This is a genomic window from Pseudomonas sp. TE36184, assembly GCF_054060055.1.
In genome coordinates this window covers 513,064-627,658 of sequence record NZ_JBSSCU010000001.1, presented here as the reverse complement: position 1 = coordinate 627,658, position 114,595 = coordinate 513,064, and the positions used below count along the sequence as shown (strand labels likewise).

The window sequence follows — 114,595 nt, the reverse complement described above, 5'->3', positions numbered from 1 at the left end:
CGTTATCGGCCACCGCGCCAACATTACGGCCCATGCCCACGGCGACGATCATGCCGTCGCTCAAAGTCTTGTTCAGGTAATTGGCCACCAGGCTGGCGACGGCGGAGCGCTGGGTGTCGGGGTCGCTGTGGTCGACGGCGATCAGGGCACGGTCGAGCTTGAAGCGCTCCACCAAGGCGCGTTCCAGCTCATTGTTCATCGCCGGGTGCTGCAACACGCGCACTTCGACAATGCCTTCATCGCGCGCACGTTTGAGCAGGCGGCTGACTTTTGCCCGCGACAGGTCAAAGCGCTTGGCGATGGCTTCCTGAGTGACGTTTTCGAGGTAATAGAGCATCGCCACTTCGGTCATCTGATCGATATCGCTGGCAATGCGCTGGCTACTGTCACTCATGGGGACGGGCTTCCGTTTCGGCGTCAAAGGCACATTCTCCCGACTCTTGCCCCGCCACGTCCACTACTGATGCCCATCGCGCTCGATCGCATTGATGCGCGCGACCTTGGCCCCGGAACGCGCCGCCTCGAACTCCGAGGCCAGGAACGCAGTGACGATGCTCTTGGCCAGCTCGGCGCCGATCACCCGTGCGCCGATGGACAGGATCTGTGCATCGTTGCTCTTGCGCGCGCGCTCCGCCGAGTACGTGTCATGGGCCTGCGCCGCGCGAATCCCCAACACCTTGTTCGCCGAGATGGCCATGCCGATCCCGGTGCCGCACACCAGCACGCCCAGGCGCTGCTGCCCGGCATTGATGGCATTGGCCACGGCCAGCGCGATGTCCGGGTAGAGCACCGGCGCGGTGGAATGGGTGCCGAAGTCGGTCACCGGGTAGCCCAGCGTCTCGATATGGCGCTTTAACAGCTCTTTGAGCTCAAAACCCGCTTCATCGCATCCGATAGCCACCGGGAAAGGTGTGTTCATGGCGTCTGGCTCCGCTGCCGAGGTCGTACTTATGACTGATCAGATGATCACTCAGTGAAATATCGTTCAGTCATTTCGCGGGCATCACCCCCTCTCTGTCAAGCATGATTTAACTGACCCGGCAGTCAAAGCGGTCTAGAAAGGCGTTATTGGCGAAAAACATCAGAATCCCAGCTTTTACATGAAAGAGATTGACTGATCAGAATTTCATTTGATACACATATGCTCACAGCGAAACATGACTGTGCGACCTAATAAGAATTCACAGCACGAGGACACGCCGATGGCCACGCCATTACTGCTCCAGGCTGAACACGTCGCCAAGGCTTACGCCGGTATCCCTGCCCTGCGTGACGGGCGCCTCTCTCTGCGTGCCGGCAGCGTCCACGCCCTGTGCGGCGGCAATGGCGCGGGCAAGTCGACGTTCCTGAGCATTCTGATGGGCATCACCCCGCGCGACGCCGGCACCATCCTGCTCAACGGCACAGCGGTGCAGTTCAACCGCCCGAGTGAAGCCCTGGCATCGGGGATCGCAATGATCACCCAAGAGCTGGAACCCATCCCCTACATGACCGTCGCCGAAAATATCTGGCTGGGCCGCGAACCACGCCGCGCCGGCTGCATCGTCGACAACAAGGCCCTGAACCGGCGCACCCGCGAGCTGCTCGAAAGCCTGGAGTTCGACGTCGACGCCAGCAGCCCGATGCACCGCCTCAGCGTGGCGCAGATCCAACTGGTGGAAATCGCCAAGGCGTTCAGCCATGACTGCCAGGTGATGATCATGGACGAACCCACCTCGGCCATCGGCGAGCACGAAGCGCAGACCCTGTTCAAGGCGATCCGCCGCCTCACCGCCCGTGGCGCCGGCATCGTGTATGTGTCGCACCGCTTGAGCGAACTGGCGCAGATTGCCGATGACTACAGCATCTTCCGCGACGGCGCCTTCGTGGAAAGCGGGCGCATGGCAGATATCGACCGCGACCATTTGGTGCGCGGCATCGTCGGCCAGGAACTGACGCGCATCGACCACAAGGTCGGCCGCGAATGCGCCGCCGCCACCTGCCTGCAGGTCGATAACCTGAGCCGTAAAGGCGAGTTCCACGACATCAGCCTGCAACTGCGCCAGGGCGAGATCCTTGGCATCTATGGTCTGATGGGTTCGGGGCGCAGCGAGTTCCTCAATTGCATCTACGGGCTGACGGTGGCCGATTCCGGCAACGTCACCCTGCAAGGCAAGCCCATGCCGATCGGGCAGCCCAAGGCAACCATCGACGCCGGCATGTCGCTGGTCACAGAAGACCGCAAAGACAGCGGCCTGGTGCTGACCGGCAGCATTCTGTCGAACATCGCCCTGTCGGCCTACAAACGCCTGTCGAGTTGGTCGCTGATCAACGCGCGCAAGGAAACCCGCTTGGCCCAGGACATGGTCAAGCGCCTGCAGATCAAGACCGCCTCCCTGGAACTGCCGGTGGCCTCCATGAGCGGCGGCAACCAGCAGAAAGTCGTGCTCGCCAAATGCCTGTCGACCGAACCGGTGTGCCTGCTGTGCGACGAGCCCACTCGCGGCATCGACGAAGGCGCCAAGCAGGAGATCTACCACCTGCTCGACCAGTTCGTGCGTGCCGGCGGCGCCGCCATCGTGGTGTCGTCGGAAGCCCCGGAACTGCTGCACTTGAGCGATCGCATCGCCGTATTCAAAGGCGGCCGGCTGGTGACCATCAGCACCGACACCGCCCTTTCCCAGGAAGCCTTGTTGAGTCTTGCCTCATGAATGCCAAAACCCTGTCCACCCCCGCCACCTCCATCACCGCCGCGCCGCGCAACCGCCTGCGCCTGTCCCTCGACCGCTTCGGCCTGCCGCTGGTGTTTATCCTGCTGTGCGTGGTGATGGCGTTTTCCAGCGAATACTTCATGACCTGGCGCAACTGGATGGACATCCTGCGCCAGACCTCCATCAACGGCATCCTCGCCGTGGGCATGACCTACGTGATCCTGACCAAGGGCATCGACCTGTCCGTGGGTTCGATCCTCGCGTTTGCCGGGCTGTGCAGCGCGATGGTCGCGACCCAGGGTTACGGCCTGCTGGCGGCGGTGAGCGCCGGGATGTTCGCCGGGGCGATGCTCGGCGTGGTGAATGGCTTCATGGTCGCCAACCTGTCGATCCCGCCGTTCGTGGCCACCCTCGGCATGCTCAGCATTGCGCGCGGCATGACCTTCATCCTCAACGACGGCAGCCCGATCACCGACCTGCCGGATGCCTACCTGGCGCTGGGCATCGGCAAGATCGGCCCGATCGGCATCCCCATCATCATCTTTGCCGTGGTCGCGCTGATCTTCTGGATGGTGCTGCGCTACACCACTTACGGCCGCTATGTGTACGCGGTGGGCGGCAATGAAAAGAGCGCGCGCACCTCCGGCATCGGCGTGCGCAAGGTGATGTTTTCGGTGTACGTGGTCTCGGGCCTGCTCGCCGGGCTGGCCGGCGTGGTGTTGTCGGCGCGCACCACTTCCGCCCTGCCCCAGGCTGGGGTGTCCTATGAGCTGGACGCGATTGCCGCCGTGGTGATCGGCGGCACCAGCTTGTCGGGCGGCACCGGCAGCATTGTCGGCACGCTGTTCGGCGCGCTGTTGATCGGCGTGATCAACAACGGGCTGAACCTGCTCGGCGTGTCGTCCTATTACCAGCAGGTCGCCAAGGGCCTGATCATCGTGTTCGCAGTACTGATCGACGTGTGGCGCAAGAAAAAACGCTAGAGAACGACCCAACTACAACAATAACGGAGTTCCCCTCATGAAACTTGGTACCACCCTGGCCGCCGTGGCGGCCCTCTCCCTGCTCGCCAGCAGTATCGCCGTGGCCGCCGACGGCAAGACCTACAAGGTCGGCGCAGCCGTCTACGGCCTCAAGGGCCAGTTCATGCAGAACTGGGTCCGCGAGCTCAAGGAACACCCGGCGGTCAAGGACGGCACCGTGCAATTGACCGTATTCGACGGCAATTACGACGCCCTGACGCAGAACAACCAGATCGAAAACATGGTGACCCAACACTACGACGCGATCCTGTTCGTGCCCATCGACACCAAGGCCGGCGTCGGCAGCGTGAAGCAGGCCATGAGCAACGACGTGGTGGTGATCGCCTCCAACACCAAAGTGGCCGACGCCGCCGTGCCATATGTAGGCAACGACGACATCGAAGGCGGCCGCCTGCAGGCCCAGGCCATGGTCGACAAGCTCAACGGCAAGGGTAATGTGGTGATCATCCAAGGCCCGATTGGCCAGTCGGCGCAGATCGACCGGGAAAAAGGCGAGCTGGAAGTGCTGGGCAAACACCCCGGCATCAAGATCATCGAGAAAAAAACCGCCAACTGGGACCGCGCCCAGGCCCTGGCGCTGACTGAAGACTGGCTCAACGCCCACCCCAAAGGCATCAACGGCGTGATCGCGCAGAACGACGACATGGCCCTGGGCGCTGTGCAGGCCCTGAAGTCCCACGGACTGACCTCCAAGGACGTGCCCGTCACCTCGATCGACGGCATGCCGGATGCGATCCAGGCGGCGAAGAAAGACGAAGTCACCACCTTCCTCCAGGACGCCCAGGCCCAGTCCCAAGGCGCATTGGACGTGGCATTGCGCGCCCTCGCCGGCAAGGACTACACACCGCAATCGGTGATCTGGGAACGTTATGCCAAGGACGTGAAATGGGCCGACGGCACCGCCAAGACCTACATCCTGCCGTGGGTGCCGGTGACCAACGCCAATGCCGACGCGCTGTACCAACAAGTCAGCGGCGGCAAGTAACTACTGGCTTGAAACACACTCAAGTGTGGGAGCAAATGTGGGAGGGGGCTTGCCCCCGATAGCGGTGCACCAGTGATAGATCAGGTGACTGACACACCGCCATCGGGGGCAAGCCCCCTCCCACATTGAATCTCCAGTGCTATTTAAAGAGGAGTCATTCATGTCTGGATTCTGGAACCAAGCCTTCGACCTCACCGGCCGTTGCGCGGTGATCACCGGTGGTGCCGCCGGCATTGGCCTGGCCTGCGCCAGCCTGCTGGTCGAACGCGGCGCGCGGGTGGCGCTGCTGGACCGCGACCCGGCGGTGGTGGCCGTGGCCGCCGGCCTCGGCGCCGAGCATCTGGGCATTGCCGTCGACCTCAGCCAGATCGACCAGGTGCAACACAGCGTCGACCGGGTTTTCGCCCACTTCCAACGCCTCGATTACCTGATCAACAGCGCCGGCGTGGCCTTGCTGGACAAGGCCATCGACGTCAGCGAAAGCGCCTGGGACACCACCCTCGACATCAACCTCAAGGCCAGCTTCTTCGTCGCCCAGGCCTGCGCCCGGCACATGCTCGCCCAGGGTGGCGGGCGCATCGTCAACCTGGCCTCCCAGGCCGCGGTGATCGGCCTGGACCGGCATGTCGCGTATTGCGCGAGCAAAGCGGCCATCGTCGGCATGACCAAGGTATTGGCCATGGAATGGGCGCCACAGATCAACGTCAACGCCATCTCCCCCACCATCGTCGAGACCGCGCTGGGCAAGCAGGCCTGGGCCGGCGAAGTCGGCGAACGGGCCAAATTGCAGATCCCGGCGGGCCGCTTTGCCCAGCCGGAAGAAATCGCCGGGCTGGCGCTGTACCTGCTCAGCGACGCGGCACAAATGATCACCGGCGCCAACATGGTGATCGACGGCGGCTACAGCATTCAATAATTCATCTATTTGTCGTGAGGTTTTGTCATGTCCACCGTTACCGAACGCACGCCCGAGCAACTCACCCCGATCATCCCGAAAACCATGCAGGCCGTGGTCTGCCATGGCCCGGAAGACTACCGCCTGGAAACCGTCGACGTGCCCACCCCCGGCCCCGATGAAATCCTCACCAAGGTCGAGCTGTGCGGCATTTGCATGGGCGACATCAAGACCTATCGCGGCGCCCCGTCGTTCTGGGGCGACGCCGAGCAACCGCGCTACGTCAAGCCGCCGATGATCCCCGGCCACGAATTCGTCTGCCGCGTGGTGGCCCTCGGCCCCGGCGCGGAAAAGCGTGGGGTGAAGGTCGGCGACCGGGTGATCTCGGAACAGATCGTGCCGTGCTGGGGTTGCCGCTTCTGCAACCACGGCCAGTACTGGATGTGCCAGAAACACGACCTGTATGGCTTCCAGAACAATGTGCAGGGCGCCATGGCGCAGTACATGATCTTCACCAAGGAAGGCATCATCCATAAGGTGCCGGACTCGATTGCGCCGGACGAGGCGATCCTGATCGAACCGCTGGCCTGCTCGCTGCACGCGGCGGAGCGCGCCAATGTAGATTTCGACGACGTGGTGGTGGTCGCCGGCGCCGGTACGCTGGGCCTGGGGATCATCGGCGCGGTACGCATGCGCAATCCGAAAAAACTGATCGTGCTCGACATGAAACCCGAACGCGCCGCCCTCGCCCTGCGCATGGGCGCCGACGAAGTGTGGAACCCGGCCGAGGTGGACGTGCTGGCGAAGATCCGCGCAATCACCGACGGCTACGGCTGCGACATCTATATCGAAGCCACCGGTCATCACAAGGCCGTCAACCAGGGCCTGGCGATGCTGCGCAAACTCGGGCGATTCGTTGAGTTCAGCGTGTTCAACGACGAGGCTACGGTGGATTGGTCGATCATCGGCGACCGCAAGGAACTGGACATCCTCGGCTCGCACCTGGGGCCGTACATGTACCCGCGCGCCATCGACTTTATCGGCAACCGCAAGATCGACATGCGTGACGTGGTGACCCACAAGTTCGCCCTGGCGGACTTCAAGGAAGCGTTTGCGGTGATGGAGCGAGGCGACAAATCACTCAAGGTCGTCCTCGAACCCTAAGCACACCACACTGAACAGCTGTGAACCCTTAAAACAAGAACACAGGAACCCGCGTTATGAATCGAGTCATCAACGATCCGGACCACGTGGTCGAGGACATGCTGCGCGGCATCCTGGTCGCGCATCCGCAATTGCGCCAGTACGAAACCAATCCACGGGTCATCGTCAAAGCCAAACCGTCGGGCCAAGGCCGCGTCGGCATCGTCACCGGCGGCGGCTCGGGCCATGAGCCGGCCTTCCTCGGCTACGTCGGTCCCGGCCTGGTCGACGCCGTGGCCGTCGGCGAGATCTTTTCCTCGCCCACCGCCAAGAGCTTCTTCGATGCGTTCCGCGCCGCCGACCACGGCGCCGGCGTGGCCTGCCTGTACGGCAACTATGCCGGCGACAACATGAACGTGAAGCTGGCAATGAAAATGGCCGCCAGCAAAGACATGCGTATCCGCACCGTGGTCGCCAACGACGACGTGGCGTCCGCGCCCAAGGCCGAGATCGCCAAGCGGCGCGGCGTGGCCGGGGAAATCTTCATGTGGAAGATCGGCGGTGCCGCCGCTGCCCAGCACTACGACCTGGACGGTGTGATCCGCGTCGCCCAGAAAGCCGTCGACCACTGCCGCTCGATCGGCATCGGCCTCACCCCCTGCACCATTGCCGCCGTGGGCAAGCCGAACTTCGAGATTGCGGACGGCCAGATGGAACTGGGCATCGGCCATCACGGCGAACCGGGCATCGAAGTCATCCCGATCGAACCCGCCGCCGCCATGGCCGAGCGCATGCTCGCGCCGATCCTCGCCGACCGCGACTTCAGCCAGGACGACAGCGTGGTGGTGCTGGTCTCCGGCCTCGGCGCCACGCCGGTGATGGAGTTGTATATTTTCTACGCCGAGGTGGAACGCCAACTCACCGCCAAGGGTTTGAAGATCCACCGTTGCTACGTGGGCAACTACTTCACGTCCCTGGAAATGATGGGCGTGACCCTGACCCTGCTCGGCCTCGACACCGAGCTGAAAACCCTGATCGACCAACCCTGCCGTTCCATCGGCATGACCCAGGCGGAGTGAACCATGAGCGAGCATTTTTCCACCCGCGACGGCAGCGCCATCGTCGCCGACCTGGTCAGCGTGATCGTGGCCAACCGTGAGTACCTCAGCGAAATCGACGGCGCGATTGGCGACGGCGACCACGGCATCAACATGGCCAAGGGCTTCGCCCATTGCGGGCGTGCGATCGAAGGCCGCCAACTGAGCCTGGCCGAAGCCCTGGACGAACTGACCCTGAGCCTGATGGAAGGCATCGGCGGCTCCATGGGGCCGTTGTACGGCAGCCTGTTTATCGGCATGGCCGATGAAGTGCGCGGCTGCGAAGACATCGATGCGGCCACCTTCGCCCACCTGCTGCGCGGCGGCCTGACCTCGTTGCAGGACATCACCGAGGCCGGCGTGGGTGACAAGTGCCTGATGGACACCTTGATCCCGGCGGTCGAAGCGTTTGAGCGGGCCCATGCGCAGGGGGCGTCCTTCGGCGATGCGCTCGACGCGATGAAAACCGCCGCCTCACAGGGGCGCGACTCGACCAAGGACCTGGTGGCCAAGATCGGCCGCGCCAGCCGCCTGGGCGAGCGTTCACTGGGAGTGCTGGATGCCGGCGCGGTGTCGTGCTGCCTGATCCTCACCCGCCTGGCCGATTCCGTGCAGCCGCGGCTGGTGTAACGCTTCAGGCTGGCGCTTGCTTGACCTGCTGGATATACCGCGCCACCGCCGGCGCTTGCTCGAAGCGCCGGTGAATCAATGACAGCCACGACGCCGCCTCACTGCCCTGGATACTGCGATAGACCACGCCCGGCAGACTCACATGCCCGACCACCGATGCCGGCACCACGGCCACGCCCTGCCCCAACGACACCAATGCCACCACCGCGACCAACCCGCCCGGCTGCGGCCCCAGGCGCGGCGCATAACCGCCTTGGGCGGCGACGTGCAACGTGCCGCTGATCTGCTCCGGCAGGATAAACGTCTCGTTTTGCAGATGCTCGCAACCGATGCCCTTCAAGCCCAGTAACCAGGAATCCTGGGGCAGCGCCAGCACGAAACCTTCGCGGTGCAGGCGTACCGCCTCCACGCCGTCGGGCAACGTCATCGGCGAACGGATGTAGCCTATGTCGTAGCGCCCATCCGCCACCGCGCCGGGCAAGGTCGCCATCGCACATTCGCGCACGTTCACGCTGACGTCGGGAAACGCCTGGCTGAACCCGTGCATTTGTCGCTGCAACAGCCCGGAATACACCGCCGAAGCCACGTAGCCCAATTCGATGTGGCCGGTCTCGCCACGCCCGGCACGCTGGGCACTGCGCTGGGCAAATTCGAATTGACGCACGGTGGCTTCAGCCTCGACCAGCAGCGCTGCGCCGGCTTCGGTCAGGCTGACTTCGCGCTGCTGACGGATAAACAAGCGCGTGCCCAGGCTGGTTTCCATGTCCTGGATCTGCCGGCTCAAGGTCGGCGGGGCGATGCCCAACTGCTCGGCGGCGCGAGTGAAGTTGCGCTGTCGGGCCACGGCCAGGAAGTAGCGAAAATGGCGGATGTCCATACGAGGATTAGCTCAAAGGTAATGAAGTGCTTCGCCGTGGCTAACAAAGGCAGCAGCGTGCGGGGATAAGCTCAAGGTACTTCAACAGTAGAGAGCCCTTGCGATGTCCGTCAACTGTCTTTTCCATATTGCCTGTAGGGTAATTACAGCATGATCCGGGTCAGTCCACGCCTGACACTGCTGACCGCTTCCGGCGTCTGCTCGCTGATCGTGCTCGACACCAATATCGTCGCCGTCACCCTGCCGAGTATCGCCCGCGACCTGGGGGCCAATTTCGCGGATATCGAGTGGGTGGTCAGCGCCTATATGCTCGCCTTCGCCGCGCTGTTGTTGCCCGCCGGCAGCGTCGCCGACCGCTTCGGCCGCAAGAGGAGCCTGATCTGGGGCCTGGGTATTTTCATCCTCGCCTCCCTCGGCTGCGGCGCCGCGCCCAGCGCGCTGTGGCTGGATATCGCGCGCGCCGTCAAAGGCGTCGGCGCTGCGCTGCTGCTCACCTCGGCGCTCGCCTCCATTGGCCACACCTTCCACGACGAAGTGGAGCGGGCCAAGGCCTGGGCGTTCTGGGGCGCGTGCATGGGTGTGGCAATGACCGCCGCACCGACCCTCGGCGGCTTGATCACCGAGTACCTGGGCTGGCGCTGGATTTTCTACCTCAACCTGCCGGTCGGCCTGGGGTTGATGGCGCTGGTGCTGCACGCCATCCCCGAGTCCCGCGACACCCTGGCTGCGCGGCTCGACCCGTGGGGCAGCCTGGCATTCAGCGCCAGCCTGTTGTGTTTGATCTGGGGGTTGATCGAGGCCAACCGCATCGGCTGGGACAACCCGCTGACCTACGCGCGCCTGCTCGGTGGCGGGTTGCTCCTGGGCGTGTTCGTGCTGGTCGAGCGGCTGCAGCAGCGGCCGATGGTCGACCTGCAACTGTTCCGTCACCCGCGCTTTATCGGCGCCCTGCTGGGCATGTTCGCCTACGCCGGCTGCGCCCAGGTGATGATGACGTTGCTGCCGTTTTACCTGCAGAACGGCCTGGGCTTTTCCGCGATTGCCTCGGGCCTGGGCATGCTGCCGTTCGCGCTGACAATGCTGATTGGCCCACGGATCGGCGCACGCCTGGCGCAACGCTTGGCGCCGGCGACCATGATGGCCAGCGGTTTGACCCTCGTCGGCTGCGGCAACCTGTTGAGCGCCTGGGCGCTGAATGTCGGCGGCTACCTGCCCTTTGCCCTGGCGATTGCAGTCACCGGGGCCGGGGCCGGTTTGCTCAACGGCGATACGCAGAAAAACATCATGGCCTGCGTGCCCACGGGAGCGTGCGGGGATGGCCTCGGGCATGAGCACCACCATGCGCTTCAGCGCGATCATGCTGGCCATCGGCGTGTATGGGGCACTGCTGAGCAGCCACAGCGAACAGTTGTTGCGCGCAAGTATCGACCCGCAATGGCAGGCGCAGGTGGCGGGAATCGCTTCGCGGGTGGTGGCGGGTGATATGCCGGCGGCGCTGAACCTGGTGCCCGAGGCGGCGCGGGTGAGGCTGCAACCGCTGGCGCGGCAGGCGTTTGTGGACGGGTTCAGCGGGGTGTTGTGGGTGGCAGGGTTATTGGGATTGCTCGGAGCGCTGGTGGTGGGGAGGCTGATGCGCAAGCCGATACCCACACCGAACTAAATGTGGGAGGGAGCAAGCTCCCTCCCACAGGTATTACCTATACCCCAAAAAGGCTTACCAGAACCGCTGCTGGGTCAACCGGCTCCACCAGGTCAGCAGCACGCGGTCCACCGAACCGCTGGCCGCCAGGCCCACGCGCTCTTGCAGGCTCTTGCGCTCAGAGTAATGCAGGTGGAATACCTCGGCGGTCTTGGCCTTGGTGGCCAGGTATTCGTCGCTGGTTTGCAGCTCGTCGACCAGTTGCTTGTCGAGGGCTGCAACACCCAGCCACACTTCCCCGGTCGCCACTTCGTCGATCGCCAGCTGCGGGCGATAGCGCGACACGAAGTTCTTGAACAACTGGTGAGTGATGTCCAGGTCTTCCTGGAACTTCTCCCGGCCCTTATCGGTGTTTTCGCCAAACACGGTGAGGGTGCGTTTGTATTCGCCGGCGGTCAGCACTTCAAAGTCGATATCGTGCTTTTTCAACAGGCGGTTGACGTTGGGCAACTGCGCCACCACCCCGATGGAACCGAGGATCGCGAACGGTGCGCTGATGATCTTCTCGCCAATGCACGCCATCATGTAGCCGCCGCTGGCCGCGACCTTGTCGATGCACACGGTCAACGGCACGCCCGCCTGGCGAATCCGCGCCAGTTGCGACGACGCCAACCCGTAGCTGTGAACCATGCCGCCGCCGCTTTCCAGGCGCAGCACCACTTCGTCCTTGGGCGTGGCCAGGCTCAGCAAGCCAGTGATTTCATGACGCAGGCTCTCGGTGGCCGAGGCCTTGATGTCGCCGTCGAAGTCGAGCACGAACACCCGTGGCTTGGCCTCGGGTTTCTTTTTGCTGTTCTTCTTTTCGGCTTTGCTTTCAGACTTGCGCAGGGCCTTGAGCTGATCCTTGTCGAGCACGGTCGATTCAAGGCGCTCGCGCAGGCCTTTGTAGAAATCATTCAGCTTGCTGACCTGCAACTGGCCAGCCGATTTGCGACGACCTTTGCTGCGCAGTGCCGCGAAGCTGATCAGTACCACCAGAATCGCGACCACCAGGGTGACAGTCTTCGCCAGAAAGCTCGCGTATTCAGCCAAAAAATCCATGTGTCTCCTTAACAATGCACGGCGCCAGGCGCGGATCGCCCAAGCATACCGACGGGACCGCCGGGGAGCCAGTGCTCAAACCGCCAGCAGGCAGGCGCTCTAACACGCTTTTAAAACAAGCGTATGTTTTTTCATTGACAGCTCGCAGGCATCCTCATAACCTCGCCAGACTTTCAACGTACCGGGAAAACGGACGTGGGCAGCATCTATCTGATTCGACATGGCCAGGCCTCCTTCGGTGCAGACGACTATGACGTCCTGTCGCCCGTCGGCGTGGAACAAGCGCAAATCCTCGGTCGCCACCTGGCAGACATGGGCATGACGTTCGACCGCTGCGTCGCCGGCGACCTGCGCCGCCAGCAGCACACCGCCACGGCCGCATTCGATCAATACAGCGCCCTCGGCCTGGCGGTTCCAGCCCTGGAAGTCGACAGCGCCTTCAACGAATTCGACGCCGACGCGATCATCCGCGCCCTGCTCCCCGACCTGCTCACCCGCGAACCCGACGCCCTGGACATCCTGCGCAACGCCGCGCAGAACCGCAGCGAGTTCCAGCGCATCTTCGCCCTGATCATCGAGCGCTGGGTGGCCGGCACTTACGATACGCCGGGGCTGGAAAGCTGGCTGGGGTTTGTCGAGCGCGTCCAGGGTGGCCTGCAGCGTCTGCTGGAAGCGGCCGACAACACGCACAAGATCGCCGTGTTTACCTCCGGCGGCACTATTACTGCCCTGCTCCACCTGATTACCCGGATGCCGGCCGCCCAGGCCTTCGAACTGAACTGGCAAATTGTTAACACCTCGCTCAACCAGCTGAAATTCCGCGGTCGCGAGGTGGCACTGGCTTCCTTCAACAGTCATACCCACTTGCAACTGTTGAAGGCGCCGCAGCTCATCACTTTCCGATGAAGTGCGGCCAACCGTGACCCCAAGGTCGCTGGACTCTACCCTAAAGGATCGAAACCATGACTGACGTAGCTAAAGCCGTAGAAGCAATGAAAGCCAAATTCAACCCAGCCGCTGCTGCCGGCCTGGACCTGGTATTCGGTTTCTGTATCGATGACAGCGAACACTTCTCGCTGATCGTCAAAGACGGCACCTGTGAACTGCAGAAAGGCGAAAACCCAGACGCCCTGGTGACCCTGGTCATGAACGGCGAAACACTGAAAGGCATCGTCAGCGGCGAAACCGACGGCATGCAGGCCTTCATGAGCGGCAACCTGCGCACCGAAGGCGACATGATGCTGGCGATGAAGCTGAGCGATCTGTTCCCTTCCTGAGAACGCTGGCTGTAACGCACGCATTGAAACGACAAATCCCGCCAATGGCGGGATTTGTCGTTTCTCGGCCAGCAATCAACGGTCAGCGGCGTCGACTTTCTTGAACTGCTCCAAATCTGGTGGGGATGGCAGCGTTCGCCATGATCTACATCCTTGTAAAACTCGGGGCGGCGAATTTACCCGATTCAAGGCATGGACGGTACATGCAACAGCAACGCCACCAACGCACTCCACCCCGTCTGGTGTGACGCCCCCAACCCGCGCCCGGTCTCACCATGGAAATACTCATGGAACAACACCAGATCACGGCTGGCCGGGTCCGCCTCCAACTGCGCATACCCGGCCATCGACGGACGCAGGCCATTGTCATCCCTGAGGACCAATCGGCTCAGGCGCTGGCTGAGGCTGTCGGCGACTTCCTCCAGGGACGACAGATAACCACTGCCCGTCGGGTACTCCACCGAGAAGTTATCCGCGTAGTACCGATGAAACTCGCGCAACGATTCGATCAGCATGTAATTCACCGGCATCCACAACGGCCCGCGCCAGTTGGAGTTGCCGCCGTACAGACGCGAATCGGACTCACCGGGTTGGTAGCGCGCGCACAACGTGTCGCCGTTCATCTTCAGCGCCAGGGGCTGCTCGGCAAAGGCCTTGGACATTGAGCGCACGCCAAACGCCGAAAGAAACTCATCGTCATCCAGCATGCGCCGCAGCAAATCCTTGGTGCGCTCGCCGCGCAATAACGCCAGCAACAGGCGATTGCCCTGCCCCGGTTCGTTCCAGCGCGAGACCAGCTTGGCCAGGTCCGGCCGGTGGTGCATGAAGCCCAACAGCCGCTCACGCAAACCTTCGAGGCCCTCATGCTCGCGCTGTTCCAGTACCAGCACGGCGAACAGCGGCATCAGGCCGACGATGGAACGCAGGCGCACCGGTTCGTTCTGACCGTCGGGACGGTGCAGTACGTCGTAGAAGAACAGGTCCTGCTCGTCCCACAGGCCCTCGGCGCTGTCGTCGACACGGTTGATCGCGCCGGCGATATACAGGAAGTGCTCGAAAAACTTCACCGCGATATCGACGTACACGACATTGCGCTTGGCCAGTTCCAGCGCGATACGCATCAGGTCCAGCGCATACGCCGCCACCCACGCCGTGCCGTCGGCCTGATCCAGTTGGTAGCCCGGCGGCAGTGCGGCCGAGCGGTCGAACAAGGCGATATTGTCCAGGCCGAGGAACCCACCCTGGAACAGGTTGCGCCCTTCGGCATCCTTGCGGTTGACCCACCAGGAGAAATTCAACAGCAACTTGTGGAAGATCCGCTCCAGGAAATCCATGTCGCCGACGCCGGTCAACGCCTTGTCCTGCTGATACACCCGCCAACAGGCCCAGGCATGCACCGGCGGGTTGGCGTCGTCGAAGCGCCATTCATAGGCCGGCAACTGGCCGTTGGGGTGCATGAAGCGGTCCTTCACCAGCAGCAACAGTTGTTGCTTGGCATACCCCGGATCGATCAGCGCCATGGCCACCGCCTGAAAGCCCTGGTCCCAGGAGGCGTACCACGGGTATTCCCAGGTGTCGGGCATGGAGAGGATGTCGAAGTTGGACAGGTGCCGCCAATGGCTATTGCGCCGTTGCAGGCGTTCGGGCGGCGGCGCGGGTTGGGTCGGGTCGCCGTCGAGCCATTGGTTCACGTCGAAATAATAGAGCTGCTTGGACCACAGCAAACCGGCCAGGGCCTGGCGCTGCACATTGCGCGCATCGGCATCGGCGATACCCTGTTGCAACGCGGCGTAGAAGTCATCGGCTTCCTGGCGGCGCTGTTCAAACAGCTTGCGCGCATTGACCTCGGGCGCGTCCTTGGGCGCAAAGCGCAGATACACGACTTTGCGCTCCAGGCCCGCCAACTCCAGGATGAAACGCGCGGCCGCCTTGGTGCCGCTGTCGCGGCGAATCGCGGTTTCCTGCCCCGCCACCACGTAATCGTTGATCCCATCCTTGAACGGCCCCGGCGCCGGTTGCCCGTCCAGCTTGGGGGCGTTGCTTTCATTTTCGCAGAACAGCCATTCGACGCCGTCCTGGCCCCAGGCGCTGAGGTGGCGGTCCGGCAATTCATGATGCCGCGCCAGCACGCGCTCGCCGTCCAGCCGCAACTGCGGTTTCGGCGCGCCGACGGTCCAGCTCCAATCATTGCGCGCCCACACCTGCGGCAGCACTTGCAGGCGTGTCGGCTGGTCGGAGCGGTTGTGGACGCTGACGCGCATGAAGATATCGTCGGGCTGGTGCTTGGCGTATTCGACGCTGACATCGCAATACCGGTTGTCTTCGAACACGCCGGTATCGAGGATTTCGTACTCGGCGTCCGCCAGCCCGCGCTGGGCGTTTTCGGCGATCAGGTCGGCGTAGGGAAACGCCGCGTGGGGATATTTGTAGAGCATACGCATGTAGGCATGACTCGGCACACCGTCGACGAAAAAGTACAGTTCCTTGACGTCCTCACCGTGGTTGCCCTCGGCGTTGTTCAGGCCGAACAGGCGCTCCTTGATGATCGCGTCATGCTCGTTCCACAGCGCCAGGCCCAGGCACCAGCGTTGCGCCTTGTCACTGAACCCGGCCAGGCCATCCTCGCCCCAGCGGTAAGCGCGGCTGCGCGCCTGTTCGTGCGGGAAGTAACGCCAGGCATCGCCGTCGGCGCTGTAGTCCTCGCGCACCGTGCCCCATTGGCGTTCGCTCAGGTACGGGCCCCACTCGCGCCAGCACTCGGCGGAATCGGCGGCCAGGCGCTGGCCTTCAGTGGTTTGCACAATAGTGGCGCTCATCCAATCCTCCCTCAGCCATCGCGTAAGGCCAGTGTAGAACCCATTCCCGGCGGGATGCACATGAAGACGGTTTTACCCCACTCATTCGTTTGCAGAATGAAGTCCAGAGGAATCTTCGTTTGCGCGGGCCTGCGGCGCCCAACAGAATCGGGGGTAACGGCATTCATTACTCTTACCGCAGCCAGGAATTTTTCTATGCCCAGCACCGCGTTTATCAGCCCCGACGACATCCGCAAAGGCTTTTCCAAGGCCATGTCCGACATGTACCGCGATGAAGTGCCCCTGTACGGGGCGCTGATGGAGCTGGTGGCCGACATCAACCGCCGCGTGCTCGACGCCGACCCGAGCCTGGCGCAACAACTGCAACGGACCGGCGAAATCCAGCGCCTGGACATGGAACGCCACGGCGCCATTCGCCTGGGTACCGCCGCCGAACTGGCGACCATCCGCCGCCTGTTCGCGGTGATGGGCATGCAACCGGTGGGCTACTACGACCTGACCCCGGCCGGCGTGCCGGTGCATTCCACCGCATTTCGCGCCGTGCATGAATGCGCGCTGCAAACCAGCCCGTTTCGCGTATTCACCTCGTTGCTGCGCCTGGAACTGATCGAGAACCCCGAACTGCGCGCCTTCGCCGAAGCCGCCCTGGCCAAGCGTTCGATCTTCACCTCCGGCGCCCTCGCCCTGATCGAACAAGCGGAACGCGATGGCGGCCTCAACGCTGACGACGCCGAGACATTCATCCGCCAGGCCCTGGAAACCTTCCGCTGGCACCACACCGCCACCGTCACCGCCGCGCAGTACCGGCAACTGAGCGACCAGCATCGCCTGATCGCCGACGTGGTGGCCTTCAAGGGCCCGCACATCAACCACCTGACCCCGCGCACCCTGGATATCGACCAAGTCCAGGCCGCCATGCCCGGCAAAGGCATCACCCCCAAAGCCGTGATCGAAGGCCCGCCGCGCCGCCACTGTCCGATCCTGCTGCGCCAGACCAGCTTCAAGGCCCTCGACGAAACCATCGCCTTCACCGACGCCCAAGGCAGCCACAGCGCACGTTTCGGCGAAATCGAACAACGCGGCGTCGCCCTCACACCCAAAGGCCGCGCGCTGTACGACCAACTGCTGAATGCCGCCCGCGACGCACTCGGCGCCTTCCCCAACGAAGCCAACGCCGCGCATTACATGCACTTGATGGAACAGCACTTCCAGGCCTTCCCGGACGACCACACACAAATGCGCGAACAAGGCCTGGCCTACTTCCGCTACTTCGCCACCGACAAAGGCCTCGCGGCACGCGGCCAAGCCGACCAACCGCGCACGCTGGACGCGCTGATCGCCGCCGGTCACGTCGATGTAGAACCGCTGGTGTATGAGGATTTTCTGCCGGTGAGTGCCGCGGGGATTTTCCAGTCGAACCTGGGGGATGCCGCGCAAAGTCACTACGCAGCCAATTCGAACCAGGCCGAATTCGAACAGGCGCTGGGGCGCAAGACCCTTGATGAGTTGGCGCTGTATGCCGAGATGCAACAACGCTCGATGGATGAATGCACTCGCACGCTACTGGCCTGAAACAAACTGCCCGCCCGGCTCAGCAGCGCAATCCTCGCGCCCTATAACCCCCCAGAGCCGGGTGGACGGCGGGCATCATAAGTATCGGAGGGAAGGATGTCGTTCAGCCAAATCTGAAAAAATGTGCAAGGGAGCGACTGACGCGCTCCCTGCGGGGTGAATGGATCGCGCGCTTTACTCCAGCAAACCCTTGATCTCATCTTTAACCAACAAGCGTTTTTCCTTTAACTTCTTCAGCTCCTCATCGCTGCCGGCCGCCTTTTCAGCGCTCACCACCAGTTCGTCGACGGCGTTGTATTTATCAAACAGCGCGTTCAGACGCGGATTTTTCGCCCGGTGTCCATCGACTTCGTCCTTGCTCAAACCCAAGTCCTGATACAGGTCGTGTTTCACTGGCATGGCCTACCTCCGCAAGTTGATCAATGATTACGCCCTTGAAGCTAGCCCATTCCAGGGGGTCTTGTCATGTTTGCGGGCAAACCAGTTCCGTTCGTCGCTACACCGGCGATGGAATCAAACCTTTGCCGCGCCCTGCCCTCCACTGTAGATCGCCACCCGAGGGAGACCGGTTTCATGAATCACGCCGCCACTGCTGTCGACACCCAATGCATCAACACCCTGCGCACCCTGGCCATGGATGCCGTGCAGAAGGCCAATTCCGGCCACCCCGGCACGCCCATGGGCCTGGCGCCGGTGGGGTATACGCTGTGGAGTCGCTTCCTGCGTTATCACCCGGAGCATCCCGACTGGCCCAACCGCGACCGTTTTGTGTTGTCGGTGGGGCATGCATCGATGCTGCTGTATTCGTTGCTGCACCTGGCCGGCGTGGTCGAGATCGACGCCCAGGGCCAGCGCTCGGGGCTGCCGGCGATCAGCCTGGACGATATCCAGCAGTTCCGGCAGATGGGCTCCAAGACCCCAGGCCACCCCGAGTACCGCATGACCACCGGCGTAGAAACCACCACCGGCCCCCTCGGCCAGGGGTGCGCCAACAGCGTCGGCATGGCCATGGCCGGGCGCTGGTTGGGCGAGCGCTTCAACCGCGACGGCCAAGTGCTGTTCGACTACAACGTCTACACCCTGTGCGGCGACGGCGACATGATGGAAGGCATCAGCAGCGAAGCCGCCTCCCTGGCCGGGCATTTGCGGTTGGACAACCTGTGTTGGATCTATGACAACAACACCATCAGCATCGAAGGCCACACCGAACTGGCCTTCAGCGAGGACGTGATCCAGCGCTTCCAGGCCTATGGCTGGCACACCTTGCATGTGACCGATGCCAACGATCTGAGTGCTCTGAGCACGGCGCTGGAAACCTTCCAGCGCAATACCGGTGCGCCGACCCTGATCGTGGTCGACAGCGTGATCGGCTACGGCTCGCCGCACAAACACAACACCGCCGCCGCCCATGGCGAGCCGCTGGGCGAGGCGGAGATCCGCCTGACCAAGGCCGCGTATGGCTGGCCGGAAGACGCCAGCTTCCTGGTGCCCGAGGAGGCGCGCACGGTGTTGCGTGATGCATTGCACGCGCGGGCCGAGCCGTTGTACCGACAGTGGCAGCAAACCCTGGCGTCCCTCGACCCGCAACTGGCCGACGAACTGCAACGCATGCGCGCCGGGAACATGCCCGAGCAATGGCAAGCTGAACTGCCCAGCTTCGACCCCGACGCCAAGGGCGTGGCCAGCCGTGCCGCCGGCGGCGCGGTGCTCAATGCCTTCGCCCGGCAGATTCCCTGGCTGCTGGGCGGTTCGGCGGATTTGTCGCCGTCGACCAAAACCAACCTGACCTTCGACGGCGCCGGACGCTTCAGTGCCGACGACTACAGCGGACGCAACCTGCACTTCGGCATCCGTGAACATGCCATGGGGGCGATCGCCAATGGCATGGCGCTGTCCTACCTGCGCCCGTACACCTCGACGTTCCTGGTGTTCAGCGACTACATGAAGCCGCCGATCCGCCTCGCGGCAATCATGGAATTGCCGGTGGTGTTCGTGTTTACCCATGACTCGATCGGCGTCGGCGAAGACGGCCCGACACACCAGCCGATCGAACACCTGAGCCAACTGCGCGCCACGCCGGGGTTGCTGACCCTGCGTCCCGGCGACGCGAATGAAACCCTGGAACTGTGGAAGGTTGCCCTGGCCCAGACTCACCGGCCGAGCTGCATGGTGTTGTCGCGCCAACCGCTGCCGACTCTGGACCGCACGCAGTACGCAGCCGCGTCCGGTGCCGCCCAGGGAGCCTATGTGCTGGCCGGCGCCGCACACCCCGAGGTCATCCTGCTGGCAACCGGCAGCGAAGTCAGCCTGGCGGTGGCGGCGTATGAACAGCTCAAAGGCGAAGGCATTGCCGCGCAGGTGGTCTCGATGCCCAGCTGGGAGCTGTTCGAAGAGCAGCCCACCGCCTACCGCGACAGCGTACTGCCGCCAGCGGTGACCGCGCGGGTGGTGGTGGAACAGGCCGGCCCCTTGGGCTGGGACCGCTATGTCGGACAGACCGGCGCCAAAGTGGTGATGAACAGCTTTGGCGCATCGGCGCCCCTGGCCAAGTTGCAGGAGAAGTTCGGGTTTACCGTGGAGAATGTGGTGAAGCTGGCCAAGCAACAGATCCAACGGCAGGAACATTGATCACAATGGTGACTGACACTCCGCTATCGGGGGCAAGCCCCCTCCCACATTGACCGCATTCCCTTGGTTGATCGGCGGGGTTAGTGGCATTTGCTCATGCTCGGGTGCCGGCGGTGAGCCCCACTCTCCCATGTGGGAGGGGGCTTGCCCCCGATAGCGGTGCATCAGTCACTGCATGAGTACCTGAACCACTGAAGTGCGCCCCATTGATGGTCAGACCAGCTCTCGGGCGAGGAACGGCGCGGTACGGCTTTTCTTGCTCTTCGCCACCTGTCGCGGCGTGCCGCTGGCAACCACCTTGCCGCCCAGGTCCCCAGCGCCCGGCCCGATATCGATCACCCAGTCACTCTGGGCCACCACGCGCATTTCATGCTCCACCACAACCACCGTATGCCCGGCGTCGACCAGATGGTTCAACTGGCGGAGCAAGCGGTCCACATCCCGTGGGTGCAGGCCGGTCGTCGGCTCGTCCAGCACATACAAGGTGGCGCCCCGGGCATTGCGTTGCAGTTCGGTGGCCAGCTTGATGCGCTGCGCTTCGCCCCCGGACAGTTCCGTCGCCGGTTGGCCGAGGCGCAGATAGCCCAGGCCGATGTCGCGCAGCACCAGCAACGACCGCAGCCCCCCCGGCTGCTCGGCGAACACCTCCACCGCCTGCTCGACGGTCAAGCCGAGCACTTGGGCAATGTTCAAACCTTGCCATTGGATCGCCAGGGTCTCGGGGTTGTAGCGCGCCCCGTGGCAGGTCGGGCACGGCGCGTACACGCTGGGCATGAACAGCAACTCAACGCTGACGAACCCTTCGCCCTCGCAATTCGCGCAGCGGCCCTTGGCGACATTGAAAGAAAACTGCCCCGCATCGTAATCACGCTGCTTCGCGGCCGGTGTGGCAGCGAACAGTTTGCGCACGTTGTCGAACAGCCCGGTGTAGGTCGCCAGGTTGGAGCGCGGGGTGCGGCCGATGGGTTTCTGGTCCACCTGCACCAGCCGGTGAATCCGTTCCAGCCCGGCGCTGATGCACCCGCCGCTGGTGGGCGGGGCATCGTCTTCCAGGCTCGGTTCGTCGTCGCTTTCCGGCACGCGGCCGAGGCCGCTGCCCACCAACTCCAGCAGCGCCTGGCTGACCAGGCTGGATTTGCCCGAGCCGGAAATACCGGTCACCGCAGTGAAGCAACCCAGCGGGAAATCGACACTCAAATCCTTGAGATTATTACGTGTGACGCCCTCCAGGCTCAGCCAGCCGGTCGGCTCGCGGCGCCGGGGATTGGCCGGGCGCCGTTCGGCAAACAGGTACTCACGGGTCTGCGACGCTTCAACCTGCGCCAAACCCGCCGGCGGTCCGCTGTACAGCACTTGCCCGCCGTGTTCACCGGCCGCCGGTCCGACGTCGATCAGCCAGTCGGCGCGGCGCATGGTTTCCAGGTCGTGCTCCACCACAAACAACGAATTGCCGGCGGCTTTCAAACGCGCCAGCGCAGTGAACAGCGCTTCGCCATCTGCCGGGTGCAGCCCCGCCGACGGCTCATCCAGCACATAGATCACGCCGAACAACTGCGAGCCCAGTTGCGTAGCCAGGCGCAAGCGCTGCAACTCGCCGGACGACAAGGTCGGCGTGCTGCGCTCCAGGGACAGATAGCCCAGCCCCAGCTCGGTCAGGGTGCTGACCCGTTCGAGCAGATCCTCGGCGATGCGCTGGGCGGCCAGGCGCTTTTCCAGCGACAGTTTCATCGTGTCCTGCCCCGCCGCCACCGGCCGCAGCAGCTCGGCCAATTGAGTCAGCGACAGTTGCGAGAGTTCGCCGATGTCCACCCCGGCAAACTTCACCGACAACGCCGCCTGGGTCAGCCGCTTGCCGTCGCACAACGGGCAGGCGCTGCCCTGCATGAACTGCGCGACACGCTTTTTCATCAGCGCACTTTGGGTGTGGCTGAAGGTGTGCAGGATATAGCGCCGCGCGCCGCTGAACGTGCCCTGGTAGCTCGGCTCCAGCTTGCGTTTCAGCGCCTCGCGGGTCTGCTCCGGGGTGAAACCGGCGTACACCGGCACGGTCGGGGTTTCTTCGGTGAACAGGATCCAGTCGCGCTGCTTTTTCGGCAAATCACGCCACGGGATGTCGACGTCATAGCCCAGGGTCACCAGGATGTCGCGCAGGTTCTGGCCTTGCCACGCCAAGGGCCAGGACGCGACCGCACGCTGGCGGATGGTCAGCGAGGGATCGGGCACCATCAGCGCCTCGGTCACCTCATACACGCGGCCCAGGCCGTGGCATTGCGGGCAGGCGCCCTGGGGCAGGTTCGGCGAAAAATCCTCGGCATACAGCATCGCCTGCCCCGGCGGATAACTGCCGGCGCGCGAATAGAGCATGCGGATCAGGCTGGACAACGTCGTGACACTGCCCACCGACGAACGCGCACTCGGCGTGCCGCGCTGTTGTTGCAGGGCCACGGCAGGCGGCAGGCCTTCGATGGAGTCCACATCGGGCACGCCGACCTGATCGATCAGGCGTCGCGCATAGGGCGCCACCGATTCGAAATAGCGCCGCTGGGCCTCGGCATACACCGTGGAAAAAGCCAGGGACGACTTGCCGGAACCCGACACGCCGGTAAACACCACCAGGGCATCCCGCGGGATATCCACATCGACGTTACGCAGATTATGTTCGCGAGCGCCGCGAACCCGGACGAACCCAAGGTGTTGGGTGGTGATCTGAGGGATGTTGCGCGATGAAGTCATGGTCAACCTTGTGGCGCGGCAAGCACGCGGCGCACCCGATGCGTCTGGGTTTCGGGGTTATAGGGCTTGCTCAGCAGATGAATGTCGGGGCTCAGCAGGTGCGGGATTTCGTTTCATTGCATATAGCTTATCCACGCAGGCCGGGGCAACTGCGCTCAGTGAAAATCCCGGCTGCGCACAGCGATGCCTTGCAGCAACGGCGACAGGTCGGTGAGGCGCCCGGCGATCAGGTGCCGCACCTCGCCCACCGCCTCCCAGCGCCCGTCCACCTTGAGCAGGCGCGAGCCGACCAGGGCCTGGCGCTGACGTTCTGCCAGGTCACGCCAGACCACCACATTCAGGTTGCCGAATTCATCCTCCAAGGTGACAAAGGTCACACCGCTGGCGGTGCCGGGGCGCTGGCGACCGGTCACCAGGCCGGCGACGCTGACAGTGCGGCCATGCTCCACCGCCATCAGCTCACGGGAACTGCGGCAGCGCCGTTTGCGCAATTCATCGCGCAACAACGCCAATGGATGCGGGCCCAGGGTGGTGCCGAGCGTGGCGTAATCGGCCTGCAGGTCTTCGCCCACCGTGGGTGTCGGCAACTCCACCCGCGCTTCGTCGGGGCTGGGCAGGCCGGCGAACAGCCCGAGTTGTTTGTGTACCCCCGCCACTTCCCAGCGCGCCGTGTGCCGGTTGCCGGCCAACGCCCGCAAAGCTCCGGCATCCGCCAGCAAGGCTTGGGCGCGGGGATCCAGCCCGGCGCGTCGGTCGAGGTCGGCAATGTCGCTGAATGCACGGTGCTCGCGCGCCGCTTCGATCCGTCGCCCATCCTCTTCGCGAAACCCCGCGATCATGCGCAACCCCAGGCGAATCGCCGGTTGCGCGCCGGTGATGGGTTCCAGGCTGCAATCCCAGTCACTGGCCTGCACATCCACCGGGCGGATCTGCAAACGATGGCGCCGCGCGTCCTGCAGGATCTGGTCCGGGCTGTAGAACCCCATGGGCCAGCTGTTGATCAACGCACAGGCGAAGGCCGCCGGTTCATGGCATTTGAGCCAGCAACTGGCGTAGGTCAACAAGGCAAAACTGGCGGCGTGGGATTCCGGAAAGCCATAGCTGCCAAAACCCTTGATCTGCTCGAAGATCTGCGCGGCGAAGGCTTCGCTGTAGCCGTTTTTGAGCATGCCGGTGCGCAAGCGTTGCTGGTGCGGTTCAAGGCCGCCGTGACGCTTCCAGGCCGCCATGGAACGGCGCAACTGATCAGCTTCGCCAGGGCTGTAATCGGCAGCAACCATGGCGATCTGCATCACCTGTTCCTGGAACAACGGCACGCCGAGGGTGCGTTCGAGCACCGCTTCAAGCTGCGGCGACGGATAGGTGGTGGGCTCCTCTTTGTTCCGCCGCCGCAGGTACGGATGCACCATGCCGCCCTGGATCGGCCCCGGGCGCACGATGGCGACTTCAATCACCAGGTCGTAAAAGGTCTGCGGCTTGAGCCTGGGCAACATCGACATCTGCGCCCGCGACTCGATCTGGAACACGCCGAGGGTGTCGGCCTTGCTGATCATTGCGTAGGTGGCCGGGTCTTCCTTGGGGATCGTCGCCAGGCACAGGTCGTGGCCACGGTGGCGACGCAGCAGGTCGAAACAGCGGCGGATCGCGCTGAGCATGCCCAGGGCGAGGATATCCACCTTGAGCAGGCCGACGGCGTCGAGGTCGTCCTTGTCCCACTGGATGATGGTGCGCTCGGCCATCGCCGCATTTTCCACCGGCACCAGGGTGTCCAGCGGGTGTTCGGAAATCACGAAGCCGCCGGGGTGCTGGGACAGGTGCCGGGGGAAACCGATCAGTTGCTGGGTCAGCGCGAGTATGCGGCGCAGCACCGGGCTGTCGGGGTCGAAACCGCCCTCGCGCAGGCGTTCCAGGGGTGGCGCTTGGTCACTCCAGCGCCCGCAGCACTCGGCCAGGGCATTGACCTGGTCCGGCGGCAAACCCAGGGCCTTGGCCACATCGCGCACCGCGCCGGCACCGTGGTAGCTGCTGACCACCGCCGTCAGTGCCGCGCGGGTGCGGCCGTAGCGCTGGAACACGTATTGCAGCACCTCTTCGCGGCGTTCGTGTTCGAAGTCGACGTCGATGTCCGGCGGCTCGTTACGCTCCCGGGACAGGAAGCGCTCGAACAGCATGTTCATCAGGCTCGGGTTGATCTCGGTGATGCCCAAGGCAAAACACACCGCCGAGTTGGCCGCCGAACCCCGGCCCTGGCACAGGATCGAACGGCTGCGGGCAAAGCGCACGATGTCATGCACCGTGAGGAAATAGCTTTCATAGCCCAGCTCGCTGATCAGTTCCAACTCGCGGTCGATCTGCTGCCGGGTCTTGGCGTCGACCCCTTGCGGCCAGCGCCGGGCGATGCCTTCTTCGGTGACGGCGCGCAGCCAGGATCGGGCGTCATGGCCGGCGGGCACCAGCTCACGCGGATAGTGGTAGCGCAGTTGGCTGAGGTCGAAGGTACAACGGCGCGCGATGGCCAGGGTTTCGTCGAGCAACGACGTCGGATACAACGCCTGTAACGCCGGCAGGCTGCGCAGATGCCGCTCGCCGTTGGGATGCAGGCGCGTGCCGGCTTCGGCCACCAGTACGTGATGGCGGATGGCGGTCATGGTGTCTTGCAGGGCGCGGCGGCCGCGGGCATGCATATGCACATCGCCGCAGGCCACCGCCGGGAGCTGCAGGCTGGCGGCCAGGGCCAGGCGTTGCTCCAGGTGACGCGCATCGTCCTGCCCGCAATGCAGGTGCACCGCCAGCCACAGGCGCTCGGCGAAGGTACGGCGCAGCCATTGGATCGAGGCCTGGGTGTCGCTGTCTTCGGCAATCCAGAGCGCCAACAGGCCGGGCAGCGGTTGGTCGAAGTCTTCTGGCAGCAGGCGATAACGGCCCTTCTCCGCCCGTCGTCGGGCCAGGGTGATCAAGCGGCACAGGTGCTGGTAGCCGCTGAGGTCTTCCACCAGCAGTAGCAGTTTCGGGCCGTTTTCGACGCGCATCTCACTGCCGATGATCAGCGGCAAACCCACCGCTTTCGCCGCCTGCCAGGCGCGCACGATGCCAGCCAGGGTGCATTCGTCAGTGATCGCCAGGGCGCTGTAGCCCTCGCGCTTGGCCCGCTCGAACAACTCCAGCGCCGTGGAGGCGCCGCGCTGGAAGCTGAAGTTGGACAGGCAATGCAGCTCGGCGTAACTCATGCGAACCAGCCTTGCAGCCACAACCCGTCGCATTGCCCCACGGTGCGGTAGGCCCAGCCTTGCTGGCCGGCGCGGGTCTGGATCAGGTAATAGTCGCGGCGGATATCGGCGCCATCCCACCAGCCCGATTCGATGCGCTCCGGGCCCTTCAGGATCTGCACGCCCGCCTCGGCCAACAAGGTCGGCTCGGCGAGCAGCCAGCCGGGGCGTTGCACGTTGTTCAAAGTGGGGCACGGGTTTTTATCGGTCCCCGCTTGCCAGGCACATTCGGGGCGGTGGTCGGCGTGAAAGCGCAGGCCGTGTACCGCCTCATCGCCAAGCCGGGCGCGCAGGCGTTCGCGCAGTTGCGCCCAGGGCAGGGTCTGTTGCGGGCGGTCGTCGAACAGGTCCTGGCGTTGCGGCACAAACACCGGCAGGTCCTGGGCCACCAGGCGAACACCGCGCACGGGGGACGTCACTTGCACCTGCTCCAGACGCCCGCGGGCCAGTTCGAACAGCATCGGCGCTTCACGCTCGGCGCTGAGCAGGCCGACCGGGATCACGCTGTCGGGGGCCTGGGCGTGTTCCAGGTGCAGGGCGAAACGCTGGACGCCACTGTCGCGGCCACAGAGGAAGGCGGACAGGTCGCCGGTCAGGCGGCGCAGCGGGAATAACAGGGCCTGGTGGGATTGCACGTCGTAGTTCAGCTCGATGCGTACATCGAAGCGGTCCGGCGGCTGATAGAAGCCCAGCGCCAACGGCCGCTGCCCGCTCAGGGCATCCAGATGCTTGAGCAACGCCGCATCGAAACGCCGCGCCAGGGTGTGCCGGGGCAACGCCTGCACCTGGGCCAGGCTGCGCAAGCCCATGCGCGACAAGGCGATAGCGGCCTGCGGGTCCAGGCCGGCGCGGTCGATGGGCAGTGGCGCCAAGGCCTGTATCAACGCGTGATCATCGGCCACGGCCAGGCCATCGTAGCGGTTCGCCAGAACCCGCGCCGCCGCCGGGTTGGGCGCGGCGACGATGCGATGACGAAAGCCCAGCTCGCTCAGCTCTTTGCGCAGGCGGGCCTCGAAGCGCGGCCAGGGCCCGAACAGGCCCAGGCTCGACTCGATCTCAAACAGCAAGGCGCGCGGGTAAAACACGCTGACCTGGGAACTGAACTGGTAGGCCCAGGCCGCCAGAAACTGCTGCCAGCGTTCGATCTCCACGGGGTCGTATTCGGCGCAGGCAAAGGTTTTGACCAGCGCATGCGCCGCCGTCAGCGATTGACCGGAGCGCAGGCCCAAGGCATGCGCGGCCGCGTTGACGGTTTGCAGGACGCGCCGCTGCGGCGTGCCGGCCAGCAGCGCCAGCGGCTCGTGCGGCGTCGGATGCATACGCTGCACCGCGTCCAGCGCCAATTGCGGGAAGACAATACACACCCAGCGCATGCCAACCTCAGTGCCCGGCCAGCGCAATCGGCGCCGGGTGGGCCAGCCCGCCCCGGCACTTGAGCACCCGCACTTGCGCGGGCCGGGCGTCGACCGCCAGGCGCAGAGCGGCCGGCGAGGCGTTGAGCGCGTCACTCAGGGCGCGCCAGGCAAACGCCAGGGTCTGCCCGGTTTCCGCCGCTACCTGCAAGCGCCGCAAGGCACGATCATCGGCCTTGCGCGGCCAGCACAACACCGCACCGCAACTGCCCGAACGCAGGCACTGCTCGACCGCCCACAACGCATCCCGCTCCTCGGCCCGGACCACCGTGAGCTGACGCAAATCCACCCCGGCGTTCTGCCAGGCGTGGGGGTACGGCGTGTAGGGCGGCGCCACCAGCACTATGCGCTCTCCCGCCGCTGACAAACGCGCCAGGGTCGGCAATACCAGTTGCAGTTCGCCCACGCCGTCCTTGGCCATGAGGATTTCGCTGAGGGCCGACTCCGGCCAGCCGCCCGTGGGCAGCACCGCATCCAGCGCCGCCAGCCCCGTGGGGTGAACACTGGCCGGTGGCGCGGCGGGCCGGCCCTTCCACACGCGCCCGCCATTGAACAGCGCGTCCAGGGCAACGACGGCGCCCATCAGCCTTGCCTCACCAGGCCGCAGAACACGCCTTCGATGGCCAGGTCCTGATCGGGCCCGACCACGATGGGTTGATACGCGGGGTTGCGCGGCAGCAGCCGCACGCTGTCGCCATTGCGTTCGAAACGCTTGATGGTGACTTCACCGTCCAGGCGCGCCACCACAATCTGCCCGTTCACGGCTTCGGCACTGCGGCGCACGCCCACCAAATCGCCGTCGAGGATGCCGTCTTCGATCATTGAGTCGCCCTGCACCCGCAACAGATAGTCCGGGGTTTTCGCGAAAGTGGCCGGGTCGAGTTGCAGGCGGCTGTGGACTTCGGCATCGGCGCCGATGGGCAAACCGGCGGCGACACGGCCCAGGACCGGGACGTCCAGCCATTCGGGCCGCGCTGGCGGGTTGAGTAGGCGAATGCCACGGGCCTGGTTGGGGTTGACTTCGATAAAGCCGGCTTCGGTCAGGGCCACAACGTGTTTACGGGCGACGCTGCGGGAGGCGAAGCCGAATGCCTCGGCGATCTCGGCGAGGCTGGGGGATTGGCCTTGTTGCGCGATGCGGTCGCGGATGAAGGTCAGGATGGCGGTGCGGCGGGGGGTTAGGGTTGTCATGGAGTACATTTGTACTCTTGTGGGAAATTTCTGACAAGAGCCGGTAGTCGGGGTTGGCCTGGGCTGGGGGGGGGGGTGACCGTGTACATATCCGTTATTTAGGTCACGGCGGCTTAGGGTTCCGCTCTTACAGCGGGTCACTTTGGAAAAGCCTGTACGGACCGGACACATGGTTGACACCTGTGCGGGGACATAGTGGACACATTATGCACCGTAGTCAGGGGTATTCACGTCGAAGGTCCGTAGGAAGTGATGGCAGAAGTAGACGTCAAACAAGCCATCGCTTTCAGCGTTAGGGCGTATTGCGATGTGCTGTCCAACCAGTCCTTTGGCGATGCTGAAGTAGCGTTTCTGAAAGCGAAACCGACTGTGATAAACCTTGGCCAACACATCATCCGGGCCATATTCAAAGTCTGACAGTTGCTGCGGATACGCCCAGGGGCTGCTCCGATAGCGGTCCATAGGCACCTTGTAGCCCAGCGCCTGATGCGGGCGTTGTAGGTTATAAACCTCACGCCATTGATCAAAAGCCAATTGAGCGTCCATCAGTGTGGAAAAGTGACGTCCATTGAGCACTTCTGCTTTGAGTGAACGATGGAAACGCTCGAGCTTTCCATTGGTTTGAGGGTGTCGAGGACGGCTAAAGCTGATCCGAATTCCCAGTCGAATCAGCCAGATACTCAGCTCTGTAATTTCTCCTGGATTGCGTGGCGAACCCCAGGGCGGGTCGTTATCAACGTTGATACGAGCCGACAAGCCATAGCGCTGGAAAACCTCAATCATCTTCTCCTTCACCGTGGCTCCCCGTTCGTTGTCACAAGCCTGAATGGCCAGGCTGAACCGAGAGTGGTCGTCCAGCAGGGTCAGGGGGTGGCACCGACCTTGTTGCAGCGCGAAATGCCCTTTGAAATCCATCTGCCAAAGATCATTAGGCGCGTCGTGTTCAAACCGCAGCGTCGCCGCTTGTTCTTTCTGAGACGGTTGAATCAGGCCATGCCGGCGCAAGACATTGGTAACGGTACTTGGAGCGATACGCCTTTCCAACAGGCTGCTAATGGTGCGTCCGCCCCATGCTGGATGGGCCTGCCTAAGGGCGATGACTTGTGCTTCCAAAGCGGCCGGGGTCAGTTTGGGGCTGGTCGCTGGTCTGCGGGATTTTTCTTGCAGACCAGACTGGCCCTGCGCTTCGTAGCGTTCGATCCACTTGTACGCTGTTTGCGGGCTGATACTGAATCGTCGGCACAGCTCACGTTTATTGCTGCCGGGTTGCCGTGCTAAGGCAACGAATTCTTCTTTCAGGCTCATGGTGTCTCTCGTAGTCCAAGGCATGATGGTTTTCCGGCGAAATTAGCTCGCTGGAAAGTGTCCACCATGTCCCCGCACACCCGTCAACCATGTGTCCGGTCCGTACAAAAAGCCCCAAAGTAACCAAAGGGCTCTTGCCCCACCACTCGGCACCTCGCTAGTGCTCGGTGTGCCCTCACTCCGGCCAGCGTGGTTTGACGGGGCGCCTAAGATCAAGATCAAAAACCAGAGCCAGAGCAGAACGAGTTCTATCTGATCCATGGAGATCAAAATGTAGGAGGGGCGGTGCGACGATTCGACTTGCCCCCGATGGCGGTGGATCAGTCATGCATGTATTGGCTGACAGACCGCCATCGGGGGCAAGCCCCCTCCCACATTTCTGACCGAGTTCGGCTTGCAGGATCAGGTTGGCTATAAGGCCGCGCCCAAGAGCAAGAGCAAGAGCAAGAGCAAGAGCCAGAGCAGAACGAGTTCTATCTGATCCATGGAGATCAAAATGTGGGAGGGGGCTTGCCCCCGATGGCGGTCTGTCAGCCAATACATGCATGGCTGATCCACTGCTATCGGGGGCAAGCCCCCTCCCACATTTTTGACCGGGTTCGGCTCGCCGAGTCAGGTCGGCTACAAGGCCGCTTTGCTTTTGATCTGAGGCACACCGAGCCTAGTTTTGGCTACTTTTGAGAAAACGGATATCGACACGCCCCACTCTCACCATCCCTCTTTCAACATCCGCAATTCCAGATGCTGCAACAGCATGATGGTCTTCCCATCCACGATCTCACCGCTCGCCACCATCGCCAACGCCCGCTCGAACCCCAGTTCCAGCACCTCGATGTCCTCGCCTTCCTCTTCGATCCCGCCGCCCATTCCCACCCGATCCTCCGGTTGGTATTCGCCGAGGAAAAAGTGAATCCGCTCCGTCACCGATCCCGGGCTCATGAATGCCGCATAGATCTTCTCCACATGCCCCACGCGATAGCCCGTCTCTTCTTCGGCTTCCAGGCGAATGCGTTCCTCAGGGCTGGCGTTGTCCAGCAACCCGGCCGCGGCTTCGATCAGGTAACCGGGATAGTCGTTGACGAAGGTGGGCATGCGGAACTGTCGGATCAGCAGCACAGTGCGCTGGGCGCGGTTGTACAGCAGGATGGTCGCGCCGTTGCCCCGGTCGTACACTTCGCGGGTCTGGGCCTGCCAGCTGCCGTCGCGGCGGCGCAGGTCGAAGCTGTATTTTTTCAGCAGGTACCAATTCTCCGAGAGCGTTTCTTCGGCGGTGATGCGAACGGGGCTGTTGTCCATGGTCGGGCCTTTGCTCAAAGGAGCAGGAGCATGTCGCGCCAGCAACGCCAACGTCAAGCCGGTCGCATACCGCTACAATCGGGCCCCATAAAAAGTCTCTGCAAGGGCAAGGCAATGTCGCTGCATATCCCGACGCTACTGATAGTCGCCGTGTTCGTGTTCTGCCTGATGGGCCTGCTCACCGTGCATGCCTGGAGCCGTGGCCGTGAACCGACCCTGGGCTATCTCGGCATCATGCTGCTGCTCGCCACCCTGGGCACCGGGCTGATCGCGGTGCGCGGCGTGGGCCTGGATTTTGTCGCGTTGATCCTCGGCAATGTCGTGCTGTTGCTCAGCGCCGCGATGAACTGGACCGCCATGCGCGCTTTCGTGCAGCGCAAGCCGAGCCTGCCGGGGATCTTTGCCGGGTGTGGCGTGTGGCTGTTGATGTGCCTGTTGCCGCAGTTCTATGGTTCGCTGTCGGCGCGGGTCACCCTGTATTCGCTGCTGGCGGCCGGTTATGGCGTGCTGTCGGCCCTGGAGCTGTGGCGCAACCGCGCGACCCTGGAAGTCGCCTACGCTCCCGCGCTGGCGCTGATCCTTTGGCACACCGCGTTCTATGGCATACGCGCAATCACCGACGCCGGCCTGCCGCTGAAAAACGCCCAGGCCTCGGGGGGTGAAGGCGTGCCGTTTTTCTCGTTCATGCTGTTTGAATCGATGCTGTATGCCATCGGCATTGCCTACATCACCCTGGCGATGGTCAAGGAGCGTGCCGAGTTGCGCTTCAAGGCCGCCGCCTTCAGCGATGCGTTGACCGGCGCCGGCAACCGCCGCGCCTTTATGCTCAGGGGCGAAAAACTGTTGGCCGACTGCAGCCGTCGCCAGCGCAGCGCGGCCCTGCTGCTGTGCGACCTGGACCACTTCAAGCGCCTGAACGACAGCTTCGGCCACCCCATGGGCGACCAGGCGCTGATCGCCTTCAGCCAGATGACTCGGGCCATGCTGCGCAGCGGTGATGTGTTTGCGCGTATCGGCGGTGAAGAGTTCGCCTGCCTGCTGGCCGACAGCGATGCGGCCGGGGCGTTTGAAGTGGCCGAGCGCATCCGTCGCGGGTTTGCCGAACTGGACCTGCTGACGCCGGGGTTCTTGAGCGTGAGCATCGGCATCGTCACCACCACGGCGGCAGGCCACGACCTCTCATACTTACTGTCCCAGGCCGACCAGGCGCTGTACCAGGCCAAGGCCTATGGACGCAATCGCGTGCAGGTGGTGGCGCTCGCCTGAGCGGACGACGCTTGAATGCCGCAATACTTTGCAAGCAATCAGTAAACGCCTGATCTACGAGCATTCCCTGGCGGATGTGGCCACCGCCTTGCCGGTGCGCTGGCTGCTGTCGCAGAAATTCGATTCCATCGACAAGATTGCCGACATCCATATGCCGCTGCTGGTGGTCCACGGCCTGGACGACCGCTACGTCCCCCCACGGTTCAGCGAGCAATTATTTGCCGCCGCCCAGGAACCCAAGCGCCTGTTGCTGGTGCCCGGCGCCAGCCACAACAACAGCATGAGCCTGGCCGGGCGCAGCTATCGCAAAGCGCTGGACAACCTGATGCAAGCGAAGATGCCGACACAGGTTGTCACCCACTCAACCGGGCGCGCCAACGACTCATAAAATGTGTTTTCGGCACTGGGTTCGCGCGGGGCTGTCAAGCGCAAACCCAGCCTATGCTGGCCCGCGCCAGAAGTTGATCAAATATTGATCTTGGGTTGAATCGCCAACCCCTGCCGGGCCCTCGCAAAGTTATCCACAGAGATACCCACGGTTTTCGTGGACAACTCTTTTTATTTTTTTACGATTTTTTTGCTCAGCCCGCGCCTTGGGGAAAGGTGCCAGGCAGCAAAATTTCGCGATTCACATCGCGTATATCGTTATACCCGCACAGCGCCATCGACACGTCCAACTCGCGGGCGATGATCTCCAGCGCCTTGGTCACCCCCGCTTCACCCATCGCGCCCAGGCCGTACAAATGCGGGCGACCGATCAGGGTGCCTTTGGCGCCCAATGCCATGGCCTTGAGCACGTCCTGGCCGGAACGGATACCGCCGTCGAGCCACACTTCAATACGCTCGCCCACCGCCTCGACGATCGCCGGCAATTGGCTGATGCTCGATGGCGCGCCATCCAACTGACGACCGCCGTGGTTACTCACCACCAACGCATCGGCGCCGGCATTCGCCGCCAGGCGCGCATCTTCCACATCGAGGATGCCCTTGATGATCAACTTGCCGCCCCAGCATTTCTTGATCCATTCCACATCGTCCCAACTCAGGCGCGGGTCGAACTGTTGGGCGGTCCATGCCGACAGCGAACTCATGTCCGCCACACCTTTGACATGCCCGACGATATTGCCGAAGCCATGACGCTTGGTGCCGAGCATGCCCATCACCCAGCGCGGCTTGGTCATCATGTTGAGGATATTCGGCAGGGTCAGTCTGGGCGGCGCCGACAGGCCGTTGATCAGGTCCTTGTGACGTTGGCCGAGGATCTGCAGGTCCAGGGTCAACACCAACGCATCGACACCGGCGGCCTTGGCGCGCTCGATCAATTGCTCGATAAAAGCGCGGTCGCGCATCACATAGAGTTGAAACCAGAACGGCTGGCCGACCTGTTCGGCGATGTCTTCCAGGGAGCAGATGCTCATGGTCGACAAGGTGTAGCGCAGGCCAAAGGCAGCAGCGGCACGGGCGGTGAGAATCTCACCATCGGCATGCTGCATCCCGGCCAGGCCGGTGGGCGCCAGGGCGACTGGCATGGCCATGTCCTGGCCGATCATGGTGGCGCGGATCGAACGTTTATCGATATTGCGCGCCACCCGTTGGCGGAATTTGATCTGGGCAAAATCGCTTTCATTCGCCCGGTAAGTGCTTTCAGTCCAAGAGCCGGAATCGGCGTAGTCGTAAAACATCCTTGGAACACGTTTTTGCGCCAGCTTGCGTAAGTCTTCGATGGTTGTGATCAACGACATCTGCGTCACCTCTCCCTGAACTGAGTAGGAAGAGTAACCGCCCATCCGCCGTACAACCAGCCATTGCGTTGATTGATCAGGCCGCTGACGGCTCGTCCGTGGCAGGTGGCTCGGGGGTGAGTCCCCAGTCGCCGTGCTCGTACCAGTCATCGCCGATCATCTCGGCCGGGTGCATGGTACGGTCGGCGCCGTTGCCACAGGCCAGATCGGTCGTGGCGCAATAGCGGTCGCAGCCCCAGCAGATGCGTTCGGGGTGCTTGGGGTGCAGCGGAAAAGGCTTGGCCATGATGAGGTTCCCTACCGGCGAACAATAGAGTCAACCTAACCTGGTCGAGGGGGCATGGCCTTGACTGCGGTCAAGATTGGCCAACATGAAATATCGCAGAAACTTGACAAGAATCATTATTATTTACGATCAACCTTCCTAGACTCGGGTTCTTTCCCCCTCACCCGTCAGGAAGCCTCCATGCGTATTCCTTCTACTGTGTCCCTGGTCCTGCTGTTGTCCACCTCTGCGGCGTTCGCCAAGGAGTACCCGATCGGCGAGCCGCAGCACTGCCCAGGCCTGGAAATCGGCGCGGTGTACCTGCAACCGATCGAGATGGCACCCGCCGGCATGATGCGCGCCACGGCCGACTCCGACGTCCACCTTGAAGCCGATGTGCGCGCCACGGCGGACAATGCCCAAGGCTTCCAGGAAGGCAGTTTCGTGCCGTACCTGAACCTGTCCTTTACGTTGAAAAAGCAAGGCAGCGACACGCCAATCACCGGTGATTTCCACGCCATGGTCGCCAATGACGGGCCGCACTACGGCGACAACGTCAAGCTGCAAGGCCCAGGCAAATACACCCTGACCTTCAGCGTATTGCCGCCCAGCGGCCACCAGTCCCTGGGCCGCCATACGGACAAGGAAACCGGGGTCGCACCGTGGTTCGAACGCTGCGAAGTCCACTACGAATTCGTCTATGCCGGCATCGGCAAGAAAGGCGGCTACTGATGCGTCGCGCCTTGCTGCTGGGCAGCTTGCTGCTGAGCGGCGCGGCCCTGGCGGCGCCGTTGCCGACCTATGAACTGACCTTGCAGGACGGCCACTTCATCCCGCCGCAACTCACGGTCAAGGCCGGCGAGCGCTTCAAGATCGTGCTGCACAACCTCGGCCAAGGCCCGGCCGAATTCGAGAGCACGCCGCTGCGCGTGGAGAAAGTCTTGTCGCCCGGCGTGACCACCTTCGTCGTGATCCACCCGCTCACGCCGGGGTTGTATCCGTTCTTTGACGAGTTCAACCCACAGTTGCCCGAAGGCAGCATCCTTGCCCAATAGCCCCGGGAGCCGTTGATGAATCAATCGATGTTTATTGTCTGGCGCGAAAGCGTCGAGGCACTGCTGGTGATCGGCATTCTGCAAGTCTGGATCAGCCGCCAGACCGCGCACTCGCGCCTGGGGCGTTTCCTGTGGGCCGGGGTGGTCCTGGGCTTGTTCTGCTCGGCCGGCCTGGCCGGCTTGATGCTGTGGGCCGGTGAGGCCATGACCGGCCCCCAGGGCGAATGGCTGCAAGCGGCGCTGACATTATTGGCCAGCGGCCTGATGGTGCAGATGGTGTTCTGGATGCATCGTCACGCGGCCACACTCAAAAACACCCTGGTACGCGAAGCCGATGAACGCCTGGCGCGCCAGGGCGGTTGGGGCGTGTTGCTACTGACGCTGTTGGCGGTGAGCCGCGAAGGCAGTGAAACCGTGGTGTTTCTGTACGGTGCCGGTGCGCGTCTGCAGGGCCCGGCGCTGAACCTGTTCGCGATCGGCGGCGTGCTGGGCCTGGTGTTGGCGGGGCTCACGGTGCTGTTGTTGCGCAGTACGCGGCGCTTCATTTCCTGGTCGCTGTTTTTCGCCCTCAGCGAAGCGCTGTTGCTGCTGCTCGGCGGGGCTTTGCTGGTGGCGGCCGTGGACCGTATCAGCGGGCAATTGCTGGCGATGGACATGCCCGAGTGGGTCTATTCGAGCTTCGGTGAAAGCCGCTGGGACAGCAGTACCCTGCTCAGCGACAGCCACGGCCTGGGCGCGATGTTGGCTGACTTTGTCGGCTACCGCGCCGCGCCGAGCCTGGTCACCGTGCTGGTGCTGCTCGGCTATTGGCTCTGGGTGGGCAACGGCCTGCGCCGTTCGCGGCACGCGGCATGAGCTGGCTGCAGCGCCTGGGCGATGGCATGCGCCGCCATGGGCGCTTGATCCGTGCCGTGCAATGGGCGGTGGTGCTGGTCTACGCCGTGCTGCTGGTGCTGCCGGCGCTGCTGCCGTTGCCGGACAGCCAGGCGCGCCTGGTGAACAACCTGACGCTGCTCGCGCAATTCATCTTCTGGGGCCTCTGGTGGCCGTTCGTGTTGCTGTCGATGGTGTTGTTCGGGCGCCTGTGGTGCGGCGTGCTCTGCCCGGAAGGTTCCCTGAGCGAATGGGCCAGCCAGCACGGGCGCGGCCTCGGTATTCCGCGCTGGCTGCGCTGGGGCGGCTGGCCGACGCTGGGCTTTTGCCTGACCACCCTCTATGGCCAATTGATCAGCGTGTATGACTACGCCCAGGCGGCCCTGTTGATTCTCGGCGGCTCGACCCTCGGCGCGGTGATCGTCGGCCTGTTGTTCGTGCGCGGCAAGCGCGTGTGGTGTCGGTACCTGTGCCCGGTCAGCGGCGTCTTCGCCCTGCTCGCCCGCCTGGCGCCGGTGCATTTCGCGGTGGATGAGCAACGCTGGAAAGCCAACGACGCGCCCCGCCTGCCGCTGCCCAACTGCGCGCCACTGCTGGATATCCGCCGCCTGCAAGGGGCCAGCGAGTGCCATGCCTGCGGCCGCTGCAGCGGGCAACGTGGCGCGGTGCAACTGATCGCCCGCTCGTGCAATCAGGAGATCCTGCAGGCGCCCCATCAGCAAGGCTCGGCGTGGGACGCGCGGCTGTTGCTGTTTGGTGTGATCGGCCTGGCGATGGGGGCGTTTCAATGGACCGTCAGTCCGTGGTTTATCGCGCTCAAACAAACCCTGGCGACGTGGCTGGTCGGCCATGACTGGCTGTGGCCGCTGCAAGACAACGCGCCGTGGTGGCTGCTCACTCATTATCCGCAGCTCAATGACAGCTTCAGTTGGTTGGATGGCTTGTGCATTGTGTTGTATCTGGGGGGGAGTTCGTTGGTATTGGGGGGCGGCTGTTGGCTGCTGCTGCGGTTGGCCGCGTGGGTGGCGGGTGATCGTGCACTGTTTCGGCCCTTGGCGCTGACGCTGACGCCCCTCGGTGGTGCGGGTTTGTTCCTGGGGTTGTCGGCGACCACGGTGAAGTTGTTGCGGTATGAGGGCTTGGGGTTGGCTTGGGTGCAATCGGCGCGGGCCGTGTTGTTGATGGCGGCGGTTGGGTGGTGTTTGTGGTTGGGGTGGCGGCAGCTTCGGGGGGTTGGGGGGCTGCGGCGTTGGGGTGGGTGGTTGTGTGTGGGGTTGAGTGTTGGCTTGGTGGGGGGTGGATGGTGGTTGCAGTTTTGGGGGTGGGGTTGAGTACATATCCGTTGTTTAGGTTACGGCAGCTATTGGTTCCGCTCTTACAGCGGGTCACTTTGGAAAAGCCTGTACGGACCGGACACATGGTTGACGGGGCGCCTAAGATCAAAAGCCAGAGCCAGAGCCAGAGCCAGAGCCAGAGCCAGAGCCAGAGCCAGAGCAGAACGAGTTCTATCTGATCCATGGAGATCAAAATGTGAGAGGGGGCTTGCCCCCGATGGCGGTGGATCAGTCATGCATGTAGTGACTGACACACTGCCATCGGGGGCAAGCCCCCTCCCACATTTCTGACCGAGTTCGGCTTGCAGGATCAGGTCGGATATAAGGCCGCGCCCAAGAGCAAGAGCAGAACGAGTTCTATCTGATCCATGGAGATCAAAATGTGGGAGGGGGCTTGCCCTCGATGGCGGTGGATCAGTCATGCATGTAGTGACTGACACACTGCCATCGGGGGCAAGCCCCCTCCCACATTTCTGACCGAGTTCGGCTTGCAGGATCAGGTCGGATATAAGGCCGCGCCCAAGAGCAAGAGCAGAACGAGCTCTATCTGATCCATGGAGATCAAAATGTGGGAGGGGGCTTGCCCCCGATGGCGGTGGATCAGTCATGCATGTAGTGACTGACACACTGCCATCGGGGGCAAGCCCCCTCCCACATTTCTGACCGAGTTCGGCTTGCAGGATCAGGTTGGCTATAAGGCCGCGCCCAAGAGCAAGAGCAGAACGAGTTCTATCTGATCCATGGAGATCAAAATGTGGGAGGGGGCTTGCCCCCGATAGCGGTGGATCAGTCATGCATGTAGTGACTGACACACTGCCATCGGGGGCAAGCCCCCTCCCACGTTTCTGACCGAGTTCGGCTTGCAGGATCAGGTTGGCTATAAGGCCGCGCCCAAGAGCAAGAGCAAGAGCAAGAGCAGAACGAGTTCTATCTGATCCATGGAGATCAAAATGTGGGAGGGGGCTTGCCCCCGATGGCGGTGGATCAGTCATGCATGTAGTGACTGACACACTGCCATCGGGGGCAAGCCCCCTCCCACATTTTTTGACCGCGTTGGGCTTTCAGGATCAGGTCGGCTATAAGGCCGCCGCGCGTTGGTTACTTCTCGGGTTGGCCATTACCGAAGAAACGCATCGCTACACCACCTAAACCTTAAACCGCGCCACCGTCTGATGCAGTTCCCCCGCCATCCCTGCCAGATCATGCCCCGCCGTTTCGGTATGCAAGGCCCCTTGCAATACCTGTTGCGACAGGTTCCGAATCCCCACCAGGTTGCGATCCACTTCCCGCGCCACCAGTGCCTGTTCTTCGGTGGCGCTGGCAATCATCAAGTTGCGCTCATTGATCTGCGAAATCGAGCGGGTGATTTCATCCAGCGCCTCCCCCGAGCGTTGCGCTACGCCCAAGGTCGCCTGTACCCGTTCGCTGCTGCTGTGCATGGCGGCCACGGCGTGTTCGGTGTCCTGGCGGATGTTGCCGATCATCTGCTCGATCTCCTGGGTCGAGGTCTGGGTACGATGGGCCAGGGCGCGCACTTCATCGGCGACCACCGCAAAACCGCGCCCGGCATCGCCGGCACGGGCCGCTTCGATCGCGGCGTTGAGAGCCAGCAGATTGGTCTGGTCGGCGATGCTGCGGATCACATCCAGCACGCCGCTGATGTCTTGCACGCGGCCGGCGAGTTGCTGGATGCGTTCGGAGGTTTCCACCACGCCGGTGGCCAGGGTGTTGATCGAGGCCACGGTTTCCTGCACCTGCGCCCGCCCAAGCTGGGCGGTCTGTTCCGACAGGCGCGAGGCTTCGCTGGTGCTCACCGCGTTGCGCGCGACTTCATCGACGGCGGCGGTCATTTCGTTCACCGCGGTGGCGGCCTGTTCGATTTCCTGGCCCTGCAACTGCAGGCTGCTGCTGGTCTGGCTGCTGACTGCGCTCAACTCTTCGGATGAACTGGCCACGCCATCCACCGAGGCGGCGATCTGCCGGACCATCTGGTTGAGGTTCTGCTGCATCTGGTGCAGGTTGCGCATCACGCTGCCGTCGGCACTGTTGCCCAGCGGCACCTCGATGGTCAGGTCGCCCTGGGCGATATGGCTGAGCACCCGCGCCACCTCGTCCGGCTCGCCGCCCAAAGGCCGGGTGACGCTGCGCGTGACGATCACGGCGGCCGCCACGACCAGGCTCACGCATAGCAGGAATAATCCGATCATCGTGCGGCGCGCATCGTCGTAGAGAATTTGCGCAGCCTGCTCGCGCTCGACGAACAGTCGGCCTTGCATGGCCATCAACGCATCGAGGCTCTTGAACACCTCAAGCTCGGCCGGCACCACCTGCTGTTTGAGCTGGGCCAGGCCCTGCTCGCGGGCGCCCTGCTTGATCAGCGCCTGCACCTGGGTAAAGGCCGCGACGTAGGTTTCCCGATGGGTTTTCAACGCGGCATAGGCCGCCTTGCCTTCGGCGGTATCGAACAGCGGCTCCAGGGTGGCGAACGCCTGGGTAATGCGCTGCCGGGTGGTACCAATGGCCTCTTGGGCCTGCTGGTTATCCTGGTCGATCAGCAGGTCGCGGGTGTTGCGCCCGTTATCGCGCACGCCGGTGGCGATCACCATGATCGGTGCGATTTTCGGCCAGTCCTGCTGCACGATCTGTTCGGACTGTTGCTTGAGGGTTGCCAGGTCGTGCAAGGCGTAAAACACCAAACCGACCAGAGCCAGCGGCGCAATCGCGAAGCCGATGACAATGCGTTGTGCCGTGGTTAACTGCGTCATTCTAAACATTCCTTGATGAATACCTGCCCGAAACGGGCAGCATCTTTAAAAATCCTGGGAGGGCGATCGGTCACCCTCGTAATACAAAAGCCGGAAACAACTCGCGCATGTGGCCCCACAACTCCGGCAATGCCATCTGTGCCGGGGCAATCGGCAGTTGTTCATCGAGCATACTTGCCGTGCGGACCATCTGCACGGCGAAGCGCTTGACACCACTGGCTTGCAAACGCTGGGCCAGGCGCAGCAGGCGCGACGTATCAATCAGATGCCAATGCACCGTGGTGCGGCACTCGTAGTCCACGCCACTGGCCAGCAAGGTCTCCAAACTGCGCCAATTGGCGACGCCGCTGCCTTTGACCTGGGTGACCAGTTGATAGTCCTCGACCAGGGCCTTCACATCGAAGCCCACCCAGTCGGCATGGCGCAGCGCATTGGCAAAGCCTGCCGGTTTGATCCCCGCACTGTGCAGGCCCACGCGAAAGCCCATGGCGCGTACCTCGTCCATCGCCGCTGGCAAACCTTCCTGCAAGGTCGGCTCACCGCCGCTGAACACCACTGCGTCCAACAGGTCCTGGCGGCGCTGCAAAAACAGCAAAACCCGGCGCCAATCGATCTCCGCGCTACCGCGCGGTGCAATCAGGTCCGGGTTATGGCAGTAACGACAGCGCCAGGCACAACCCTGGCAGAACAGCACACAAGCGAGCATGCCGGGGTAGTCGAGGGTGGTCAGGGGCACCATGCCCCCAACCCGTAGCATTCGACTCATTGGCGCCCGGCCGCGCAAGCCGCTTCGGTAAAGTGAACACGCTCCTTGTGTTCGGACTGTTTGCCGGGGTTGAACGCGGACACCGGCCGGTGGTAACCCATCACCCGGGTCCAGACTTCGCAGCGCTGACGTTGTGGCTGGGATGTTTGCATGGTGAATCTCCTTGCGGGTTGAAAAACAGGTTCAAGACTGGGCGGCAAGCGCGAGGATCTCATCGCACTTGGGGCAGAACTCGTGTTCGCCGGCGAGGTAGCCGTGTACCGGACAGATCGAGAAGGTCGGGGTCACGGTCAGGTACGGCAGGCGGAAACGCCCCAGCGCTTTGCGCACCAATTGCTTGCAGGCCTGCGCCGAGGAAATCTGTTCGGCCATATACAGGTGCAGCACGGTGCCGCCGGTGTATTTGCATTGCAGTTCGTCTTGCAGCTCGAGGGCTTCGAAGGGGTCTTCGGTGAAGCCCACCGGCAGTTGCGACGAGTTGGTGTAGTACGGCGCATCCAGGCTGCCGGCTTGCAGGATGTCCGGGTAGCGCTTGCGGTCTTCCTTGGCGAAGCGGTAGGTGGTGCCTTCCGCCGGTGTGGCTTCGAGGTTGTAGAGGTGACCGGTTTCTTCCTGGAAGCGCAGCAAGGTGGCGCGCACATGGTCGAGCAGGCGCAGGGCGAACGCGCGGCCTTCTTCGGTGTGCGTGCCCTGCGTGTCATCCGTGAAATTGCGCAGCATCTCGTGCATGCCGTTGAGGCCGATGGTGGAGAAGTGGTTGCGCAACGTCCCCAGGTAGCGCTTGGTGTAGGGGTACAACCCGGCGTCCATGTGGTGCTGGATCACCTTGCGCTTGACCTCCAGGCTTTCCATGGCCATTTCCATCAGGCTGTCCAGACGTTGCAGCAAGCCGCTGGTGTCGCCCTTGAACAGGTAACCGAGGCGCGCGCAGTTGATTGTCACCACGCCCAGCGAGCCGGTCTGCTCCGCCGAACCGAACAGCCCACCGCCGCGCTTGAGCAGCTCGCGCACGTCCAGTTGCAGGCGACAGCACATGGAGCGCACCTGGTTGGGTTGCATGTCCGAATTGAGGAAGTTCTGGAAATACGGCAGGCCATAGCGCGCGGTCATCTCGAACAGGCGGTCGGCGTTCTCGCTGTCCCAGGGGAAATCATGGGTGATGTTGTAGGTCGGAATCGGGAAGGTGAACACCCGCCCCTTGGCATCCCCGGCCTGCATCACTTCGATGTAGGCGCGGTTGATCAGCTCCATTTCCGTTTGCAGGTCGCCATAGGCAAACGGCATTTCCTTACCACCGATCACCGGCACCTGCTCGCGCAAGTCTTCCGGGCAGACCCAATCGAAGGTCAGGTTGGTGAATGGCGTCTGGGTGCCCCAGCGCGACGGCACGTTGAGGTTGTAGATGAACTCCTGCACCGCCTGACGCACCTCGGGGTAGCTCAACTGATCTTTGCGCACATAAGGCGCAAGATAGGTGTCGAACGAGCTGAACGCCTGGGCACCGGCCCATTCGTTTTGCAGGGTGCCGAGGAAGTTGACCATCTGCCCCAGGGCACTGCTCAAATGCTTGGGCGGCCCCGCTTCGACGCGACCCGGCACGCCATTGAGGCCTTCGTGCAGCAACGAACGCAGCGACCAACCGGCGCAGTAGCCGGCGAGCATGTCGAGGTCGTGGATATGCAGATCCGCCTCACGGTGTGCGCGGCCGATCTGCTGGCTGTAGACCTCGTCCAGCCAGTAATTGGCAGTGACCTTGCCCGACACGTTCAGCACCAGCCCGCCGAGGGAATACCCCTGGTTGGCATTGGCCTGCACACGCCAGTCTTCACGGTCGAGGTATTCGTTCATCGAGGTGGCGACTTCCACCAGGGTCTTGCGGTCGCGGCGCAAGCGACCGTGCTGTTCGCGGTAGACGATATACGCGCGCATCGACAGGAAGTAACCGGCATCCATCAACACCCGCTCGACGCTGTCCTGGATCTGCTCCACATCCAGCCGTTCGATGCCGCGCAGCCGCGCCAGTACCGCACCGAGCAACAGGTCGACCTCGGCCTCCCGATACTCGCCGGTGGCATTGCCGGCGGCGATCAGCGCCTGACGGATTTTTTCGGCGTCGAAGGCAACGAGGCTACCGTCGCGTTTGTGCAGGCGGTTACTGACCAGCGGGCTGAGCATGCTTTGCATTGGAAGGCTCCAGACACTACATATAGATTTAATAAATCTTTGAAACACAATATGCAGTGATATTACGGTCAAGCGTTTGGGCTGCCATTGATCAAGGTCAAGTCTGAACGAAGATCAAAATGTGGGAGGGGCGGTGCGACGATTCGGCTTGTTCCCGATAGCGGTGGATCAGTCATGCATGTATTGGCTGACACACTGCTATCGGGGGCAAGCCCCCTCCCACAGTAAGCCTCCTCCCACAGTAAGTTCCCTGCTACAGCAAGTCCCCTGCCACATTCAACCGCCGCTCATATTCATGAAGCGCACCACCTGCACCTCCCCTGCCCCGGTGAAATCATGGCGCAGCGGCTTACCCCGCAACCCCTTGTGCAACGCCTCGATCAACGGCGCGTCGTCCAACGGGTAACGCCGCAGCAAAGCGCGGAAGTCCACCGCGTTGTCCTGCCCCAGGCACAGCAGCAACTGCCCTTCGACGGTCATCCGCACGCGGTTGCAACTGCCGCAGAAGTTGTGGGAGTTGGGCGAGATAAAGCCGATACGCGTGCCCGGATGCCGCGCCAGGCGCACATAGCGCGCCGGGCCGCCGCTGTTTTCGGTGCTGTCGAGCAAGGCATGGTGACGGGCGATCACGCTGCGTACTTCATCACTGGCACAGAACGTCTCGCCGCGGGAGCGGCCCACGTCGCCCAGGGGCATTTCCTCGATAAAGCTGATGTCGATGCCTTGGTCGATCGCGTACTGCACCAGCGCCGGCACTTCATCGAAGTTGCGCCCTTTCATCACCACGCAATTGAGCTTGACCCGCTCGAACCCGGCCTCTCGCGCCGCCTCGATACCGTCCAGCACCTGGCGCAGATCACCGTTGCGGGTGATCGCGCGAAAGCGCTGCGCATCCAGGCTGTCGAGGCTGATGTTCATGCGCTTGACCCCGGCGTCCACCAGCGGCTGCGCGAGGCGCGCCAACTGCGAGCCGTTGCTGGTCATCACCAGTTCGCGCAAGCCCGGCAGTGCCGCGATATTGCGGCACAACCCGACAATGCCCGGGCGGATCAACGGCTCGCCGCCGGTCAAGCGGATCTTGCGCACGCCCTGGCCGACGAACAGCGCGGCCAGGCGTTCCAGCTCTTCCAGGGTCAGCACCTGCTGGCGCGGCAGGAACGTCATGTTTTTCGCCATGCAGTACACACAGCGGAAATCACAACGGTCGGTCACCGACAAGCGCAGGTAATCGATCGAACGGCCCACCCCATCCACCAGGCTCATGTCACTGCACCAGCGGCGAGTCGGCGCCCTGCAGCGCGATGCCACGAATGTCCGCCGCGCCGATCAGGGTTTGCAGGTACTGCACCAATGCCTTTTGCCACACGCCTTGCTGCAACTGGGTGCGGATCGCCACCGCCACCGCTTCATACGGCAGCGGTTGGCCTTCGATACGCTGATCGACATAGATCACATGCCAGCCATAACGACTCTCCAGCGGCTTGCCGGCCAGGCCCGGCGCGAGGGTGAACAACTGACGCTCCAGCTCGGGCACGGTCTGGCCCTTGCTCACCTGGCCCAGCGAACCGCCCTGGGCCTTGGACGGGCACGCCGAATACTGCAGGGCCAGCTCGGCGAATTGGCCGGGCTGCTCGTTCAGGTTCTGCAGCAGCACTTCCGCCTGGCCGTGCGCCAGATGGCGCGCCTCGGCGTCGTCCGGCGCGCATTCGAGCAGAATGTGCCGCACCGCCAGCAACGGCGCGCTGTGAAAGCGCCCGCGGTTGTTCTCGAAGTAGCGCACACAGGTGGCCTCGTCGCACTCAGGCACCTTGACCTCACGCTCGAGCAGCAAGCGCGTGGCGGCTTCTTCTTCGTTCTCGCCGGCGGCGATCTCCACCGCCAGGCCCAGCTCGGCGATCCGCTGCTGCAACAGCTCGCGGATCACCAGCGCACGGGCGGCCAGATACACCGCCTCCTCGCGGCTTTCGGCCGGGTGATATTGCAACTCCAGGGCCATGGCCTCCGGCGTGACGGGCACGCCGTTGACGCTGATGATCGGCCATTCCTGTTCACTGCTGGCGATCAACTCAGGCGCCTTCAGTTCCTCGAACAGAGCCGGGGCCGCAACCTCGGCCACCACCGGTTCTTTGACCGACGAGCCGCAACCGCCGCTGCCGCCATTACCGCCACCACATCCGCATCCAGTTGTCATGACGCTCTCCTCAATACTTCTGCCGCACGATTTGATAACGACGCCCCAGGTACCAGATCGGCGCGCTGACCATATGCACCAAGCGGGTAAACGGGAACAGCACGAACAGGGTCAAGCCCAGCGCCACATGCGCCTTGTAGATCAGGCTGACCGGCTCGATCGACGCCGCCGCGTCCACTGGCCGCAACAGCACCACGTTCTGCGCCCAGTCGGCGAGCATCACCATGACCGAACCGTCCATATGCCCGGTGGACGCGACGATGGTCAGCAAACCGAGCACCAACTGCGCGAGCAGCACCAGCAGGATCAGGATGTCCGACGGGCTCGACGTGGCCCGTACACGCGGGTCGCCCAGGCGGCGCTTGACCAGCATCAGCAAACCCACCAGGCACAGCAGGCCGAAGACGCCACCGGAGACCATCGCCAGCAACTGCTTGTGCTCAGTGCTGATCACATGGTGATAGACCGACGCCGGGGTCAGCAGGCCGACAAAGTGCCCGGCCAGCACGAACAGCACGCCAATGTGGAAGAAGTTGCTCGCCACGCGCATGCCACGGTTGTTGAGCATCTGGCTGGAGCCAGCCTTCCAGGTGTACTGCGACAGGTCGAACCGCGCCCAACTGCCCAACAGGCAGATCGCCAGGGCGACATAGGGGTACACCCCGAATACCAGCAAATTCCACTTAGACATTACCCACCTCCGTGGCCGGCACTGCGGCCTGCCCTTCTTGCTGAAAATCCACCCAGTGCAACGGCACCGCGCTTTCTTCGCGGGCTTTACCCGGTGCGCTGGGCATCGAGCTGCAACGGTCTTGTTGTTCGGCCTGCATAAAGTCCACCGCTTCCTCTTCCCAGATCTTGTCCAGGGCTTCGAGGGAGTCGTCACGCGGCTCGGCGGCGACCTGCGCGCGCAGTTCGGCCACGGCCTGGTGCGGCTCGGCACCCGAGATCTGCAGCAACGCACGGAAGCAACTGGCGTAGGCGCTCTCGCGCTCGTCCAGACGTGCGGCGAGCAGCGCCAGCAGGTGCGCCACATCCGCCAGGCCCTCGCGGGCCTCGATGTCTTCGCGGGTCGAAAGGAACTCCAGGTACAGCGGGATATAGTCCGGCAGCTCCTTGACGCCGATGGCAAACCCGGCCTCTTCGTACTGGGCCATCATGTCGACCATGGCCTGGCCACGGTCGCGGGACTCGCCGTGGACGTGTTCGAACAACAGCAACGACAGCGAGCGCCCACGGCCGAACAGCGCGCCGTAGTGTTCCTGGCCGTCCATCAGGTCATTGGCGCAGATCAGCTCGAGCAACTCGAACAACGCGCCGCGCTGCTTGGGGCTGATCTCCCGCGACTCGATGATCGCCTGTTCCAGTTCGTCGCGGCCGCTCACCAGGGTTTCGGTGGGGTAGTCCAGCAGCAACGAAATCACTTTGAGAATACGCATGCTCAGTCCTCCCAGATCTGTACGGTTTTCAACACGTCGCGACGGTTGGCCTTCTTGGCACCGAACATGTTGGTGTCGGAGCTGCCGCTGCAACCGCTGCCGAAGCTGAAGCCACAGCCGGAGCGTTCGGCGAACGCGTCGCTCATGGCGTCTTCACGGTGCGCGCTCGGCACCACAAAGCGGTCTTCGTAGTTGGCGATCGCCAGGTAGCGGTACATCTCTTCCACCTGTTCCACGCTCAGGCCGACGTCTTCGAGCACTTGCAGGTCCTGCACGCCGTCGACTTGCTGGGAGCGTTTGTAGGCACGCATCGCCAACAGGCGTTTGAGCGCACGCTTGACCGGTTTTTCATCGCCGGCAGTGAGCAGGTTGGCCAGGTAACGCAGCGGAATGCGCAGGCTGTCGACATCCGGGATCACCCCGTTCATGCCCACGGTGCCGGCGGCGGCAGCGTTCTGGATCGGCGACAGTGGCGGTACATACCAGACCATCGGCAAGGTGCGGTATTCCGGGTGCAGCGGCAGTGCGAGTTTCCAATCGACGGCCATTTTGTAGACCGGCGAGCGCTGGGCCGAGTCGATCACCGACTGCGGCACGCCATCGGCCAGGGCCTGGCGAATCACCGCCGGGTCATTCGGGTCGAGGAAGATTTCCAGCTGTTTCTCGTACAGGTCTTGCTCGTTGGCGGTGCTCGCCACTTCGCTGATGCGGTCGGCGTCGTAGAGCAGCACGCCGAGGTAGCGAATCCGGCCGACGCAGGTTTCAGCACACACGGTGGGCATGCCGGCTTCGATGCGCGGGTAGCAGAAGATGCACTTCTCGGATTTGCCGCTCTTCCAGTTGAAGTAGATCTTCTTGTACGGGCAGCCGCTGATGCACATGCGCCAGCCGCGGCACTTTTCCTGGTCGATCAGCACGATGCCGTCTTCTTCACGCTTGTAGATCGCACCGCTCGGGCACGAGGCCGCGCACGCCGGGTTGAGGCAGTGCTCGCACAGGCGCGGCAGGTACATCATGAAGGTGTTTTCGTACTCGCCATAAATGTCGGCCTGGATCTGGTCGAAGTTCTTGTCCTTGCGGCGCTTGGCGAACTCGGTGCCGAGGATTTCTTCCCAGTTCGGGCCCCACTCGATTTTCTGCATGCGCTTGCCGGACACCAGCGAGCGCGGACGCGCGGTCGGTTGGTGCTCGCCCAAAGGCGCGGTGTGCAGGTGCTGGTAGTCGAAGTCGAACGGCTCGTAGTAGTCGTCCAGGCTCGGCAGGTCAGGGTTGGCGAAAATGTTCGCCAACACGCGGAACTTGCCGCCGATGCGCGGGTTGATCGAGCCGTTGGCGTTGCGCACCCAGCCGCCCTTCCACTTGTCCTGGTTTTCCCATTCTTTCGGGTAACCGATGCCGGGCTTGGACTCGACGTTGTTGAACCAGGCGTATTCCATGCCTTCACGGCTGGTCCAGACGTTTTTGCAGGTGATGGAACAGGTGTGGCAGCCGATGCATTTGTCCAGGTTCAGAACCATGCCGATCTGTGAGCGAATCTTCATCTCAGTTCTCCTCGATATCAGTCGGCAATGGGCGCGGCAAGTCATCGCCGGTGGAACCATCGAGCCAGTCGACCTTGGCCATTTTGCGCACTACGACAAACTCGTCGCGGTTGCAACCGACCGTGCCATAGTAGTTGAAACCGTAGGCTTGCTGGGCATAGCCGCCGATCATGTGGGTCGGTTTGAGCACCACGCGGGTCACCGAGTTGTGGTGGCCGCCGCGGGTCTTGGTGGTTTCCGAACCCGGCACGTTCACGATGCGTTCCTGAGCGTGGTACATCATCACCATGCCTTCCTTGACGCGCTGGCTGACCACCGCACGGGCGGTCAGTGCGCCGTTGACGTTGAAGCACTCGATCCAGTCGTTGTCCTCGATCCCGGCGCGCTTGGCGTCGATCTCCGAGAGCCACACAATCGGCCCGCCGCGGCTCAAGGTGAGCATCAGCAAGTTGTCGCTGTAGGTGCTGTGGATGCCCCACTTCTGGTGCGGAGTGATCCAGTTCAGCACGATCTCGGTTTCGCCATTGCTGCGCTTGCCCTTCACGCCTTCGATGGTCTTGGTGTTGACCGGTGGCCGGTAGCTCATCAACTGCTCGCCGAACGCCTGCATCCACGGGTGATCCTGGTAGAACTGCTGGCGGCCGGTGATGGTGCGCCATGGGATGTTTTCATGGACGTTGGTGTAGCCGGCGTTGTAGCTCACGTGTTCGTCTTCCAGGCCGGACCAGGTCGGGCTGGAGATGATCTTGCGCGGCTGCGCCTGGATATCGCGGAAGCGGATCGCTTCATGGGCCTTGGAAATCGCCAGGTGGCTGTGGTCGATGCCGGTGAATTCCGACAGCGCGGCCCAGGCTTTCAAGGCCACCTTGCCGTTGGTTTCCGGGGCCAGGGACAGGATCACCTCGGCCGCGTCGATAGCGGTGTCGATTTTCGGCCGGCCATGGCTGATCCCGGCATCGTTTTCGTGATGGTTCAGTTCGCCGAGGAACTCGACTTCTTCATCAGTGTTCCAGTTGATGCCCTTGCCGCCGTTGCCGAGTTTTTCCAGCATCGGGCCCAGCGACGAGAACTGCTTGTAGATGTTCGGGTAGTCGCGTTCCACCACTGCGATGTTCGGCGCGTTTTTGCCGGGTACCGGGGCCACGCGTGCGCTTTTCCAGTCGGTGCCGCCAAACGGTTGGGCCAGTTCGCCGACGCTGTCGTGCATCAGCGGTACGGTGACCAGGTCTTGTTCCACACCCAGGTGACCGACCGACATGGCCGAGAACGCCTTGGCGATGCCTTTGTAGATTTCCCAGTCGGAACGCGATTCCCACGCCGGGTCGATAGCCGCCGACAACGGGTGGATGAACGGGTGCATGTCCGAGGTGTTCATGTCGTCTTTTTCGTACCAGGTGGCGGTCGGCAAGACGATGTCGGAATACACGCAGGTGGAGGACATGCGGAAGTCCAGCGTAGTCACCAGATCGAGCTTGCCGATGGCGCCGTCCTCGACCCATTCGGCCTCGGTGGGCTTGCATTCGGTGCTGTGGCCGATGTCTTCGTTCATCACGCCGTTCTTGGTGCCCAACAGGTACTTGAGCATGTACTCATGGCCCTTGCCCGACGAACCGAGCAGGTTGGAGCGCCAGATGAACATGTTGCGCGGGAAGTTCACCGGGCTGTCCGGCTGTTCGCAGGCAAAACGCAGGCTGCCGTCCTGCCAGGATTTGACCACGTAGTCTTTCGGCGTCATGCCGGCTGCGGCCGCCTCACGGCAGATGTGCAGCGGGTTGGTGTTGAGCTGCGGCGCGCTGGGCAACCAGCCGGCGCGTTCGGCGCGGATGTTGTAGTCCAGGGCGTGTTCGGGGAACTGCGACTTGTCGGCCAGAGGCGAGAGCACATCGTGCATGCTCATTTTCTCGTGGCGCCATTGCGAACTGTGGCCGTAGAAGAAGCTGGTGCCGTTCATCTGGCGCGGTGGGCGGTTCCAGTCCAGGCCGAAGGCCAGGGGCAGCCAGCCGCACTGCGGACGCAGTTTTTCCTGGCCGACGTAGTGGGCCCAGCCGCCGCCGGTCTGGCCGACGCAACCGCAGAGCATGAGCATGTTGATCAGCCCGCGGTAGTTCATGTCCATGTGGTACCAGTGATTCATCGCCGCGCCGACGATGATCATTGAGCGACCCTTGGTCTTGTCGGCGTTGTCGGCAAACTCACGGGCGATCTGGATGGCTTTCTCGCGGCTGACGCCGGTGATCGCTTCCTGCCACGCCGGGGTGCCCGGCACGCTGGCGTCGTCGTAGTCCTTGGCCACGTTGTGGCCGCCCAGGCCACGGTCGATGGCCAGGTTGGCCGCCGACAGGTCGAACACGGTCGCCACCTTGGCCACGCTGCCGTCGGCCAGGGTCACGTTGTGGACCGGCACGCGGCGGTACTGCACCGCCTCGCCAGCGACGTGCTGGAAATGCTCCTGGACTTCGCCGGCGAAGTACGGGAACGCCACTTCGGCGACGTCGTCACCGATCAGGCTGAGTTTCAGGTCGATCGCGCGGCCTTCACCGCCCTCTTTGGCGAGGATGTTCCACTTGCCCTTCTCGCCCCAGCGATAGCCGATGGAGCCTTGCGGCGAGACCAGTTCGCCGCTCTCGTCGAGGGCGATGGTTTTCCATTCCGGGTTGTTGTCCTGGCCGAGGTTGCCGGTGAGGTCCGAGGCGCGCAGGAAGCGGTCCGGCTGGAAGCCTGCGCCGGGAGCGAAACCGGTCATGGGCTTGAGCATCACCAGCACCGGCAAGTCGGTGAAGCGCTTGGCGTAGTCGGTGAAGTAGGCGCTCGGCTTGTCCAGGTGAAATTCTTTGAAGATCACATGGTTGAAAGCCTGGGCCAACGCGGCGTCGGTGCCCTGCTTGGGGTTGAGCCACAGGTCGGTGAGCTTGGCCACTTCCGAATAGTCGGGGGTGATCGCCACGGTCTTGGTGCCCTTGTAGCGCACCTCGGTGAAGAAGTGCGCGTCCGGGGTACGGGTCTGCGGGACGTTGGAACCCCAGGCGATGATGTAGTTGGAGTTGTACCAGTCGGCCGATTCCGGCACGTCGGTCTGCTCGCCCCACACCATCGGCGAGGCCGGTGGCAGGTCGCAGTACCAGTCGTAGAAGCTCAGGCACACGCCGCCGATCAGCGACAGGTAACGCGAACCCGCCGCGTAGCTGACCATCGACATGGCCGGGATCGGCGAGAAGCCGACGATGCGGTCCGGGCCGTATTGTTTGATGGTGTAGACGTTGGAGGCGGCGATGATTTCATTCACCTCCTCCCAGTTCGAGCGAATGAAACCGCCCATGCCGCGCTTGCTCTTGTAGGAGTCGGCCTTGGCCTTGTCCTCGACAATGCTCGCCCAGGCTTCCACCGGCGCCAGGGTCTGGCGCGCTTCACGCCACAGCTTGAGCAGCGGCTTGCGGATCTTCGGGTACTTGAGCCGGTTGGCGCTGTAGATGTACCAGCTGTAGCTCGCACCGCGCGGGCAGCCACGGGGTTCGTGGTTGGGCAGGTCGTTGCGGGTGCGCGGGTAGTCGGTCTGCTGGGTTTCCCAGGTGATCAGGCCGTTCTTCACGTAGATCTTCCACGAGCAGGAGCCGGTGCAGTTCACGCCATGGGTGGAACGCACGATCTTGTCGTACTGCCAGCGCGAACGGTAGACGTTTTCCCAGTCGCGGGACTCTTTACGGGTCTCGCCGTGGCCGTCGGAAAATTCGTTTTGTTTGCGGTTGAAGAACCGCAGTTGATCCAACAAGTGACTCATGGTGCTTTCCTCATCAGGCGTGCTGCGGGGTGCGTTGCCCCGCGAATTCAGGTCGGACTAGCAGGGAGTGGCGCAACCTTTGCGGGCATACCACCACCAGGTCACGACAATGCAGCTCAGGTAGAAACCGACAAACATGTAGAAGGCCATCGCCGGGCTACCGGTGGCGGCCATGGAGGTGCCGAAGGACTTGGGAATGAAGAACGCACCGAAGGCGCCCATGGCCGAACTGAACCCCAGTACGGCGGCGGATTCCTTGCCGGCATTCTTGATGGCCTGCTCGCGCTCGGCGGCGGATTTACCGGCGCTGGCTTTCTCGTGCTGGGTGCGGAAGATCACCGGGATCATGCGGAAGGTGGAGCCGTTGCCCACGCCTGTGGTGATGAACAGCAACATGAACAGGCCGAGGAAGCCGTAGAAGTTGCCGCCCTGGCCGTTCTGCGGCAGGAAGTGCAGCACGCCGAATACCATCACGATCATCAGCACGAAGTTCCACAGGGTCACCCGCGCGCCGCCCAGTTTGTCCGCCAGCCAGCCGCCCAGTGGGCGCACCAGAGCGCCAACCAGCGGGCCGAGGAAGGCAAACTTCAACGCTACTACGTCCGGAAACGAGGTTTTGATCAGCAGCGGGAACGCCGCCGAAAAGCCGATGAACGAACCGAAGGTCGCCAGGTACAACCAGCACATCAGCCAGTTGTGCTTGCGTTTGAAGATCACCGCCTGCTCGCTGAACGAAGCGCGGGCGCTGGACAGGTCATTCATGCCGAACCAGGCCGCCACGGTGACGGTGAGGATGAACGGCACCCAGATGAACCCGGCGTTCTGCAGCCACAGCTGGCTACCGTCGGGCAGGGTTTGCGCTTGCCCGCCGACCATGCCGAACACCCCGAAGGTGATCACCAGCGGCACGCAGAACTGCATCACCGACACGCCCAGGTTACCGAGGCCGGCGTTCAGGCCCAGGGCCGTGCCTTGCTGCGACTTAGGGTAGAAGAAGCTGATGTTGGACATGCTGGAGGCGAAGTTGCCGCCGCCGAAGCCGCACAACAAGGCGATCAGCACGAACACGCTGTAAGGGGTGTTGGGGTCTTGCACCGCGAAGCCCATCCACAGCGCCGGCAGCAACAGCGACGCGGTGCTCAGGGCAGTCCAGCGGCGCCCGCCGAAGATCGGCACCATGAACGAATAGAACACCCGCAAGGTCGCGCCGGACAGGCCGGGCAACGCCGCCAGCCAGAACAGCTGGTCGGTGGTGAAGCTGAAGCCGATGGCGTTGAGGCGCACGATCACCGTGCTCCACACCATCCACACGGCGAAGGCCAGCAGCAGCGCGGGAATCGAGATCCACAGGTTGCGGGTAGCGGTTTTTTTGCCGCTGGCCCCCCAGAACGCGGGGTCCTCGGGGCGCCAGTCGTGAATCACCGGGCCCGAATCGGGCTTTTGCGCGATGGACATGTTCATTCTCCTTGGAGACGTTGGGCGGTGTTGCCCAGCAGCGGTTGTTTGCGGATTTCGCTGAGGTACATCCAGGTCAGGGACACCCAGACCACGCCGTACATCAACATGAAGCAGGACGAGCGCACGCCGGTGAGGTCCACCAGGGCGCCAAACAGAATCGGCAGCACAAAGCCCCCCAGGCCACCGGCCAGGCCGACGATGCCGGACACCGCGCCCATGTTCTGCGGGTAGTCATTGGCGATGTACTTGAACACCGAGGCTTTGCCGAACGCGAAGGCGATGCCCATCACGAACAGCAGCACGGTGAACAGGGTGGGGTTGAGGCCGATGTGCAAATCCAGGGGACCGTTGACGGTCTGCACCTGCAATTGAGTCTGCGGGTAGCTGAGCAGGAACAGGCAGACCCAGCTCACCCACAACACCCACCAGGTCACGCTCTGGGCGCCCCAGCGGTCGGACATCCAACCGCCGACCGCGCGCAGCACACCGCCGGGCAGGGAGAAACAGGCGGCCAGCAGCGCCGCGCTTTGCAGGCTGAAACCGTATTCCTGTACGTAGTACTTGGTCATCCACAATGCCAGGCCGACGTAGCCGCCGAAGACAATCGAGTAGTACTGGCAGTAGCGCCACACGGCCGGGTCTTTCAGGCACCGCAGTTGCTCGCGCAAGGTGGCGCCGCCGGCACTGCGGTGGGCCTTGTTCTCGCTGGTGAGGAACCAGAACAACAGCGCGGTGATGAACAAGATTGCGCCGAACACCTTGGGCACCAGGTGCCAGGTGCCGAGGGCGATCAGCGCCGGGGCGAGGAACTTGGTGACCGCGGCCCCGGCGTTACCGGCGCCGAACACGCCCATGGCGAAGCCCTGGTTGTCCTTGTCGAACCACTTGGCGACGTAGGCGATGCCCACCGAGAACGAACCACCGGCCAGGCCGACAAACAGGCCCAGCACCAGGAACTGCCAATAGGCAGTGGCGTAGGTGATCAGGTACAGCGGCAGCACGCAGGCGAGCATCAACAGGAAGAACACGATGCGCCCGCCGAAGCGGTCAGTCAGCAAGCCCAGGGGCAGGCGCACCAGGGAACCGGTCAAGACCGGCGTGGCGGCCAGCAGGCCGAACTGGGTTTCGTTGAGTTGCAGCAGCTCTTTGATGGGCACGCCCAACACGGCGAACATCATCCACACCATAAAGCAGACGGTGAAGGCCAGCGTGCTCATGCCCAGCACCAAGCCTTGTCTTATACGGGGTTGAGTCACGGTATGCGCTCCAAAAGGTGATTTCATGAGCGCAGGTTAGGGGCGACACCCCCTTGGAACTTGACGCAGATCAACGTCGGCCAGGGGGGTATAAGGCTATGCTGATCCCATATACCTCTAAGGAGGTAGTCCCTATAACAAGAGAAAGTCTTTATTTATCAATGGATTGATCTCTTGTGCCGGCGTTTTCCCGTGGGAGGGTTTGCCGGCAACTCTTTAGAGGTAGTGCGCCAGGGATCGCCGTTTTCCAGCTCGTTTTTCCTTTTCAGGTGCCGCCATGCAGGCTTTCTCCCCCCTCCGACTACGCCGTGATGTTTAACTGGCTACGCAGCTCCCTGCCCGCACGCGCCGGCTTGGCTGTAATCCTGATCGCTATCCTGGCCCTTGCCAGTTCCTTGAGTGCGGGGCTGATCGCCTGGTTCAGCCAGGGCGACGCCGCCGCAATCAACACCGCCGGCTCCGTGCGTATGGAGACCTACCACCTCAGTTGGCGGCTCGCCGCCGCCGCGCCGGCCGAAGAGATCGACACCATCACCCAGAGCCTGCAAAGGCGCCTCGACAGCGACTCGCTCAAGGCGGTGCTGGAAGACGGCCCGAACAGCGCCCTGCTGCAGAGCTACCAACAGATCCAGCAACGCTGGAACGACGAGCTGCGCCCGGCCCTGACGCGCGGTGATACGGCGCAATTCCAGGCCAGCGCGCCGACATTCGTCGAGCAAATGAATCAATTCGTCAGCCTGTTGCAGCAACAGAGCGAACGCAAACAAAGCTGGCAGCAAGGCATCCAGGGCCTGGCGCTGTTCAGCACGTTGATCATCCTGTTGATCGGCCTGTATGAATTGCAATACGGCGTGGTCAACCCTTTGCAGGAACTGGTACAGGCCACCCGGCGCTTTCGCGACGGCGACTTCAAGACCCGGGTCAACCACCGTTCCGACGATGAGCTGGGGCAACTGGCCCTGAGCTTCAACACCATGGCCGAGACCATCGAGGCGTCCCACCGCACCCTGGAAAGCCAGGTGCGCCTCAAGACCCTCAACCTGCAACAAGCCAACGCCGCACTCGAGCTGCTGTACCAGAGCAGCAGCAGCCTGGCCACGCGCCTGGCCAATGCCGAGGGCCTGGACGAATTGATCCGGCGCTTCCAGAAACGCCTGCCGGGGTTGCGCCTGTCGTTGTGCCTGCAAGGCCACTTCCTCGCACCGGCCCAGCAGATGCTCGCCTTGCACGGCGGCGACAGCCGTAACATCTGCGCCATCGGCGATTGCGCGAGCTGCCATAAACACAAAGTGGCGCCGCCGCAGATATTCAGCATCAGCAACCAGGGCTCGGAACTGGGCGAACTCAAGGCCCACTTCGACGATGGCCACCCTCCGCAAGACTGGGAAAAGCAATTGATCCAGGCCCTGGCCAACCTGATCGGCACTTCGCTGTCGCTCAAACGCCAGCGCGAACAGGACCATCGTTTGCTGCTGCTCGACGAGCGCACCATCATCGCCCGGGAACTGCACGACTCCCTGGCGCAGGCGCTGTCGTACATGAAGCTGCAAGTCAGCCGCATGCAAACCCTGATCCGCCGGGGCGAACCCGTGGAAACCCTGGCCACCGTCACCGCCGAACTGCGCGACGGCCTGAACAACGCCTACCGTCAACTGCGCGAGCTGCTGACCACCTTCCGCCTGCAAATCCACGATGCCGGGTTGGTACAGGAGCTATCGGAAACCGCCGAAGAGTTCTCCCGGCGCGGCGAATTCCAGGTCCACCTGCACGTCGACGCCCTCGCCTTCCAATTGTCGGCCAGCGAACAGATCCACTTGCTGCAGATCACCCGCGAAGCCCTGTCCAACTGCCTGCGCCACGCCCATGCGCAAAACGCCTGGCTGCAACTGCGCCAGGAGGGCGAGACCGTGAGCCTGAGCATCGAGGACGACGGCCGTGGCTTTTGCGGCGCCGTCGACCAACGCGAACACCACGGCCTGACCATCATGGACGAACGCGCGCGCAGCCTGCACGGCCAACTCGACATCAGCCCCCGCGAGCCCCAGGGCACGCGGGTGCATTTACGTTTTCAACCGGAATTTCTCGGGCAACCTCTACAAGGTAACCTCCCATGAGCACACTCCCCCGCCACCGCATTTTGCTGGTCGACGATCACCCGATGATGCGCCATGGCATGCGTCAGATACTCGAACTCGAAGACGATCTGCAGGTGGTCGGCGAAGCCGGCAATGGCCAGGAAGCCCTGGACCAGATCGAAACCCTGCAACCGGACCTGGTGCTGCTGGACAACAACATGCCGCAGATGAACGGCCTGGAAACCCTGCGCCGCCTGCGCGCCATGAACTATGCGGGCAAGGTGCTGCTGTTTACCGTGTCCGATGCCGAGGATGACATTCGCGATGCACTGCGCCTGGATGCCAACGGGTATCTGCTCAAAGACATGGAGCCGGAGTTGGTGGTGGAGTTCATCCGTGATGCGTTGCACGGAGCGCTGGTGATCAGCCCCGGGTTGACGCGGGTGCTGGCCCAGGCACTGCGCTCGCCGCAACCCCATGCGGCGGTGGACTTGACGGAGCGGGAACGGCAGGTGCTGCGCACGATTGCCAGTGGCTACAGCAATAAGGTGATCGGGCATAAGTTGGGGATTACCGAAGGGACGGTGAAGGTGCATGTGAAGAATCTGCTGCATAAGTTGGGGTTGCGGTCACGGGTGGAGGCGGCGGTTTGGGCGATGGAGCACTTGCGGCAGGCGGGTTGATGGTTTTTCGGGGGGTTGGGTACATATCCGTTTCTTCGGTAGCGGCGGCTGGTGGCTCCGCTCTTGCCCCAACACTCGGCACCTCACTAATGCTCGGGCAAGGGCAAGAACAGATCAAAAGCAGAGCAAGGTCTATCTGACCCATAGAGATCCAAATGTGGGAGGGGGCTTGCCCCCGATAGCAGTGTGTCAGCCACTACATGCATGACTGATCCACCGCCATCGGGGGCAAGCCCCCTCCCACATTAAGGCCGCCTCTCTAACCCAAGCTGACCGAACGTGGGAAGAGGTACCCCCTTCGAGGCATATCCCCAAACCCCGGGCCGCCCTACCCTGATGAACCGCGGAGGCCCTTATGCTCACCCATCCCAACATCGTTCTAACCCTGCGCAGGCATCACCTGTTCAGCCGGCTGCCTGAAAAAACCTTCCAGGATGTCTGCACCCTGGCCAGTCTCAAGCGTTTGCCCAATCACACCCCGCTCATGCACCAGGGCGATCCCGCCGATCGGTTCTTCCTGCTGGTCAGCGGCCAGATCAAGCTGCACCGGGTCACTGGCGAAGGTCAGGAGCATCTGGTGGAAGTCATCCGCCCCGGCCAGACGTTTGCCGAAGCGCTGCTGTTCACCCAGGCCAAGGCGTACCCGGTAAGTGGCACCGCGCTCAAGGACAGCGTGCTGGTGAGTATCGAAGGCCAACACTATCGCCGCGCCCTGGAAGACCAACCGGCCATTTGCCTGGCGATTCTGGCGAGCATGAGTATTCACCTGCATCAGCGCCTCCAGGACATCGACACCCTGACCCTGGCCAATGCCAGTCGCCGGGTGATCAATTTCCTGTTCCAGGAGCGCGACGACGTCAGCGGTGAGGTGGTGTTGCAGGTGCCCAAGCGCCTGGTGGCGTCGAAGCTGGGGATTCAGCCGGAGACGTTTTCGAGGATTCTGCATCGGCTGGTGGAAGGCGGGTTGATCGAGGTGCGCCAACGCACCATTCGAATCCTGAACGCAGAACAGTTGATGGGGTATCAAGCCGGTTGATACCCCCTCGCGGTCAATGCCCGCTGTGCATCATCGGCATCGGTTGCTGCAACAGCGCCAGGTCGATCTGCTCGAAACGCAACAGCCGGCCACCGGTGTCCGCCGCGACTTTCTGCGCTTTGGCCTCATCGGCAAACGAAGCCAGGACCACGCCCATGGCGCCCTTGAGCCCGGTGCCGATCACGTAGTACGCGGTGCGGGCGTCGATCAGGTGCTTGTCGTCCGGGGCATTCCATTGGCTGCGGCCCATGTCGTGTACGTACAGCTTCGCGTCGTCGTGCCGGTTTTCCGGTTGCAGCCACCAGCCGAGCATTTCGGCGGTAGAGCAGAATTTCTTCACCCCGCCCCACTCCACCACTTGGCCCTTGGGCCCGGGGAATTCGTTGATCACCATACCGCACACGTGGCACTCGTCGTTGGGATGAAACGCCACCGGCGCGTCACTGAAGCTCGACTCCGGCGCCTTGTCGCAGGCGCTCATCAACAAGCCGACCAACAAGGCCGCCACTACCCGTGTCTTGAAACCCATTTCACTCACTCCAGCAGTCATAAAAAAATCCTCACGCCGCACGGCGGCGGAACAGCCCGTAGGCCAGTGCCAGCGGCACGGCCACCCATGCCAGCAGGCACGCCCACAGGGCCAGCGGCGGCACGTCCAGGTCCGAACCCAGGGCCATGACCCCGACGGACTGGGTGCCCGTACCGAAACCCGAGAGGTTGATCAACCGATACACGTCGGTGGGGTTGAGCAGCAGCAACCAGGGCAGCCCCTGCGGGTTGAACTGGCCTTTGCTGAGCACCAGCAAGGCCAGCAGCGCCAGGTCGAAGACCAGCACGAAGAAGAACCACACGCCGAGCGCCAGCCCGGCGGCGGTGGATTTTTCCGCGCACAGGCTGCTCAGACCATAAGCCAGCCCGAGAAAGCACCAGCCAAGCAGGGCCGAGGTCAGCATGAACCGGCCAAAGGCCCAGAGCAGCATGGCGAAGTCCACGTCGTCGACCAGCAACGCAATGGCGAGCATCGCGCAGCCGAAGCCGAGGACCGTGGCCAGCGCGAGGATCAGCCCATGGCCGACGAACTTGCCGAGCAGGATCTGCCCGCGCCCCAACGGATAGGTGAGCAACAGCAACAAGGTGCCGCTCTCGTCTTCGCCGACGATCGCGTCGTAGGCCAGCAACAGCGCGATCAGCGGCATCAGGAACGTCGCCAGGCTGGCCAGGCTGGCGATGGTCGCCGGGATCGAGGTGAAGCCCAGTTGCCCGGCGGCGGCGGCGCCCAGCCAGGCGATGCCGATGGCCAGCACTGCGAACAACAGGCTGATCGCCAACAGCCAACGGTTGCGCAGGCCGTCGCAGAACTCTTTGCGGGCCATGTTCCAGATCGGGTTCATAAGGCCGCCTCCTGTGCCGTGACCATCGCGCTGTCCATGTAATGCCGGTAGATGTCTTCAAGGGACGGCGGCAGGATTTCCACGTCGCTGGGGCTGTCCTCGGCCAGCAGTTGGCGCAGCAGTTGCACTTTGCTGCCGTTGTGCGCCGCCACTTGCAGCCCTTCGACGCCCCAGCGTCGGGTGACATGGCCGGCGGCGCTCCAGCGTTGTTGCAGCGATTCGACGCGCTGCAAGCCGCAGGTGCGGATCAGCGTCGGCAAGCCGGCCTCGGCGCGCAACTGCGCCAGGCTGCCCAAGGCCAGCAGGCGGCCCTGGGTCAGGATCGCCGCACGGTTGATGTGCGCCTCGACGCCCGGCAGCACGTGGGAGCACAGGATGGTGCTGGTGCCGGCCGCACGCAGGCGGTCGAGCAGGCGATACAAGTCCTGGGTGGCGAACGGGTCGAGGCCCACGGTGGGTTCGTCGAGCAGCAACAGGCGCGGCTCGCCGAGCAAGGCCTGGGCCAACCCGAGGCGCTGGCGCATGCCCTTGGAATAGGTCTTGACCCGCCGCCCTGCCGCCGCGGTCAGGCCGACGTCGTCCAGCAGGCTGTCGACCTGATGCATCGGCGCGCCCTTGAGCCGGGCGAAGTGACGCAGGGTTTCGACGCCGCTCAACTGTGCATAGAACGTGACGTTTTCCGGCAGGTAACCGAGCCAGCGGCGCACGTGGGGATCACTCGGCGCACGGCCGAACACCCGCACCTCGCCGGCGCTGGCGCGCAGCAGGCCGAGCACCAGCTTCATCGCCGTGGTCTTGCCCGCGCCGTTGTGCCCGAACAACCCCAGGACTTCGCCGGGGGCCAGGCTCAGGTTCAGGTCGTGCAGCACCGTGGCACGCCCATAGCGCTGGCTGACGCCTTCGATCTCGACGACATTCATCATGCAGGTTCCTTCTGAGTGGGGGCTTGCATCAGGGGGTGGCTGTCCATCACACCCGGCGACTTCATCACCGGAAACGCACGTTGCACCCAGCGCAGCAACTCGATGCCGGGGCTGTTCATCAACAGCCGCACCTGGGGGTACAACCACAGCAGGCGGTCGACGTTGTCGTTCGGCTCATACGCCACATCGCCGAGGCCATCGCCGTTGCGGTCCCAGCCGAGGTAGTCGCTCCAGTAGTTGCCCCGGCCGTCCGCCGACCATTCCTGCAAGCGGCTGGCGACGTATTTGACCTGGCGCTGGTTGTCGATGAAGGCGTTGCCGGCGATGCGGTTGTCTTCGGAGCCGGCGGTCAGGTGAATGCCCACCGCGCTGCGTGCGAAGCGGTTGTTTTCGATGCGGTTGAACAGCGAGTTGTAGATGAACAGTGCCTTGCCTTCGCCGCCGGCGATCATGGTGTCGCCGGTGGAGCCGTCGCGCACATCGGTGACGACGTTGTCCTGCAAGGTCGAATAGGTGATGTAGTTCATCAGGATGCCGTAGTTCTGGTCCTGCTCGGAGCGATTGCCGATCACCGTCAGCTTGCGGCTTTGCATCAACGCATAGCCGGTGCGGGTGCGGCGGGTGGTGTTGCCCAGGACCTGGTTGTCGTTGGCAAACATGTAGTGGATGCCGTAGCGCAGGTCTTCCAGGGTGTTGCCTTGCAGCAGGTTGCCGTTGGAGGTATCGATGTAGATGCCGTCGCGGGTGTCGCGCACGTGGTTATCGATGACGCGGGCACCGTGTACCGCGTACAGGTGAATGCCGTTGCCACGGTCCTGCGAACGTACCGAGGTGTCACCCTGGATGCGGTTGCCGATCACGCTCACGTCCTGGGTACCATCGACCCAGATGCCAAAGCCCTGGCCTTGCAGGCGGTTGCCCAGCACTTGCGCGCCACGCGCCTGGGGCTGGATGAACACAGCGGCGTTCATGGCCGTGAGGTCGGCGCCCCAATCGAGGAACGTGCAGCCTTGGACGCTGACATCCGGCGCGCTGATCAGCAGGCCGTTGCCCTGCCCTTCGGCCTGGAAGATGGCGCCGGGGGCGCAGGTCAATTGCAGCGGTTGGTCGATGCGGAACGAGCCCCGGTACTCGCCGGCAGGCAAGCGCCAACGGTTGGGGCCGTCGGCTTGCAGGGGTAAGTCGGTGATGGGGCGAACGGCGGCGACCGCTCCCGCCGAAGCCACTATCAGCATCACCAGGATGACGAGTGATCGAGTCACGATGATGTCCTCTTAAAGGAAATGCGGCTAAAAGTGGGAGGGACGGTGCGACGATTCGACTTGCTCCCGATGAGGGTGTGTCAGTTGATGCATCTGTGACTGATTCACCGCCATCGGGAGCAAGTCGAATCGTCGCACCGTCCCTCCCACATTTGCCTTGTGTCGTTTCTCAAACAGCGTGTCAGGCGGGCTCGACCTTCATCCGCCCGACCATTTCCATGTGCAGGGCATGGCAGAACCAGCTGCAGTAGTACCAATGCAGCCCGGGCTTGTCGGCAATGAATGTGATCGACGAGGTCTGCTGCGGGCTGATCTCCATGCTCGCGCCGTGGTTGACCATGACAAAGCCGTGGGTCACGTCTTCGATCATGTCGATATTGGTGATGGTCACGGTGACTTCATTGCCCTGTTTGACGGTGAACTCCGAAAGCCCGTAGGCCGGGGCCATGGAGGTCATGTACACGCGCACCTTGTTGCCGTCGCGGATCACCTTGCTGTCGGTTTCCAGGTTGATCCCGTCCTTCTTGGCGATGGCCACCGTTTCGGCGAAGAATGGATCGTTGCGCTCCCAGATTTTCTTGGTCTTGATCTGGTCGCGACGCGCCATCACACAGTCATGGGGCTCGGCGAAGGCCGGGCCGTCGTGGACCAGTTTCATTTCATCGCCGGAGATGTCGATCAACTGGTCGTTTTCCGGGTGCAGCGGGCCGGTGGGCAGGAAGCGGTCCTTGGAGAACTTGCTCAAGACCACCAGCCACTGGCCGTCGGCGTCGCGGGTTTCGGTCAGCGACGCATGGTTGTGACCGGGCTGGTACTGCACATCAAGCTTCTGCTTGATGTAGTTGACCTTCTCGCCGCCATAGGCACGGATGGCCTCGGCGATGTTCCACTTGACCACCTGGCTGTCGATGAACAGCGTGGTGTAGGCAAAGCCGCGTCCGTCGTAGGTGGTGTGCAGCGGGCCCAGGCCCAGCTCCGGTTCACCGACCACCACACCGCGCGGGTCGCTGATCTTGCCGCTGAACAGGTCGTCGAGTTTTTCGATGGCGATGATGGTGCAGGTCGGCGACAGCTTGCCGTTGGCGATGAAGTACTTGCCATCCGGCGAGGTGTTGCAGCCGTGGGGGTTTTTCGGCACCGGAATGTAGCGGGTGAACTCGCTGTCCTTGCCGTCCTCGGATTTGCGTCCGTCCACCACCGGCACCTTGACGCCGTCCACATTGATGAACTTGCCGGCCTTGATCGCCGCTTCGATGCGCGGGATGTTGAACACCACCACCCAATCGCGCTCATTGCGCATCATGCCGGCCAGGTCGGTGGCCTTTTCCGAGTTGTAGCAGGTGGCCGCTGCGTACTTGCCGGTGTAGTCCATGTCGGCGTTGTCGAGGTTGCCGTCGACGATCACCTGGAAGGCCATCTCCATTTTTTCCGCATCGATGGCGTTGAACATGGTGAAGCTGTTGCGATCCTGCAGGTCGAAGTTTCGGCCGTCATTGGGGTGCGGGATGATGAATTCGGCGTTGCAGAACACGTACTTGGTGTAGGGCACCTTTTGCAGGCGCAGGCCGTGGATGGCCTGAACGTTCGGTACGGTGAGGATTTTGTCGCACTTCATGATGTCCAGGCGGATGCGCGCCACCCGGCTGTTGGCCTTGTCATTGATAAACAGGTACTTGCCGTCGTAGTGGCCGTCGGTGGTGGACAAGTGCGGGTGATGGCAATCGCCGTTGGAGTACTTGGCGCCCTCGCCGAGGATGCGCTTGCTCTCGTTGGTCAGGCCCCAACCGGTGGCCGAATCGACGTTGAACACCGGGATACGCATCAGCTCGCGCATCGACGGGACGCCCATCACCCGCACTTCGCCCTGGTGACCGCCACTCCAGAAGCCGTAGTAATCGTCGAGCTGGCCGGGTTCCACATGGATTTTCGATTTGGCGTCCTTGGCCGCCGCCGCGAAGGATTCACGGGTAAACACCGCGCCGCCGAGGGCCGACGCACCCGCCAGTACGGCGCCGGTCACCGCACCGGTGCCGAGGAAACTGCGCCGGGTCAGGCCGTCATGTTTATCGTCTGTATCGTTCATGGGTTGCTCCTTCAAGCGTTGGGATTTATCTGCACTACGGGAATCTGTTCGGGCGCCGCCTTGTTGCGCTTCTTGCGTTTGTTGATCAGCGGCGGGCATTTGTTTTCGTTGTGCCAGGTCATCTGGCAGTCGAGGCAGTAGTGGCATTCGTTGGCGTTGATATGGCCGTCCGGGTGGATCGCCTGGATCTCGCATTCCTTCGCGCACAGCTGGCACGGGTTACCGCATTCCTGGCGCCGCTTGAGCCAGTCGAACAGGCGGAACTTGCTGGGGATCGCCAGGGCGGCGCCGAGGGGACAGAGGTAGCGGCAGTAGACTTTGCGGGTGAACAGGTTGATCACCAGCAACGCCACGGCGTAGAGCACGAACCACCACTGGCGGTCGAACTTGAGCGTGATGGCGGTCTTGAACGGTTCCACTTCGGCAAAGCGTTCGGCGGTGGCCATGGATTCCAGGGAGAGGCCGAACAGCACCAGCAGGATCAGGTACTTGATCGCCCACAGCCGTTCATGCACCGCGAAGGGCAATTCGAACTGGCGGATCTTCAGGCGGCGCGCGGCCTCGTTGAGCAGTTCCTGCAAGGCCCCGAACGGGCACAGCCAGCCGCAGAACACCCCGCGCCCCCACAGCAGGATGCTGGCGGCGGTGAAGACCCAGAGCATGAAGATCAGCGGGTCGGTGAGGAACAGTTCCCAGCGGAAGTCCTGGACCAGCGCATGCACGAAGGTCAGCACATTGACCACCGACAACTGCCCCAGCGCATACCAGCCGATGAACCCCACGGTAAACACCAGGTAGCCGCGGCGCAGCCAGTGCAGCAGGCGCGGGCGCCGGGCCAGGCTGTCCTGCAGGAACAGGATCGCGGTAAGCAGCAGCAGCGCGACGCCGAGCACCATGACCTGCACCTGTTTCTGGTACCAGATGCTCAACCACAGTGGGCGGCTGGCCTCATCCAGCGCGGCTTGTTCGGCGGCGGTGGGCAGCGGCCGTTCCAGGTACTGTTCGGGCATCTGGTAAGGCAGTTCGAAGCTGCTGAACGTGCCGCTGACCGGGCCGGTCTGGCGCCGCACCAGCAGTTCCAGGGTCCAGGGCGAGCCGGGGTCGAAGCCGGCCTGCGGGCGCACGATGAATACTGACATCTCGTCGAAGGCCGGGATGCCCTCGGCGTAGACATCGTCGATGCGCTGGTGGTCGAGGTCGCGGAAGCTGATCACGTTGCCGAACTGGCGCAACTGCACCCGGTCGAAAATCCCGCCGCGCACATAACCCGAACCCTTGAACGAAAACAGCCCACGGCCGAGCACGGCGATGGCCTGTTCGCCGGGTTTGAGCCCCTGCATCAGGTTGCGGTAGTGCTCTTCGCCCAGCAGGTTGCGGCCGATGCTCGGCGGGTTGATGTCGGCCACATAGAGGTCGATGAAGGTCTCATCCGCGGCCTCGGCGCCTTCGGCGGCGGTGTCCTTGAAGGCCGCGTCGACCTGGCCCCGGGTCAAATGCAGGCGGCGGATCGCGCCATTGCCGGTCAATTGTGCCCAGGTGGCGGGGTCAAACCGGTCGGTGCGGATCAACGCGACTTTCTGCGCGGTCGCGGCCTTGCCGTCGATCAGCTTGAGCCACACCGCCACGTCATGGGCCGCCCGCATCACCACTTCATTGACCACCATCGCGGTCACGGTCGCGCCGGCAATCGCGTCCACCGTCACCGCCTTTGGATCGCTGGAACGCCCGACCACCACGCGCTGGCGCACATCGACGCCGGAATAATGCGCGGTGAATTCGTGCAGTTTGATCTCGGGAATACCGATCAACAGGATCGGCTCGTGGTGTTCCAGCACGTAGGCATCGCGGATCACCCCGGCGGCGTCGAGGATCACCAGGGTGTTGATCGGCTTGCCCGAATACGCCGGGATCGCCACCACATCCAGGCTCTGGAACACGTAGCCAATGGGCTTGCCGGCAGTCGAAATGGTCCGCACCTTGAACGGACCGTCTGGCGCGGAGACCGCATCCTGGGCGGGGAAAGCGCGTTCGATACGCTGCTGTTCGATGTCGCCGTAAGGCCGGGCCTGGGCGGTGAAGCTGGTGATGAGCAACACCACCAGCAGCGTCAGCCAGTGGCGTGTCAAGCGCGCGGAGCGAGTCATGGAGTCCCTTGAGGCGTCGGGCTAAAGAGGGCCCCGATAGTGGGGCGACGATGGCAAGTGGCCCTTGATCGAAATCAAGTCGAGTCCGATGAGGGTGCGGCGCATACGCACGGCTGGCGCGTTGTCGCACCTCTTACTTGAGCTTCAGGCGCCGCGCCAGCTTGTGCAGGTTGCTCGCGTCCACGCCGAGCAGGCGCGCAGCACTCGCCCAATTGCCGGCGCAGTGTTCCAGGGCGTGGCGAATGTTCCAGCGCTGGCACTCGTCCACCGCCACCGCCAAGGGTTGGAAGGCCTCGATCGATGACGCGGGCATGGCTCGCTCCACCGCGACGGCGGCCGTATCCAGGCCCAGGGCGTGCGGCTCCAGGCGGATCACCGAAGTGCGCGGTTCGCCACGACTGAGCTGCTTCAACGCGGCGCGACTGATCACATGCTCCAGCTCACGCACATTGCCCGGCCAGGCGTACTCGAGCAGCGCCTGTTGCGCCGTCGGCGACAGTTGCAGGTCATGCAAGCCCAGGCGCTCGCGGTTGAGCTCAGCGAAATGCCGCGCCAGCAGCAACACATCCTCGCCACGCTCGCGCAACGCCGGGATCGGCAGCGGGTACACCGACAGCCGGTGATACAGGTCGGCGCGAAACAGGCCGTCACGCACGCGGTCGGGCAGGTGGCGATTGGTGGCGGCGATGATGCGGACATCCACATGCAATGGCCGATCGGCGCCCAGGCGCTGGATCTCGCCATTCTCCAGGGTGCGCAGCAGCTTGGCCTGGATGCTCAAGGGCAATTCGCCGACCTCATCGAGGAACAAGGTGCCGCCGTTGGCCGCATCGAACCGCCCGGCGCGGTCGTGGGTGGCGCCGGAGAAGGCGCCCTTGACGTGACCGAACAGCTCGCTTTCGGCCAACGCCTCCGGCAGCGCCGCGCAGTTGACCTGCACCAGAGGCTTGTTGCCGCGTTGCGACAGGCGATGCAGGCGCCGCGCGAACAGCTCTTTGCCGACCCCGGTTTCGCCGAGCAACAACACCGGCAACTGCGTTTCGGCCAGCAGCGCCAGCTCGTCGAGCAACTCCTGCAACACCGCGCTCTGGCCGAGGATGCCGTCGAGCGGCGCGGTCATTTCGACCCTCCTGGGGTTCAGAGCACCCTGGAAGCGTGTGGTCATGATTACCTTACTCCGGGATAAATCGTTACTTTTCAATGCGTTAAAATTGGCACGCTGCCTGCAATCACTGGTTCATACCCGTATTGCCGATGAGGAAAGCCCGATGACCGTGAGCGACTGGAACACCCAAACCCAGGACCACTTGATCGACCATCTGCTGGCGCGCTACCACGCACGTCATCGCGAGCAATTGCCGGAACTGGTCCGCATGGCGAGCCGCGTCGAACAGGTCCACGGTCAGCACCTGCAATGCCCCAACGGCCTGGCCGACCTGCTGCTCGACATGCAGCAGGAACTGGAGAGCCATATGCTCAAGGAGGAACAGGTATTGTTCCCGATGCTGCAAATGGGCATGGGGCCGCAGGCGTCGACGCCGATCCAGGTGATGCGCTACGAGCACGACCAACACGCCGAGGCCCTGGAGCAGTTGTTGAGCCTGACGAACCAGATCACCCCGCCGGCCGAGGCCTGTAATACCTGGCGCAGCCTGTACCGCGAGCTGAGCGCCTTTCATGCCGACCTGCGCGAACACATCCGCCTGGAGAACGACATATTGTTTGCCCGGGCCGCGCCCAGCCTCGCCGCGGCCCGCGCATAGCGCACTTTCACAAGCGTTCACTGCGACGATCGTGCAGCGTTGCCTGTGCGCTGCCCTTGTCGTAGATCAAGTACGGCCGACGCCAACAGGATTAACCTTGGGTATCCCTTCCCGATATTCCCCGAGGTCAAGATGGTGCTCCATCGTGTTCATCACCAGATCCTGCGCAGCCACCACTTGTTCGAACCCCTGGACGAGGCGCAGTTGAACGAGCTGATGAGCAGCAGCCAATTGCTCAGTGTCGACAAAGGCGAACCGCTGTTCCGCCAGGGCGAACCGGCCGATGCGTTCTACTTCGTGATCGCCGGCGCGGTGAAAATCTACCGCCTCACCCCGGACGGCCAGGAGAAGGTGTTCGAGGTGATCGGCGAACGGCAGACCTTCGCCGAAGCCATGATGCTGATGGATACGCCCAACTACGTAGCGTGCGCCGAAGCGGTGTGCCCCACGCAGTTGTACCGGCTGTCCAATGCCACCTACATGCGTTTGCTGCAGAGCAACAGCCGCCTGACCTTCGCCCTGCTCGGCAAGTTGTGCGTGCGCCTGCACCAGCGGGTCAACGAGATCGAAACCCTGTCGCTGAAAAACGCCACCCACCGCGTGGTGCGCTACCTGCTCACGCAACTGGTGCGCTTGCAAAGCACCACCGACTGCAGCTTCGAGCTGCCGATGGCCAAGCAACTGATTGCCGGGCACCTGTCGATCCAGCCGGAGACGTTTTCGCGGATTATCCGACGCTTGATCGACGAGAAAATCATCACCCAGGACGGCCGGCAGATCGCAATTCTCGACCGCCCGCGCCTGGAGCAATTCGAGTGAAAACCTGCCTGGTCTGCCAGCACGGCAATGCCGTGGAGCGCGACCTGTGCGAGCGTTGCGCCACACCGCTACCCGAGGCCCACGCCAGCACCCAGGCGCGCCGACTGAAGCGTTTCCAGTGGTTCTGCCTGGGCCTGACGCTGTTCTGCGTGGTGATGTTCTTCTGGTTGCCCAGGGACTTTTACTGAGTCTCGGTCAACTGCCGATACAGCTGCGGCAGGCGTTGCGGTAATTGTTCCGGGCGATGGATCAGGGTGAAACCATGGGCGCCGAACATGTACGGCAGATAGTCGCCGGCCTGTTTGTCGATGGTGATGCAGAACGGAATCAAGCCCTGGCGCCGCGCTTCGACCACCGCCTGGCGCGTGTCCTCCACGCCGTAACGTCCCTCATACAGGTCCAGGTCATTGGGCTTGCCGTCGGTGATCAACAACAGCAACTTGCGCCGCTGCGGGCAGGCGCCCAGCAACTGGGTAGCCTGACGGATAGCCGCGCCCATGCGCGTGTAGTAGCCCGGTTTGAGGCCCTGGATCGCGCCGCGCGTGCGGTCGTCATAGGCTTGCTGGAACGTTTTGAGCACCTGCAAGCGCACCTGGTGCCGCCGCAGTGAAGAAAACCCATACAACGCAAAGCGATCCCCTGCCCCGGCCAGGCTTTCACCAAACAGCAGCAGGCTGTCGCGTATCACATCGATGACCTTTTGCTCATCGTTGACATGGGCATCGGTGGACATCGACAGATCGGCCAGCAACAGGCACGCCAGGTCGCGGTGGGTGTGGCGTTGTTCAAGGAACAGCCCGCGTTCGGCGCAGGCGCCCTGCTGGCGCTGCACATGAAAATCCAGCCAGGCCTGCAGGTCGACCTCTGACCCCTGGGGCTGCTGGCGCTGCCATTGGCGGTCGGTGCGCAGGCTCTGGAATTGCCGGCGCAAGCGCTGGGCCTGGGCCTGCAACCGCGCGGGCAAGGGTTGCGGGGCGTCGCAACGCGGCTGCATCAATTGCAGGTTGACGAAGTCTTCCTGCAAGCACTGCCGGCGATAGTCCCACTCGGGCAACTTGATGCCGTCGCCCAAGGGGATGTCGTCGACATCGGCGGGCGGCAGATCCAGGTGCAGCTTGAGCCCGCCGCTCTTGCGCACGCGCTGGCGCGACAGGCTCAACTGGTCGAGGTCTTCGGCGACGCGGGCGGCGTCCGGGTCCTGGCTGTCGTCGGACCAGCGATCGAGGTCGACGTGTTCGCTCCAACTGAACAGGTTTTCCAGGCGCACCACCAGCAGGCCGCCATCGCGGCTCGCGTCGTCAACGCGGGTGGCACGCTTGGGCCCGCCTTGCTGCTCGCCGGGCGGGGCTGAGAGGTCGTCGCCCTCCTCTTCCAGGTCGGTATTTTGCGCGGTGTCCAACTGCAGCGCCGGGTACAGCCATAACGGCAACGGCCAGGCGGCCCGTGAACTGCGCGGCAAGTGACGCACGCTGCCGGGTTCGCGCAGGGCCTTGCGCAAGGCCCGCTCCAGGGCGGCTTCATCGGGTTTGAGGCTGGCGGGGTCGGGGCGCAGTTGCAGGTGCGCCTCCACCAGGCGTTGGTAGCGCGGCAGCATCGCCGGGTAGCGCTGCAACAGCAGCCAGGTCCAGCGTTGGTTGTCGCGCGCCCAGTGGCTCATCGGCCCGGCGTGGGCCGCGAGCAGCGCCAGCCAGCGGTACAACTCGTGATTCAGCGCCGCGTCGGGAAACACCGCCAGGCGTGCCGGCAAGCGCAAGCGGTTGCCGTCGCAGGACGCCAGGGGGGCTTGCTTGCAGGTGCCGGCGATACGCATCAACAGGTTGCGGCGCAGCAACAGGTCGCGCTCGCAGGCCGCCTCCAGCGCCATCCCGCCAGCGCCGCCCAGGGCGCGGAACAACAGGGCCAGGCTGCGCTGATGGTCCGTCAGCGCGACCTGCGCCTCGGGGAAATCGACATTGGCACGGCGGGTGATGAAGCGGTGCCAGACGCTGCCGACCCACTCTTCCAATTCCAGGGTAAAGGCCATGAGCCGTGCTCCAAACGTAAAACGGCCCGCTGTACCAGCCGGGCCGCCCTCTTAGGGATTGACGATCAATACACAATCGGCGCCGGCGCACCGGCGACGGCTTGGCGTTGGCGGAAGCTGTACAGGTAGCAGAGCAGCCCCAGCAGGAACACCACGCCACTGGCCAACCGAGCCCAGAACAAGACGGTCAAATGCTCGACCGTGGCCATGAACGGCAAGGCCACACCGTCCGCCGGCCAGCGCTGCAACCACACCTGCACCACACCGGCTGCGGTGAGGAGCAAGGTGATCATCACCATCGACAGCACCATCAGCCAGAAGCCCCAGATTTCAATGGTCTGCGAACGCGCATCGGGCGCTTCGCCGAGGCCGCGCAAGCGTGGCATGGCGTAGCTGATCAGGGTCATCACGATCATCGCGTAGGCCCCGAAGAACGCCAGGTGACCGTGGGCCGCCGTGAGCTGGGTACCGTGGGTGTAGAAGTTGACCGGTGCCAGCGTATGCAGGAAGCCCCAGACCCCGGCGCCGAAGAACGCCGTCACCGTGGTGCCCTTGGCCCACAAGGTCGCCGCGCGGTTCGGGTGCTGGCGCCGCCGACGTTTGACCATGGTGAAGGCGAACATCACCATCGCCAGGAACGGCAGCGGCTCCAGGGCCGAGAAGATCGAGCCGACCCACAGCCACACCTCGGGTGCGCCGATCCAGAAGAAGTGGTGCCCGGTGCCGATGATCCCGGTGATCAAAGCCATGGCGATGATCACGTACAGCCATTTCTCCACCACTTCACGGTCGACGCCGGTGACCTTGATCAGCACGAACGCCAGCATCGAGCCCATGATCAGTTCCCACACGCCTTCTACCCAAAGATGCACCACCCACCACCAGTAGAACTTGTCACGTGCGAGGTTGCCGGGGTTGTAGAAGGAGAACAGGAAGAACACCGCGAGGCCGATCAGGCCGGTCATCATCACCATGCTGACCGTGGTTTTGCGGCCCTTGAGCAGGGTCATGCCGATGTTGTAGAGAAAGCCCAGGCACACCACCACGATGCCCATTTTGGTAATGGTCGGTTGCTCGAGGAACTCGCGGCCCATGGTCGGCAGCAGTTCGTTATGGGTCAGCTTGGCCAGTGCCGCATACGGCACCAACAGGTAACCGAGGATGGTCAACACCCCGGCTGCGGCAAACACCCAGAACAGCAAGATCGCCAGTTTGGGGCTGTGCAGTTCGCGGTCGGCCTCCTCGGGTATCAGGTAATAGGCGGCGCCCATAAAGCCGAACAACAGCCAGACGATCAACAGGTTGGTATGGACCATCCGCGCCACGTTGAAGGGGATCAACGGGAACAGAAAGTCGCCCACCACGTATTGCAGGCCCATGATCAGGCCAAACAGCACCTGGCCGACGAACAGGATCAAGGCAAACACAAAGTAGGGTTTGGCCACGGCCTGGGATTGGAATTTCAGATAGGGATTGGCGCTGCGCATGGCTCAGCCCTCCTTGTTGGGTGGCCAGTTATTGGTATCGATCTTCGAGCTCCATTTGAGGAACTCGGCCATATCGTCCACCTCCTGGTCGCTGAGGTTGAATTGCGGCATGGCGCGACGCCCCGGCACCCCAAGGGGCTGCATTTTCATCCAGGCGTGCAGGAACGGCTTGAACCCTTCGTCACCCCCACGACGCTTGAACACATTGCCCAGCTCCGGCGCAAAGTACGCGCCTTCGCCCAACAGAGTGTGGCAACCGACGCAGTTATTACGCTCCCAGACGCTTTTGCCGCGGATCACCGATTCAGTGAGCTGGTCGACATTGCTACGGGCGGGAAAGGTTTGTTCGGTGTGGTAGGTCAAGGCCAGGAAAATCAGGAAGAAGAACACGCTTCCTCCGAAATAGATGTTCCTGGCCATGCCCTTGGTGAAGGTCTCTGACATGGTCGCTTCCTCATGGCTTGGCGGGGGTCATGATAGGAAGGTGGAGGGTGAAAACCGCTTGATGGCGATCAAGAATTGTTGATCGGGGTGGTCAAGTATTCTTGGGGGATTGAGTCTGGGTCGGTTGCGGCGGTGACAGTGCCTGTTTTCTGGTATTGGCTGAACACTGCTGAATGGCCATTCAGCCCCCCACAAGCCCCACCACCAACACCAGAACCACCGGCCAGCCCAGCACCAAAGCGCGCCAAAACCTGGGAGCATGCCGCAACTCCATGAACCCATCGGCAATCAGCCACGCCTTGACCACCGCCAGCAGCAAAACCGCCAGCCACAGCCCGGAGCCGCCGGCGAGCACGGTGCCGACGCTGAGCACGACCAACGTGGCCCAACACACGATCAGCCCTTGGGAAATGGACATCGGTACCTCATCCAATCACGTAAACCAACGGAAACAACACCACCCACACCAGGTCCACCATGTGCCAATACAGCACCCCCGACTCCAGCCCGCCGACCGACAGCCCGCCGCGCCAGCAGCCCAGCGCCAGCCACGCGAGAATCACCATGCCCAGCAGCACATGCAGGAAATGGAACCCGGTCAGTAGCCAGTACAAGGTAAAAAACGTGCTGTGCTCCAGGCCCAGCCCGGCAGCGCCGAGGTGGGCGTACTCGGTGAGTTTGATCGCCACGTAGACCAGCGCCACCAACAGCGCCGCGACGAACAAGCCGGCGCCGCGCCGCCAGCGCTGCAATCGCACCTGCTGCAACGCCAACGCCGCGAGCAGCCCGGCGGTCAACAGGCTCAAGGTCATCGCCAGCCCGGTGGAGGTGTCCAGTTGCGCGCGCCCTTCGGCAAACACCTCGGGCTTGAGCACCTGGGTCACGGCGAACGCGAGGATCAGAATCGCGAATACCGACAACTCGGCAAGGATGAAAAACCACATCGCCAGGTCGCCCGGCAGGCGGCGCGGTTCAGGCAAAGTACACATCGACCACGTCCATCAAGGCGGTCACGGTGTGCGGGTCGTCCGTCAGCGCCTCGGCCAGGCATGCCAGGCAGGCTTCGCGAATGGGCATGCCGGCGGCGATCAGGCGCGCGGTGAAAATCAGCAGACGCGTGGAGGCCACTTCTTCCAGGTCGTGTTGATCGAGGCGGCGCAAGGCCTGGCCGAGGCGCACCACCTGGGTCGCCAGGGCAAGGTCCACCTGGGCCTCGCGCGCCACGATGCGCGCTTCGCCCTCGACGGCCGGGTAATCGAAGCGCATCGCGACGAAACGCTGGCGGGTGCTGGGTTTCATGCCCTTGAGCAGGTTCTGGTAACCGGGGTTATAGGACACCACCAGCATGAACGACGGCGGCGCCTTGACCACTTCGCCGGTGCGCTCCAGGTACAACTCGCGGCGGTCGTCGGCCACCGGGTGCAGCACCACGGCGGTGTCCTGGCGCGCCTCGACCACTTCGTCCAGGTAGCAGATGCCGCCTTCGCGCACGGCACGGGTCAGCGGGCCGTCCTGCCACCAGGTGCCCTCGGCGCCGATCAGGTGACGGCCGATCAGGTCGGCGGCACTCAGGTCGTCGTGGCAGGCCACGGTGTACAGCGGCAAGTTCAGACGATGCGCCATGTGCTGCACGAAACGGGTCTTGCCGCAGCCCGTGGGGCCCTTGATCAGCACCGGCATGCGGTGGCGCCAGGCGTGTTCGAACAGCAGGTGTTCATTGTCCAGGGGTTGGTAGAAGGGCTCAGTCATGACAGGCATCCACAGCGGGTTTGATGGCCACGCTAAGGGCGCCTGCGACAACCTGGCAAGCACCGCCCGAGACAAACTTGATCGTGATCAAGCGAAGTTTGCGGTGCTGCCCCCTAGTCTGGCCCCGCACGAAGAACCTGCGCCCCGCACCGTGTTGCGAGGCAACGCAAAGGTCCCGCCTGAGGAGTAAATGGAATGCTGACTCGCAACAGAAAACCCTTCACCCTGAGCCTCGCCGCACTGAGTTGCGCGTTGGCCTTGGCACTGCCCTTGAGCGCCCATGGCGCACCCCAGCCGGCCGAAGTGAAAACCGCCGGCGCGCCGGACATGAGTCAGGCCGACTTCGACACCTCCAAACAGATTTACTTCGAGCGCTGCGCCGGTTGCCACGGCGTGCTGCGCAAGGGTGCCACCGGCAAACCGCTGACACCGGACATCACCCAGGCCCGTGGCCAGGCCTATCTGGAAGCGCTGATCACCTACGGTTCCCCCGCCGGCATGCCGAACTGGGGCACCTCCAATGCGTTGACCAAAACCCAGATCAGCCACATGGCCAGCTTTATCCAGCACACCGCGCCAACCCCGCCGGAATGGGGCATGGCCGAAACCCTCAAGACCTGGAAAGTGCTGGTCAAGCCCGAAGACCGTCCGAAGAAACAGCTGAACGATCTGAACCTGGAAAACCTGTTCTCCGTCACCCTGCGCGACGACGGCAAGATTGCGCTGATCGATGGCGACAGCAAGAAAATCGTCAAACTGATCAACACCGGTTATGCCGTACACATCTCGCGGATCTCCGCCTCGGGCCGCTACCTGCTGGTGATCGGCCGCGACGCCAAGATCGACATGATCGACCTGTGGCCCGCCGAACCGACCAAGGTCGCCGAGATCAAGGTCGGCATCGAGGCGCGCTCGGTGGAGACCTCGAAATTCAAGGGCTACGAAGACAAGTACGCCATCGCCGGTTCCTACTGGCCGCCACAGTTCACCATCATGGACGGCGAGACCCTGGAGCCCAAACAGATCGTGTCCACCCGCGGCATGACCGTCGACAAGCAGGAATATCACCCCGAGCCCCGCGTCGCGGCGATCATCGCCTCCCACGAATGGCCGGAGTTCATCGTCAACATCAAGGAAACCGGCAAGGTGATGCTGGTCAATTACCAGGACATCAAGAACCTCACCATCACCACCATCGACGCCGCGCCGTTCCTGCATGACGGTGGCTGGGACAGCACGCACCGCTACTTCATGACGGCGGCCAACAACTCGAACAAGGTCGCGGTGATCGACTCCAAGGAACGCAAGCTCACTGCCTTGGTCGAGGTCGGCAAGACCCCGCACCCAGGCCGTGGCGCCAACTTCGTACACCCTACCTACGGGCCGGTCTGGGCCACCAGCCACTTGGGCGACGGCGGTATTTCGGTGATCGGCACCGACCCGATCAAACACCCGCAATACGCCTGGAAACAGGTGGAATCGCTCAAGGGCCAGGGCGGCGGCTCGCTGTTCATCAAGACCCATCCCAACTCCCGGCATTTGTATGTCGACACCACCCTCAACCCCGACGCCAAGCTCAGCCAGTCGGCCGCGGTGTTTGACATCGACCATCTGGACAAGGGTTACACGGTGCTGCCGATCGCCGAATACGCCGGCATCAAGCAAGGCGCGCTGCGCGTGGTGCAGCCGGAATACAACAAGGCCGGCGACGAGGTGTGGTTCTCGGTGTGGAACGGCCAGACCGAGGAATCGGCGCTGGTTGTGATCGACGACAAGTCCCTGAAGCTCAAAGCTGTTATCAAGGACAAGCGCCTGATCACCCCAACCGGAAAATTCAACGTCTACAACACCCAACACGACATTTATTGAGCCCCATCAACACAAGGACTTCCGATGAAAAATACTCTCCTCGCACTGCTGACCTGTGCCGCCGCATTCAGCCTGCAACCGGCCTTCGCCCAAGACGGGCTGGCCTTGTTCAGCAGCAAACCCTGCGTCGGCTGCCACATGGTTGACAGTAAACTGGTGGGGCCGGCCTTGAAGGACGTCGCGGCCAAGAACGCCGGCGTGAAAGACGCCGCCGTGACCCTCGCCAGCCACATCAAAAACGGCACCCAAGGCAACTGGGGGCCGGTTCCGATGCCACCGAATATGGTGACGGAAGACGAAGCCAAGGTCTTGGCCGAATGGGTCCTGACCTTGAAATAAGCACAAGGAGCGCGCCATGAATGCATCGATGATCGGTACGGCCATGGCGCTGTTCCTGCTGATTCCCACGTGGGCGCTGGCCACACCGGACGCCGCCCGCCTCGAACACCTGCTGACCCAGGACTGTGGCGCCTGCCACGGCCTGTACCTCACCGGCGGCCTGGGTCCGCCCCTCACCCCGGCGGCCCTCGCCGGGCAAAGCCGCGACAGCCTGACCGCCACCATTACCTATGGCCGCCCTGCCCGCGCGATGCCCGGCTGGGCGCCGTTGCTCAGTTCCAGCGAGATCGCCTGGCTGGTCGAACGCCTCTTGCAAGGAAGCCCCGCACCATGATGCGCCCCACTCTTCTATCGCTGTGCCTGCTGCTCGGTGCCTGTGCCCAACCGCCGCTGCGCGGTACTGGCGACCTGGGCCTGGTGATCGAACGCGCCAGCGCCAGTGTGCAAATCATCGAGACCAGCGGGATGACGGAGCTGGGCCGGATCGACGGCTTGGGCGACCTGTCCCATGCCTCGGCGGTGTTTTCCCGCGACCAGCGCTACGCCTACATTTTCGGCCGCGATGGCGGCCTGACCAAAGTCGACCTGCTGCGCCAACGCGTTGAAAAACGCATCATCCAGGGCGGCAACAGCATCGGCGGCGCCATCAGCCAGGATGGCCGCCTGATTGCCGTGTCCAACTACCAACCCGGCGGGGTCAAGGTGTTCGATGCGCAGACCCTGGCCCAGGTGGCCGACATTCCCGCCACGCCCCTGGCCGACGGCAAACGCTCGCGGGTGGTGGGCCTGGTGGATGCGCCCGGCCAGCGCTTCGTGTTCAGCCTGTTCGACACCGGCGAGATCTGGAGCGCCGACTTCAGCCAGGGCAACACCCCGCAGATCACCCGGTTCCGCGGCATCGGCGAGCAACCCTACGACGCGCTGATCACTGCCGATGGCCGTTACTACATGGCCGGGCTGTTCGGTGAGGACGGCATGGCCCAGCTCGACCTGTGGCATCCCGAGCACGGGGTCAAACGCGTGCTCGCGGATTACGGGCGCGGCCAGGCAAAACTGCCGGTGTACAAGATGCCCCACCTCGAAGGCTGGGCCGTGGCCGACAACCAAGCCTTCGTGCCCGCCGTCGGCCATCACCAGGTGCTGGTGATGGATGCGCGCAGCTGGCAGCAGACCGCCGCCATCGATGTCGCCGGCCAACCGATTTTCGTCACCGCACGCCCCGACGGGCGCCAGCTGTGGGTCAATTTCGCCTACCCGGACAACGACCGCGTACAGGTGATCGACACCGAGACCCACAAAGTGGTGGCCGACCTGCGCCCCGGTCCCGGGGTGCTGCACATGGAGTTCACCGGGCGTGGCGAACAGCTCTGGCTGTCGGTGCGCGACGGTGAGCAGGTGCAGGTCTGGGACCCGTACCGCATGACCTTGCTCAAGACCTTGCCGGCCTTGAGTCCCAGTGGAATTTTCTTCAGCAGCCGCGCGCAAAAAATGGGGTATTGAGATGGACCTTGACCTGCTTAGCCGTCAATTGATCGAACGCTACCAGCACGGCATGCCGCTGTGCGCCGAACCTTATCGCGAAATGGCCCAGGTGCTGGGCTGCAGCGAGGCCCAGTTGATGACGTGCCTGCACCGCCTGGAACTGGCCGGTTCGCTGTCGCGGGTCGGCCCGGTGTTCGAACACACCCGCGCCGGCGCCAGCACCCTGGCTGCCCTGGCGGTGCCGGTCGAACGCCTGGAACAGGTGGCACGGCGCGTCAGCCAGTACCCGGAAGTCAACCACAACTATGCGCGCGAGCATCAGTACAACCTGTGGTTCGTGTTGACCGGCCCACACCGTCAGCACCTGCGACAGATCCTCGACGAGCTGGAACAAGACACCGGCCTCATTCCCCTGGATCTGCCGATGCTCACCGCCTATCGCATCGACCTCGGGTTCTCCCTGGGAGCGCATCCGTGATCATCCCGCTGAGCCAAGAGCAAATGCTCGACCTGCGCCAATGCCTGGAACGCGGCTTGCCTCTTGTCTCGCGGCCCTACGACAACCTCGCCGAACAGATCGGCGCGCATCACGACCAGGTGTTGCAGCAGATGCAGCAATGGCAGGACCAGGGCCTGTTCCGCCGTGTCGGCCTGGTGCTCAATCACCGCGCCCTGGGCTTTGTCGCCAATGCCATGCTGGTGCTGGACGTGCCCGATGCGCTGGTGGACGAAGTGGGCAACCGCCTGGGCCGCGCGCCCGGTGTCAACCTGTGTTACCAGCGCCCACGCCGCCTGCCGCAGTGGCGCTACAACCTGTTCTGCATGGTGCATGGCCGCGAACGCAAGGAGGTCACGGCGCATATCCAGCGGATGCTGGAACAGCAGCAACTGAGTGACCTGCCGCACCAGTTGCTGTTCAGCACCCACGCCTTCAAGCAATGCGGCGGGCGCTTTACGCCGCCGTCGTCGCAGGTATGGGCCCATGGATGATCTCGACCGGCGCCTGATCAATCGCCTGCAACACGGCCTGCCGCTGGTGCGCGAACCCTGGCGGCAGGTGGCGCAGGAACTGCACAGCCACCCGAGTGAAGTGCTCGACCGCCTGCACGACCTGCTCGAAGACGGGGTGCTGACGCGCTTCGGGCCGATGTTCGATGTCGAGCGCCTCGGCGGCGCCTTCACCCTAGCCGCGCTGGCCGTACCCGACGCGCGCTTTGACGCGGTCGCCGAACAACTCAACGCGCTGCCCCAGGTGGCCCACAACTACCGCCGCGAACACCGCTGGAACATGTGGTTCGTGCTGGCCTGCGGCACCGAGGCCGAACTGGCCGCCACACTGTCCCGCATCGAGACCCTGACGGGGTTGGCGGTGCTCAATCTGCCGAAGGAGCAAACCTACCATGTCGGTCTGTATTTCCCGGTCTGACCACCACCTGGCCCTGCGCCTGGTCGCCCTCACCCAGGGTGGCCTGCCGCTGCTGGACGATCCCTGGGCCTGGCTCGCCGAGCAGTTGGGCATCAGCGTCGAGTCGACCCTCGACTTGCTCAAGCACCTGCAGGCTGAAGGCGCGATCCGGCGTGTCGCCGCCGTGCCCAACCATTACCGCCTGGGCTATCGCCACAACGGCATGACCGTGTGGGACGTGGCCGACGTGCAGATGCCGCGCCTGGGCGAATTGATCGGTGCGCAGCCGTTTGTCAGCCATTGCTACCGCCGCCCGCGCCGTCCCGACTGGCCCTACAACCTGTTCGCCATGGTGCATGGGCGTAGCCGCGAGGAAATCGACAGCTACCGCGAGCACCTGCGGTTCCTGCTCGGCGATGCCTGCCGCGGCGACGAGATGCTGGTGAGCAGCCGCATCCTGAAAAAAACCGGCCTGCGCCTGACGCCGGCACCTTAGAAGGAGCGTCCTATGCTACGGATCAGTCAGTACCTGCGTACCCTGGCCGGAAAATGCCCGCCGCCCCGCACCTCGCCGCCCGGCAAGGAGCGGCCGCCGGTGGTGATCTGGAACCTGCTGCGGCGTTGCAACCTCACCTGCAAACACTGTTACGCCACCAGCGCCGACAGCGTGTTCCGCGATGAACTGGACACCCCGGCGGCGCTCCAGGTGATTGACGATTTGCACGCGGCCGGGGTGCGTGTGCTGATTCTGTCGGGCGGCGAACCGCTGCTGCGCGCAGACCTGTTCCAGCTCAGCGCCTATGCCCGGGACAAAGGTTTTTTCGTCGCGCTGTCGAGCAACGGCACGCTGATCGACGAACACAATATCCAGCAGATCACCGACGCGCGCTTCGACTATGTGGGCATCAGCATCGACGGCCTGCAGGCGACCCACGATGCGTTTCGCCAGTTGCAGGGCAGCTTCCAGCGCTCGATGCACGCCATCCGCCTGTGCCGCGAGGCCGGCATTCGCGTGGGCCTGCGCACCACCCTGACCCAGGAAAACCATGGGCAGTTGCCGCAACTGCTGGCGCTGATGCGTGACTACGATGTGCAGAAGTTCTACCTGTCGCACCTCAACTACAGCGGGCGCGGCAAACGCAGCCGGCAGTTGGACGCGCACCGGCAGATGAGCCGCGATGCGATGACGCTGATTTTCCAGCAGGCCTGGCACGACATCGAAAACGGCGTCGACAGTGACTTCGTCAGCGGCAACAACGACGCCGACGCCGTGCTGTTGCTGCAGTGGGTCCACCAGCATCTGCCCGAGCATTATCCGCAGCTGGAACACCTGCTGCACGGCTGGGGCGGCAATGCGTCGGGCAGCGGCATCGCCAATATCGACAACACCGGCGAGGTACACCCCGACACGTACTGGTGGCAGCACTCGGTGGGCAATGTGCGCAACACCACGTTCCGCCAGCTCTGGCTGGACCGGCCCGACCCATTGTTGCTGCGCCTGCGCGAACACCCGCGGACCATCGGCGGGCGGTGTGCCGAGTGTCGCTGGCTGCCGATCTGCAACGGCAACACACGCACCCGCGCCTGGGCCAACGGCGACCTTTGGGGCCCCGACCCGGGTTGCCACCTCAGCGACGCCGAGATCGCCCTGCAGCCTCGCAACCTGATCCCTTGCTCGACCACCCGGTGACACAACCGGGGGCAGCCTACCTGATGATGTATCAAGGACGTCTCATGCACACTCCGACCACCTTACCTGCCAGTTTGCACAGCCCCTTCCACCCCGGCGAAGTCGCCTTGGTGGGCGCCGGCCCCGGCGACCCGCGCCTGCTGACCCTGCGGGCCTGGAGCCTGCTGATGCAGGCCGATGCGGTGGTCTTCGACCGGTTGATCAGCGCCGAGATGTTGGCGCTGATCCCGCTGACCTGCGCGCGCCATTACGTGGGCAAGGCCAGCGGCTGTCACAGCCTGCCCCAGGATCAACTCAACGAACTGCTGGCCGAACTGGCCGACCAGGGGCAACGGGTGGTGCGCCTCAAGGGCGGCGACCCGTTTATCTTCGGCCGTGGCGCCGAAGAGCTGGAATACCTGCTGGCCCGAGGCGTGCCTTGCCAGGTGGTGCCGGGCATCACCGCCGCGTCCGGGTGCAGCGCCTATGCCGGCATCCCCCTGACCCACCGCGATCTGGTCAACTCCTGCCGCTTCGTCACCGGGCACCTGCAACGCGACGGCGCGTTGAAGCTGCCTTGGGCCAGCCTTGCCGAGCCGAGCCAGACGCTGGTGTTCTACATGGGCCTGTCGAACCTCGCGCTGATCGCCGAACACCTGGTGGCGGCGGGCCTGCCGGCGGACACGCCAGCGGCGCTGATCAGCAACGGCGCGCGAGCCGACCAGCAGGTGGCCCGTGGCACCCTGCGCCAGTTGCCGACGATGGCCGCCGACTGCGAACCCGGTGTGCCGACCCTGACGGTGATCGGCCATGTGGTCAACCTGTTCGCCGGAGCCGCCCTGCACTTCCCCGCCAGCCTGTCGCCGGCCCGCGAAGCGGTGGCGGTATGAAACGCCTGCTACTGCTGCCCTTGCTCTGGGCCGCCGCCGCCCACGGCACGCCGGCCGAGGACTACCAGCGTCACTGCGCGAGCTGCCATGGCCTCAACCGCATCGGTGCCAGCGGCCCGGCGTTGCTGCCGGAAAGCCTGGGACGGATCAAGCCGGAGGAAGTACGCAAGGTCATCGAGCAAGGGCGCCCGGCCAGTCAGATGGCGGCGTTTGCGCCACAGTTGAGTGCTGCGCAGATCGACGGCCTGGCGAATTTCCTGCAGCAACCGCCCGCCACACCGGCGACCTGGAACGAGCAGGACATCCATAACAGCCACACCCTGCTGGCAGACCTGAGCCGCTTGCCGACTACGCCTCAGCATCATGCCGACCCGCTCAACCTGTTTGTGGTAGTGGAGTCCGGCGACCATCACATCGACATTCTCGACGGTGACACCTTTGCCGTGCTGGACCGCTTCCCGACCCATTTCGCGGTCCACGGCGGGCCGAAATTCTCCCCCGATGGGCGCTTTGTGTACTTCGCCTCGCGCGACGGCTGGATCAGCCTGTACGACCTGCACAACCTCAAGCTGATCGCCGAAACCCGCGTGGCGCTCAACACCCGCAACCTCGCGGTGAGCAAGGACGGGCGCTGGGTGCTGGTGGGCAATTACCTGCCGGGCAACCTGGTGGTGCTGGATGCCCGCGACCTGTCGCTGGTCAAGACCCTCGACACCGCGTCGCGGGTCAGCGCGGTGTACACCGCTCCTCCGCGCAACAGCTTTATCGTGGCACTCAAGGACGTGAATGAAGTCTGGGAACTGTCCTATGCCGCCGCCCGGCCCAGCTTCGAACCCCGGCGCATCCAGGCCCAGGACGTGCTCGATGACTTTTCGTTTTCCCCGGATTATCGCCAACTGGTCGCCACCTCACGCAAGGCCGGCGGCGGCCAGGTAATCGATCTGGACACCGGCCACGTGGTCACCGACATCCCACTGTCCGGCATGCCGCACCTGGGCTCGGGGACGTATTGGCAGCGCAACGGTGAGTGGGTGTTTGCCACGCCCAATATCAGCAAGGGGCAAATCTCGGTGATCGACCTCAAGACCTGGAAGCTGATCAAGCAGATCCCCACCCTCGGCCCGGGCTTTTTCATGCGCAGCCATGCCAATTCGCGTTATGTGTGGAGCGATGTGTTTTTCGGGCCGGACAACGATGCGATTCACCTGATCGACAAACAGACCCTGGAAATCGCCCACACCCTACGCCCAATGCCGGGCAAGACCGCCGCCCACGTGGAATTCACCCGCGACGGCCGCTACCTGTTGCTGAGCATCTGGGCCAACGATGGGGCGTTGATCGTCTATGACAGCCAGACACTCAAGGAGATCAAGCGCATCCCGATGAACAAACCGTCGGGCAAGTACAACGTGGGCAACAAAGTCGAATTTGCCGAAGGTACATCACACTGAACCTCGCGCCGGGCACCTGCTCGCCAGCGAGGAAACCCCGGCATGGGTTGAAATGGAAATCGACAACTCCCACAAAGAGACCGCGCTGCGGGCGGACATGGCGATCTACTGTGGGAGGTGTCGAGCCCTGGCGAGGCTGCGACGGGGCCGGTACTGCTGACAGTTTTGCTGCCTGACAGCCCGCTATCGCAGCCTCGCTGAAGCTCGACAGCTCCCACAAGGAGACCGCGCTGCGGGCGGACATGGTGATCTACTGTGGGAGGTGTCGAGCCCCGGCGAGGCTGCGACGGGGCCGGTACTGCTGACTTTTTTGCTGCCTGACCGTCCGCTATCGCAGCCTCGCTGAAGCTCGACAGCTCCCACAAGGAGACCGCGCTGCGGGCGGACATGGCGATCTACTGTGGGAGGTGTCGAGCCCCGGCGAGGCTGCGACGGGGCCGGTACTGCTGATATTTTTGGCGCCTGACCGTCCGCTATCGCAGCCTCGCTGAAGCTCGACAGCTCCCACAAGGAGACCGCGCTGCGGGCGGACATGGCGATCTAGTGTGGGAGGTGTCGAGCCCCGGCGAGGCTGCGACGGGGCCGGTACTGCTGACTTTTTTGCTGCCTGACCGTCCGCTATCGCAGCCTCGCTGAAGCTCGACAGCTCCTACAAGGGGACCGCGCTGCGGGCGGACATGGCGATCTAGTGTGGGAGGTGTCGAGCCCCGGCGAGGCTGCGACGGGGCCGGTACTGCTGACTTTTTGCTGCCTGACAGTCCGCTATCGCAGCCTCGCTGAAGCTCGACAGCTCCTACAAAGGGACCGCGCTGCGGGCGGACATGGCGATCTAGTGTGGGAGGTGTCGAGCCCCGGCGAGGCTGCGACGGGGCCGGTACTGCTGACAGTTTTGCTGCCTGACCGTCCGCTATCGCAGCCTCGCTGAAGCTCGACAGCTCCTACAAAGGGACCGCGCTGCGGGCGGACATGGCGATCTACTGTGGGAGGTGTCGAGCCCCGGCGAGGCTGCGACGGGGCCGGTACTGCTGACTTTTTTGCTGGCTGACAGCCCGCTATCGCAGCCTCATGCTCGTTCCCACATTTTGATCGGTGTATGGCCTAACTCATCCAGTTCCCGCCATCGACGTTGTAGGTCTGGGCGACGACATAGTCGGCGTCCTTCGACGCGAGGAAGATCGCCATACCGGTGAGGTCTTCAGCGGTGCCCATGCGTCCGAACGGCACCTCGTCGCCTACTCGCTGCTTCTTCTCGCCCGGCGCCAGGCCTTCGTGCTTGGCGAACAGTGCGTCCACCCCGTCCCAATGCTCGCCGTCGACCACGCCCGGGGCGATGGCGTTGACGTTGATGCCCTGCTTGATCAGGTTCAGCCCCGCCGATTGGGTGAGGCTGATCACCGCCGCCTTGCTCGCGCAGTACACCGCGACCAGCGGCTCGCCACGCCGCCCCGCCTGGCTGGCCATGTTGATGATCTTGCCGCCGTGGCCCTGGCGGATCATCTGCCGAGCCGCGGCCTGCAGGGTGAACAGGGTGCCGGCGACGTTGATCGAGAACAGCCGCTCGACACTCTCGCGGGTGATGTCGACAATCGGCGCCAGATCGAACAGCGCCGCGTTGTTGATCAGAATATCCAACTGGCCGGCATGGGCCACCACGGCGGCAATCGCGGCGTCGATCGACGCCTGGTCGGTGACGTCCATCGCCACCGCGTAAGCCTGCGGGCCCAGTTCGGCTGCTGTGGCCTGGGCCCGCTGCAGGTCGATATCGGCGATGGCAACCGTGGCGCCTTCATGGATATAGGCCTGGGCAAAGGCGCGACCGATGCCTCGCGCCGATCCGGTGATCAGCGCGCTCTTACCTTCCAGTCGTTTCATGGGGTGCGTGTCCCTCGGGCATTGATGGGGGATAACCGGCGCGTTTGATCTCGTGCTCGGCGGTGTCCACCGCTTGTTTTTATGGTCGAGGGCCGATTACAGCAGCTTGGCCGGGCCCTCACAAACCCGTGGCGAATGCCCGACCGATACTTTTTTAACCGCAGGCCCGGGATCAAAAAAGTATCAGTACCGGGCGAAAGCTTCGGTAGCGCGGCTGTCGCCAACACGCGTATTTTGGCGCAATTCCCCAAGTACAAGAGGCATCACCATGCCCATCAGCCGCGCCGAGTTGTTCGAACACCGCCCCGCGGAACTCGAAGTGATCCTGCCCGAGCCGGAACACTGTTTTCGCTGGTTCGAACATGACTACCCCTACGAACTGGCGCGCTGGAATCACCACCCGGAATTCGAGATCCACCTGATCCGCCAAGGCAGCGGCAAGTTGGTGGCGGGCGATTACATCGGCGCATTCGGTGCCGGGCATGTTGCGCTGATCGGCCCGGACCTGCCCCACGACTGGATCGGCGACCTGGCCCCCGGCGAACACCTGAACGGCCGCGATGTGGTGCTGCAATTCGACGGCAGCGCCCTCCTCGCCCTGCGCAAGACCCTGCCGGAACTCGGCGACGTGCAGCCGTTGTTCGAACAGGCCCGGCGCGGCCTGGCATTCAGCGGCGAAACCGCCGTGCAAGCGGCCCGCCTGCTGGAAGACATCGGCAGCGCCCACGGCCTGCAACGCCTGATCCTGTTCCTGCAACTGCTCGACACCCTCAAGAACGCCCCGCCGCCGCAGGTGCAGGCCCTGGCCAGCCCGTGCTATGCGCCGACCCTGGACGCGCGCAGCGCCGAGCGCATCAACAAGGCGTTCGACTACCTGATGCGCGAATTGACCGGCGATGTGCGCCTGTCGGTAATCGCCCGGCAACTGGAGATGAGCGAAGCGGGCTTCTCACGCTTCTTCAAGCGCAACACCGGTCACGGTTTTATCGACCTGATGCGCAAGTTCCGCATACAGCGGGCGTGCCGGCTGTTGCTGCAAAGCGAGCTGTCCGTGGCGGCGATCTGCTTTGAAGTGGGCTACGCCAACCTGTCCAATTTCAACCGGCACTTTCGCATCGAGATGCACCAGACGCCCAGTGAATATCGGCGCGAAACGGCCATGCACCTGTTCCAGCGCAGCGAAAAAATGACACCGCGTCAATACTGACCAAATGGTCGATTAATTAGGATTTTTCCCAAGCTATTCAGCCCATTGAGTAAAGCTGGTACAGCTTGTGCAAACGTTTGCGGAACAAACTTGGCCGCCAAGTTCACCTCAACCCGAAGAATCGGGTCTAAACCGCAACTGAATAGGGATTTTCAATGCACTCCACCTCAAGGCATTCCGCTTCCTTTGGTGTTTCCCTGCTATTGAGCGCCGTTACGGGAGTACTCAGCCCGCCCATTCTGGCGCAGGAACAACCCGTCGATGACTCAGCACAGGGCGAAACCTTGAGCCCTGAAGCCAGCCCGGCGAAAAAAGGCGTGTACCTGTCGGACTGGTTCAACCAGGACCTGACATTGATCGGCAGCAAAGACATCAGCTTCGGCCCCAAGCCGGCCGATGACGTCTACCTGGAATACGAGTACTTCGGCCGCAAGGGCCCCTTCGAGCTGTACGGTTATATCGACGTGCCGAAGATTCTCGGCATCGGTAACAGTAATGACAAAGGCGCATGGGATCATGGCTCGCCGCTGTTCATGGAGCACGAGCCACGGATCTCCATCGACTACCTGGCGGGGCGCAGCCTGGCCATCGGCCCGTTCAAGGAATGGTACGTGGCCTTTGACTGGATCTACGACCACGGCAGTAACACCGCCAACCGTGCCAACACGCTATACAGCGGCCTCGGCACCGACATCGACACCCACTCGCGGGTCAACCTGTCGGCGAACTTTTATGGGCGTTACCAATGGGAAAACTATGGCGCCAGCAATGAATACGCATGGGACGGCTACCGCGCGCAGATGAAGTACATTGTGCCCATCGACACGTTCGACAACGGCGCCTCGCTGACCTATATCGGCTTCACCAACTACGATTTCGGCTCGGATCTGCACAAGGACAATCCGGCGCGCACCGCCAACGCGCTGGTGGCGACCAACGTGCTGCTGTACTCGTTCACCCACCTGCGCTTCACTCTGGTCGGTCGTTACTTTCACAACGGCGGTAACTGGGAGGATGGCAGCGAGCTGAATTTCGGCGACGGTAACTTCCGCGCCCGCTCCAACGGCTGGGGATACTACGCCGGCGTAGGCTACCAATTCTGATCAAGGAGTTTTAGATGAGTCTGTTTACCCGTGTCTCGCTGGCCGTCGGCCTGGCGCTGCTGCCTCACCTGGTACTGGCGCAGGCGCCTGCGCCGATCAAGCCCAAGGTGATGCTGATCACCATGTTCGCCCCCGAGGCGCAAACCTGGATCGATCGCCTGGCGCTCAAGCAGGAAGTCCGCGTGCCGGGCTTGTCCGCCGAATACCCGGTGATTCGTTGCAATACCGAAGACGTCTGCCTGCTGGTGACCGGCATGGGCCAGACCAACGCCGCCGCCTCCACCCTGGCGTTGGCGCTGTCACCCAAATTCGACTTGCGCCAGAGCTACTTTCTGATCGCCGGGATTGCCGGCATCAGCCCCAAGCACGGCACCCTCGGCACCACCGCCTGGGCGCATTACCTGGTGGAGTTCGGCACCCAGTGGGAAATCGATTCGCGGGACGCGCCCAAAGACTGGCCGACCGGCTACATCGGTATCAACACCAAGGGTCCGAACGAAAAACCGCCGCTGGACTACAAGACCGAAGTGTTCGAGCTGAACCCGAAACTGCAGGCCAAGGCGTTTGCCCTGTCGCAGAAGGTTGAGCTGACGGAAAGCCCGGAATCCAGCGCCTGGCGCAAACACTACCCTGCGGCACCGGCCAACCAACCGCCGCAAGTTACCCGCTGCGACACCCTGGCGGGCAACACCTGGTTCTCCGGCACGCGCCTGAGCGAGCGCGCCGAAGTCTGGACGCGGTTGCTCACCGACAACCAAGGCGAATACTGCACCACCCAGCAGGAAGACAACTCCACCTATGAAGCCCTGCTGCGCGCCAGTCGCGAAGGGCTGGTGGATATCCAGCGCCTGGCGGTGGTGCGCGCCGGGTCGGATTTCGACCGACCTTATCCGGGCTACAGCGAGGTGGATAACCTGCTCAAATATGCGGACCAGGGCGGCTTCGTGCCGGCGCTGGAGAACCTGTACCGCACGGGCAACCCGTTGGTCCAGGCGATCCTGAAGCACTGGTCGGCGTGGGAAAAAGGCGTGCCCGACGCCTAGTCAAAAACCACCGGTGGGAGCGGGTTTGCTCCCACCTGTTCAAGCGCGTCAGGGCAGCAAGACGATCTTATCGGCGCTGCCCACATTCACCTCCTCGAAGCATTTCACACCCTCGGCCAACGCCACTTCGCGCAGGCCGCTCGGCAGCGGCAGCAACCCTTCGTCAAAGAAGTGCCCGAACTGCTCCAGCATCACCGCACATTGTTCGCAGTTGTAGAGCAACGAATTGATCCCCACCACCGAACCGCCCTTGCGATACAGGGCCAGGGCCGGCAGTTGCACCTGACCGTCGACCGGCGCGGCAATGATCGCGATGCGCCCGAACGGCGCCAGCCCCGCCACGGCGGCGGGCAACCAGAACCCCGTGGTGTCGAAGATCACATCGGCGCCGCCCTTGAACACGGCATTGACCTGCGCGCCCAAATCCTCCGGCTGGCCCAGGGTAATCGCGGCGATACCTTGCGCCTGCAACACTTCGGCCTGCTCAGGGCGTCGCACCGCCGCCAGTACCTGCGCCCCAAGGATTTTCGCCAAGGCCAACGCCGCACTGCCGACGGCCCCGTTCGCACCGATGACCAGCACCCGCGTGCCCTCGCCGACCGCGCTGCGCTGCAGGGCGTCCCACGCGGTGGTGTACGGCACACCGAGGCTGGCGGCCTGGGCAAAACTCAGGTGGCTGGGTTTGTGCGCCACGCCCTTGGCCGACACAGTGAGGTACTGGGCATGGGAACCGTCGGCGAAGAAACCGAGGTCACGCCCGGTGCCCCAGACTGCCTGCCCGACCCATTCCTGCGGGCCTTCGACCACCACGCCGGCGAAGTCGCGACCGGGAATGCGCGGCAGCGTGGTGTAGGGAAAGCGACCGAGCACATTCTTCACGTCGCTGGGGTTGAGACCGGCGGCCTTGATCTGTACCAGCACGTCCCCAGCGGCGGGCACCGGGGTGGCGACGTCGACGAAACGCAGGGTGGAGAGGTCGCCGGTGGCGGAAAATTGCAGCGCTTTCATGAGCGGCATCCATCAAAGGGGAAAGGACATTCAGGACAACCAACCACTGACCAACTGACGCCCCATCGGCCACAGTTTTTCGCCGAGCAACATGCCCATCAGGCCTACCAGCGCGATGGCCGGCGGCGCGGGCGAGCGGAAATCCAGCGCACCGTAGATCACGCCGACGAAGAGGCCAATGGCAAGGGAGATCAAGTAACTCATGGGGGCAGCGCCTGGTGGTTGGATGGCGCTTAGTGTAGGAAGCCGCCACCCACCTCATCGGCCAAGTGCTTCAGGATTTCGGCCAAACCTTCAACCGCGGTACTGCGACGGTGCCACGCCGAGTTCACGACGGAACATGTCGCTGAAACTGCTGGGCGAGTAACCCAGGGACCGTGCGATCGCGCTGACTGACTGGCCTTGGATCAACTCAGCCACCGCCGTGGCCAGTTGCACCTGGCGGCGCCATTCGGCGAAGCCCATGCCAAGGTGGTTCTGGAACAGCCGCGCCAAGGTCCGCACACTGGCACCGGCGGCCTCGGCGTGATGTTCGAAGGGAATCGCCAGGGACGGCGCAGCCATCACCGCCTGGCAGGCATTGACCAGGCGGCGGTCGGCCTCCGGCGGCATGGCGATGCGGATTGACGCGCGGCGTGCGCGCTGCAGCCCCAGCAGGGCCAGGCCGACCACCGCGTCGTAATAGCCGGCATCGCCACTGTCGCCCTGCTCCACCAGGGTGACGATCAACTCGCGCAGCAGCCCGCCGACTTCAATCACCTGCACCTGGCTGTCCAGCGTCGCGGCCAGCGCCGGGCGCAGGTAGATATTGCGCATCTGCAAATCCGAGACCACGCGTATCCCATGTTCCACGCCCGGCGGCAGCCAGACGGCGCGTTGGGGCGGCACCACCAGCGCTTCGCGTGGCGTCTCGACCCACATCACCCCGCTCATGGCATAGAGCAACTGGCCCCAGTCATGCCGATGGGGCTCTACGTACCAACCACGCGGGTAGGTCCGCGCCAGCGGTTGCACGGGCACGGCGTGATCACTGAGGTCGGGGGGCGTGGCCAGGGCCATGGGGAACACATCCGGCAAGGGTGAGCGGCCATGGTAATGACCAGCGCCCGACAAGCCGAGCGAATTTTTACCGCGCTCAGCCTTTAGCCGACTTGGCGCATTCGCAGCCCGTCGGCGCCACACACGGCTCACCATGGGCATGGTGTTCGGCACAGCCCTGGCAGCAATAGCCCTTACCGTCTTTCATCACCGCCTCCACTCCCAGCACACATTTGCAGTGTGGGCAGGCACAGGTTGTATCTGGCATGGTCAGACTCCTTCGTCATGGTCGTCCCGGTGCGGCGGGCGCCGACACCTTTAGCAGTGACTGCGGGCCGGCGCGGATGGTTCCTACCATCAGTCAGTCGGTGCGGGTGTTGCTGCGGTACCTGAACATCAGCGCTAGCGCCAGGCAGGCCATTGCCACGATCCGGCTGCCCGACAGCTCGAGGCCGGGTGGCCCAGCCAGCCGAAATGGTCGATCAGCACGCTCATGGGGAAAACGCCTCGCGGTAAAAGTAGGTCCATTCCGATTTTTCGGGCCACTATTCCTAAGCCCGGCACGCTGCGACAGACTTCGACGAAACCCTTGTTTGGAGCAATGCCATGGATGTCATGTACCGCAACCCGTCGCGCTCAAAACGGTTGGCGTCAACCAGCGGTCAGGCTGTCTTTGATAGCGCCAGCAGTTCTGGCTATATTTGGCCAAAATATGCGGAGAGCCCCATGATTACAGTGCCGTTGGGCGAAGCCAAAAACACGCTGTCAAAACTGGTTGATGAGGCGGCTGCCGGCAAAATCATCACCATCGCCAAGCATGGGCGAGCGATGGCGCAGCTTGTCCCTGTTGGAAAATCCAAAGGCCGGCGAATTGGCGCCATGCAAGGCAAGCTGGTGATTCCGGATGACTTCGACGCGCCTTTGTCCGACGACCTCATCGAAGCGTTCCAGGGCACTCATTCATGAGAGTGCTGCTGGATACCCACATCCTGCTGTGGACGTTGAACGATGACCCCAAGCTCTCCAGCAAAGCCCGAAAGCTGATTGAACATGCCGCAGAGATCTACGTCAGTGCCGCCACATTCTGGGAACTGGCGATCAAGGTCGGCCTGGGGAAACTCACTGTCGATCTGGATGAAATCCGTGAGTGCTGCCTGCAAAGCGGTTTCGTCGAACTCCCCATCACGTCAGAACACGCCATTGCGGTCAAGGATCTCGAGCCTCATCACAAAGACCCTTTCGATCGGCTCATCGCTGCAACCGCCCTGAGCGAACCAATGAAGCTATTGACGGCCGATCCGCAGGTTGCCCAATACACATCGCTGGCGGTCCTGGTGTAGATCGCCCCAGCACCGCGGGCCTTGGATCAAAACAACCACTGCCCGATCAACCACGCATTCGCGCCACTGATCAGCGCAAACAGAAACCACGCGAGCAAGCGCGTCGGCAGGCGATTGACGAACGGGCCCATCAGTCGCGCGTCGCCGGTCATGCGAATCAGCGGATACAACGCAAACGGCAACTGCAGGCTGAGCACCACCTGGCTGAGAATCAGCAACTTGCCAATGGCCGCGTCGCCCATCAGCCACACGCCCACGAACGCCGGGATCAGCGCCAGCCCACGGGTGATCAGGCGTCGCTGCCAGCAAGGAATGCGCAGGTCGAGGTAGCCCTCCATGATCACTTGCCCGGCGATGGTGCCGGTGAACGTGGAACTCTGCCCGGAAGCCAGCAAGGCGATGCCGAACAGGATGCTGGCGAAGGCGCCGCCGACCAGAGGATCGAGCAAATGGTAGGCGTCCTGGATCTCGACCACATCCGTATGCCCGGTTTTATGGAACGCAGCGGCGGCAAGCACCAGGATCGCGGCGTTGACCAGCAAGGCCAGGGCCAGGGAGCCGATGGTGTCGATACGCGCCAGCTTGACCGCGTCCTGCTTGCTGGCGAGGTCTTTGCCGATCAGCCGGGTTTGCACGATCGAGCTGTGCAGGTAGAGGTTATGCGGCATCACGGTGGCGCCGAGGATACCAATCGCCAGGTACAACGGCGCGGCATCGCTGATGGCCGACAACGACGGCGCAAAGCCGCTGAACACGTCCGGCCAGTAGGGTTTGATCAGCACCAGCTCGATGAAGAAACACACGCCGATGGTGGCAACCAGCGCCAGCATGATCGCTTCCAGGCGGCGGAAACCACGGTTTTGCAGGGCCAGCACCAAGAGCGTGTCAAACGCGGTGATGACAATGCCGGTGGTCAACGAAACACCGAGCAGCAGGTGAAACGCCAGGGCGCAGCCGAGCACTTCGGCGAGGTCGGTGGCGATGATGGAAATTTCCGCCAGCACCCACTGGGTGCGGGCCGAGCGTTGGCTGTAGCGTTCGCGGCACAGTTGCGCCAGGTCCTTGCCGGTGGCGATGCCCAGCCGCGAGCACAGGCACTGCACCACCATGCCCGCCAGGCTGGCCAGCAGCACCACAAACAGCAGGTTGTAGCCGTAGCGCGAGCCGGCCTCGATCGCCGTGGCCCAGTTGCCCGGGTCCATGTAGCCGATGGAAATCAGCAAGCCGGGGCCGGCAAACATCAGCATTCGTTTGAAAAACGACGCCTTGGGGTCGACGATGACAGAGCCAGCCACTTCCGGCGGGCAAAACGGAGCGGTAGCGATTTTCGGCAGGCTGAATTTCACGCAGTATCCCAGGCAAACACTCTAGACAAGCCCGTAGCTTATCAGTCGGATGCAACCGTTCGCATCACCGTGTCCCGCGGCAGGTCAAACGCTTCGACCACTTGCACCACCAGGTCCATTTCCTGGTTCAACGCTTCGCGCTCCATGCGCTGGCGGATCACCCCGATCACCAGTACCGCCAAGGTCGTGATCGAATACGCCGGGCCGGAAAAACGCACGCACCCCGCTCACCAGCAACATCGCCGCCGCCAGTGCCTGGCCCACCAGCGGAATCGCCGTGGCTGCGCCGCGCCGCAGGATGAACCCGGTCAGCCCCGCCAACGCCGTACCGCTCAACGCCGTGGCGGCCGAACGGCCGACATCGATGCGATGGAACAGGCCCTGCTCCTTTTGCGCCGCCGCCTGAAGCTCGGCGTCGAACGCCTGTCGGTCGGCGTGGCTGAGTTTGTCCTTGTATTGTTCGATGAGTTTTTCCGCGACCTGCGCTTCGATGTCCGCCAGCACGACGGTCTCCATCGGTTCATCGAACTTGATCCCCAGCCGCTGCGCCACATCCTCGGCGATCTGGCGATACCCCACGCCGTGCCCCCGGGCGAGGTTCATGAAGCTGTCGCCGCCCATGCGCTGCAACTCGATGGCCAACTTCAGCGGCTCGCGCACCGTGGCATCAATCGAGGCACTGCGCTTTTGCGCGATCAATTCGGCGAGGAACTTCAGCTCGTCCGGGCGCGCCCGCACCAGCACCGGGAACAGTTCGTCATCTTCTTCGGCAAAGCGCACCTCGCTACTGCGCTGGTCGGCGCGGATCATGCCGCGTCGCTCCTGCAGCAGGTCGGTGTACTGCACCACCGTCTGCAACTGCGGCCAATAGGCCGCGTGATCGAAGCTGGCCAGGTGAACGTTGGTCACCTTGGCCTTGAGCGCGGGCGTGATCGGGATGGCGTAGCGACCGATGCAACGCTCGGTATCCGGTTTCATCGCCAGGGCCCAATCCTTACTGGAGTGACAGTTGATCACCCGCCCCGAAAGCGCTGCGCACACTTCATCCCAAGGGCTCGACGTACAGATCGCCCCGCCCATCAACAGCAAATGGTTCAACGGCAGTTCGCGCGCAGTGTCGGGGTTGGCCAACACGCTCTTGACCAGGATGCGCGCGCCGAGGGAATGCCCGATCAGGTTGATGCGCCGCACCTGCAGCGACTCGCCGTGGAGGAATTCGGCCAATTCCGGCAACAGGCTGCGGGCCACTTCATCCACCCGCGCCTCGACACTTTTGTAATGGTCGAGAAAATACCCGATCGCCTTGCCCACCCCTACCGTCGCCGCTCCCAGGCCGCCGCCGCCGAGCATCGCGGTGATCACGTCCTTGAACGGTGCGAACAGGTTTTCCAGAAAATGCCCGGCCGGCCAGAACAGCATCAGGTTGGTCGAACCTTCGATACTTGCCAGTTGCGCCGTGAAGTTGCCCAGTTGCTGCCGGTTGAAGAACGCCGAGTAACCGTGAACATAGAGATTGAGCACGTCCCCCTGAGGCTCGCCGCACAGTACGAACGTGGGCTTGCGGGTACGGTGCATTTCATCCCACTGGTGCTGCATGGGCCGGTGACTCCTGGTGACGAAGGACGCCGATAGTAACAAAGGGCGGGCCGCAGGAAGGTGAATCCTGACGGGCGCGGACGCCGCAACCCCCTCAGAACAACGACGCGGCCTTTGATTTAGTCAGATAACGCGCCGGGGTATCGCCCAGGTTGCGCCGGAACAACGCAGTGAAGGCGCTGGCACTGCTGAAGCCCAACTCAAGCGCCACCTCGGTGATGGACACGCCGTGGCTGAGCCGGGCAGTGGCTTCCAGCAGGCAGACTTGCTGGCGCCAGGCGACGAACGTCATGCCCGTGCTCTCAAGGAAATGGCGGGTAAAGGTGCGCCGGCTCATGCTCGACCACGCGGCCATTTCGTCAATCGAAGTGTGTTGCGTAGGGGCCTCCAGAAAACGCTGGCAGGCGCTCGCCAGCCGTGGCTCGCGGGGCAACGGCGCGCTGAGGGGCAACTCGGGCATCGCTCCGATCTCATCGATCAGCAGCGTCAGCACGCAGGCCTGCCTGGCATTGGGTAAGGTCGAAGGCTCGATGGCCAGCGCCGCCTGCAACAGATGCCTGAGCAGGGGCGACACTTCAAACACCTGGCAGCGTGCCTGCAACCCCGCCCGTGCGGCGGCACCGGCGTCCAGGTAGGTATTGAGCATCACCACATCGCCGCGCATCTGCATTTCATGGGGCACGCCGCCGGGCACCCAGATCGCCCGCTGCGGCGGCACCACCCAGTTGCCCAGGTCGGTAAACATTTTCAGCGCGCCGGTGGAAGCGTAGGCGAACTGACCTCGCGGGTGCGTGTGCCGCGCAAACACGGTGCCAGAGGGGTATTCGCGCAGCGTCACCAGCGCGTCGGGGCTGTCGGAATCAAAAGTCGGCATCATGGCCCGATTCTGTCAAAAGTTGACCTGACATAGCAAGCGGGCCATTGCCCTGCCGCCTAACATCGACGCCTTTGAAGCTGCACTCTGCCTAAAAGGAAACCCCATGCAGAAAAAACACCTGGTGCTTGCTGTGCTGGTTACGTTGGTCTGGGGGGTGAACTTCCCCCTGACAAAATTGGGCCTGCGTGCAATCGACCCCTTTGTCCTTACCGGCATACGCTTTGCCCTCGCCGCCCTGCCGCTGGTGTTTTTCATCAAGCGCCCCGCCGTGGGCTTCCACTATGTAGCGGCTTATGGGCTTATCTTCGGGCTGGGGATGTGGGGCGTGATCAACTATGGCATTCAGGTCGGTGTCAGCCCGGGAATCGCCTCGCTGATCATCCAACTCAGCGTGTTTTTCAGCATGGGTTGGGGCTATGTGCTGTTCCAGGAAAAAATCCGCAGGGCCCAAGTGCTCGGCGCCGTGCTCGCGGTGACCGGCCTGGCGGGGATTATCGCGACGCAACACGGCGACCACGCGCTGCTGGGTATTCTGTTGATCGTTTTCAGCGCGCTGGCCTGGAGTGTCGGCAACGTGATCATCAAGCAATCGGGCGTGAAAGAGATCTTCTCGTTCATGGTGTGGGCCAGTCTGTTCCCACCGATTCCGCTGTGGCTCATGGCCTGGTGGCTGCACGGCAGCGCAGTGTTCGCCAACGTGGGCGCCAACCTCGACCTGACGGCGGCGGGTTCCATCCTGTTCCAGGTCTACCTGGCCACGCACTTTGCCTACTGGGGCTGGAACTCACTGCTCAAGGCATACCCGGTATCCACCGTAGCGCCGCTGTCCCTGCTGATTCCGGTGTTCGGCATGACCAGTTCGATGCTGATCATCGGCGAGCGCATATCCACGCCCAACCTGCTCTCGATTGCGCTCATCATCACGGGACTGGCCGTGGGGTTGTACCGCACGCACGCCAGTGCGCGTGGAAAAACACTCAGCCAGTGAAAGACACGCCCGCGAGAACGCGGTCGCCCAGCAAAAAATCACCTGCCCAGCACGATCCCACACTGCAAAAACACAATTATCGACATGTAAAAAGCGCTCTAATAGCCGCCTGTTGATTGGCTTTAAAGATTTTGGAGTTCGCAATGCCCCATGAAGGCAACCTGTTACAAGCAGCCGTGGTGTTCCTGCTCGCCGCCGTGCTGACCGTGCCCCTGGCCAAGCGCCTGCAGTTGGGCGCGGTGCTGGGCTATCTGTTCGCCGGTGTGATCATCGGCCCGTCGGTACTGGGCCTGATCGGCAACCCGCAAAGCGTCGCGCAGTTCTCGGAGTTGGGCGTGGTGCTGCTGCTGTTCATCATCGGCCTGGAGCTGTCGCCGAAACGTTTATGGGTGATGCGCAAGGCGGTATTCGGTGTCGGCCTGGCCCAGGTGCTGCTCACCGGCCTGGTGATGGGCGGGGTCGCGCTGTGGCTGTTCGGCCAGTCGTGGAACAGCGCAATCGTGCTGGGCCTGGGCCTGGCGCTGTCGTCCACCGCCTTTGGCCTGCAAAGCCTGGCCGAGCGCAAGGAGCTGAACCAGCCCCACGGGCGCCTGGCTTTTGCGATTCTGCTGTTCCAGGACATTGCGGCGATCCCGCTGATTGCCATGGTGCCGTTGCTGGCCGGGGGCGATCACCCAAGCACCCAGGCCCAGGGCGTGCAGCACGTGTTGCAGATCCTCGGCAGCATCGCCGTGGTGATCATCGGCGGGCGCTATCTGTTGCGCCCGGTGTTTCGCGTCGTCGCCAAGACCGGCCTGCGCGAAGTGTCCACGGCCACCGCGTTGCTGGTAGTGATCGGCACCGCCTGGCTGATGGAGTTGGTCGGCGTGTCCATGGCCCTGGGCGCGTTCCTCGCCGGCCTGCTGCTGGCGGACTCGGAATACCGCCACGAACTGGAATCCCAGATCGAACCGTTCAAGGGCCTGCTGCTCGGCCTGTTTTTCATCAGCGTGGGCATGGGCGCCAACCTCAGCCTGCTGCTCAGCTCGCCGCTGGTGGTGATCGGCCTGACCCTGCTGTTGATCGGTTTGAAACTGCCGCTGCTGTATGCCGTCGGCCGGCTGGTGGGCGATCTCAACCGCGAGAGCGCCTTGCGCCTGGGCGTGGTGCTGGCGGCAGGCGGTGAATTCGCCTTCGTGGTGTTCAAGATCGGCCGCGACCAGGGCCTGTTCGAACCGCACCTGTACGACATCCTGGTGCTGACCATCACCCTGTCGATGGCCGTGACGCCGCTGCTGTTGCTGGTCTGCCCGAAGCTGTTCAAGCCCAAGGTCAAACCCGTGGAAGTCCCCGAGGAATACCGCACCATCGAAAGCGATGCGCCGCGCGTGGTCATCGCCGGCATGGGCCGCATGGGGCAGATCGTTGCGCGAATCCTGCGCGCGCAGAACATTTCGTTTATCGCCCTGGACACCTCGGTCGAAACCATCGAGCTGACCCGCAGTTTCGGCGGCATGCCGGTGTTCTACGGCGACCCGCAACGTCCGGAGATCCTGCACGCGGCCAAGGTCGACCGGGCGGAGTTCTTCGTCATCGCGATGGATGACCCGGAGATCAACATCAAAACCGCCGAACTGGTGCGCAGCCTCTATCCGCACATGAAGATCATCGCCCGCGCCCGTAACCGCCAGCACGTCCACCGTTTGGTGGACCTCGACGCGTCACCGGTGCGCGAAACCTTCTATTCCAGCCTGGAAATGAGCCGCCGCACCCTGGTGGGTCTCGGCCTGAGCCAAGCCCAGGCCGACGCGCGCATCACCCGGTTCAAGAACCACGACCTGCAGGTCCTCGCCGCCCAGCACGCGGTGTACGACGACGCGGCCAAGGTCATGCAGACCGCCCAGGAAGCCCGTGCGGAACTGGCGCGGTTGTTTGAAATGGACCGTCTTGAGGAAGAGTCCGACAAGGTGTGATGGTGCGGATGAACGATCTTGCGAATTTTCTGACAGAATACGGCGCAATTTCGTTCATCTACCGGAGCGCTTCTTCATGGCCACTTTCACCAAGACCGCCGTCCTGCTGGCCCTGGCGCTTAGCGCCGGCAGCGTATTCGCCGCGGCCAAGCCGGCGGATCAGACCATCTCCACCTTGGGCGGCAAGTTCAGCTTCGACCTGCCCAAGGCCTATGTCGCCGACACCCTGCCAGCCGGCAAGGCAGCAGACGGCACCGGGGATACCCAAGGTACGATGTACGCGAACCAAACCACGAAAAGTGTGGTCATCGTCGCCGAAACCGTGCGCAACGACGGGGTGACCATTAAAGATAATGACCCGCAGTTTCTCGACGGCGCAGTCGCCGGCTTCGTCAAGGACCAGAGCGCCGCCCTGCCCGACTTCAAGAAACAGAACGAAAAGAAACTGACCTTCAAAGGCCTCGGCCTGCGCCAGGTGGACAGCACGGCCACCCAAGGCGGCGGCAAAACCTTGAACTCCACCTTCCTCGGCGGTTCCGGCAATCACTTACTGGTGATCCAGGCGATTTCGCGGGCGGATGATGTGAAGGGGCATGCGCAGTTGGTGAAACTGATCACCGGCGGCAAGTAAACCAACCGTTAAAACCACACCGATCAACTGTGGGAGGGGGCTTGCATCCCGATGGCGGTGCATCAGTCATGCATGTGTTGGCTGACACACTGCTATCGGGAGCAAGCTCCCTCCCACATTTTTAGCGGTGTTCACTTCACATTGGTTTCCAGCCAGGCCTTCAAGTCCTGCACTTCCGCTGCGCTGATGGTGTGGTTCATGCCCGGATAAGTATGAAACTGCGGCTTGAGCCCCAACCCCGACAACACCTCGTTCGCCCGCGTCGCCGAGGCATACGGCAGCGCTTGGTCCAACGTGCCGTGGCCGATGAAAATCGCCAACTGGCCCAATCGCTCATCCGGCTTGAGCTGCGCCTTGAGCACCGGCAACACGCTGCCACTGAGCGCCGCAATCCCGCGCACCAACTCAGGGTCACGTAACGCCACCTCGTAAGACATGATCGCGCCCTGGCTGAACCCCACCAGGAACACCCGGTCAGGCTGGGTGTGGTATTTGACGGTAGCCTTGGCGACAAACGCCTTGATCAGCCTGGCGCTGCTCTGCAGGTCGTCGGTCATCCCATCGTAATCGCCGCCACCCGGTGTCTTGGTGAACCAGCGGAACCCTTGGGCGTCCACCGGCATCGGCGCGCGCGCCGACAGGTAGGTCCAGGTGGACGGCAGCGCATCCTTGATGCCGAACAGGTCTTCCTCGTTGCTGCCAAAACCGTGCAGGAAAATCACCAGCGGCTGGTTGCGCGCATCGCCCTGGGTCTGTTCCAGGTACAACAACGGCAAGTCGGTGTGCAGGTCGGAATCGGCGTGGGCGGCACCGGCCACCAGGGCCAGCACCAGCGCGAACAGTTTGAACATGGAGATCGACCTCAGGGTTTGCGCAGCAAATAAGTGTCCATGATCCAGCCGTTGGCCAGACGCGCAGCCTTGCGCACCCGTTGGATGTCTTCAGCGACTTCACTCACCTTGCCGCTGATGAGGATTTCATCCGGCGTGCCGAGGTAGGCCCCCCAATAAATGTCCAGATCCTGATCGGCCACGGTGCGGTAGGAGTCTTCGGCGTCGAGCATCACCACCAGGGTGTCGGCATCGCTCGCCTGCCCCGCCGCCAAGCGGCGCCCGGTGGTGATCTCGATGGAGCGGCCGATGCGGTTCAGCGGCACTTTGTGCTGGGCCGCCAGGGCCTGCACGCTGGTGATGCCGGGGATCACTTCGAATTCAAAGACGCAGCGGCCACTGGCCAGGATCGCCTGCAGAATGCGGATGGTGCTGTCGTACAACGCCGGATCGCCCCAAGCCAGAAAAGCCCCCACTTCGCCGTCGGCCATTTCTTCGGTGATCATGCGCTCGAAGGTCTGCTGCTTATCGCGGTTGAGGTCCTGCACGGCGCGGGTGTAGTCGATGTCCCCGCGCACCCGCTCGGGGCAATCGGCCTCGACGAAGCGGTAGCCGGGCTCGGTGATGTAGGTCGCGCAGATCTCACGGCGCAGGTCGATCAGCTTGTCTTTGCTCTGGCCCTTGTCCATCAGGAAAAACACGTCGGTGCGGTTCAGCGCCTTCACGGCCTGCATCGTGATGTAGTCAGGGTTGCCGGCGCCAATGCCGATGATCAGGATGCGTTTCATGGGTTGCTCTCATTGCGGGGCGTGGATTTTGCCATGTTCACGCACTCAGGCGTGAGTTTCCAGGCGCAGGCGCCAGACGCCGTTGAAACGCAGCTCAGTGCAAGACAGCGGCTCCACATCGATGCGATAAAACATCGCGACGGGAAACTGCATGACGTAGAGCAACGCGGCGCGGATGACAAACGGGTGGGTGATGGCCACGACATGGCCGGATTCGGTTTGCAGCGACTGCATCCACTGCGCGACGCGCGCGCAGAGCCGATCCACCGACTCGCCACCGTGGGGTGCGCTCGCGCTGTCGGTGAGCCAGGTCGTCAGTTCGGCGCTGTCGAGCGCGGCGATGTCCTGGCCTTTCCAGTGCCCGACATCGCCATCGCGCAAGGCCTCTTCGATCTGCGCCCGATCGCCGAACAAGCTCGCTGTCTGACGGGTTCGCGCCTCGGGCCCACAGCGCAGCCGCACGTTTTTCTTGAAGCGACCGGCCAGGGATAACGCCGCGTTTTGCCAATCCATCACCAACGATTCGTCATCGGCAAAGCAGCCGCGCTTTTGCAACGGCGTGACGGCATGGCAGATCAGAGTCAAACGGGTGGCTTGCATCGCGGATCGCAGCTACAGGAAAGATGAGACCGCCAAGACTGGCGCAGTTGGGGCGATCACGCAACGCCCGGGGCCGGATCCTGCACTAATCAAACCACTCCCGCCGCCCCTCGAACGTACTGGTGATCAACTCGACGATCATCTGCACCGCCTCGGCATGCTGCACCTGCGCTTTCACCGCCAGCCACACCTGGCGCTGCATGGGCTCGGCGAGCAATCCCGGCAAGGCCACCAGGCCACGGTCGAAGCTGCCCATGTAGCGCGGCAGCAAACCGATGCAGGCGCCGCAGCGGATCATCTCGAGCATCAACGAATAGGCATGCACCTGCACGACCGCGGCCAGGCGCTGTGCCACCACCGTGTTCCATGGCTGTAAGGCGTTCACCTGCCCATCCGGCTGCCACTGCACCAGCATGTAGTCATCCAGGTCTTCGACACTGTCGGGGCGGGTTGTCAGCCGCGAGTAACGCTTGGCGATGTGCGGCAGGTACTCCAAGCGCGCCAGCACTTGAGGCGGCGCAGTGGGGAAACTCGGGCCGGGCGTGGGGCCATCGGCGTCGGAGAGCCACAGCACCACGTCAACGTCCACCGCTTGCAGGGACAATTGGCTGTCGATGGAGATGATTTCCAGGCGCACGCTGGCGTTGCGGCGCAGCAAGGCGATCAGGTCGCGCCCGAGGATGTCGTGCAGGATCGGCTCGGCCACGGCCAGGCGAATCAGCGGCTGCTCCACCACCGGCAGGCGCCGCGCATGGGCCAGGGCAATCAATTGCGCCTGCAGCAGTTGGCCATCGCGGCTGAGTACCAGGCCGTTGCCCTGAAAACTGAACAACACATGGCGCAGCTGTTCCTCCAGTTGCGCCAGGCGTTTGCGCAGCAGCGTCGCCTTGATATTCAGGCTGCGCGCCGCCTGCATGAAACAGCCGCAGCGCGCACTCACCAGAAAGTAGCGCGCGACCTCCGGCTCGATGTCGTTGGCCAGGGCCAACCAGGCGCTGCGGGACTGGCTCGGCTCGCGATAGGGTGCAGGCCCCTGGGGGCCAGACGGTTCTAGAAATGCCATGGGAGACTCCCTGTCTTGTAGGTCTTGTGCATCCAATGCGGTTGACGCGGGTTACTCCAGCACCTGGTTCAACTGCGCGCCGTCGATGCTCAAGGTCGCGGTATTGAGCATGCCTTCCAGATACGCCTTGGCGATCTGTTCCTGGCGTTGCGCGCGCAGGGCCTGGGTCAGGCGCTCGCGCAGTTCGTCGAGGGTGGCGGTGCGCGCCGGTTGCTGGGCGGTGAGTTTGAGCACATGGAACCCCGCCGGGCTTTGCACCACCTCCGAGACCGCGCCGACCTTGAGCCGCGACACCGCTTCGCGCACCGCCGGCACCAGTTGCTGCAACGGCTGCAAGCCCGAGTCGCCACCGCGCTGGGCGGTGTCCGGGTCTTGCGAGTATTGCGTGGCCAGGGCGGCAAAATCCCCCGGCGCGGCCTGGGCCTTGCGGCTCAGTTCCTGGGCCTGGCGACGTACCGCGTCGACACTTTGCGGGTCATTCAGCGCCAGGAAGATCTGGCTGACCCGGTACATCGGCGGCGTTATCCATTGTGCTTTGCCAGCGTCGTAGGCCTGCTGCAATTCAGCGGCGCTGGGGTAGTCGGCCGGCACCTGGCTGACCGAGAGCATGTAGTCGCGAAACACGATCTGTTCGGTGGCGGCGCGGGTCTGTTGCTCCACCTCCGGGCGCTGGCGCCAGCCCTGGGCGTCGGCCTGTTCGAGCACGGCCTTTTGCGCCAGGCGCGAACGCAGCCAGCTCTCCAGGGCGCCACGGTTGCCGCGCAGTTGCTCACGGGATTCGGCCGGCAGGCTCGCCAGCACGCTTTTCAGTTCAGGCACGTCGATCTGCTGGTTGCCCAGGCGTGCCACCGCCGGCGCGCCACGCTCATTGGGTGAGGACGTGACGACAGGCGCCGGTTGCTGAGCGGCGACCGGGTCGCTGCCCGGTCGCAAGCTCAACCCCACCGCCACCACCAGCAACGTCAGCGCCCCCGCGCCGACAACCACGGTTCGCTTCTTCACAGCACCGGTACCTCTTCAGCCACAGGTTCAGCCGCCGCCTGGGCCTGCAACTGCGCGGCGTGCTGGCTGTACTCACGCAGGTAGACGATAAATTCCTGCAGCAGGCGGTCCCACAGTTCCAACTGGCTGCGCAGGTGCGTGGCGCCGACACCGGCCACCACCACGTCCATTTCCATCAGCAAAAATTCACCCTGCACCGACAGCCGCGCAAAACGGCGCGAGGCGTTCCACACCTGGGCCAGGCCTTCGGGCAGGTCGCCCTGCACGCGCAGCGCGCAGCTGTAGGTGAAATCCACGTAGCTGCCCGGCTCCGTCGCCGGGTTGCCGAAACGCACGGCAAAGCCGATGCCCTGGCTGGCGCTGAGCAGTTGCACGATGCCGTTCTGCTCGCTCTGGTTGACCCGGTAGCCGGCCTCTTGCAGCAACTCGGTGAGGCTCTGGGCGGTGACGCTGGTGATCAATTCGTTCATGGTCTGCTCTTCCTTGTGGATCAATGATTGACGCCCGCCTGGGGCGCATCGAAGCGGGTCTTGTACAGATCGTCACCAAACCCCTGGGCCAGTTCCTCGAACTTGACCCGCGCACCGCTGGCGAAGGGTTGGCGAATACTCATCACCTCGGCCACGTCGATTTTTTCGTAGGCCGCGAGCAACTGCTGAGCCACGCCGTACATCTGCTGATTCTTGGCTGAACATTGCTGCACTTGTGTGTCACGTTCGCTCAGTTGCGCCTGCAGGCGTGCGCGCTCGGTTTCTTTGCCCTTGGCCAACACCAGCAGTTCGTCATAAGCCTTCTTGAACTTGCCGATCTGCTCGTTGCTCGCCGCCGCCTGGGCTTGCGCCTGGCTGTGCAGGTTCTGTTGCTGGCCGGCGAGTTGCTCGGCCACGCCACGGGCCTTTTCCAGCTCGGCGGTCAATTGCTTGATTTGCGCCTGGGCCTGCTTGGCCTGGTTTTCCGCCGCCAGGCGCGCGGCACTGGCCTGGGCCTGCTCGCTTTGCAGCGCCTGCAACTGCTGGGTGGTGCTGCGCAGTTGCGTGCGCAGGCGCTCTTCCATGCCTTCGGCCGAAGCACCGGTGGTAACCAGCAGCAACAGCAGCGCGCATATTCGCGTGTTCATGGGGCATCTCCCTGCGCATCAGAAGCGCGTGTTGAGTTCCAGTTGCATCACATCGACTTCGAACGGCGCGCCATACACTTCCGACGCGCTCAACCAACGCGCACTGGCGTAGATGTTCTTGTCGATGCCGTAGTTGCCGCCAATGAAGTAGCCCTTGGCGTTGGTGCCGCCGAGGTGATACGAGGAGTCGTTGAAACCGTCGGGCAAGGCGTCAGGCTGGATGTACTTGTAGCCGGCCAGCACGTTCCAATCGCCACGTTTGCGCATCTCCAGCGCACTGCCGAGGGTGAACTGCACCATCATGGCGTTGCCGCCACTTTCAAACTGGCCCTTGCTGTTGATGTTGTTGACGATCTGGCCTTCGCTGCGCTTGAGCATTTCGCCTTTGTCGTAGGCCAGGTTGCGGATGTAGTTGCCTTGGGTGCGCAACTTGAAGTCGCTGGGCAGTTCGCTGTCCCAGACCAGGTTGAGGTCCAGCACGTCGAACTTGGACGCCAGGCCTACGTACTGCGGGTCTGGCGTTCTGACAGGGTCCGCCGGGTTGGTGGTGTTGTTACGCAGCAGGAACACACTGTTGCCTTTTTGCATAAAGGCCACACGCGTGCCGTCGGTGTCGCAACCGGGGGCGCCAGCCCACGGCGAACAAGGGCTGGAGCGCTCGCCCTGGATGTCCTGGAACTGGTAGTAGGCCGCGGCGAGCTTAAGGCTGTTGCCGCGGTTGATCTTCCAATCGGCGCCGATTTGCCCGCCGAACAGCCATTTGGTCTGACTGTCTTCCTTGTCCTTGCCGTTGCTGCTGGCGGCATCCGCGGTGTATTCGACCGGGAATGCACCGAGGGTGCCGAACAGACCCCACTCGTTGCTGAGCTTGTGGTTGAAGATCGCAGCCACGCCGTCGAAATTGAGCTCGTTGGAATACATCATGTCGGTGGCGTAGAACGGATTGGCGATTCGCCCGCCGGTCAAGGTCATGTAGTCGGTGGTTTTCCACCTCAGGTAACCCTGGTCGAGCCAGATGTCCTTCTTGCCGAAGCCACCGCCCAGGGTCTGGGTAGTGGACACCGGGTTATTGTCAGAGCCGGTGCCCAGGCGAATGCCGGCGGTCCATTCCGGCGAAATCACCGCTTTCATGCCCAGGCGCGCACGCAGGCGGAACAGGCTTTCGCGGTCTTCACGGGTGTTGAGCAGCGGCGGCAACTTGGTGTTGGAGTTGCGGTTGACGTCGTAAGGCCCGTTCTCATTGAGCTTGGCGTAATCGAGGATTTCGTTGCTGTTGTTACCCGAGAAATAGCGCGACTCGTCACGCAGGCGGATATCGCCATCAAAGCTGATGCGCGAGACCCAATCCGGGAAGGTATTGGGCTGGGCCCAGTTTTCCTGCTTGGCGGTGGCCATGACTTCGGCCTTGACCTGATCGCGGATCTGGTCGCGCACCGCTTGCGGCACATACTGCACGCGCACATCACCAGGCGCCGCCGTCGGGCCGCTGGCGACCACCGGCGCGGCATTGGCCTGGCGTGCCTGTTGGGCTTCTTTTTCCGCCTGGGCGATCAGCCCATTGGCGGTGTCCTGGGTGAGCACGCCTTGCTGTACCAGCAGGCGGATCAGGTTGATCGTGACGTTTTCCGAAGGGGCGACCGGGGCGGCCGTCGCCTGACCGACCAGGGTCGCGATGACCATGCCGACCGCCAGGGTCAGGCGATTCACGGGGGAAATCATTCGTAAGCAACTCCTGTAAAAAACTGCAAAAAATGGGTTCGATCAATCCGGACGCCGACCCTTGAGGGACAGGCGCACCGGCATGCTCACCGAGGCTGGAACGCGTTGCGCGGCATGCGGTACACGCAACGCCGCCAGCACCTGGGCATCGGTCTCGCGGTCGCCGCTGGACTTGGCCAGCTCCACACGCGTGACCTGGCCCTCGGCGCTCAACCACACATCCGCCTGTACCGCGTAGGCCTTTTTGCGTAACTCCGGGTCTTCCCTCAGCAGGCGTTGAAACACCCCCGCCAGGTATTGCTTGTACGTGCCGGCACCCAGGCCACCACCGCCGGAACCGGCCATGCCGCCGCCCTTGCCCGCGCCGATGTTGAAGCCGTCGTTACCGGACTGCGCATCGCCATCGATCTGCATCGGGTTGGCCAAGTCGTCGGCCGGCGAAGGCGGTGCTTCTTCCGCCGGTTTCACCTCTTCGGGCTCCGGCGTGGGCACCGGTTCGGGTACTTTTTCTTCCACCTGGGGCTCGGGTTCCTTGGGTTTTTCCGGCGGCGGTGGCGGCGGTGGCGGCAACGGGATAATGGTCGGCACCTTGGGTGCTTCGCGGCGTACCCCACTCATGTCATTGGCCCATTGCCAGAGAAACCAGGCAGCCACGGCGCCCAGCAGCAGGCCGGCGCCCCACTTCAGCGGGCGCAGCGGCGGCTTGTTCTTCACGGGCAACGGCGGCATCGGGATCTGTGCGGTCATGACTCAGCCCTGGCTCGGTTTGCCGGTGACCAGCCCGACCTGGGACAGCTCCAACCGCCGCAGCAGGTCGAGCACCTCGATCACCTTCTGGTACTGCACCGTGGCGTCGCCGCGCACGATCACCGGGAAATCCGGGTTCAGCGCTTTCTCGATGCGCAGGCGCTCCTCCAGCTCGCCGAGGGTGACCGGGTAGGCATCGAGGAACACCTGGCCGCCGTCGTTGACGGAGATGGCCTTGGTCTTGGCCTCCGACAGCGACACCGAGGCGCTGGCCTTGGGCAGATGAATCTGGATGCCCGAGACCTGGGCGGTGGCGGTGAGGATGAACATCACCAGCACCACCATCAGCACGTCCACCAGGGGCGTGATGTTGATGCTGTCGACGGCGGCATCGTCGTCATCGTCGTGGGAGGCATTTACGGAAGCCATGGCGATTCTCCTCAGGCCGAAACCGGCGCGTGGTGCGGCACGCGGTGCGCCGTTTCACTGAACTGGCTCTCGCCGTGCATCTCCGCCAGGCGTGTGATGAACTCGTCAACGAACACGCGCATGTCGGCGCTGACTTCCTTGTTGCGCGTGATCAGGCGGTTGTAGCCGAACAGCGCGGGGATCGCGACGAACAGGCCCATGGCCGTGGCCAGCAAGGCCGCCGCCATGCCCGGGGCGATCGCATTGATGTTCACGTCGCCGGCCATGGCCGTGCCGAGGAACACCACCATGATGCCCAGCACCGTACCCAGCAGGCCGATGTACGGGCCGCCGGCGATGGCGTTGGACAGCGTCGACAGTTTGGAACTGAGCGCCTGGTTTTCGCGGGTACGCACGCCGTCCATGGAGCAACGGATGGCTTCGATGGTGGCCGCCGACACCGACGAGGTGTCGGCGCCCTGGGCGCGGCGGGTGCGGATCTCCTTGACCGCCACGCAGTACAGGCGCCACAGCGAAGAGTGGGTCAGGCGTTCGGCGAGTACGCTGTCGTCGTAGAACATTTCCAGGCGGGTGCCGATCTGCGCGAACTGCTCGCGAAACGCCTCGTTGGCACTGCTCACACGGCTGACCATGCGGTTCTTGCGAATCATGATGACCCACGACTGGAACATCATCGCCACCAGCACCAGGATGATCACCCAGGCATCCATCGGCACCGCGTTGAGCAGAAAGCCCAGGCTGCCGAAACCGTAGCCCGACTGTTCTTCATCCACGCCGTAAGCGACCAGTTTCGACTCGGCGCCCTGGGCACTCGCATCGGCCAGCAACACGGTCGCCGGGCGGGCCACCTTGGACAGGCGCAGCTCATCCATCGCCCCGGCAAACGGCAAGTGCGGGCCGGCTGCTTCCGGCAGATCGGCACCGATCGCCAGTTGTGTATTGAACGCCGGCATCGCCACCGCCAGGCTCGCGGTTTCGCGGCCGTTGACATACAGCGTGACTTTTTCACCCTCGGCGGTGAACGCCAGGTGCTGCCATTGACCGGGGTTCAGCGGCTGGGTCGAGACGGCGCGCTGGCCGTCGATTTCCACGAACGGCATGCCTTGGTTCAACCCGAGCAACAGGCTATGCGGAGCCTCACGCCGGGCGAGGACGATCTGTTCGCCGCTGGCCTGGTCCAGGCGCAGCCAGGCGCTGAACGTGAAGGCACCAGCGGCGGCATGTTGCAGCGACGGGCTGGCCGGCAACAGCAAGGGCTGGCCACTGAACTGCAAGGCCCGCCCGACCACGCCGTCGATGCTGCTGCCGGTGGCATTCAGCGCAGTGTTGGCGTAGGCCGTGGTGTCCCGTGGCGGTGTGCCGCTGGCCCCGTCAAAGTGATACAGCGCAGTGTAATTCGGGTCGAAGGTCAGCTGGCCGTTGGCGGTGGCCGGGGCCTTCTGGTTGCCGTAGTACATCCACAGGTCCTGGCGCTGAGCGCCTTCGACCTTGGGCACATCGACCCAGATCAGCGCCATGCCCATCAGCGGGTCGAAGCTTTCGATCTGGTGGTTGAACACGGTCTTGTCATCGGCACCGACAAAGCGCAGGTCGCTGCCGTCGTCCTTGACCCCGTCAAAGGTGAAGTTGCCGGTGTGCAGGCGCACCAGCAGCGCGGTGCGGCCCAGGGCCTGGTTGATCGCGGCGCCTTGGGCGGTGGTGTCCACGCTGATCTGTTTGCGATAGTGCCAATCGTCCTGCCACCAGGCATGGGCGGTGGCCGGGAGCGCGAAGCCCAGGCAGATCAACAGGCTCAGGAATAGGCGTTGCATGGGAAGAATCTCCGGGGAAAAGGGTCAGAAGGTCGCCTGCACACTGAAGTGCAGTCGCGAGTCCTGTTTCTGGGTGTTTGGTCCGTCGAGCAGCGGGTAGCCCCAATCCAGGCTGCCGGACAACCATTTGCTCAAACTGGCGCGGGTGCCAAGGCCGACACTGGCCAGGCTGTATTCGTCTTCCTGCTCGGGCAGCGGGTCGTGCAGACGCAGGCGCGCGCCTTCGGCGAACGCGTAGAAGCGCCACTCCTGCACATAACTGCCGAGGAACTTGGCCAAAGACGGTGTGCGCAGCTCCTGGGAGAGCAGCAACCCCTCATCCCCCGTGCGCTCCGCCGCCAGGTAACCGCGCACCGAGGTGGCGCCGCCAGCGGAATACTGCTCGTTGGACACCAGCGGTCCCGAGGCCAACTGGAAGCCGGCCTTGGACGCCGACTGCCAGTCGTTGGCGAAGGTGTAGGTGTAATTGGCATCGCCCTTGAGCACGGCGAAACTCGGGCTGGAGTCCCAGCGCTTGGCACGGAATTCTTCGGCGTCGCTGCCATAGCCAAAGAATGCGCGGGTGCCGACGACCAGGTTCAAGCCCAGGCCCAGCTGGGATTTTTCGCTGTAGCGGTAGCCGTTGTAGCCAAAGGTGAACGGGGCATACTTGAGCGGCACCTGGTCGCTGCTGGCGCCGAATTTCAGCTGTTCGTCGAAGTCCTTGAAGTCGATGCCGAAGGAGAACGAGTTGGCCCAGTTCCCGTCCAGCGGCAGGTTGTAGATCGCCGACACCCCGTAGGAATGGCCCTTGCCCAACACGTTGCTGCCGCCGATAGTGGCGATGTTGCTGTCGGACTGATAACCGGAAAACTGCACGGTCCAGCGCTCATCCAGCGGCGCGCTGTAGGAACCCGACCAGACCTTGGCATTCGAGCTGTCCTGGGGCGCGGTGAAATACGTCAGCGAGATGCTGTGGCCCAGTTGCCAGAGGTTGTCGTAGCCCAGGGTCGCGACCGAGCGCAGCTTCTCGGTGTCGGCGCTGTAGTCGTTGTTCAGGCCGATACTGGCGTGCCATGGGTTCTGGTCCTCCACCTGCAAGTCGACGTCCATCGTGCCGGGGCGCTGCCCCTCGCGGACCAGCGGCGTGACCTGGCGCCCGGCACTGCGGTTGAGCCCGGCCAGCTGGGTTTGCACGCTGGCGAAATCCGGCACGGCGCCTTCCTTGAGCGCCGGTACTTCCTCGCGGATTTCCACCGGCGAGTAATGCTTGGCCCCCACCACCCGCACGCGGCCGACCTTGGTTTCGCTGACTTGCAGGTAGACGATGCCGTCATCGACCTTCTGCTCCGGCAGCTCCACAAACACCGACTGGTAGCCACGCGCCTGGTAGATCTTCTGCAGCGCGTCGCGGGCGCCTTCGATATCGTTCAGGGTCTTTTGCGGGCCGAGAAACGGGTACACCGCCTCTTCGATCGTTGCCGCATCGAGCACGGTATTGCCGCGCACGAAGTACTCGTTGACATCCACCCGGCGCGCCGGGGCATCGCCCTCTTCGGCCAGCGCCGGCTGCACCAAGGTGCCCAGCGCCAGGCAACACAGCGCCAGCGTTGACTTGAACAGATGCTCCACACAGCCCCCTAAATATCTAAAATGTTGCGCCCTCGCCGATTGCACGGCGTTTGGCCTGCTCAATTGCGGGTTGTCGAAAGTTGGCTGTGCCGTGCCAGCCAGGTGTGCAACAAGGCGAAGTTCAACGAGAACTCCGGCATGTGCAGCAAGGCGCCACAAAACACTTCACCGATGACGGTCTGGATCAATTGCACCGCCCGCGGGTTGCTCAACAGGGTGGCGATATCGCGCTGCAGCGCCTGGATGCCCCACACCTTCTGGTGCAGGTCGAGGCCGACGAACCAGCGGAACAGCAGGTTGTAATTGAGCTGTTCGTGCAGTTGCTGTTCGCTGGGCACGGAGTACAGCAATTGCAGCAGCAGGATCTGCAACACGGTGCGCGGCGCGATCTGCATCCCGGGTACGGGCTGCAGCAGGTCGTGGTGCCGGTCGAACACCGCATCGATCTGCGGGCGCAACAACACCAGCGAATGGCCGGCGGGGATGTAGCTGGAGACTTCCTTCAAAGCGCCCTGCCAATCGTCCTGCGAAACGATCCACACCCAGGGCGCGCCGTAGCGGTACACCGAAACCGGCTTCTTGCGCGCGGCTTCGACGATCTTCGACAGGCGCTGATCGAGCTCCTGCATGCCGACTTTCGAGTAACGTTCCATAGTTCCCATGTGCCCCACTCCTGGCGTCCTGCTGACGGCTGGGGAGACGACTTGTGGCCGCCTCCAGCGCGTTACATAGGCAAGACGGGCGTGGCCGGGCACTACCGAACTTTTGTCACGAAAGCTTCATTTTGGATTGAGTGGGGGGCATTTTTTGGGGAGGGGGGTGATCGGCTACATGTCCGGTTCTTTGGGTTCTGATCCATGGAGATATCTGATCTATGGAGATCAAAATGTGGGAGGGGGCTTGCCCCCGATGGCAGTGGATCAGTCATGCATGTAGTGACTGACACACTGCCATCGGGGGCAAGCCCCCTCCCACCTTCCAGCCGAGTTAGCCTTGAAACACCAGCCTGCTATTAGGCCGCCGCGCCAACAGCAAAAAAACGGGGCAATCACTGATTGCCCCAAACGTACATCGAGAGGTCCTTCCACCTACAACGTGATCTGCTTGCGCTCCTCATCCGTCAACCGCGCACGCGCCTGTTCGCTCAGCGGCCCGGCGCCCAGTACCTGCACCGGGCTATTGGGGTTGTACCCCGAGGTCTTCGGCTGTTCCTGCGGTTCGCGCTGCACCGGCTCGGAGCCAAAGCTCAACACTTCCACCGTCACGATCGACGCCCTGCCCTGCTTGGCCGCCGCCTGCTGGCTGCGCGCCGCGTCTTCCGCCGCCTGGGACGCCGCCGCCCCCGCGGCGCTGGCCGAGGTCATGGCGCCGGTGTTGACGGTGGCCGTCACCGGCACCCCGGACGACTTGCCCTGGGTCTGGATGTTCGCCGCGTTGACCACATGCAAGGCGGCGATGTTGACGTTGCCCGAGACCCGAATGCCCGCCTCGCCCGCGTCGATGGTGCCGGCCGGAGCCAGCAGGTCGATGTCACCGGCCGGCACTTCGGCGATCGGTGCCAGTGTGGCAATACCGGCACCGGCGCTTGGCACATTGGGTGACAAGGTCACGTTGCCCCAGGTGTCATAGAGCCGCTTGGGCGGTGTGTACAGCACGGTGGTTTTCGAGCCACGGCCGGCGTTGATGTCGCCTTCGTTGGACCAGGCGAGAATCGCCCCGCCAAAGGTGGTCATGATCCGGCTCTGGCCTAGCAGGATGCTGCCCCGGGAATACAATTGAATATCCCCGGCACCCTGCGTGAGGACCCCGGCACTGGCTGGCGGCACGTTGCCTTCAATCCCGAACACCTGCTGCCCGCCAGGGCTGAGCATCTGGATATTGCCGCCAAACAGGGTATGCACCCCGGCACCGCCGTACAGGGTGATGTCGCCGTTGTACACGATCGGGTTACCCGCCACGTCCTTGCTCGGCAACAGTGCGTTGATGGCCGCGCGGCTGCGGACAAAGCTACCGGAACGCGGGCCAGCGGCCAGGTTGTATTCGCGACCACCTTCGCGCACTTCGGCGAAGTACACCGAACGGGCGAAGATGCGTTGCTGCTCGGGGCCCAAGCCTGCAAAGTACGCCCGCGCCTGCTCGGCATCGCCGCTGAAGGCGTAGCGCTCGTTGAGCCATTGCAACAGTTCGGCCTCGTAGGTTTTCGCCACCTTGCCGGCTTGCGCGGCCAGCGCGACACCCTCGACCGCCTGATTGGCGCGGTCCAGGTAGGGCGTGACGAACTTCAGGTAATCCAGGCCGTTGAGCCCGACCCCGGCTTCCAGCACGATGGATGCCCCCGGACGGGAGTCGCCCGCCGCCACCGGTCCCAGGCTGGTGATGGATGC

The 114,595-nt window shown here is 63.3% G+C and carries 100 protein-coding genes and 6 pseudogenes (2 of these 106 running past the window's edge); 43 read left to right on the top strand and 63 right to left on the bottom strand.

The window, feature by feature from the left end:
- On the bottom strand, positions 1–394 hold the beginning of the coding sequence (locus ACVWZP_RS02930; protein ID WP_017846656.1) for a sugar-binding transcriptional regulator. The gene continues 587 nt to the left of window position 1, outside the view; only the first 394 of its 981 coding nucleotides appear in the window; its start codon is at positions 392–394; the stop codon falls past the left edge of the window.
- Positions 395–457: 63 nt separating this feature from the next.
- Complete coding sequence (gene rpiB, locus ACVWZP_RS02925) at positions 458–919, bottom strand: ribose 5-phosphate isomerase B (RefSeq protein WP_017846657.1); 462 nt, start codon at positions 917–919, stop codon at positions 458–460.
- Positions 920–1,202: 283 nt separating this feature from the next.
- On the opposite strand from rpiB, the gene ACVWZP_RS02920 reads away from it, so the two are divergent.
- The 7 genes from ACVWZP_RS02920 to dhaL all read left to right on the top strand — a co-directional run bounded on the left by ACVWZP_RS02920 (position 1,203) and on the right by dhaL (position 8,483).
- Entirely contained in the window at positions 1,203–2,690 is a 1,488-nt protein-coding gene (locus ACVWZP_RS02920) for a sugar ABC transporter ATP-binding protein (protein ID WP_046383108.1), read from the top strand.
- On the top strand, positions 2,687–3,673 hold the full coding sequence (locus tag ACVWZP_RS02915; protein WP_017846659.1) for an ABC transporter permease: 987 nt from the start codon (positions 2,687–2,689) through the stop codon (positions 3,671–3,673). Before ACVWZP_RS02920 ends, ACVWZP_RS02915 begins: the two co-directional genes overlap by 4 nt.
- Positions 3,674–3,710: 37 nt before the next feature.
- A complete protein-coding gene (locus ACVWZP_RS02910; RefSeq protein WP_457369350.1) occupies positions 3,711–4,718 on the top strand; it encodes a substrate-binding domain-containing protein in 1,008 nt (335 codons plus the stop codon).
- Positions 4,719–4,878: 160 nt separating this feature from the next.
- Positions 4,879–5,634 carry an SDR family oxidoreductase gene (locus tag ACVWZP_RS02905; protein ID WP_046383107.1) on the top strand — a complete coding sequence of 252 codons (756 nt, stop codon included), beginning with the start codon at positions 4,879–4,881 and terminating at the stop codon, positions 5,632–5,634.
- A 27-nt stretch (positions 5,635–5,661) separates the two neighbouring features.
- Positions 5,662–6,777 (top strand): MDR/zinc-dependent alcohol dehydrogenase-like family protein, encoded by a 1,116-nt coding sequence (locus ACVWZP_RS02900; protein WP_046383106.1) that lies wholly within the window; start codon positions 5,662–5,664, stop codon positions 6,775–6,777.
- A 56-nt stretch (positions 6,778–6,833) separates the two neighbouring features.
- Positions 6,834–7,835 carry a dihydroxyacetone kinase subunit DhaK gene (locus ACVWZP_RS02895; protein WP_046383105.1) on the top strand — a complete coding sequence of 334 codons (1,002 nt, stop codon included), beginning with the start codon at positions 6,834–6,836 and terminating at the stop codon, positions 7,833–7,835.
- A 3-nt stretch (positions 7,836–7,838) separates the two neighbouring features.
- Entirely contained in the window at positions 7,839–8,483 is a 645-nt protein-coding gene (gene dhaL / locus ACVWZP_RS02890) for a dihydroxyacetone kinase subunit DhaL (RefSeq protein ID WP_017846664.1), read from the top strand.
- Between the two features lie 4 nt (positions 8,484–8,487).
- On the opposite strand, the gene ACVWZP_RS02885 is transcribed toward dhaL, so the two are convergent.
- Positions 8,488–9,360 carry a LysR family transcriptional regulator gene (locus tag ACVWZP_RS02885; RefSeq protein WP_046383104.1) on the bottom strand — a complete coding sequence of 291 codons (873 nt, stop codon included), beginning with the start codon at positions 9,358–9,360 and terminating at the stop codon, positions 8,488–8,490.
- Positions 9,361–9,510: 150 nt separating this feature from the next.
- On the opposite strand from ACVWZP_RS02885, the pseudogene ACVWZP_RS02880 reads away from it, so the two are divergent.
- Positions 9,511–11,020 (top strand): annotated as a pseudogene (locus ACVWZP_RS02880) (MFS transporter).
- Between the two features lie 54 nt (positions 11,021–11,074).
- Here the strand turns inward: ACVWZP_RS02880 and sohB are convergent.
- Positions 11,075–12,100: a protease SohB gene (gene sohB, locus ACVWZP_RS02875; protein WP_057005447.1), complete on the bottom strand. Its 1,026-nt coding sequence runs from the start codon at positions 12,098–12,100 to the stop codon at positions 11,075–11,077.
- Between the two features lie 195 nt (positions 12,101–12,295).
- On the opposite strand from sohB, the gene ACVWZP_RS02870 reads away from it, so the two are divergent.
- Positions 12,296–13,006: a histidine phosphatase family protein gene (locus tag ACVWZP_RS02870; protein WP_046383101.1), complete on the top strand. Its 711-nt coding sequence runs from the start codon at positions 12,296–12,298 to the stop codon at positions 13,004–13,006.
- A gap of 56 nt (positions 13,007–13,062) precedes the next feature.
- Positions 13,063–13,377 (top strand): SCP2 sterol-binding domain-containing protein, encoded by a 315-nt coding sequence (locus ACVWZP_RS02865; protein WP_046383100.1) that lies wholly within the window; start codon positions 13,063–13,065, stop codon positions 13,375–13,377.
- Positions 13,378–13,562: 185 nt separating this feature from the next.
- Here ACVWZP_RS02865 and ACVWZP_RS02860 read toward each other — a convergent pair whose 3' ends face one another.
- Positions 13,563–16,193, bottom strand: a complete 2,631-nt coding sequence (locus ACVWZP_RS02860) for an MGH1-like glycoside hydrolase domain-containing protein (protein WP_108526390.1) — start codon at positions 16,191–16,193, stop codon at positions 13,563–13,565.
- Between the two features lie 195 nt (positions 16,194–16,388).
- Here ACVWZP_RS02860 and hglS point away from each other — a divergent pair, with 195 nt between their 5' ends.
- Complete coding sequence (gene hglS / locus ACVWZP_RS02855; protein WP_448124142.1) at positions 16,389–17,765, top strand: 2-oxoadipate dioxygenase/decarboxylase HglS; 1,377 nt, start codon at positions 16,389–16,391, stop codon at positions 17,763–17,765.
- A gap of 174 nt (positions 17,766–17,939) precedes the next feature.
- Here hglS and ACVWZP_RS02850 read toward each other — a convergent pair whose 3' ends face one another.
- On the bottom strand, positions 17,940–18,164 hold the full coding sequence (locus ACVWZP_RS02850) for a DUF465 domain-containing protein (RefSeq protein ID WP_046383097.1): 225 nt from the start codon (positions 18,162–18,164) through the stop codon (positions 17,940–17,942).
- 174 nt (positions 18,165–18,338) lie between these two features.
- On the opposite strand from ACVWZP_RS02850, the gene tkt reads away from it, so the two are divergent.
- Positions 18,339–20,393 carry a transketolase gene (tkt, locus tag ACVWZP_RS02845; protein ID WP_108526386.1) on the top strand — a complete coding sequence of 685 codons (2,055 nt, stop codon included), beginning with the start codon at positions 18,339–18,341 and terminating at the stop codon, positions 20,391–20,393.
- Positions 20,394–20,606: 213 nt separating this feature from the next.
- On the opposite strand, the gene ACVWZP_RS02840 is transcribed toward tkt, so the two are convergent.
- The 7 genes from ACVWZP_RS02840 to ACVWZP_RS02810 form a co-directional block, all read right to left on the bottom strand.
- On the bottom strand, positions 20,607–23,126 hold the full coding sequence (locus tag ACVWZP_RS02840; RefSeq protein WP_457369349.1) for an excinuclease ABC subunit A: 2,520 nt from the start codon (positions 23,124–23,126) through the stop codon (positions 20,607–20,609).
- A 155-nt stretch (positions 23,127–23,281) separates the two neighbouring features.
- Complete coding sequence (locus ACVWZP_RS02835; protein ID WP_457369348.1) at positions 23,282–26,374, bottom strand: error-prone DNA polymerase; 3,093 nt, start codon at positions 26,372–26,374, stop codon at positions 23,282–23,284.
- Entirely contained in the window at positions 26,350–27,765 is a 1,416-nt protein-coding gene (locus ACVWZP_RS02830; RefSeq protein WP_457369347.1) for a Y-family DNA polymerase, read from the bottom strand. The genes ACVWZP_RS02835 and ACVWZP_RS02830 overlap by 25 nt, the downstream gene beginning before the upstream one ends.
- Positions 27,766–27,772: 7 nt before the next feature.
- Positions 27,773–28,387 carry a translesion DNA synthesis-associated protein ImuA gene (gene imuA / locus ACVWZP_RS02825; protein ID WP_046383092.1) on the bottom strand — a complete coding sequence of 205 codons (615 nt, stop codon included), beginning with the start codon at positions 28,385–28,387 and terminating at the stop codon, positions 27,773–27,775.
- Positions 28,387–29,004, bottom strand: a complete 618-nt coding sequence (gene lexA / locus ACVWZP_RS02820; RefSeq protein ID WP_017846678.1) for a transcriptional repressor LexA — start codon at positions 29,002–29,004, stop codon at positions 28,387–28,389. The genes imuA and lexA overlap by 1 nt, the downstream gene beginning before the upstream one ends.
- A gap of 195 nt (positions 29,005–29,199) precedes the next feature.
- The gene (locus ACVWZP_RS02815; protein ID WP_457369346.1) at positions 29,200–30,324 is read right to left on the bottom strand and encodes an IS481 family transposase; all 1,125 of its coding nucleotides are present in this window, start codon (positions 30,322–30,324) and stop codon (positions 29,200–29,202) included.
- A 684-nt stretch (positions 30,325–31,008) separates the two neighbouring features.
- On the bottom strand, positions 31,009–31,596 hold the full coding sequence (locus ACVWZP_RS02810) for an NUDIX domain-containing protein (protein WP_017849304.1): 588 nt from the start codon (positions 31,594–31,596) through the stop codon (positions 31,009–31,011).
- Positions 31,597–31,710: 114 nt separating this feature from the next.
- Here ACVWZP_RS02810 and ACVWZP_RS02805 point away from each other — a divergent pair, with 114 nt between their 5' ends.
- Both ACVWZP_RS02805 and ACVWZP_RS02800 read left to right on the top strand, forming a co-directional pair.
- Positions 31,711–32,862 (top strand): GGDEF domain-containing protein, encoded by a 1,152-nt coding sequence (locus tag ACVWZP_RS02805; RefSeq protein ID WP_201021157.1) that lies wholly within the window; start codon positions 31,711–31,713, stop codon positions 32,860–32,862.
- 64 nt (positions 32,863–32,926) lie between these two features.
- Positions 32,927–33,250 (top strand): annotated as a pseudogene (locus ACVWZP_RS02800) (alpha/beta hydrolase); the annotation flags it as partial.
- 193 nt (positions 33,251–33,443) lie between these two features.
- On the opposite strand, the gene ACVWZP_RS02795 reads toward ACVWZP_RS02800, so the two are convergent.
- Positions 33,444–34,604 carry an alpha-hydroxy acid oxidase gene (locus ACVWZP_RS02795; protein WP_079444110.1) on the bottom strand — a complete coding sequence of 387 codons (1,161 nt, stop codon included), beginning with the start codon at positions 34,602–34,604 and terminating at the stop codon, positions 33,444–33,446.
- Between the two features lie 76 nt (positions 34,605–34,680).
- Positions 34,681–34,890 carry a DUF3079 domain-containing protein gene (locus ACVWZP_RS02790; RefSeq protein WP_017849308.1) on the bottom strand — a complete coding sequence of 70 codons (210 nt, stop codon included), beginning with the start codon at positions 34,888–34,890 and terminating at the stop codon, positions 34,681–34,683.
- 180 nt (positions 34,891–35,070) lie between these two features.
- On the opposite strand from ACVWZP_RS02790, the gene ACVWZP_RS02785 reads away from it, so the two are divergent.
- From ACVWZP_RS02785 to ACVWZP_RS02770, 4 genes are read left to right on the top strand one after another with little or no spacing between them, the layout of a single operon-like run.
- Complete coding sequence (locus tag ACVWZP_RS02785) at positions 35,071–35,601, top strand: iron transporter (RefSeq protein WP_017849309.1); 531 nt, start codon at positions 35,071–35,073, stop codon at positions 35,599–35,601.
- Positions 35,601–35,924 carry a cupredoxin domain-containing protein gene (locus tag ACVWZP_RS02780; protein WP_017849310.1) on the top strand — a complete coding sequence of 108 codons (324 nt, stop codon included), beginning with the start codon at positions 35,601–35,603 and terminating at the stop codon, positions 35,922–35,924. The genes ACVWZP_RS02785 and ACVWZP_RS02780 overlap by 1 nt, the downstream gene beginning before the upstream one ends.
- 15 nt (positions 35,925–35,939) lie before the next feature.
- Complete coding sequence (locus tag ACVWZP_RS02775; RefSeq protein WP_046383091.1) at positions 35,940–36,779, top strand: FTR1 family iron permease; 840 nt, start codon at positions 35,940–35,942, stop codon at positions 36,777–36,779.
- Positions 36,776–38,128, top strand: a complete 1,353-nt coding sequence (locus tag ACVWZP_RS02770) for a 4Fe-4S binding protein (RefSeq protein ID WP_232589118.1) — start codon at positions 36,776–36,778, stop codon at positions 38,126–38,128. The genes ACVWZP_RS02775 and ACVWZP_RS02770 overlap by 4 nt, the downstream gene beginning before the upstream one ends.
- 1,148 nt (positions 38,129–39,276) lie before the next feature.
- Here the strand turns inward: ACVWZP_RS02770 and ACVWZP_RS02765 are convergent.
- From ACVWZP_RS02765 to ACVWZP_RS02710, 12 genes are all read right to left on the bottom strand, one after another.
- Positions 39,277–40,896, bottom strand: a complete 1,620-nt coding sequence (locus ACVWZP_RS02765) for a methyl-accepting chemotaxis protein (protein WP_046383089.1) — start codon at positions 40,894–40,896, stop codon at positions 39,277–39,279.
- A gap of 70 nt (positions 40,897–40,966) precedes the next feature.
- On the bottom strand, positions 40,967–41,662 hold the full coding sequence (locus ACVWZP_RS02760) for an anaerobic ribonucleoside-triphosphate reductase activating protein (protein ID WP_193388125.1): 696 nt from the start codon (positions 41,660–41,662) through the stop codon (positions 40,967–40,969).
- On the bottom strand, positions 41,659–41,814 hold the full coding sequence (gene nrdD / locus ACVWZP_RS02755) for an anaerobic ribonucleoside-triphosphate reductase (RefSeq protein ID WP_017849317.1): 156 nt from the start codon (positions 41,812–41,814) through the stop codon (positions 41,659–41,661). The genes ACVWZP_RS02760 and nrdD overlap by 4 nt, the downstream gene beginning before the upstream one ends.
- Positions 41,815–41,845: 31 nt before the next feature.
- Positions 41,846–43,846 carry a ribonucleoside triphosphate reductase gene (locus ACVWZP_RS02750; protein WP_057006084.1) on the bottom strand — a complete coding sequence of 667 codons (2,001 nt, stop codon included), beginning with the start codon at positions 43,844–43,846 and terminating at the stop codon, positions 41,846–41,848.
- Between the two features lie 276 nt (positions 43,847–44,122).
- A complete protein-coding gene (gene moaA / locus ACVWZP_RS02745; protein WP_017849319.1) occupies positions 44,123–45,109 on the bottom strand; it encodes a GTP 3',8-cyclase MoaA in 987 nt (328 codons plus the stop codon).
- Between the two features lies 1 nt (position 45,110).
- Positions 45,111–46,037 (bottom strand): peptidylprolyl isomerase, encoded by a 927-nt coding sequence (locus ACVWZP_RS02740; protein WP_046383086.1) that lies wholly within the window; start codon positions 46,035–46,037, stop codon positions 45,111–45,113.
- A gap of 10 nt (positions 46,038–46,047) precedes the next feature.
- The gene (narI, locus tag ACVWZP_RS02735) at positions 46,048–46,728 is read right to left on the bottom strand and encodes a respiratory nitrate reductase subunit gamma (RefSeq protein ID WP_017849321.1); all 681 of its coding nucleotides are present in this window, start codon (positions 46,726–46,728) and stop codon (positions 46,048–46,050) included.
- Complete coding sequence (gene narJ / locus ACVWZP_RS02730) at positions 46,721–47,476, bottom strand: nitrate reductase molybdenum cofactor assembly chaperone (protein WP_046383085.1); 756 nt, start codon at positions 47,474–47,476, stop codon at positions 46,721–46,723. Before narJ ends, narI begins: the two co-directional genes overlap by 8 nt.
- Before the next feature lie 2 nt (positions 47,477–47,478).
- Positions 47,479–49,017, bottom strand: coding sequence for a nitrate reductase subunit beta (gene narH / locus ACVWZP_RS02725; RefSeq protein WP_017849323.1), 1,539 nt, complete (start codon positions 49,015–49,017; stop codon positions 47,479–47,481).
- A 1-nt stretch (position 49,018) separates the two neighbouring features.
- Positions 49,019–52,792, bottom strand: coding sequence for a nitrate reductase subunit alpha (locus ACVWZP_RS02720; protein ID WP_017849324.1), 3,774 nt, complete (start codon positions 52,790–52,792; stop codon positions 49,019–49,021).
- A gap of 57 nt (positions 52,793–52,849) precedes the next feature.
- The gene (locus ACVWZP_RS02715) at positions 52,850–54,247 is read right to left on the bottom strand and encodes a NarK family nitrate/nitrite MFS transporter (RefSeq protein ID WP_046383084.1); all 1,398 of its coding nucleotides are present in this window, start codon (positions 54,245–54,247) and stop codon (positions 52,850–52,852) included.
- A gap of 2 nt (positions 54,248–54,249) precedes the next feature.
- The gene (locus ACVWZP_RS02710; RefSeq protein WP_017849326.1) at positions 54,250–55,467 is read right to left on the bottom strand and encodes an MFS transporter; all 1,218 of its coding nucleotides are present in this window, start codon (positions 55,465–55,467) and stop codon (positions 54,250–54,252) included.
- Positions 55,468–55,817: 350 nt separating this feature from the next.
- On the opposite strand from ACVWZP_RS02710, the gene ACVWZP_RS02705 reads away from it, so the two are divergent.
- The 3 genes from ACVWZP_RS02705 to ACVWZP_RS02695 all read left to right on the top strand — a co-directional run bounded on the left by ACVWZP_RS02705 (position 55,818) and on the right by ACVWZP_RS02695 (position 59,300).
- Positions 55,818–57,620: a HAMP domain-containing protein gene (locus ACVWZP_RS02705; protein WP_128192647.1), complete on the top strand. Its 1,803-nt coding sequence runs from the start codon at positions 55,818–55,820 to the stop codon at positions 57,618–57,620.
- Complete coding sequence (gene narL / locus ACVWZP_RS02700) at positions 57,617–58,264, top strand: two-component system response regulator NarL (RefSeq protein ID WP_017849328.1); 648 nt, start codon at positions 57,617–57,619, stop codon at positions 58,262–58,264. Before ACVWZP_RS02705 ends, narL begins: the two co-directional genes overlap by 4 nt.
- 355 nt (positions 58,265–58,619) lie before the next feature.
- On the top strand, positions 58,620–59,300 hold the full coding sequence (locus tag ACVWZP_RS02695; protein WP_046383082.1) for a Crp/Fnr family transcriptional regulator: 681 nt from the start codon (positions 58,620–58,622) through the stop codon (positions 59,298–59,300).
- A 13-nt stretch (positions 59,301–59,313) separates the two neighbouring features.
- On the opposite strand, the gene ACVWZP_RS02690 is transcribed toward ACVWZP_RS02695, so the two are convergent.
- The 7 genes and pseudogenes from ACVWZP_RS02690 to ACVWZP_RS02660 form a co-directional block, all read right to left on the bottom strand.
- On the bottom strand, positions 59,314–59,829 hold the full coding sequence (locus ACVWZP_RS02690) for a nitrous oxide reductase accessory protein NosL (protein ID WP_457369345.1): 516 nt from the start codon (positions 59,827–59,829) through the stop codon (positions 59,314–59,316).
- Positions 59,830–59,860: 31 nt separating this feature from the next.
- Entirely contained in the window at positions 59,861–60,691 is an 831-nt protein-coding gene (locus ACVWZP_RS02685; RefSeq protein ID WP_046383080.1) for an ABC transporter permease, read from the bottom strand.
- Positions 60,688–61,611 (bottom strand): ABC transporter ATP-binding protein, encoded by a 924-nt coding sequence (locus ACVWZP_RS02680; RefSeq protein WP_017849332.1) that lies wholly within the window; start codon positions 61,609–61,611, stop codon positions 60,688–60,690. Before ACVWZP_RS02680 ends, ACVWZP_RS02685 begins: the two co-directional genes overlap by 4 nt.
- A complete protein-coding gene (locus ACVWZP_RS02675) occupies positions 61,611–62,849 on the bottom strand; it encodes a nitrous oxide reductase family maturation protein NosD (protein ID WP_017849333.1) in 1,239 nt (412 codons plus the stop codon). The genes ACVWZP_RS02680 and ACVWZP_RS02675 overlap by 1 nt, the downstream gene beginning before the upstream one ends.
- Before the next feature lie 208 nt (positions 62,850–63,057).
- Positions 63,058–64,959, bottom strand: coding sequence for a TAT-dependent nitrous-oxide reductase (gene nosZ, locus ACVWZP_RS02670; RefSeq protein WP_046383078.1), 1,902 nt, complete (start codon positions 64,957–64,959; stop codon positions 63,058–63,060).
- An 11-nt stretch (positions 64,960–64,970) separates the two neighbouring features.
- Positions 64,971–67,103, bottom strand: coding sequence for a transcriptional regulator NosR (nosR, locus tag ACVWZP_RS02665; protein ID WP_057006109.1), 2,133 nt, complete (start codon positions 67,101–67,103; stop codon positions 64,971–64,973).
- A 133-nt stretch (positions 67,104–67,236) separates the two neighbouring features.
- A pseudogene (locus ACVWZP_RS02660) lies at positions 67,237–68,202 on the bottom strand (sigma 54-interacting transcriptional regulator); the annotation flags it as partial.
- 208 nt (positions 68,203–68,410) lie between these two features.
- Here ACVWZP_RS02660 and ACVWZP_RS02655 point away from each other — a divergent pair.
- The 3 genes and pseudogenes from ACVWZP_RS02655 to ACVWZP_RS02645 all read left to right on the top strand — a co-directional run.
- Positions 68,411–68,866: pseudogene (locus ACVWZP_RS02655) on the top strand (hemerythrin domain-containing protein); the annotation flags it as partial.
- Positions 68,867–68,998: 132 nt separating this feature from the next.
- The gene (locus tag ACVWZP_RS02650) at positions 68,999–69,685 is read left to right on the top strand and encodes a Crp/Fnr family transcriptional regulator (protein WP_017849338.1); all 687 of its coding nucleotides are present in this window, start codon (positions 68,999–69,001) and stop codon (positions 69,683–69,685) included.
- Positions 69,682–69,873 carry a hypothetical protein gene (locus ACVWZP_RS02645; RefSeq protein ID WP_017849339.1) on the top strand — a complete coding sequence of 64 codons (192 nt, stop codon included), beginning with the start codon at positions 69,682–69,684 and terminating at the stop codon, positions 69,871–69,873. The genes ACVWZP_RS02650 and ACVWZP_RS02645 overlap by 4 nt, the downstream gene beginning before the upstream one ends.
- Here the strand turns inward: ACVWZP_RS02645 and ACVWZP_RS02640 are convergent.
- The 6 genes from ACVWZP_RS02640 to ACVWZP_RS02615 all read right to left on the bottom strand — a co-directional run bounded on the left by ACVWZP_RS02640 (position 69,867) and on the right by ACVWZP_RS02615 (position 75,388).
- Positions 69,867–71,708: a VWA domain-containing protein gene (locus ACVWZP_RS02640; protein WP_457369344.1), complete on the bottom strand. Its 1,842-nt coding sequence runs from the start codon at positions 71,706–71,708 to the stop codon at positions 69,867–69,869. The genes ACVWZP_RS02645 and ACVWZP_RS02640 overlap by 7 nt on opposite strands.
- A 65-nt stretch (positions 71,709–71,773) precedes the next feature.
- Positions 71,774–73,195, bottom strand: a complete 1,422-nt coding sequence (locus ACVWZP_RS02635) for a cbb3-type cytochrome c oxidase subunit I (protein ID WP_046383075.1) — start codon at positions 73,193–73,195, stop codon at positions 71,774–71,776.
- Positions 73,196–73,198: 3 nt separating this feature from the next.
- Positions 73,199–73,639, bottom strand: a complete 441-nt coding sequence (locus ACVWZP_RS02630) for a c-type cytochrome (RefSeq protein ID WP_017849342.1) — start codon at positions 73,637–73,639, stop codon at positions 73,199–73,201.
- A gap of 181 nt (positions 73,640–73,820) precedes the next feature.
- Positions 73,821–74,057, bottom strand: coding sequence for a cytochrome C oxidase subunit IV family protein (locus ACVWZP_RS02625; protein ID WP_046383074.1), 237 nt, complete (start codon positions 74,055–74,057; stop codon positions 73,821–73,823).
- 7 nt (positions 74,058–74,064) lie between these two features.
- Positions 74,065–74,628, bottom strand: coding sequence for a cytochrome c oxidase subunit 3 (locus tag ACVWZP_RS02620; protein ID WP_017849347.1), 564 nt, complete (start codon positions 74,626–74,628; stop codon positions 74,065–74,067).
- Positions 74,612–75,388, bottom strand: coding sequence for a CbbQ/NirQ/NorQ/GpvN family protein (locus ACVWZP_RS02615; protein WP_017849348.1), 777 nt, complete (start codon positions 75,386–75,388; stop codon positions 74,612–74,614). Before ACVWZP_RS02615 ends, ACVWZP_RS02620 begins: the two co-directional genes overlap by 17 nt.
- A 195-nt stretch (positions 75,389–75,583) precedes the next feature.
- On the opposite strand from ACVWZP_RS02615, the gene nirS reads away from it, so the two are divergent.
- From nirS to ACVWZP_RS02560, 11 genes are read left to right on the top strand one after another with little or no spacing between them, the layout of a single operon-like run.
- Complete coding sequence (nirS, locus tag ACVWZP_RS02610) at positions 75,584–77,257, top strand: nitrite reductase (protein ID WP_046383073.1); 1,674 nt, start codon at positions 75,584–75,586, stop codon at positions 77,255–77,257.
- Between the two features lie 24 nt (positions 77,258–77,281).
- On the top strand, positions 77,282–77,596 hold the full coding sequence (locus ACVWZP_RS02605; protein WP_046383072.1) for a c-type cytochrome: 315 nt from the start codon (positions 77,282–77,284) through the stop codon (positions 77,594–77,596).
- Between the two features lie 16 nt (positions 77,597–77,612).
- A complete protein-coding gene (locus ACVWZP_RS02600; RefSeq protein WP_017849352.1) occupies positions 77,613–77,930 on the top strand; it encodes a c-type cytochrome in 318 nt (105 codons plus the stop codon).
- Positions 77,927–79,096: a cytochrome D1 domain-containing protein gene (locus ACVWZP_RS02595; RefSeq protein WP_108525173.1), complete on the top strand. Its 1,170-nt coding sequence runs from the start codon at positions 77,927–77,929 to the stop codon at positions 79,094–79,096. The genes ACVWZP_RS02600 and ACVWZP_RS02595 overlap by 4 nt, the downstream gene beginning before the upstream one ends.
- 1 nt (position 79,097) lies before the next feature.
- A complete protein-coding gene (locus ACVWZP_RS02590; RefSeq protein ID WP_017849354.1) occupies positions 79,098–79,556 on the top strand; it encodes an Lrp/AsnC family transcriptional regulator in 459 nt (152 codons plus the stop codon).
- Positions 79,557–79,579: 23 nt separating this feature from the next.
- On the top strand, positions 79,580–80,068 hold the full coding sequence (ahbB, locus tag ACVWZP_RS02585) for a siroheme decarboxylase subunit beta (RefSeq protein ID WP_032804989.1): 489 nt from the start codon (positions 79,580–79,582) through the stop codon (positions 80,066–80,068).
- Positions 80,061–80,504, top strand: a complete 444-nt coding sequence (locus tag ACVWZP_RS02580) for an Lrp/AsnC family transcriptional regulator (RefSeq protein WP_046383070.1) — start codon at positions 80,061–80,063, stop codon at positions 80,502–80,504. The genes ahbB (ACVWZP_RS02585) and ACVWZP_RS02580 overlap by 8 nt, the downstream gene beginning before the upstream one ends.
- Positions 80,479–80,979: a siroheme decarboxylase subunit beta gene (gene ahbB / locus ACVWZP_RS02575; RefSeq protein WP_017849357.1), complete on the top strand. Its 501-nt coding sequence runs from the start codon at positions 80,479–80,481 to the stop codon at positions 80,977–80,979. The genes ACVWZP_RS02580 and ahbB (ACVWZP_RS02575) overlap by 26 nt, the downstream gene beginning before the upstream one ends.
- Positions 80,980–80,991: 12 nt before the next feature.
- Positions 80,992–82,173 carry a heme d1 biosynthesis radical SAM protein NirJ gene (nirJ, locus tag ACVWZP_RS02570; protein WP_017849358.1) on the top strand — a complete coding sequence of 394 codons (1,182 nt, stop codon included), beginning with the start codon at positions 80,992–80,994 and terminating at the stop codon, positions 82,171–82,173.
- Positions 82,174–82,217: 44 nt separating this feature from the next.
- Entirely contained in the window at positions 82,218–83,042 is an 825-nt protein-coding gene (gene cobA, locus ACVWZP_RS02565) for a uroporphyrinogen-III C-methyltransferase (protein WP_017849359.1), read from the top strand.
- Positions 83,039–84,493 carry a cytochrome D1 domain-containing protein gene (locus ACVWZP_RS02560; protein ID WP_169866073.1) on the top strand — a complete coding sequence of 485 codons (1,455 nt, stop codon included), beginning with the start codon at positions 83,039–83,041 and terminating at the stop codon, positions 84,491–84,493. Before cobA ends, ACVWZP_RS02560 begins: the two co-directional genes overlap by 4 nt.
- A 1,098-nt stretch (positions 84,494–85,591) precedes the next feature.
- Here ACVWZP_RS02560 and ACVWZP_RS02555 read toward each other — a convergent pair.
- On the bottom strand, positions 85,592–86,365 hold the full coding sequence (locus tag ACVWZP_RS02555) for an L-iditol 2-dehydrogenase (protein WP_017849171.1): 774 nt from the start codon (positions 86,363–86,365) through the stop codon (positions 85,592–85,594).
- Between the two features lie 268 nt (positions 86,366–86,633).
- Between ACVWZP_RS02555 and ACVWZP_RS02550 the strand changes: the two genes are divergently transcribed.
- The 3 genes from ACVWZP_RS02550 (at position 86,634) to ACVWZP_RS02540 (ending at position 89,718) form a co-directional block, all read left to right on the top strand.
- Positions 86,634–87,572 (top strand): AraC family transcriptional regulator, encoded by a 939-nt coding sequence (locus ACVWZP_RS02550; protein WP_108525169.1) that lies wholly within the window; start codon positions 86,634–86,636, stop codon positions 87,570–87,572.
- Positions 87,573–87,727: 155 nt separating this feature from the next.
- Positions 87,728–88,675: a nucleoside-specific channel-forming protein Tsx gene (locus ACVWZP_RS02545; protein ID WP_057004359.1), complete on the top strand. Its 948-nt coding sequence runs from the start codon at positions 87,728–87,730 to the stop codon at positions 88,673–88,675.
- Between the two features lie 14 nt (positions 88,676–88,689).
- Positions 88,690–89,718 (top strand): purine-nucleoside phosphorylase, encoded by a 1,029-nt coding sequence (locus tag ACVWZP_RS02540; RefSeq protein WP_046383067.1) that lies wholly within the window; start codon positions 88,690–88,692, stop codon positions 89,716–89,718.
- A gap of 48 nt (positions 89,719–89,766) precedes the next feature.
- Here ACVWZP_RS02540 and ACVWZP_RS02535 read toward each other — a convergent pair whose 3' ends face one another.
- From ACVWZP_RS02535 to ACVWZP_RS02515, 5 genes and pseudogenes are all read right to left on the bottom strand, one after another.
- Positions 89,767–90,726, bottom strand: coding sequence for a quinone oxidoreductase family protein (locus ACVWZP_RS02535; RefSeq protein ID WP_046383066.1), 960 nt, complete (start codon positions 90,724–90,726; stop codon positions 89,767–89,769).
- A gap of 30 nt (positions 90,727–90,756) precedes the next feature.
- Entirely contained in the window at positions 90,757–90,930 is a 174-nt protein-coding gene (locus ACVWZP_RS02530) for a DUF1427 family protein (RefSeq protein ID WP_017849167.1), read from the bottom strand.
- A gap of 90 nt (positions 90,931–91,020) precedes the next feature.
- A complete protein-coding gene (locus ACVWZP_RS02525; RefSeq protein WP_457369343.1) occupies positions 91,021–91,785 on the bottom strand; it encodes an AraC family transcriptional regulator in 765 nt (254 codons plus the stop codon).
- Positions 91,786–91,861: 76 nt separating this feature from the next.
- Entirely contained in the window at positions 91,862–92,032 is a 171-nt protein-coding gene (locus ACVWZP_RS02520) for a metallothionein (protein WP_079444133.1), read from the bottom strand.
- Positions 92,033–92,125: 93 nt separating this feature from the next.
- A pseudogene (locus tag ACVWZP_RS02515) lies at positions 92,126–92,259 on the bottom strand (DMT family transporter); the annotation flags it as partial.
- 111 nt (positions 92,260–92,370) lie between these two features.
- Here ACVWZP_RS02515 and ACVWZP_RS02510 point away from each other — a divergent pair.
- Complete coding sequence (locus ACVWZP_RS02510; RefSeq protein WP_226926289.1) at positions 92,371–92,730, top strand: type II toxin-antitoxin system Phd/YefM family antitoxin; 360 nt, start codon at positions 92,371–92,373, stop codon at positions 92,728–92,730.
- Positions 92,727–93,104 carry a type II toxin-antitoxin system VapC family toxin gene (locus tag ACVWZP_RS02505; RefSeq protein ID WP_198865404.1) on the top strand — a complete coding sequence of 126 codons (378 nt, stop codon included), beginning with the start codon at positions 92,727–92,729 and terminating at the stop codon, positions 93,102–93,104. The genes ACVWZP_RS02510 and ACVWZP_RS02505 overlap by 4 nt, the downstream gene beginning before the upstream one ends.
- A gap of 26 nt (positions 93,105–93,130) precedes the next feature.
- Here ACVWZP_RS02505 and ACVWZP_RS02500 read toward each other — a convergent pair whose 3' ends face one another.
- The 3 genes and pseudogenes from ACVWZP_RS02500 to ACVWZP_RS02490 all read right to left on the bottom strand — a co-directional run bounded on the left by ACVWZP_RS02500 (position 93,131) and on the right by ACVWZP_RS02490 (position 96,923).
- Positions 93,131–94,450 (bottom strand): Nramp family divalent metal transporter, encoded by a 1,320-nt coding sequence (locus tag ACVWZP_RS02500; RefSeq protein WP_046383062.1) that lies wholly within the window; start codon positions 94,448–94,450, stop codon positions 93,131–93,133.
- 41 nt (positions 94,451–94,491) lie between these two features.
- A pseudogene (locus tag ACVWZP_RS02495) lies at positions 94,492–96,046 on the bottom strand (DUF726 domain-containing protein).
- A gap of 94 nt (positions 96,047–96,140) precedes the next feature.
- Complete coding sequence (locus tag ACVWZP_RS02490) at positions 96,141–96,923, bottom strand: AraC family transcriptional regulator (protein ID WP_256823533.1); 783 nt, start codon at positions 96,921–96,923, stop codon at positions 96,141–96,143.
- Positions 96,924–97,026: 103 nt separating this feature from the next.
- Between ACVWZP_RS02490 and ACVWZP_RS02485 the strand changes: the two genes are divergently transcribed.
- The 3 genes from ACVWZP_RS02485 (at position 97,027) to ACVWZP_RS02475 (ending at position 100,494) form a co-directional block, all read left to right on the top strand.
- A complete protein-coding gene (locus tag ACVWZP_RS02485; protein WP_457369342.1) occupies positions 97,027–97,911 on the top strand; it encodes an EamA family transporter in 885 nt (294 codons plus the stop codon).
- 143 nt (positions 97,912–98,054) lie between these two features.
- Positions 98,055–99,863, top strand: coding sequence for a monovalent cation:proton antiporter-2 (CPA2) family protein (locus ACVWZP_RS02480; RefSeq protein ID WP_046383058.1), 1,809 nt, complete (start codon positions 98,055–98,057; stop codon positions 99,861–99,863).
- Between the two features lie 76 nt (positions 99,864–99,939).
- On the top strand, positions 99,940–100,494 hold the full coding sequence (locus tag ACVWZP_RS02475) for a DcrB/PsbP domain-containing protein (protein WP_017849157.1): 555 nt from the start codon (positions 99,940–99,942) through the stop codon (positions 100,492–100,494).
- 131 nt (positions 100,495–100,625) lie between these two features.
- Here the strand turns inward: ACVWZP_RS02475 and ACVWZP_RS02470 are convergent, their stop codons facing one another.
- The 14 genes from ACVWZP_RS02470 to ACVWZP_RS02405 all read right to left on the bottom strand — a co-directional run.
- A complete protein-coding gene (locus tag ACVWZP_RS02470) occupies positions 100,626–101,345 on the bottom strand; it encodes an alpha/beta hydrolase (protein WP_126588319.1) in 720 nt (239 codons plus the stop codon).
- A gap of 11 nt (positions 101,346–101,356) precedes the next feature.
- Positions 101,357–102,112 carry a precorrin-6A synthase (deacetylating) gene (cobF, locus tag ACVWZP_RS02465; protein ID WP_457369341.1) on the bottom strand — a complete coding sequence of 252 codons (756 nt, stop codon included), beginning with the start codon at positions 102,110–102,112 and terminating at the stop codon, positions 101,357–101,359.
- A 45-nt stretch (positions 102,113–102,157) separates the two neighbouring features.
- Entirely contained in the window at positions 102,158–102,712 is a 555-nt protein-coding gene (locus ACVWZP_RS02460; RefSeq protein WP_046383055.1) for a histidine phosphatase family protein, read from the bottom strand.
- A gap of 85 nt (positions 102,713–102,797) precedes the next feature.
- A complete protein-coding gene (locus ACVWZP_RS02455; protein ID WP_046383054.1) occupies positions 102,798–103,775 on the bottom strand; it encodes a LysR family transcriptional regulator in 978 nt (325 codons plus the stop codon).
- Between the two features lie 51 nt (positions 103,776–103,826).
- A complete protein-coding gene (locus ACVWZP_RS02450; protein WP_046383053.1) occupies positions 103,827–104,777 on the bottom strand; it encodes a peptidylprolyl isomerase in 951 nt (316 codons plus the stop codon).
- Positions 104,774–105,247 carry a YbjN domain-containing protein gene (locus ACVWZP_RS02445; RefSeq protein WP_046383052.1) on the bottom strand — a complete coding sequence of 158 codons (474 nt, stop codon included), beginning with the start codon at positions 105,245–105,247 and terminating at the stop codon, positions 104,774–104,776. Before ACVWZP_RS02445 ends, ACVWZP_RS02450 begins: the two co-directional genes overlap by 4 nt.
- Positions 105,248–105,267: 20 nt before the next feature.
- Complete coding sequence (locus ACVWZP_RS02440) at positions 105,268–105,894, bottom strand: hypothetical protein (RefSeq protein WP_017849150.1); 627 nt, start codon at positions 105,892–105,894, stop codon at positions 105,268–105,270.
- A gap of 18 nt (positions 105,895–105,912) precedes the next feature.
- On the bottom strand, positions 105,913–107,613 hold the full coding sequence (locus ACVWZP_RS02435) for a putative porin (protein WP_046383051.1): 1,701 nt from the start codon (positions 107,611–107,613) through the stop codon (positions 105,913–105,915).
- Between the two features lie 42 nt (positions 107,614–107,655).
- A complete protein-coding gene (locus ACVWZP_RS02430; RefSeq protein WP_017849148.1) occupies positions 107,656–108,360 on the bottom strand; it encodes an energy transducer TonB family protein in 705 nt (234 codons plus the stop codon).
- 3 nt (positions 108,361–108,363) lie between these two features.
- A complete protein-coding gene (locus ACVWZP_RS02425; protein ID WP_017849147.1) occupies positions 108,364–108,789 on the bottom strand; it encodes an ExbD/TolR family protein in 426 nt (141 codons plus the stop codon).
- An 11-nt stretch (positions 108,790–108,800) separates the two neighbouring features.
- A complete protein-coding gene (locus tag ACVWZP_RS02420) occupies positions 108,801–110,600 on the bottom strand; it encodes a DUF2341 domain-containing protein (RefSeq protein WP_177031740.1) in 1,800 nt (599 codons plus the stop codon).
- Positions 110,601–110,624: 24 nt separating this feature from the next.
- Positions 110,625–112,211 (bottom strand): ShlB/FhaC/HecB family hemolysin secretion/activation protein, encoded by a 1,587-nt coding sequence (locus ACVWZP_RS02415; RefSeq protein WP_046489230.1) that lies wholly within the window; start codon positions 112,209–112,211, stop codon positions 110,625–110,627.
- Between the two features lie 59 nt (positions 112,212–112,270).
- On the bottom strand, positions 112,271–112,864 hold the full coding sequence (locus ACVWZP_RS02410) for a transposase (RefSeq protein ID WP_457370382.1): 594 nt from the start codon (positions 112,862–112,864) through the stop codon (positions 112,271–112,273).
- A 435-nt stretch (positions 112,865–113,299) separates the two neighbouring features.
- On the bottom strand, positions 113,300–114,595 hold the 3' portion of the coding sequence (locus ACVWZP_RS02405; protein WP_457369340.1) for a filamentous haemagglutinin family protein. Its footprint extends 11,325 nt past the window's final position; the window shows 1,296 of its 12,621 coding nt (coding positions 11,326–12,621); the start codon falls outside the window, past its right edge; it ends in the stop codon at positions 113,300–113,302.

Coding starts and splice junctions, on each gene's coding strand:
- ACVWZP_RS02790 (WP_017849308.1), bottom strand. CDS start 34,890: ATGGCCAAGCCTTTTCCGCTGCACCCCAAGCACCCCGAACGCATCTGC.
- ACVWZP_RS02625 (WP_046383074.1), bottom strand. CDS start 74,057: ATGTCCATTTCCCAAGGGCTGATCGTGTGTTGGGCCACGTTGGTCGTG.
- ACVWZP_RS02710 (WP_017849326.1), bottom strand. CDS start 55,467: ATGAGCACGCTGGCCTTCACCGTCTGCTTTATGGTGTGGATGATGTTC.
- ACVWZP_RS02525 (WP_457369343.1), bottom strand. CDS start 91,785: ATGGCCCTGGCCACGCCCCCCGACCTCAGTGATCACGCCGTGCCCGTG.
- ACVWZP_RS02780 (WP_017849310.1), top strand. CDS start 35,601: ATGCGTCGCGCCTTGCTGCTGGGCAGCTTGCTGCTGAGCGGCGCGGCC.
- ACVWZP_RS02640 (WP_457369344.1), bottom strand. CDS start 71,708: ATGGCCTTTACCCTGGAATTGGAAGAGTGGGTCGGCAGCGTCTGGCAC.
- ACVWZP_RS02695 (WP_046383082.1), top strand. CDS start 58,620: ATGCTCACCCATCCCAACATCGTTCTAACCCTGCGCAGGCATCACCTG.
- ACVWZP_RS02555 (WP_017849171.1), bottom strand. CDS start 86,365: ATGAAACGACTGGAAGGTAAGAGCGCGCTGATCACCGGATCGGCGCGA.
- ACVWZP_RS02915 (WP_017846659.1), top strand. CDS start 2,687: ATGAATGCCAAAACCCTGTCCACCCCCGCCACCTCCATCACCGCCGCG.
- ACVWZP_RS02865 (WP_046383100.1), top strand. CDS start 13,063: ATGACTGACGTAGCTAAAGCCGTAGAAGCAATGAAAGCCAAATTCAAC.
- ACVWZP_RS02540 (WP_046383067.1), top strand. CDS start 88,690: ATGAGTCTGTTTACCCGTGTCTCGCTGGCCGTCGGCCTGGCGCTGCTG.
- ACVWZP_RS02760 (WP_193388125.1), bottom strand. CDS start 41,662: ATGAGTCGAATGCTACGGGTTGGGGGCATGGTGCCCCTGACCACCCTC.
- narH (WP_017849323.1), bottom strand. CDS start 49,017: ATGAAGATTCGCTCACAGATCGGCATGGTTCTGAACCTGGACAAATGC.
- ACVWZP_RS02635 (WP_046383075.1), bottom strand. CDS start 73,195: ATGCGCAGCGCCAATCCCTATCTGAAATTCCAATCCCAGGCCGTGGCC.
- narJ (WP_046383085.1), bottom strand. CDS start 47,476: ATGCGTATTCTCAAAGTGATTTCGTTGCTGCTGGACTACCCCACCGAA.
- ACVWZP_RS02550 (WP_108525169.1), top strand. CDS start 86,634: ATGCCCATCAGCCGCGCCGAGTTGTTCGAACACCGCCCCGCGGAACTC.
- ACVWZP_RS02720 (WP_017849324.1), bottom strand. CDS start 52,792: ATGAGTCACTTGTTGGATCAACTGCGGTTCTTCAACCGCAAACAAAAC.
- ACVWZP_RS02795 (WP_079444110.1), bottom strand. CDS start 34,604: ATGTCGTTGATCACAACCATCGAAGACTTACGCAAGCTGGCGCAAAAA.
- ahbB (WP_017849357.1), top strand. CDS start 80,479: ATGTCGGTCTGTATTTCCCGGTCTGACCACCACCTGGCCCTGCGCCTG.
- ACVWZP_RS02595 (WP_108525173.1), top strand. CDS start 77,927: ATGATGCGCCCCACTCTTCTATCGCTGTGCCTGCTGCTCGGTGCCTGT.
- ACVWZP_RS02485 (WP_457369342.1), top strand. CDS start 97,027: ATGCAGAAAAAACACCTGGTGCTTGCTGTGCTGGTTACGTTGGTCTGG.
- ACVWZP_RS02905 (WP_046383107.1), top strand. CDS start 4,879: ATGTCTGGATTCTGGAACCAAGCCTTCGACCTCACCGGCCGTTGCGCG.
- narL (WP_017849328.1), top strand. CDS start 57,617: ATGAGCACACTCCCCCGCCACCGCATTTTGCTGGTCGACGATCACCCG.
- ACVWZP_RS02715 (WP_046383084.1), bottom strand. CDS start 54,247: ATGTCCATCGCGCAAAAGCCCGATTCGGGCCCGGTGATTCACGACTGG.
- ACVWZP_RS02685 (WP_046383080.1), bottom strand. CDS start 60,691: ATGAACCCGATCTGGAACATGGCCCGCAAAGAGTTCTGCGACGGCCTG.
- ahbB (WP_032804989.1), top strand. CDS start 79,580: ATGCTCGACCTGCGCCAATGCCTGGAACGCGGCTTGCCTCTTGTCTCG.
- ACVWZP_RS02520 (WP_079444133.1), bottom strand. CDS start 92,032: ATGCCAGATACAACCTGTGCCTGCCCACACTGCAAATGTGTGCTGGGA.
- imuA (WP_046383092.1), bottom strand. CDS start 28,387: ATGGGCGCCGTCGTTGCCCTGGACGCGCTGTTCAATGGCGGGCGCGTG.
- ACVWZP_RS02810 (WP_017849304.1), bottom strand. CDS start 31,596: ATGGACAACAGCCCCGTTCGCATCACCGCCGAAGAAACGCTCTCGGAG.
- ACVWZP_RS02425 (WP_017849147.1), bottom strand. CDS start 108,789: ATGGCTTCCGTAAATGCCTCCCACGACGATGACGACGATGCCGCCGTC.
- ACVWZP_RS02770 (WP_232589118.1), top strand. CDS start 36,776: ATGAGCTGGCTGCAGCGCCTGGGCGATGGCATGCGCCGCCATGGGCGC.
- ACVWZP_RS02530 (WP_017849167.1), bottom strand. CDS start 90,930: ATGAGTTACTTGATCTCCCTTGCCATTGGCCTCTTCGTCGGCGTGATC.
- hglS (WP_448124142.1), top strand. CDS start 16,389: ATGCCCAGCACCGCGTTTATCAGCCCCGACGACATCCGCAAAGGCTTT.
- ACVWZP_RS02920 (WP_046383108.1), top strand. CDS start 1,203: ATGGCCACGCCATTACTGCTCCAGGCTGAACACGTCGCCAAGGCTTAC.
- ACVWZP_RS02410 (WP_457370382.1), bottom strand. CDS start 112,864: ATGGAACGTTACTCGAAAGTCGGCATGCAGGAGCTCGATCAGCGCCTG.
- ACVWZP_RS02420 (WP_177031740.1), bottom strand. CDS start 110,600: ATGCAACGCCTATTCCTGAGCCTGTTGATCTGCCTGGGCTTCGCGCTC.
- nrdD (WP_017849317.1), bottom strand. CDS start 41,814: ATGCAAACATCCCAGCCACAACGTCAGCGCTGCGAAGTCTGGACCCGG.
- ACVWZP_RS02580 (WP_046383070.1), top strand. CDS start 80,061: ATGGATGATCTCGACCGGCGCCTGATCAATCGCCTGCAACACGGCCTG.
- ACVWZP_RS02840 (WP_457369349.1), bottom strand. CDS start 23,126: ATGACTTCATCGCGCAACATCCCTCAGATCACCACCCAACACCTTGGG.
- ACVWZP_RS02830 (WP_457369347.1), bottom strand. CDS start 27,765: ATGCGCTGGGTGTGTATTGTCTTCCCGCAATTGGCGCTGGACGCGGTG.
- ACVWZP_RS02430 (WP_017849148.1), bottom strand. CDS start 108,360: ATGACCGCACAGATCCCGATGCCGCCGTTGCCCGTGAAGAACAAGCCG.
- ACVWZP_RS02605 (WP_046383072.1), top strand. CDS start 77,282: ATGAAAAATACTCTCCTCGCACTGCTGACCTGTGCCGCCGCATTCAGC.
- ACVWZP_RS02775 (WP_046383091.1), top strand. CDS start 35,940: ATGAATCAATCGATGTTTATTGTCTGGCGCGAAAGCGTCGAGGCACTG.
- nosZ (WP_046383078.1), bottom strand. CDS start 64,959: ATGAACGATACAGACGATAAACATGACGGCCTGACCCGGCGCAGTTTC.
- ACVWZP_RS02740 (WP_046383086.1), bottom strand. CDS start 46,037: ATGACAACTGGATGCGGATGTGGTGGCGGTAATGGCGGCAGCGGCGGT.
- ACVWZP_RS02510 (WP_226926289.1), top strand. CDS start 92,371: ATGGATGTCATGTACCGCAACCCGTCGCGCTCAAAACGGTTGGCGTCA.
- ACVWZP_RS02900 (WP_046383106.1), top strand. CDS start 5,662: ATGTCCACCGTTACCGAACGCACGCCCGAGCAACTCACCCCGATCATC.
- cobA (WP_017849359.1), top strand. CDS start 82,218: ATGCACACTCCGACCACCTTACCTGCCAGTTTGCACAGCCCCTTCCAC.
- ACVWZP_RS02690 (WP_457369345.1), bottom strand. CDS start 59,829: ATGGGTTTCAAGACACGGGTAGTGGCGGCCTTGTTGGTCGGCTTGTTG.
- ACVWZP_RS02475 (WP_017849157.1), top strand. CDS start 99,940: ATGGCCACTTTCACCAAGACCGCCGTCCTGCTGGCCCTGGCGCTTAGC.
- moaA (WP_017849319.1), bottom strand. CDS start 45,109: ATGAGCCTGGTGGATGGGGTGGGCCGTTCGATCGATTACCTGCGCTTG.
- dhaL (WP_017846664.1), top strand. CDS start 7,839: ATGAGCGAGCATTTTTCCACCCGCGACGGCAGCGCCATCGTCGCCGAC.
- ACVWZP_RS02620 (WP_017849347.1), bottom strand. CDS start 74,628: ATGTGTACTTTGCCTGAACCGCGCCGCCTGCCGGGCGACCTGGCGATG.
- ACVWZP_RS02445 (WP_046383052.1), bottom strand. CDS start 105,247: ATGAACGAATTGATCACCAGCGTCACCGCCCAGAGCCTCACCGAGTTG.
- ACVWZP_RS02850 (WP_046383097.1), bottom strand. CDS start 18,164: ATGCCAGTGAAACACGACCTGTATCAGGACTTGGGTTTGAGCAAGGAC.
- rpiB (WP_017846657.1), bottom strand. CDS start 919: ATGAACACACCTTTCCCGGTGGCTATCGGATGCGATGAAGCGGGTTTT.
- ACVWZP_RS02650 (WP_017849338.1), top strand. CDS start 68,999: ATGGTGCTCCATCGTGTTCATCACCAGATCCTGCGCAGCCACCACTTG.
- ACVWZP_RS02560 (WP_169866073.1), top strand. CDS start 83,039: ATGAAACGCCTGCTACTGCTGCCCTTGCTCTGGGCCGCCGCCGCCCAC.
- ACVWZP_RS02480 (WP_046383058.1), top strand. CDS start 98,055: ATGCCCCATGAAGGCAACCTGTTACAAGCAGCCGTGGTGTTCCTGCTC.
- nirS (WP_046383073.1), top strand. CDS start 75,584: ATGCTGACTCGCAACAGAAAACCCTTCACCCTGAGCCTCGCCGCACTG.
- ACVWZP_RS02805 (WP_201021157.1), top strand. CDS start 31,711: ATGTCGCTGCATATCCCGACGCTACTGATAGTCGCCGTGTTCGTGTTC.
- cobF (WP_457369341.1), bottom strand. CDS start 102,112: ATGAAACGCATCCTGATCATCGGCATTGGCGCCGGCAACCCTGACTAC.
- ACVWZP_RS02535 (WP_046383066.1), bottom strand. CDS start 90,726: ATGAAAGCGCTGCAATTTTCCGCCACCGGCGACCTCTCCACCCTGCGT.
- ACVWZP_RS02470 (WP_126588319.1), bottom strand. CDS start 101,345: ATGTTCAAACTGTTCGCGCTGGTGCTGGCCCTGGTGGCCGGTGCCGCC.
- sohB (WP_057005447.1), bottom strand. CDS start 12,100: ATGGATTTTTTGGCTGAATACGCGAGCTTTCTGGCGAAGACTGTCACC.
- tkt (WP_108526386.1), top strand. CDS start 18,339: ATGAATCACGCCGCCACTGCTGTCGACACCCAATGCATCAACACCCTG.
- ACVWZP_RS02600 (WP_017849352.1), top strand. CDS start 77,613: ATGAATGCATCGATGATCGGTACGGCCATGGCGCTGTTCCTGCTGATT.
- nirJ (WP_017849358.1), top strand. CDS start 80,992: ATGCTACGGATCAGTCAGTACCTGCGTACCCTGGCCGGAAAATGCCCG.
- ACVWZP_RS02885 (WP_046383104.1), bottom strand. CDS start 9,360: ATGGACATCCGCCATTTTCGCTACTTCCTGGCCGTGGCCCGACAGCGC.
- ACVWZP_RS02455 (WP_046383054.1), bottom strand. CDS start 103,775: ATGGCATTTCTAGAACCGTCTGGCCCCCAGGGGCCTGCACCCTATCGC.
- ACVWZP_RS02815 (WP_457369346.1), bottom strand. CDS start 30,324: ATGCCTTGGACTACGAGAGACACCATGAGCCTGAAAGAAGAATTCGTT.
- ACVWZP_RS02545 (WP_057004359.1), top strand. CDS start 87,728: ATGCACTCCACCTCAAGGCATTCCGCTTCCTTTGGTGTTTCCCTGCTA.
- ACVWZP_RS02680 (WP_017849332.1), bottom strand. CDS start 61,611: ATGAATGTCGTCGAGATCGAAGGCGTCAGCCAGCGCTATGGGCGTGCC.
- ACVWZP_RS02440 (WP_017849150.1), bottom strand. CDS start 105,894: ATGAACACGCGAATATGCGCGCTGCTGTTGCTGCTGGTTACCACCGGT.
- ACVWZP_RS02505 (WP_198865404.1), top strand. CDS start 92,727: ATGAGAGTGCTGCTGGATACCCACATCCTGCTGTGGACGTTGAACGAT.
- ACVWZP_RS02490 (WP_256823533.1), bottom strand. CDS start 96,923: ATGATGCCGACTTTTGATTCCGACAGCCCCGACGCGCTGGTGACGCTG.
- ACVWZP_RS02675 (WP_017849333.1), bottom strand. CDS start 62,849: ATGCTGATAGTGGCTTCGGCGGGAGCGGTCGCCGCCGTTCGCCCCATC.
- ACVWZP_RS02460 (WP_046383055.1), bottom strand. CDS start 102,712: ATGCAAGCCACCCGTTTGACTCTGATCTGCCATGCCGTCACGCCGTTG.
- ACVWZP_RS02860 (WP_108526390.1), bottom strand. CDS start 16,193: ATGAGCGCCACTATTGTGCAAACCACTGAAGGCCAGCGCCTGGCCGCC.
- ACVWZP_RS02630 (WP_017849342.1), bottom strand. CDS start 73,639: ATGTCAGAGACCTTCACCAAGGGCATGGCCAGGAACATCTATTTCGGA.
- narI (WP_017849321.1), bottom strand. CDS start 46,728: ATGTCTAAGTGGAATTTGCTGGTATTCGGGGTGTACCCCTATGTCGCC.
- ACVWZP_RS02785 (WP_017849309.1), top strand. CDS start 35,071: ATGCGTATTCCTTCTACTGTGTCCCTGGTCCTGCTGTTGTCCACCTCT.
- ACVWZP_RS02435 (WP_046383051.1), bottom strand. CDS start 107,613: ATGATTTCCCCCGTGAATCGCCTGACCCTGGCGGTCGGCATGGTCATC.
- nosR (WP_057006109.1), bottom strand. CDS start 67,103: ATGACTCGCTCCGCGCGCTTGACACGCCACTGGCTGACGCTGCTGGTG.
- lexA (WP_017846678.1), bottom strand. CDS start 29,004: ATGTACTCCATGACAACCCTAACCCCCCGCCGCACCGCCATCCTGACC.
- ACVWZP_RS02765 (WP_046383089.1), bottom strand. CDS start 40,896: ATGACGCAGTTAACCACGGCACAACGCATTGTCATCGGCTTCGCGATT.
- ACVWZP_RS02705 (WP_128192647.1), top strand. CDS start 55,818: ATGTTTAACTGGCTACGCAGCTCCCTGCCCGCACGCGCCGGCTTGGCT.
- ACVWZP_RS02750 (WP_057006084.1), bottom strand. CDS start 43,846: ATGCAAAGCATGCTCAGCCCGCTGGTCAGTAACCGCCTGCACAAACGC.
- ACVWZP_RS02590 (WP_017849354.1), top strand. CDS start 79,098: ATGGACCTTGACCTGCTTAGCCGTCAATTGATCGAACGCTACCAGCAC.
- ACVWZP_RS02895 (WP_046383105.1), top strand. CDS start 6,834: ATGAATCGAGTCATCAACGATCCGGACCACGTGGTCGAGGACATGCTG.
- ACVWZP_RS02615 (WP_017849348.1), bottom strand. CDS start 75,388: ATGACTGAGCCCTTCTACCAACCCCTGGACAATGAACACCTGCTGTTC.
- ACVWZP_RS02910 (WP_457369350.1), top strand. CDS start 3,711: ATGAAACTTGGTACCACCCTGGCCGCCGTGGCGGCCCTCTCCCTGCTC.